This window comes from Methylocystis bryophila (genome assembly GCF_027925445.1).
GTDB lineage: Bacteria > Pseudomonadota > Alphaproteobacteria > Rhizobiales > Beijerinckiaceae > Methylocystis > Methylocystis bryophila.
The window spans coordinates 57,672-173,014 of sequence record NZ_AP027150.1 but is presented as its reverse complement, the minus strand read 5'-3'; the positions used below and the strand labels follow the sequence as shown (position 1 = coordinate 173,014).

Below are 115,343 nucleotides of genomic sequence, written 5' to 3'. Positions count from 1 at the left end.
AACTGCGCAAGAATCTCGTCGGAGGCCTTCTTCGCTGAAGCCGACTCAAGGCGGCCTGCTGCGTCAATGAGTTTCGACCGTGGGGAGGAGTCGCCGATCTCGCGCTTGGCGGTTTCTGCCCAAACCTTTAGATAGGCTGCGCCGCTCGCCTCGGCGTCAGACAAGACCTGATCGACGGCGACCTGAATTTCTGCGAACCGATTAAAGGCGTCGATCAGGACGGCCATATTCCTCCGATCGAGCGGGCGCACGGTCTGAACCAGACAGGCCACCAGCCACCTGACTTCGGCGGACAGGAAATCATCGCGGCGCTGCGCTATGACGGCGGGTACTTGTTGGGCCTGAAGGGCCCTTTGCATGCGCTCCAACAAGGCGCGGGTTCGGGCAAGTACGGTGGTTTGGTCCCATTGGCCCTTCCCGCCCACCGCAATTTCCTTCGCAATTTCCTCCGCCTCAATATCGTCGGAATCAAAAGTCCGAAGCTGGATGTGTTCGTGTTCGGGGAGCTTGAGGTCTGTCTTGCCAGCGACAAGCGGCTTCTTTGCCTCGGTCCGTTGGACGTTATAGGCCACAAGTCTATTGGCCGCCGCCACGATGGCAGGCGGGCAGCGGTAGTTCGTCGGGAGCTGGATCAGCTGCGGCACGAAGTCGGCGCGGAAGCGTTGAATCTGCCGGAAGCTGGCACCGTTCCACTGGTAGATGATCTGGTCGTCATCCGCGACGGCGAAGACATTCTTGAAGTCTTGGCCCGCCATCGCCCGAATGAGGCGATACTGAGCGTCGTTGGTATCCTGGAACTCGTCCAGCAGCCAATAGGGATAGGACCGGCGGTAGCGGGCTGCGATCGTGGGGAACTTTGCAAATAGGCGATGCGCCTCAAATATCAACGAATTGAAGTCGAGGACGTTGAGACGTCGTAATTCGTCTTCGTAAGCTTCATAGGTCCTGACGATAGCCTGCGCGTCGGTTGTTTGTATGAGGCGCGATGGTGCGTCTTTCGGCTCAATCAGCATGGTCTTCATCCGGTCGATCAGGCCGAGATAGCGGACGGCCTGTGCGTCCACGCCCCTGCTTTTCAGCGCGTCCTCCAGCACAGCCTTTCGGTCGCTATCCTGAGAGTAAACGGCGAAGTCCGGCTTGATGCCGAGGTGGATGCCATGCTGGCGCAGCACCTGTCCGCAGAAGCTGTGGAAGGTGCCGATATTGGCGCGCTCTTCGAGGCCGGGCACGAAGTTAGCCACGCGCTCCTTCATCTCGTCGGCGGCCTTGTTCGTGAACGTGAGCGCGAGGACGCGGAACGACTTGTCGCGGGCTCCGTCAAGTAGGCGGGCAATGCGGCACGTGAGCACCTGCGTTTTCCCCGAGCCAGGGCCGGCGAGCACCAGCATCGCGCCATCGCCCCATGCCACAGCATCACGCTGAATGCCCGTCAGCTTTGCGAGGGCTGCTTCGAGCGGATTGTCGGTCATGCCAACCCCCGAAGGTCCGCAATCGCATCGCGAAATGCCTGAGGCATCTGAGCTACCAACGCGGAATTTCCGCGCATCATGGCGGCCAGTTCAGCCGCATAGGCCGTCTTATGACCCCGCAGGTGGTCGAGCAGCGCTGCCTGATCGGCCGAGGCCGCATCGGCGACGCCAACGGCGGTCAACGCGGTTTTGAGTTCAGCACCAAGCCCGTCGGCAAGCATCTGTGCCTCGATGTCGCCAGCGGCAAGGGTTCTGCAGCGGACCGCCACAAACGCCGCATCAAAATCCCGTGCCGCGATGCTTTGGCAATATCCGTGTCCGGCGCTGTCACCGTCGAAAACCGCCAGCCACGGTATGGCGAGCGCACGCGCGAGCGCGGCAAAGATAGCTGGGTTACCGTTATTCTGGGCGTCGATCACGGCGACGCCGTGTTCATCGAGATCATAGGCGAGTTCACGTGCCATGGCGTGCACGAGCAGATATTCGGCCTGCCCCTCCACGATGAACCACCGTCTCGCGAAGAAGATCTCACCGCGTATCCGCCGAGCAAAGGTTTCGAGAGCCCTCAGTTCGTCATCGCCAATGAACAGCAGTGCGCGGTCACGAAGGTCACGCAAGACACCGTGGATCACGGCCCTCTCGGCGTGAGTGCCGTAACAGGTGAGCAGATCACGGTAACGCTGCTCTTCAAGCCTGCCGTGTATCGTCAGCAGCTCGGCAGCGCGGTCGTATTCAATCTGTCCACCGCTCTTGGCAACGATGGCATCGAGGGCCGCCACATGCGGGATGCGTGCTGAAAAATTTAAGGGAAGCGACAGTACCTCGGTTCCGTTTTCAGTCAGCCGCACCAAGCGCAAGTCGCGGAACGGAACGTGCTGTACGAAGTAGGGCGAGTGGGTGGTGATGATCTTCTGGCCGGGTAACGCCTTGATATGCGTCCACAGAGTTCGTGCCGCTTGGGGATGCAGATGCGTTTCTGGTTCTTCAAGCGCCAGGACGGGGGCGCTGTCAGCCTCGTAAAGTTCGGTGAGAAGATGTTCGACGAATGCCTGGAACAGGAAGATGACAGAAAGGCTCTGAACGCCTTGGCCGTGGCGTTGCAGCGGGAGCCACGGCCAATCCGGTTCGTTGCGCAGGACGATCTCAGCTTTGGACAGCAAGTCCCAGGACTTGAGAGGAACGAGCCGCAAGTCCACGCTGCCGTCGCGGTCGCGGGCGGCGACCCGCGTCGCGCTGGAGAGCGTCGCCGCAATCTGGGCAAGGCGCGGGTCAGCTTGTAATAGCTTCTTGTTCAAAAGGTCGAGAACGCGCTGCACCTTAGTATCTAAGGCTGGCGGAATCTCCATGGCTCTGAGCAGCCGACCCCAGAACTGGGAGCGCGGAGAAAACTCGTCCTCCACGTCGCGCAGTGCGCCGAGATAGAATACCGGCAGATACCGCCAGAAGCGTTCGAGATTCATGCGCCGAGCCGAACCACCAACAAGCGGCGCACGACCCGCATTGAGGAAAATCCACGATGGCTCAAAACTTCCCGCCGTCTCATTCCAGGCGCAGCTTGCGCGGAGAATGATAAAGGTCTTGCCCGTGACGGGGTCAGTCTGGACAATCTCGTCGAGATCCTGCTGAAGGGCCTCGGGCCATTCCCCTGCTAGCCGCTCTTCGACGCGGATTTCTATCGAGACGCCGGGAGGCGCTTTTGGGTCAGCATGCTCGTCGGCGAGATGAACATCGTATTCGGTAAAGCCTGTGCCGCGCTGTCCCCAGCGGCGCGTGAGGACGATCCGCACGGCGTCGAGGATGGCAGTCTTGCCCGCATTATTGGGTCCAATGAGGACGGTCGTGTCATTTAGATCAAGCTCGAGCGCCTTGATCGAGCGGAAGTTTGCGATGCTGAGACGCGTGATGCGCATTATTCGCTGTCCTTGACGCTGGCACGAACCGGAGGCGGACGCCTGACGGCAGGCCTAGCTGGCTGGCCGTGGCGCTCAACATAGTCACGCATGAACTCCCGATGATCTGGGCGGCGGGCTTGTCTTGCCTACGGCATACCTCAAGGAATCTGTCTCGCAATTCGCGCTGCACTCTGATGCGAAGTCCCGAATCCTTGGTCATGCGGACAGTGTAGCCAATGGATACACGCAGACCAACAGCTATTTTTCACGATGAGTTTGGCCGTCAGCTTCTATATTGCCGAGCCCCGAGTGATCGGCACCGCGACGTCGGCCGGCCGTCGTGCATGACATCTGTTCGACGAGGCACCCCACAAATCGTCGCGGAGCCGGCCGAGATGGTACGTCCTCTCGCGGCCACAAAGCCGGTCATGAGATCGTCAGTGCCTAAGCTCTCCTTGATGGCAAAGTGTTGCGCAACGTAGCGCGCCTAATGCGTAGGAGCCGATCCCGACGAATGTGATTGTCTCTAACGGGATATTTCCGTCCGAGTGATCGCCGCCTGGGCCACAGCGAGGTCTGCGAACTGAAATCGTTGTGCTGTAGGCGAACGCCTTCGCCGGATCGACGCGAGCAGCGTGAGGAACTCACGCTGGTGCGTACGGACTCTTGCAAGCAAGATTAGACATCCGTATGGCGGTTCCAGGAGTCGAGAACCTATGCGAAGTCTGCTGCTTTCCGCGCTCATCCCGGTGTTGCTGTTCTCTCCGTCGCCTGTCGCACGCGCGGAGAAAACTTCCGTCGTGCAAATTTACACCGCGCCGGAGATGAATCTGGAGGAGGTCGATCGATCCATCCTCGATCAGCTCGGTCAGGGCGAGCGCGTCAACATCGCCGATCAAGCGCTCAGTGACCGCATCCTCATCGAACCCCTCAGCAATGCGGCGGATCGTGGCGCCCACATTAGGATTTCTCTCGGCCCGCGAGAGGTCGAGCGAATAACGCACGATAACGAACACCCGCTCGTGAAGCTGTCCCGCATGCGAAACGTCGAAATCAAGCTTAAAGCACCGGCGACGGCTCGATGCGCCTCAAAGGATATTCCGTGAGCGGCTCACTTCTCAGGATGGGCTCAACGAACGAGTCACACTCGAGCCTTGAACGTCAGGACAACGATCTCGTCGTGATTACTGAAAAGGATGCCGTCGTAGCGTTCGATCGCAAGTTCGAGACGATGTGAGCGCGTCCAAACAACAAGAAGTTCTCTTTCCAGTAAATGACGAGGGGCGCGCGTCGCCGCCCAGTAAAGAGAACCGCTCTGCGCGTCGCCGCCCCATCAGTGCGTGGCGTAATCGCATTCGACGACGGGCGATCGGAGTTCCCACACGCGCGCGAAATCATCCCCCATCTTTGTCGGCGTCGCGATCCACACCTCGAGTTCCGGGTGGCGCTCAAAGAATGAGAGAGCGGCCGATAGACCCGGCGCATCGTAGTCGGCAAAAATCGTGACGCGCCTTACGATTGGTGGGAGCGTGACGATCGCATAGCGGTCGGCGCCGAGCGTCGCCCAAACGGGGATTCCGTCGTGAAGCAGCGACGCTGCCCATGCGGTCTCGAAACCTTCTGCGAGCCCGATATGCTCTGCGGCGGGCGCAAGCCTCAGAAGTCCATCGCCCAGCGGCCCGATCGCGTGTCGCGGGTGCGGCACATCGGCCTTTCGAAGCCCGGAAGGGTCGAGGAAGGTCAATTGAACGGCGACGATCGCGCGCGAGGGCGCTTGCACCGCCGCGATGAGGCATGGAAAGCGCCGCGTTTCGTCATAGCGATAGGAGGGAAGGAAGCGAATGGTGGGCGGCGGGACTGGCGGCAGGCTGCGTGCGCGAAGGTAAGTTTCTGCGGGCGTGCCGGCGACGGGAAGCGCCGCCTTCCAAAGTTTCAGCGCAAGGGCCGTGGTGGTCTTCGATTTCGTCGTGGGCCTGCGAGGCGTTCGGCCTTCAAAGCGGGGCTTGGGGCCGTGATCCGGCGCAAGTGCATTCAAGGCAGCGATAATGTCGCGGGGTTTGCAGCCAGCGAAGCAATGGAAGACGAGCGCGCGCTTTCCGTCGGAAACACTGAGGGACGGACGGAGATCGCCGCGCCCCTTGCCATGCCCTTTCACGGGACAGGAGCAGAGGTAACCGCCGCCCTCGGGCTTTCCGCCGAGGATTTTGGCTATTGTCGCGGCGTCGGCCTTCATCGCGCTGACGACTCAGTGGGCTTTCTGGTAGGCGTTTCTGAGAATCGCCGATGGGTAAGGGAGATCTGGCGAAGCCCAGAGGCCCCGCTGGTTTTTCTGCGCCTCGCCTTCTGCAACGGCGTATTGGAAGTTCACGGGCCTCCCGTTGGGATCGGTGGCGGCGAAAGCGAAGCCCTGTGTGATGAGGATCGTGCCGAGGTCCAGCGTTTGCGCGCCTATGTGGGCGGCGCAGACGGCGAAGGTGACGGGGCCGGATTGCGCAAGCGCCGTGCATCGAGGTTTCGCGTCTTTGATCAGCGCGGCGAAATAAGCGATCGAGACCTCTCCGCAATCGCGCTTTATGCCGGCGGCATTCGTGAAGGTCGTCCCGCGAATGCAGGACTGAACTCCATAGAGCCGGAAAGTCCGCCCGTTTTGGGACCAAGTGTCTCCCGTTTGGAATTCGATCCCGGCGGAGGAAATGTCGAAGACGGGAAGCGGCGCGATCTTCGGCGCTGGAGACGCGGGACTTGCGCCGCTTGAAGACCCCGCCTGTTGAGCCGCGGCGCTCGAGGGCGCGATCAAAGCGAGCACGCAGAGCACCAGCCCACGAGAGACGCCAAGGTGACGCAGATCCATGCGCACCGGACTCCTACGCGAGATTTGCGGGTAACGACACGGGCGCATTGCCCGGAGACGGCGGAATGACACCGCCCGGCGTGCTCACCCCACCCGGGCAGTTGGTGCCGCCGCCGTTTAAACCGTTGCAGGTGGCCGCGGCCTGGTTGATCTTGTTCTGGATCGACTGTCCCCAGGAACAAATGCTTTGGCTGTTCCCATCGAGATTCGCACTTCCACTCGAAAGGCTTTGCCCCGTAGCCCTCACTCCGCCATTGCCGGCTGTCGGGCAGGCGCCACCATTGGCCTGCATGAAGGCGAGGTCGTTTTTGCAAATCAGCGGACCAAATTGGAAGCAGGCGGCGAGCATGCCGGCGGTTACCGGTGTACCGTTTATGCTGCCGCTGTTGGAGAGGGTTTGATACGCGCCGCTGGTGTTGGAATTGCCGACCTGTTGCGCCCATATGCAGACTTGGATCTGAGCCGGCAGATTCAGATATTGGCTTGGCGAGTATCCCGTGTTCGTGAGATTGGAGCGCGTCAGCTGCAAGACGCCGAAATTGTTCCCGTTCGAAGCGCAGGTGGTGCCGCCGGACTCGGCGATCGCCGCGCCCCCGAAGTTGCAGGCGTTATTTTTCAGTGCGTTGTTCGCGGAAGGGCAGTTTTGTATGTCTTGGGCGACGTCCGATGCGCTGACGGTCTGACAATCCGCGAGCGCGAGCTCGGGACGAGCGAGAACGACTGCGATAGCGGATACAAGGAGTGTTGACGCTCTCATTTTGCTCATTCCGAAATAGAGCTATCTCACAACAACCTTCTGAGGGAGTTCTGTCCTCTCGCCCCCATCGACATTCGCGAAGGTGATTTGATGGATCTGCGGATCGTAAGTCACAATCGTCGCCTTCCTCGCGCTGCTTTGGAGAGCGTCGCCTTCAGAGACGGTTACAAGAAGATCGGGGATGTCGCCGAGGACTTCGAGCTTCCCGCCTGAGAGGCTCACCACCCGCGTGGGACAAAAGAGAAGGTTCGGAACGCCGCCAGCGTTAGCGCAGTTGTTGCTGATAACGGAGACAACGATCTGTTTTCTTTCGACCTCAAAGCTGGCGGTGTAAACGACGCCGACGAGCGGCTTATCGGCGCCGCCCGGCGTCGACTGCAGATATTTGCGGAATTTGAGCATCTCCGGGACTCGGTCCGACCAGACGCGCGCCTGCAGGTTCGAGTCGGTCAAGGAGAACGTTTGCGCTACGAGACGATGCGAGATCGCTTGCTCAGCGCTGGCGGAAAGCGGGGTAAGTATCGCGAGAATGAGGGCGGCGCTCATGAAAAACTCCTTCACAGGATTGGTCAGAGCGACACGAGAGGCGCGGACGCGCGCCGGCGCCACAGGCGCGAAGCGCTGGCGGAAAGGCAGAGGGTCCGCGAGCGAATGCTGTTTTTCTGATCGACGCAATGAGGCGAGCGCCCGCGCCATACATTGCCACGCTCGGATCAATGGCGGACATAGGCGAGTTTGTCTGGTCATCATAGGTGCTCCGGCGAGCTTGGCGCTAATTCGTGGGGTGAAGAGGTACGGTTTGAGCGCATTGAGGAATTTCCGTATGCGAAACCGTGTAGCGGATTTTGAACGTGCGCGCGGCGACGTCGTAGGAGACTTCCGTGCGCGTCGCGGATGAGTCTTCGATGGGCGCTTGCGTCTGCTTTTCGAGAAAGCAGGCGGCTCCATCGATCACGAGCGCGTAGCGGTCCGCCTCGAACACGGCGAGCCGCATCGGACAGACCTTGATTTTCACGCCTCCCGCCGGGGAAGGGTATTCGTCCGTGCAGACATTGGGCGTGTCGAGCACGGTCAAGGCGGCGAGCTTGGTTTGGAAGTTGATCGTGAAGTGCCACTCTGACGCGCCGCGATTGCCGACGGCGTAGCTGAGTGAGGGGTCCGGGAGCGGGAGCCCGGGAAGGGGCGGGGGCGGCGGCTTCGAATTGCTCTCGTCGAGCCGGTCCTGCCAGATCGAAGCGTATGACTCCGCTTCGCCACGCGGGAGGCGAAGATCGGAATAGGCGACAGGGCGCCATCGCTCTGGATCCGGCGTGAAGGATTCGGCCGACGCTGTCGCAGCCTGCAAGACGAGCCCAGCCGACAGAGTTGACGAGAGGAGGGCGCGCATCAACGACGACCCGCGAAAGGCCGGAGAACCCGCAGAGCGGCCCGAAGCGCCGCGCGGGCGCCAAAATAGATCGCGGCGAAGAGCGCGAGCGTCGGGAGCAGCACCAGCAGCGCCGAGCCGTTCGGACGCAGCGGCGTCCGCGCGTCCGGAAAGAAGGCCGCGTTCAACATGCGCTCGATCGGATAGAGGACCGGGCCGACAATTTGGACGGGAAGACCGTTGAGCCAATCGGCCGCAAGCGAAAGGACAAAGACCACGACCCCCACGACGAGCAGAAAGGGGAACGCAGGTCGGATGGGCTCGACGAACACGTAGTGGCTTTCGTGCACATGCTTCATGGCGGCGTTCTCTCTCGGACCCACGCGGGCTGGCGCGTTCTCTTCGTCGCGAGGCTCCAAATTAATTCCTTTTCCATAGCTCAGATTTTTGTGGTTGCCAATTTATAATATTTTGTTATCAGGGTTCCGCCCCCAGGGAATCAGCTCATGCGCAACGCACTCCGCCTCGCCCTCTGTCTTCTCCCCACGATCGCGGCCGCCGACGAGCGAAAGTCCGCGCCGGAGGGAAGTGTGCGGGTCGCCTTGGCGCCCATCTCAGCCGCGCCGCGGAGCTTGCCGCCGCAGCCTGCCGACTCGGGCGCCTGCTCGGCCGAGATGGACCCGCAGAGCTTGCGAGAGCTGGTCCAAACCGAGGCGAGACAAGCAGGGGTCGACGAAAAGCTCGCTCTGGCGATTCTGGAAAGTGAGTCCTCGAACGGGGCCAATCTCAATTCACTGAGAGGCGCGCGCGGGCCGATGATGCTCATGCCGCAGACCGCCGCCCAATATGGCGTCATGGACATCTGCAACCCCGTCGAGAACGTCCGCGGGTCGATGTTGTTCCTCAAGGACCTCGCGAGAGAATTCCAGGGCAACATGATGCTCGTCGCCGCCGCCTACAACGCCGGCAGCGAGCGCGTCTATGAGGCAAAGGGCGTGCCGGCGAATTCGGAAACGGTTCGCTACGTCGCCGCCGTCACCAATCAATATTACGGGCTCGGCGATCTCTCGGCCCTGCGCGGAAAGCACGGGGCTCCGAGGAGCCACGCTTTTCAGGACGCGTCAGAAAGCCAATCGTCGCGAACCCGAAAAAGCCGCTCGGAGAGAGACCAGGCGTGGATCGGCGGGTCGGTTCTCTACGTTTCCTCAGACGAAGAAGGAGAGAGCAAATGAAGGTTTCTTCGCGTTCCGACGCGCTGTTCTTAAGTCTTTTGGTCGGATTAGCGCTGGTTGCTGGAACCGATTCGGCGCTCGCGCAGACCGCGACCTTCCAGCCCCTGAACACGGCGCTGACGAGCGTGCTTCAATTTATGACAGGCACGTTTGCGACGACCGCCGCGACTGTCGCCGTGGCCGCCGTCGGCTATCTCGCGCTCACTTCGCGCATTCCGTGGTCGTGGGCCTTCTCGGTCATCGTCGGCGTCGCCCTCATTTTCGGAGCCGCGCAAATCGTCCAATCGCTCACGAACGGGTAGGGCGGATGATCGGGCGCCAGGCAAAACCCCGTCTCGACCCGCTCGTCGGCGGCCTCACTAGGCCGCCCATGATGCTCGGCATCCCCTATGTGCTGTTCGTTATGGAATGGTGCGTCGTCGTTCTCATCTTCATCAACACCAAGAACCTCCTGGTGTTCTTGCTCTTCGCGCCCATCCACGGCGTCGCTTACGCGCTCACGGTCCGGGACATCCGCTTCGTCGATATTTTGCTCGTCCGCTACGGCAAATGCCCCATCACCCGAAATCACCGATTTTGGGGCGGCGACTCCTACAAGCCTTGAGGAGCCTGCCGTGGCGAAACTCTCCGCACATATTCTCAATTCTTTGAAATTCGGAGCACAGAACGGCCGCGAGGCCGAGGTTTCGAAGCACGTCCCTTATCTTCGGCATGTCGAGGAAGACATGCTGAAGACGAAGGAAGGCCACTACCTCATGGTGGTGAAGGTCGGCGGCTTATGCTTCCAGACGGCCGACCAGGCGGAGATCGACATGCGGCTCTCGAGCCGCAACACGCTCATCCGCTCGATGAACGACAGCCGCTTCGCCGTTTATTCCCACATCATCCGGCGCGAGGCGGTGCCAGAGATCGGCGGGGGCTTCGACAACTTCTTCTGCGCCGAGCTCGATCGCCGCTACATGGTGAGCCAGGCGCATAAGCGCATGTTCGTGAACGACCTCTATGTGACAATCCTTCGCCGGGGATTTCAAGGCAAGGTCGGCATGGCGGACAAGGCGACGAGCTTCTTCCGCAAAGGGCTCGGCGTCGACGAGAAGGAGATCGAGCGGGAGGCCACGCGAGAACTCCGCGACGTCGTGGGCAATTTCTGCAAGGAGATGGCGAGCTACGGGGCGCAGATCCTCGGATGCCGGATGCGCCACGGAACTGTGTGCACAGAGATCGGCGAGTTTCTGGCGCAACTCTTAAACGGCGGGGCGCCGCTTCACATGGCGCTGCCGCGCATGGCGCTCGACGCCTATCTGCCGACGAAGCGCATCACCTTCGGCAAGAAGGCCCTCGAATTCAGGGGAGGGTCGAACCGCGACACGAGATTCGCCGCGATGCTCTCCATTCGCGAGTATCCGGCCTACACGGGAGCCGGCATGCTGGATGGGCTGCTGCGCGTCCCGCATGAAATGATCGTCTCACAGTCCTTTGCGCTCGAAGACCGTGCGCCGGTAATGTCGCATGTGGCCAAGGTCGAGCGCCAGATCGCCGCCTCCGACGAAGCCGGGACGGAGGTCGAGACCGCGATCAACACGGCGCGCAACGAGCTCGTCACCGGCCAAACCGTCCTCGGCTACCACCATCTGACGGTCTGTGCGCTGGGCCGCTCCATTCGCGAGATGGAGAAATGCGTTCAGGCGGCGACGCAGGAGCTGCAGAATTTCGGGACGATCGTCGTCCGCGAGGACATGAACGCGGAGCCCGCCTTCTGGGCTCAAATGCCCGGAAATTTCGCCTATATCGCCCGGCGCTCGCTGATCTCCTCGCGCAATTTCGTGGGCTTCGCCTCGCTGCACAATTTCGCCGTCGGTAAGGCGGAGGGCAACCGCTGGGGGCCGGCGATCTCCATCCTGGAGACGACGAGTCAGACTCCTTATTACTTCAACTTCCATCGGCGTCAGGTCGGCAATTTCACGGTGACCGGCCCGACGGGCTCGGGCAAGACCGTAGGCCTCGGCTTCCTGCTCTGCCAGGCCATGCGGGTCAGCCCACGCCCGCGAGTTGCCTTCTTCGACAAAGACCGCGGCGCCGATCCGCTCATCCGAGCCATGGGCGGCAGCTACGAGGTGCTCGTTCCCGGAGTTCCAACGGGCTTCAATCCGTTGCAGCTCGCAGGCTCTCCCGAAGACCGCAAGTTTCTCGAAGACCTCCTGAAATTCATGGTGCGTCCGCGGGACCGCTCGGACCTCAGCGCGCATCAACTCAAAATCATCGAGGGCGCGGTCGACCAAATTTTTGCCGTCCCCGCCAGGGATCGACGCTTTGCGGAGGTAGCCCATCTGCTGCGGGGTAGCGAGAAGCTCGGCCAAGAGGACCTGGCGTCGAGATTCGACGTTTGGACAAAGGCGCGCGGATGGCTCTTCAACAACGAGCGCGACTCCTGGTCGGCGTCGAATGGCGTCTTCGGCTTCGACATGACCAAGGTCCTCGACGACGACGATATCCGCACGGCGGCGCTCGGCTACATCTTCCACCGGATCGAGGGGATGATGGACGGCAATCCGACGATGCTGTTCATCGACGAAGGTTGGAAGATTCTCACCGACGACAAGTTCGCTGGGTTTCTCAACGACAAGCTTAAAACCATTCGCAAGCTCAACGGCGTCGTCGGCTTCGGCACGCAGTCGGCGAAGGACATTGTCGCGTCGTCCATGGGCCACACGCTGCTCGAGCAGACGCCGACTAACATCTTCTTCCCCAATCCCAAAGCCGATTTCGAGAGCCATGTGACGGGCTTTAAACTTTCCGAGCGCGAGTTCGAATGGGTGATCGACACGCATCCAGACTCGCGCCAGTTCCTTATCAAGCACGATCAGGACTCGGTCATCGCGCGGCTCGATCTGACGAACATGCTCGACATCGTCAAAGTGCTCTCCGGGAACATCGACACGGTCCAGGAGTGCGAGGAGCTGCGCGCGCGCGTCGGGGACGATCCGAGCGTCTGGGTTCCGATCTTCTGCAATTGGCGGCGGGAAAAGCGGGAGGTTTCTCATGCGGCATAGGCTCTTCCCGTTCGCGGTTTCCTTTCTCGCCGGAGTTGTACCAGCGCTTGCCCAAACGCCCGTCATCGATGTCGCGCGCGAGGCGACCGAGAAAAGCATCGCCGATTGCATGACAAAAGCGCGGGTCTACAAAGACGGGACTTTGCAGCCCTCGAAAGGGATCACGGGAAGCCTACAGACCTCGGGGCAGGGCCAATTGCCCTCCGCAGGCGGCGCGCTCCTCTCCGCAAATAATGTGACCGCGCCCTCGACCGGCGTCGTCTCCAACATGGACCTTAGCGCTGTTCAAACCACCGTGGCCGGAAGTGGAACAAGCGTTACGGCGCTGAACCTGAACACGGTGGCGCAGACGGTCGCCGCCTTGGGCGCGGTCGCCAACGGCATTCAGGGGAATAGAAACAATACGCAGATCGCCAGCGCGATCATCGGCGCGCTGGCGCTCTCCCAGTCCGCCTGGAACCAAAACAGCAGCGCCCGCAGCAACAACGGGGGGATGTGGAACCAGGCGATCATGGTGACGAGCCTGACGGCGCAGCTCTTCAATCAGCGGGGCTTGAACCTGATCGCCGGCGCGAGCCGGGCGGCGAATGCTCTGACCTTCGACGCGAGCAAAGCAACTCTCATCGGGCTCCCCGACTAACACAGCGCGATTGTCGTCCCGTTGTCGACGGGACCCCGAGGCGAGGCAAGAGGAGAATAGGTTCAATGATCAGAAAACCACTGCTTTCATTGTCGCTTACGGGCTGGCTGACCCTTGGCCTTGCGGCATCGGCGCAAATGCCGGTGATCGACGCGGCGACGCTGACCCAGGCCTCGCAAACCGCGCAGAACACCGCACAGATCATGAACAGCAACCAGCAGATCCTGAACACGGTCAATCAGACCCTCGCGGCGGTCACCGGCAACCGCTCCACGGGCGGGCTCTCGTCGATCGGTCTCGACGGCTTCTCGCTGTCGAGCGCGCCGAATTTGAGCTCGCTGCTCGGCGGCGGCTCCCTCTCCATGGGTGGACTGGGATCCTATGGGTCGCTCGCATCCTCGATCATCAACGGCCTCAATCTCGTCAAGACGCTCACCGGAGCAAGCTCGGCGAGCGCCACGACAGATCTGGCTTACACGGGAGCGGTGAACACCTCCGCCGCCATCACCGCTGCGGTGGCGGGCGCTCAGGCCGCGTCAACCAAGAGATCCTCGGGGTTCGGCGGCGCGGCGGGACAGATTGGCTCCGCGCCCGACATCAAAGGCTCGATCGATCAGAATTCGCAAATCCAGACGCAGACGGGTCAGACGATCAACGAGCTGATCGGCACGGTCAATCTGACGAACGCCTCCCTCAACGCCCAGCAACAGCAGGATCTCGCCGCTCAATCGAAGCTTTCCAACATGTGGACCTTCGACGCGACGAAGGCGACGCTCGTTGGACAGTAGGGGAGGGGCCTGATGAGAAAAAGAATTCGACGCGCTTTCGTCGTCGCCATCAGCATGGCGCTGACTGCCCTCTCGGCTTGCGCGCATAAGGACCTGATGGCGCCCTGCACGCGCGACGGCTCCTCGTGGTCCCTTGGGCGAGCCTATGCCGCGGCGAGCGATTGCGGGCCGCTTCTTCCCGTTAATCGCTAAACAGGAGGGCCTGTCAGCTGTGGACATCATCTCGGCGCTATTCCAGAAGGTGGACACTGTCGCAGCATCCGCGGTGCAACAGATTTATCAGTCCATCTCGTCGAGCCTCGCGCCGGTGTTCACCGCAGCTTTGACGGTCTATGTGGCCTATTGGGGATATGAAATGATCTACGGACGCGCCCCGCTGACCGCGGGCGCGTTTATGTGGCGAATTTTCCGCATCGGCGTCATCTACACCTTGGCTTTTAACTGGGGCGATTTCTCCTCGATCGTCGTCAATGTCTTCACTAAAGGCGCCGACGGCGTGGCGACGGCCGTTTGCACCGCCGTCGGCGGCGCGAGTTGCGGAACGCCGGAGACCTCGGTTTCCTCCACGCTTTCGACTCTCGTCACCAATGCTCTGACGGCGGGCAAGACGGTCGCGGCGTCGGGCGGCTGGGGCGCCGCGATCGGCCTGTCGCTGCTCGCAATCGTGTTGCTCGTCGCCGCCGTCGTCTTCATCACGATCGCTGTGAGCCTCGTGCTCGTGGGCAAGATCGCTCTCTTCGTCCTGCTGGGGCTCGGGCCGCTGTTCATCGCCATGGCCCTCTTCAACTTCAGCTCGGTCCTCTTCACGGGGTGGCTGCGCACCTGCGCCCAATACGCGATCGTCCCCGTCGTCGTTTACGGCATCCTCGGATTTCTGCTGACGCTCATGAACGCTACGATCACCAATCTAGGGTCGATCACGGACGTATCGTCGGGAATGACAGTGATCGCGCCATTCCTGATCCTTTGCGGCGTCGGTAGCGCCCTATTGCCGCTTTCCCTCCAAATCGCGGCCTCGATCGCCGGGGGCTATGCGCTGCGCGACATCATCGACGTCCCCGGCCGGGCGCAAGGAGCTTGGCGGGCTTGGCGAGACGGGCGACTCGACGGCGGCTACCGCCAAGCCGCGCTGCCGCCGCCGACGGGCGGCGGTTACACGATCGGGCCGGGCGGCGCCACGGTGCAGCGCGGCGCAAGCTACGACCCGCGCGCGGAGCAGGTGGCCGCCGCTCTCCTTGAGAGCCGCGCGGCTCAACTTCGCAGCGAACAGGGATAGGGGCGTCCAGCATGTCCGATGATGTGGAGACCGGCGGGCGATCGCCGCTCGTGAGCGACAGCTATTACCACGATGGCGCGCGCTGGGAGCGCGACATCTACCGCCGGCTCGAGCTCTCCAGGAACGCCTGGCGCGTAGTCGCGAGCCTGATGGGCCTTGCGCTTGTGGCGGTTCTCGTCGCCCTCTTCATGCTCATTCCCCTAAAGTCCATCGAGGTCGTGACGCTCCTGGTGGACAAGGCCACGGGCTATGTCGAGGTCGCCCGGCCGCTCGAGAGTGGCGGACCGATATCCGAGCGGGAAGCCGTGACTCAGGCGAACATCGTTCGCTTCATCCGCGCTCGCGAGACCTACGATCCGCCGGCGCTCCGGGACAATTTCGAGCTGGCGTCGCTGCTTTCGGCCGGCGACGCGAGCAAGGAGCTTAGCGACCAGTTTTCTGCGACGAATCCGAACAATCCGATGAAGCTCTGGGGAGCGACGGGACGGATCAAGGTCTACGTCAAGAGCGTGAACTTCCTGACGCACGGCTGGATGGACAACCCCAAGGCGCCGGCGACCGCGGCCGTTCGCTTCATGACGACACGCACCAATGAGCGAGAGCAGATCATCGAACATTGGGCGGCGAATGTCAGGTTCCGCTACACCCAGGAGCCGATGCGCAACGAGTGGCGCTTCGACAATCCGCTGGGCTTCCAGGTCATCGAATATCGCAAGGACCAGGAGACCGTGGCTCCTCTCGCCGGAGGCGCTTCGCAATGAACAAGGTTTTGATTACGAGCCTCCTGCTCGCCGCCATTTTCTCATCGGCCGCCGTCGCCGAACGCTCGCCCTTGCCGGTCCTGGCGGATTCGCGCCTGCGCACGGTTCCCTTCGAGAAGGACAATGTGGTCACGATTTGGGGAACGCGGGGCGTCTCGACCATCATCGTTCTGGGCGACGACGAGAAGATCGCCACCGTCGCGCTCGGGGACACCGTCGGCTGGCAGGCGGTCCCCGACCAGTCGAAGCAATTTCTGTTCATCAAGCCCCTGGAGCCGGACGCGGTCACCAACATGACCGTCGTGACCACGAGGAAACGAATTTATTCCTTCATCTTGCGCACGAGCGGCGGCCATGATCGTCGGGTCGTGTTCAAGGTGCGCTTCACCTATCCGGACGAGGAAGCCGACGCGCGACTCTTGGAAAAGGCGCGAGAACTCGCGGCCTTTCCCAACAAGCGGAACGCGGAGCGTTCAAGCATCCGAAACTTCGATTACAGCTACAAAGGCTCGGCAACCGTCAAGCCAGAATATGTTTTCGACGATGGGAGGAAAACCTACTTCCGGTTTTCAGGCGACGTCCCAGGGATTTTCTTCGTCAACCCGGATCGGTCGGAGACGCTCATCAACTCTCGGCGCGAAGGCGAGATGATCGTCGTCGACCGCACAGCGGGTCAGTGGACCATGCGCAACGGACCCCTGACGGCCTGCGTCTTCAACATGCGGGCCGAAGCGGAGCCGCCACTGACGACGCGAGAGACGGACGTCCAACCCGAGATCCAGGCGGTGCATGCGCCGGATGGCGACTTCTTGACGAACCTACTTCCGGGCGGTTGGGCGCCGAGCCTCATCTTCCCGCAACAATAGGGGCGCGTGATCATGGCTGCTGATTTCGAGGAAGAAGGCCGGCTCGCGCATGAGACGGTTACGCGCCAGTCATCAAACCCCAATGTGATGCTGGGCGGCGTCGCCGTTCTCGCTGCGGCGATCGTCATCGGCCTCATGTGGTACGCGTCGATTCGGAAGCAAACGAAGCCGCAGAACGCCGGCGAGGAATCTTTTGCGACCGCCCGGCTGCAGCCCGGTGCGACTTTCGACCGGCCTCCCCCAAAGGTCGAAGACAATAGGTTCGTGATCCCGGCGCCGCCGGCTCCTCCGCCTGCCGTCGTGGTCAGCCCTACGCCCGCCATGGAACCGAAGTTGGATGACGGCGAAGCGCAGCGCCTGGCGGAGCTCGAGCGGCTGCGCAAGGAAACTGAGGCGAAATTGGAAGCTCGCCTCCGTTCGCCCATGCTCGCGATCAATGAAAAGGAAGGAACGGCGTCGGTCGATCCTTCCGCGAGGGTCGGAGTCGAGAAGGACGATGAAGATTCCAATCGGCGCTTTCTTCGTAACGCCGAAAGCGACGTGACCCGAGCTCGGGCCGTCAAACACAATCGCATCGATGCGCTCGTCCCCCAGGGCTTCATGATCCGCGGCGTCCTGGAGACAGGCATTCAGTCGGACCTTCCGGGCAATGTGCGCGCCTCGGTCAGCGAAGACGTCTATTCCTTCGACGGGCGGCGAGTCCTCATCCCTAAGGGAACGATGCTCACGGGCGAATATCGCTCCGGCGTCGTCCGAGGACAGTCGCGGGTCTTGATCATCTGGACGCGCATGTTGCGGGCGGATGGCGTGTCGCTGATGCTTGGATCCTACGGGACCGACAATCTCGGTCGCTCGGGTCTCGAAGGCGAGGTGGACAAGCATTTTCTCGACAGGTTCGGGAATGCGGCCTTGCTGACGCTCACCGGCGGCGGCGCGCAATTCGTCGCGTCGCTCGGACAAAATCAAAATCAGCCGGGAAACCAGCAGTACGCTTTCGATCCGGTGACCGGTCAGCTCATTCCCATAGCCGGGACCCAGAACTCGACACTCCTCAGCGCACGGCAAATCGGCGCCCAGGCCGCTAGCCAAGCCATCTCGCGTATGGCGGAAGAGGCGTTGAAAGACGAGATCCACATTCCGCCGACGATCTATGTCGATCAGGGCACGCGAATTCTCGTTTTCGTGAAGCGCGATCTCGATTTCTCCGACCTCTATCCCGACCCTGTGAAAGAGGCGTTGTATGAACTCAAGCACCCCAATAGACGTCCGCGGCGCGACGAAGATCCCGCTTTGGGAGACCCTGCCGGTGTTCTTCCGGAACGCGGCGGAGCCCATTCGGGCTTGGTTACAAAACCCTGACGTCATCGAGATCTGCGTCAACAGGCCGGGAGAGGTTTGGGTCGAGGCGCTTGGCAAGCCCGCCATGGAGCGCTTCGAGATTCCCGAACTGACCGAGACGGCCATTCGGCGACTGGCCGAACATGTGGCCTCGATCACCCAACAGTCGGTGAACTCCTCGACGCCGCTCCTTTCGGCGGCGATGCCGCATGGCGAAAGGTTTCAGGGGGTGCTCGCGCCGGCGGCGCCTTCGGGCGGGGCGTTCTCGATCCGCAAGCAGGTTATCGCCAATCTCGACCTGGACGACTACGCGCAAATGGGCGCCTTCGAGACCGTGAAGGTGCGGGGACCGCTCAAGGCGGACTTCAACCACTATCCGGAGATCGAGACCGAGCTTGCCGAGTTGCTAAAGGAAGCGAACCCGGTCGGCGTGCAAAAGGCGCTTCGCTTCGCCGTCAAGAACTACGTGACGATGATTATTTCCGGCGGCACGTCGTCGGGCAAGACGACCTTTCTGAATGCGCTGCTCAAGGAGGTCCCCGACACCGAACGCGTGATCTCGATCGAAGACACGCGCGAGCTGCAGCCGCCCCAGCTGAACTGGTTGTCGCTGCTCGCCTCCAAAGGCGGGCAGGGCCTGGCGCAGGTGACAGTCCAGGAGTTGCTGGAGTCGAGCCTGCGGTTGCGGCCCGATCGGCTGTTCCTCGGCGAAATCCGCGGCGCCGAGGCGGCGACCTTCCTCCAGGCCGTCAATACTGGCCATCCCGGCTCTCTGACGACGCTTCATGCCGACAGCTGCTACGGCGCGTTTGAGCGCCTCGCGCTGATGACGCTGCAATCCGATCTGAAGCTCAGCAAGGCGGAGATCATGGAATACGTCCGCTCGGTGGTGCCGATGGTGGTGCAATTGCGGCGGCGGCCGACGCGCGGCGTCGCGGAGATATATTTCCGCGGCTTTGGCGAGAGGGCCTGAGAGTGTCGATGCGCTGGCTGCTCTATCTCCTCGGCGCGCTCTGCGCCTTGGCGGCCGCCTTCCTTATCTGGGAAGCCTCCTATGCGCTGGCGGTCGCCGGGCGCACGCACAGCTGGCTGCTCTGGACGCGCTTCTCGCGGGGCTTTGAGCTGCTGCTGCCCCTGCGCGCCGCTCAAAGCGAGTGGGGTGATCCGGTCGTCCACAATCTGGTCGCGCGGGCGACGCTCCTTGCCACGATCGCTATCGTCGTCGTCGCCGTCGTCACCATGCAGATGGTGGAAAGCCTTCGCGCGATCAGGCCTCCCCCAGGGGGCGCGCGGCTTGCGACGCTGAACGATCTGCGAAAGGCGGATTTGCTGAATGGTGAGCCCGGCTACTCGATTTTCCTCGGACGCTTCAACGGCAAGGACGTCCGCTACAGCGGCGCAAGCCACATTTACGTGAACGGCCCGACGCGCGCCGGCAAGGGTGTCGGCTTCGTGCTACCGAACGCTCTCGAATGGCGCGGCTCCTTGATCGGCTTGGACATAAAGCGCGAGATGTGGGCCGAGGTTGGCGCCGCGCGGGCGGCCATGGGCCAGCGGGTGTTTTTGTTCTCCCCCGGTTCCGCCGAGTCGCATTGTTGGAATCCCCTCGATCTCGTCGCGCCTTGGCCCGAACGAGCAACCGACGTCGCGAACATTGCCCGGAGCCTCATTCCGACGCCGGCGACCGGAGATTCTTATTGGGCGGAAACCGCCAGAGGCCTCTTCGCCGGCCTCCTGGGCTATGTAATCGACAGCGACACGATGCGCGGGCAGCGGACGATAAAGTCCGCGCTCAAGATGATGAGCCGCGGTCGGAGCCTCGCGGCCGTCATGGCCGATATTCTTCTCGCCGAGCCGGATCTGAACGAGTTCGTCGCAGACAAATTTCGGCAGCACATTGGCCGCGAGGAAAAGCAGCGCTTGTCCTTCGAGGCGCACATCGTCACGGCGCTCGATGGATGGAACAACAAGCTCGTCGATGACGCTACAAGCCGCAGCGACTTCAACATCGCGGACTTGAGGCGAAGGCCACTCACGATTCTGATCGGAACTCCGATTGGGAATTTCGGCTCGGTCGAAGCGGTCGTGCGCCTGCTCGTGCAGCAAGTCCATGACGTGTTGCTGAGGAACCTTCCAGGCCTCGACGAGCCGCACAGGCTTCTCCTGATGCTTGACGAATTTTACCAATTCGGACGCATGCCCGAAATTGTCGATCGAGCGCCACTCGTCGCGGGCTATGGATTCCAAATTGCGGTGATCGCACAGGGCCTGACTCAATTGGACGTGCGCTACGGCAAGCCGACGCGCGACATGCTCGTCGGCAATATGGACGTGAAGCTCCTGATCGGCGTCGGCGACGAGACGACCGCGAAATATTGCTCCGACGAAATTGGAAAGCACTACATTCGCCGCGAAGGATGGGGGACTTCAGTCGGAGGCGGGAGCTTGATCGGCGGGGCGCCTCGTGCGAGCCGCACGACCCAAGGGCGCTGGGAGCTCGAGCCCCTCATCGCCCCGGAAGCGCTTCGGCGGTTGGACAGCAAAAAGTCAGTTCTGCTGGTTCGCGGTCAGTACCCAGTTGTCTTGGACAAGGTCAACTTCTTCACGGATGGCGGATACAAGCGGAAAGCCGCGGCGTCGGCGCCTTTCAGGGCTCAACTAAGCGTGCCGGAAGTTGGAGCGGAGCGGCCATCTCGGGACTGGTCGACTGATCCGAGCGGGACAATTGCGGTGCCTGCGCTTGGAGCGAAACATGACGCGGCGTTGGCGCGCGTGATGGTCGCTGCTGAGGAAATCTTCGTTGACGACGAGCCCTTCCGCGCAGCTTTCGTCGCGGCAATGAACGAAGCGAGCAACGGGTCGATCGCTGCGCTCTGCAAAGAGCTTCGAACCGAACCTCAGTCGATCGGGATCTTGAAGAAGCCGTGCGGCTTCTCGATCCGACGCGCCACCCGGCCGGACGTTCTGACGAAATCGCTGCGCGCCGAAATTATCGCCGCCCGAAATCTTCTCAATGCGGACAGAGCCGAAAGGGCGGGTGTTTCGACTCACGGACTTGGCTCTGCCGATTTAGGGCCCGCAGTGCCTGTGCTTCCTCCCGCTGATATTACGCCACTGCCCCCGCCCGTCACCGTGGAGAGCGCCGGTTGCGGCGAAGTGGAGAAGGCGCCCGAATCTGCGGATATGGTCGCGCTCGTCGCAGGCGTGAGCGCCGAAGCTGCGGAATGGGTAGAGGATTTGAAGGCGGCGGTCGCGTCGACTTTCGCGGGACAGAAGCGGGCAGAGTTCGAATCCGACGCGGCGCGGTTCGAAGCCGCGTCGGCGCTTTTCCAAGACACGCCGGATGATCTAGGTGAACTCCTAAACGTATAATGCGACGGGTGACGATCACACGATTGCACCGCGAAGCGCGAGCAACCGACCTGGCTTCGCGTCTCGCGCTTCAGGCAATGGCTAACGAGATCGGAGGTTGTCAGCTTGGGAAGCCGAAGGGCACAGATGCGCCAGGAGCAAAAGTTAACTGGCTGCCTGAGAGTGGACGCTCAACTGTTGCTTGACATAATCCTGTTAAATCTCAGCTCCTACTGGCACGAAGGCGTCGGCAGGGGCAATGTGAGCGCTGGCGTATAAGACCGATCTCGCCCGCCATCGAAATCGAACTCGTACAGGCGGACAGGGCCGAGGACCGTCTGGCGCTGGCCGAGAAAGAAGGTGAAAGCGTTGGGCGCGGCGATGAACAGGTGCATGAGGCCCGCACCATCGGCCCTTGCTGCGCGAACCGCGCTGGTCGCAGCATCAGCGAGATCGAATGCGTGTCGGCCGCAAGCGACCGACTGGGCAGCGGAGCCAGTGCTCGGATTTAGAATTAGCAATCGACCCACATTAGGAAGCTTGGCGTCGCAATACCGACGAACGTCCGCGGAAACATCATGCGTTAGGCCGAGCGCGACAGCGAGGTCGGGCTGGTCTGGACGAAGCTTTATGGTTTCAGCGATCAACGTCGGCCAGCTTGGATTGGAGATCATATCATCCGGGGCCCAAATGCGTCGGCCCGTGCTCCGCTGCTCTAGTTCGACCTGGCGACCGGACTTGATGTTGAGGATGGAACCTGCGGCAAATGCAAGTGTGACGTGAGCGTCGAGTGCGAGTCTCAACCGAGGGTGATCCTTGGCGGCCTTTTGGAGAAATGTGCGGAGCGCGGGGTAGAGCTTCGCTTCCCAATCTTCCTCGCTACGAATGTAACGCTCATCGAATGCTGGAATTAGGTCGAGGACCGCATGGCAGCGCTCCTCTAGCCGGTCGAATGCGTGCTCGAAGGACTTCACGCCAAAGACTCGCGGCCCGCCTTCGGCCGACCCGAGCAAACCCTCACGCGTGCAAATTGATCTAAAGCCAGAGCGATCGAACTCGAGCCGGCCTTGCGCCATCCATTGAAAGACGAGATCATCATACGAAAAGGCACTCTGGTTCGCCGGTATCCGACGCAGCCCTACCAAGCCGAATAGGATGTCGAGGTGATCACGCAGCCCATCGAGAGTATCAGCCGCTTCACCGAAGGCGAGCGTCCGAGCGAGGCGCCGAAGCTCCGTTTCGTCGATGCCAAGGTGCTCCCGCCAGGCCTTTCGCACCGCTCCAGCCTTGCTGTTGTCCGTCGTCGAGCCGTAGAGCCGCTCGAGCCGTATGGCGCCGGAGCGGCTGCCGACCATCTCGCGCAACGGATCCTTGCGATCTAACCGCCAATTAGTCACCAGTTTGAACCGAACACCGCCCCCCTCAGGGGCATAGGTGAGCTGGGCTTCACGTGCCCGCTGCAGGAGAGAGCGCGCATTGGCGTTGATAAATTCCGGATCGACGAGATGCGCGTACCCATAGCTGTCTGGCGTCACATGCCATTTGCATTGCATATGCTCGCGCCGCAGCGGGTCGCCATATTGGTCGAGCGCGCCGCGTGCCGGGTCGTACTCGACCCAGATATCATCAAAACCCTTTGGCCCGGTCTCGAAGCCGATTCGTATGATAGGGCTTTCCGGATCGAGCAGGCGAGCAGCGTGCCACCAGAAGAGGCGTGCTTGAAAGGTATCGCCGTCGCGCCGGACGGTCACTGCCTGAGTCATGACCGCATTCTCATGTCGTCGCGTCGCCGTCCCGGAATGGAGGCGTCGGGGTGATGTTGCGCGCGAGTTCGACGGCTCGCGCGCCATCCACCGGCCTCGACGGATAAGCGTCCAGGACGATCGCCGGTAGCAGTCGTTGGGTCAAATCCGAGAAGGTGAATCCGTAGCCCCTAGCGCCCCGCTGTGGCCCGGTGGCTGTGACCAAGGCGTCGATATGATGACGACCGAGGCCAATGGACTCCAAGCGGCTCGACAACACGAATCGGCGCTGTTCCTCGTTAGGGCGAGCGAAGCTCAGCACATCGGCCGCACGCCTCCGGACCGCCGGGTCGAGTGCGCTCAGACGGTTCGTGCACATGAGCACGGCAGCGGGAAGCTTGGCGTTGGCAACGCGGTCGACGCCACGGATGAATGCGTTCACGCCGGCTCTGTCCTCGTGGTGCATCTGAGCCGCCTCGCGTGATTGGGCTAGGGCGTCAGCCTCATCGACGAGAAGGATCACTGCTCCACGGGCCTTGCCGGAGGCGGACTTCAGCCGGGTCGCCTCGGCCACCGTGTAGTCGAAGGCGGCGGAGAGGAGCTGTGTCATTTCGCCGACACGCCCCTGACCACGCGTCGAAAGGCTCAGTGGCAGCAGGGTAATGTCGATCTTTTCCTGCCGCGCGACCGCATCACCGATTGTTTCGGCGAGTTCCGTTTTGCCGGAGCCGACATCGCCGGCAAGCACCACTAACGGAGGACGTTGGAGCATGGTCTCGAGGAGTGCCTGTGCGCCAGGATGGTGCCGCTGAGCCCAATCGGTCAGCCCTCCCGGGTTGACCAGTAGACCGAGAATCTTGGCGAGACGGCTTTTCTGATCGTCGAGTCCAACGAGACGGGAGAGCCGCGATTGGGGCTCGACGTCTGGATAGGTGATGCGGCGCTCGAAGAGCTCATCCAAGGTGGGCTTGTTGTTCATCAGAAGCTCCGGACGCTGGCACGGTCGAGGGCTCGACCTCCGGATGAATAGGTGCGGTCATTGGCGAGATAGCCAGCGATCCCAGGTTCCGGCGCTCCGCTACGTACGAACGGAAGGCTTCGCTCGAAGGCGGCGCGTTCTGCCTCAGCCAGTTGAAACCAAGAGGAGGTGTAGGTCATATAGCTGTAGAAGGTTGCGCCGCTGATGTCCGCTCTGGGACGGACGCGACCAGGATCGTCATCATTGGCGGATGCGCCGGCGAGATCACGAGCAGTGTAGCGCAACGTCGGCTCGATCCAGTTGCCGTCCCTCTTGAAGCCGTAGGTGACGGACTCGAGGTAGCCGGCCTTAAGCATTTCGGTCGCCTCGGCTTCGAACTCTGCGATCTTTGCGTCGGACGGGCTGCCATAGAAGCGCTGCATGCGCTTCAAGTCGGTCGCGACCTTGGCAGCCATATGCCGGGCGTGGGTAACCGTAAAGGTCGAACTTTCCGTGTAGCTAAAGCTGTAGGACATGGGTCGACCTCACGCCTGGAAGGAGGAGCCAAAGACCTTCTGCCAATAGGCGACGGTCAATTGCTTGGTGGGAGCTGCAAGCGCCGCGTCGATTGCGTCACCACCATCGAGTGCGGCGTCAACGATCGCGTCCGCGTTGGCCGCAGTGTAGAGCTTGGCGACGTTATTGCTGGCGTTCACCGGATCGATGATCTGCACCGCCTCGGAGAAGGCGCCCACCGACGAGGCTGGATAATAGTCGGCGAACACGATCCGCTCACGGAAGTCAGTGCGGGCGATATACGTGAAGAATTGCTGAAGCGTCTCCGGGTAGTCGGAGAAATCCAAGCCGTCGTCGCACAGCTTGGCGAGGACCATCTCGATCATGAAGGATTTGAAGCGGAAGCCGTCGCGCTCCTGCTTCATGCGCCTAGCCCAGAACTTCGCAAGCCGAACCACCTGCGCGAAGTGCTTTTCCTGGGTGCGCTTGCGCTTAGCCGCAAAATCCAGATGGAGAGCAATGCTCGTCTTCAGGAATGAGCCGTCGTCCTGGCTGACGAGGTTCCCGTACCACTCTGGGTCGCCGTCATAGAGAATAGGGACCACGTCCACGTCGAGGCCCGTCCCGCGGAAGGAGACCGTGACGGAATAGGTCTGCGGCTGTACCTGGTCAGGGCTGAAGTTTGGAAACGCCTTGCGAAGCCGCTCGGCCAGATAGTCCAGTAGGGCCCGCACATCCTCAGGCGCGTCGGCGCCGCTGACATAGCATGCGACATCGATGTCGTTGAGGGAGCGGAGCGCCGTGCCCTTCGCGAGACTGCCCGAGAGCAACATCTTCTTCAACGTGAAGTCCGGATGTTCCCTCAAATAGCCCTCCAGCTTCTCGCGAAGGCGCCGGGCCTGCGCCCGATACTCATCCGCCTTGTCCTTCGGCAGGTTCACTTTTTCCTGCGCGAAGGCGGCAATTTCGGAATGCCCGACGTGCTGCCGACCCATTGACCAATCTCCTGCCGTCGGCGACCGGATGGACGGCGACTCTGCTGGCTGCACATATAATAGCTATTTTTTAGCTATTCAAGGGCTATAATTTAGCTGTTAGATGTTGACAGAATCCTGTGGATTCTCTATATGCTGTGCTCAACGACGGAGGATGAGATGACGGCGAAGCGAACAATGACGCTGAACCTCACCGACGCCGAGATGCGGGTTCTGGACGAGCTATCGATTCGGAAGGACCTCACAAAGACCGCCGTGCTCCGGCAGGCCCTCCGCCTCTATCAGACAATCGATGCTCGGGTCGAAAAGGGAGAGAAACTCCTGTTCGAGAACGAGGCGACGAAGGAGAAGGCGGAGCTGATGCTTCTATGACGGTCGATGTCTCCCCGATCTATCTTCTCGACGCCGCGACCGGGGAGAGTGTCGAAGCCGAGCTGCGTGACGCGATCGAGCAGGCGCAGCTCGACGATTGGCAGACGAGGTGGCAGCCAGCTCTGCTCGCAGTGCTGCAGAACCTCGCCCGCAAGGGCGTGCCTATGTCACAGTGGCCTCAAAGCTGGCACTGGAATTGGGCGGAGAAAACGGCCCGGGTGCGCGGACTGTTGGCTTTTCGGGGGTTCTGCGTCGTCGCTCAAGGGGAGACGCAAGGCTTGGCGCAGGTCGACCTGACGAAATCTAGCCGGGAACCGGGTCAGGTTGGCAAACCGCTGGTCTACCTTGACTATCTTGAAGTTGCGCCGTGGAACCGGCCCGAGCTTGGGGCTGCGCCGCGGCTGCGCGGCGTCGGTTCGGCACTGATCACTGCCGCCGTGGCATTGAGTGTCGAAGAGGGATTCAAGGGTCGGTTGGGGCTGCATTCGCTACCCCAGGCTGATGATTTCTACCGCAAGATCCCGATGACCGACCTTGGACAGGACTCGACATATCAGAGCCTGAGATACTTCGAGATGACAGTCGAGCAGGCTCGTGCGTTCCTCGAAGAGGAGTGAGAACCATGAAACTTGAACGCAGCAAAGATTGGTGGATGGCTCGAGCTCGCCGTGAAGGCGACGCCGTCATCGGCGCCGGCCTGCTCGCGTTCGACCCGGCACCGGATGAGCGCCCATCAGGCGCGCAGATCGCGGCGGTCGAAGAAACCCGCATCGCCTTCGGCAAGTTCGTGAACTTGATGCGCCGCCGTCGCGGCTTTTCGATGGAGCAACTGGCTCAAGCGGCCGATCTTGATGCAAGCGAGTTGCTCGTGATCGAGGACGACGTCCACTACGTTCCAGAGCCACGGACGGTGTTTAAGTTGGCGGAGACCTTCGAGGTGCCGCAGCGGAGATTGATGCAGCTTGCCGGATTGGCAACGGCGAACGATTTGGGCTTTCGACAGGAAGCCATACGATTCGCCGCACGTTCAGAGTCCGTGCAAAAACTCACGCCGGAAGAAAGCTCGGCTCTCGAGGCGTTCATTGCCGTCCTGAGCGAGCAGGAACCAAAACGAGTGAAGTGAGAAACGTCAGTCTCGGCCATCGCACGATCGCTGATATCGACGGACAGGTTGCCAAAATCCTGCGGGGTTTGGGCAACCCTGCCGATCGACCTGCGTGTCATTCGCGATTTACTCAAGCTTGACCGAGGCTATTACAGCACGACCGATGATAACCTTCTGCGCGAGACCTTCTCGCGCATGAAGGTCGCCGGCCTCCAGGTTCTTCTGCGTCCGACTCTTCTTGGCGACGCCGTGCGCAATCTCAGCCTCAAGGCGCTCTATCTCCCCGATCAGAAACGGATCCTTCTCGACAAGGATCTGCCGCCCCTCAAACATCGCTGGAACGAAGCGCATGAAATCGGTCACGACATCATCCCATGGCACGCCGGGATGATTCTGGGAGACACCGAGCAGACCCTTACACCGGCCTGCCATCAGATCATGGAGGCCGAAGCGAACTTTGCTGCGGGCCAACTGCTTTTCCTCGCTGATCGCTTCCTCGCAGAGGCCATCGGTTCCGCGCCGAGCCTAGCCCTGGTCAAAGGCCTGAGCAAGGGCTTCGGCAACACCATGACGTCCACTCTCTGGCGTTTCGTCGAGCAAGCGCATGGCGGCCGGCCAATTGTTGCCCTGGTCACGGGACACCCGCACCCAACGCGGCGGAAGCCCGATTTCGACGCAGCTAATCCGTGCCGCTATTGCGTGGAGTCGCCAATGTTCCGAGAGCGCTTCGGCGCTTTGAAGGAAAGGGAGCTTTTTGCAGCGATCGTCGGCTACTGCGGAGCGCAGAGCGGTGGAAGCCTCGGTCAGAGCGAGGTCGTCTTGTCGGATCGCAACGGCGATCCGCATCTGTTTAACTTCGAAACGTTCTTTAATAGGCACGAGGCGCTCACGCTCGGATGCTGGATGAAGCCCTACGCTAATCCCAAAGCTGTTGCGTCACTTAGGTGAAGTCAACCCGACACGGCTGACTGGAATACCAAAATGGCGGATGGAGCCATGATAGTCGTGCCTGAAAGCAGACCTTCCAGACTAAGGGTCATTGGGTCGCCTTCCCGAACGGCAGAGATAAAGCGAACGTGGCACTTTGCTGTGCAGACCCTTCTGCAACATCTAGGTCCTTTCCTCAGCGGAGCCGAGGATTACTCTCATCCCCGAATAGGCCCACGCAAAAGCGTGCGCACGGCTGCGGTCCAGGCAATTCTATGACGTTTGCAAGCGCGTTCCGTGGCCTCGACCGACGTAAGGCGAGTTAACAGCTACCTCGTTTCGCCTTCGGCTTCGTCTCGATCCTGACGACGCTCTTCCTGGCGAAACCGCTCAGCGTTCTCTGCGTCTATGCGTCTTTGCTCGTCGCGGCTGGCTTGATCGAGCACGCGCCGCTGCTCGAAGCGAAGGGCCTTGATGGCCTCGCTTTGGGCTTGGTCTCCCGGGATCTCCCGAGTGGAACTGTTGTCTATCGCCCGTTCCGCCTCGCGAGCCGCACGAGCCTCCTCGGGAGCACGGTAAGGCGTCCCTTTGGTTCCGGCGGCGGCGTTGCTCTCGTGAGCTTGCTTCGCGCGCGCCGCTTGGCGGGTTTCGCGCTCGGCCTCGACGTCGACCCGCTCGCGGACGCTGTTGAGCTCGATCGCCCGCTCGGCTGGCGTCGTGTTGAGGGTTGGCTGGTCGGCAGGCCGTTGACGTTCCGCCTCGGAAAGCGGGACAGATTTCACATGCGCATCCGTCTGTCTGGTTCCGGGCTGTTCCTTCCCCTCAGTCACGGTTGCTCGTTGCGCTTCGATCTCGGCGCGCAGTTCGCGAATGCGGTCTTGCAATTCCGGGTTCGTGATTTTGTAGCCGTGCTCAGCCGCAAGTCGGGCGGCCGTTTCCTTGTATTCGTCGCTTCCGCTGACGCTTAGCGTGTCCCATTTTTGAGAAGCGAGCCTCAGAGCCGCGTTGACGCTCTCTCTGTTGCTCCAGTCGCGAACGTCTAGCTGTTTGCCGCTGTCTATGAACGCGAGAGTCTGGAACGCGCCGCTTTCACGATCGTGGCGGTTGTAATGGATCTCCGTTCCTTTTTTCTCGTTGGTGAACAGGGCGCCGACGTTCCGCGGCTCAGGTTCGACGAAGCGGTCACCCTCGATCTGTCCAGGGTTTCGGTCCAGTCGTCCTTGCTCCTTCGTGGCAGCCTCGGCGCGATCAAGAATATCGCGCGAGCGACGCAGAAGGTCGTCCTTGACGGCTCCATCGGGGAGATAGTCGCCAAGACGGGCCATAGCGTCGGCCATGTTTCGTTTGGCGGCGCCCATTGTTTCTGCTGTTCGCACGGTTTTATCCTCCGAGAGTATGTTGCGTTGCTGCTCTTCGCGCGTTGTCAGCGCGGCCTCCGCGCGGCGTTGGAACGGCAAGATGGCGGTTTCTTCGATTCCGCTCACCGGCTCGCGCAGTGAGCTGAGGGCAGGCGGAACGACGAAGACTTTAGCCGGCTGCTGGCGCGACGGACGAAGCTCCGAAATCCGATCGGCCGGGACGTCCAAGTAAACGAGCCTCGAAGGTTGGCCCTTTGCGGCGTAAGACTCCGCAAGCGCGCGATCGACGGAAAAGAGCGGCGCGCGATGAGAGCCGTGGTTCACGGTCTCGGCGCGATAGAGCCGCATTGCGCCCGCCGCGAGCGGCGGAAGGACGACGGCCTGGCGCGCCGCCAACGACTTCCACTCCGAGGCCGCATCAGTAGCCCGGCGACGGCCTTCCTCGCGCGTGGGCCGATGAATTTCGCGGGTTTTGACTCGCTCGACGCGGCGCCGGACGCTCTCGGGCGCGATGCCGCGTTCGACCATCTTCGCGTCCTTGAGGTTATAGCCGGGCGCGTGAGCCTGATCGAAGCGGCGAACGGCCTCCATGGGGATATGACGTTCACGCGCTTCGTCGGCGAGCGTCTGGCGCCACCGGTTGAAATCCTGGATTCCCGGATGCAGCTTTTCGCCCGCGGCGCTAGTGAGCCTGACGGCGGCATGGACATGAATGTGTTGCCTGTTGGTGTGCATGACGAATACATACTCATGTCCCTTGAACTCATGCGCGAGCGTCGCCCGCGCGGCGTCCATGAAAGCCTCCTTGTCGGTCCCCGGCTTCGCGCTCAAGATCACATGCGCGAAATCCCGCGGGCTGCTCGATCTCATGGTGGGGCGCCAGGTCTTGGCGATCTCCAGCGCGGGGTTGAACTTTGCAGGTTTAGAGCGATTAGCGTTGCTCGGCTGCTTGGCGAAGTGACGATCGGCCGCTTCCTCCAGGCTTAGGCGAGCGTCGGTCTCGACAGGAAGCGCGCCCGCCTTGGCGAGCGCAGCGAGTTGCGTCGTCGCCCCCTCGACGCCATGCGCCCAAAGCGGCGCTGAGAGATCCACGTCGCGGCCGAAGGCGTCCTCGATCTTGTCATGGAAGCGATTGATCGATTTCTCGTTTGCGTAGATGCGCTCCTTCTTTCCATATTCGTCTCTGCGTGCGCCTGCGGCTAGAGTGACGAGATGGATCGCGGTCGCTTCGGCGCGCTCCTCAATCCTCCAGGCATAGCGATGGCCATCGAGGGCGACCGCGAGCCCCGCACGAGCTTCCTCAGGACTGAGACCGCCCTCGAAAGTTAGTGTGACGCGAAAAACGTCGTTGGAGGGCTGGCGCGCGTCGTCATCGCGCCAATGAGCAGCGAGATCGTCGACGGCGGCCTTGCCCGTGACGAGCGTTCCATCCTCACGCTCCAGCGTGAGCTGGCCCTTATCGCTCTGGTAATTGAGGAGAGCGGCGGCGCGCGCGCTTCCCGAGCCGTAGCTCGCCAGCTTCACGACGGCGGCTTGCGCGCCGGCCGCGAGGCCGGCCTTCGCAGTGATCGAGGGAGAGACGCCGGAGGGCGGAGAGGAGAGAACCGCGGAGCCGCCGGCAGAGGCTCCGCCTCCCGAACGAGCGCTTGGCGCGGGACGAGCCCCGGGTCCGCCGCCGCGGCTGCTTCCCGGCCGCCGCATGGCCCATTCGTCTTCTTTGATTTCGTCAGCGCCGCGCGAGGGAGCGCGCGGCCCGGAGTAGGGCAGGCCCGTCGCGGGGGCTCGCGCCAGTTGTGACGACGGGGCAGGGGAGGGGCGCGCCGCTTCCAGAAGCGCCCCAGAGTCCACGGCCTCGAGCAGCGCCTGTCGCTCGCGAAAATCTTTTGAGCCTCTGATGCAACGCAAGCTCTCGGACAACGGGCGAAGGTCATAGGCGGCAAGATTGATCATTTCGAGCGCCCAGCGACGGCGGCTTCAGTTCGTCGATAGGATTTGACGCAGAGCGAACGATAGAGCCGATCGAGCTCGCCGATCGCGCGGCTGACGGCCTCCAGGTGCCCCCTCATGTCTTCGCTCTGGATCACGTGGCCCGCGTTCATGTGATGAACGGCCTGGTTGAGATTGTTGCCGATGGCGCGCATTTGCCTGGTGAGCGCAACGACTTCCGCGCGGGCCTCACCGGTGAACGACGGGCCCAAAAGAGCTGCGGATCGCGCCAGGCGCCGCAAGGCTTCGCTCGGCGTCACGTCCAAGGATTGGCAAAACTCCCCGAAGAGCGCGTGTTCTTCCTCGGACATACGGACGCTGCGCGTCACGGCCTTGCGACGGGAACCCGGTTGTCTGTCCGTCATGTCCTCAGCTCTGCCGCGAGGGTCCGGTTTGGCTTTAAGCCAAACTGCCGGACCTATTGAAAAGCCCGCCCGGCAAGGGCACACAAGAAAATGTGCTACATTTTCGGTATCCTGCCAATAGAGAAAAAGCTTACGTCAGCTCAATTCATCTCAATTGCATACACTATCTCTCAGTTTCAGGCCATTTCAACTTGATACACTGTTTCGATCGGATTTTATTCGTTTTGCTCTTATTTCATCTGAATACCGCTGATACTGCATCGCTAATGCGCGTACTTGCAGCGTATTGCGCCTCGTTTCGTTCAATTTGCGCCTCTTTTCATTCGTATCTACGCGGATATTCACCCAAAACCGCGCAATCCTGCTCAATTTCCACCCATTGCACGCTTTTGCCCGCCATTTTCACTCCCGTTGCCGCGAGTTTCAGGCTTTTCACGCAATTGCATCCAGTTCCACTCGATCCCTGTCCGCCTAGCCAAGCGCGGCGTTGCGACGCTCGCCATTTTATAATATTTTGCGCGCATGGACTTCGAGGATCGTCAAGAGCGCCTAAAGCAGCGGTTGCAATCCGCCCCGAAAAGGGAACGCGCCCCACGTGTCGCCCCCCTGCTGCGGTCCATGCGCGACGAGATCGCGAAGGTCGCTGAGGAAAAGAACCTCTCTTACAAGGACATACAACAGATGCTCGCCGCCGATGGGCTGGCTGTCTCCCTCTCGACCCTAAGCCGCCATCTCGGCGCGAAACGTAAGGGGAGAGAGAAGGATCGGAAGGCGGCGGCGAACGCGAGCGGCGAGCCTGCGCCGTCAGAAGCCGGACGGCTTTCCATGCCGCCAGAGATGGCGCGGGCGAACGCCGCAAAGGGAACAGTGGGCGGCGCAACTCGTCCCGTGCCTCCAATGCCGAGCCCATTCCCTTCCACGATTGACGCGACGATGCCCAGGGGGTCGCCGGAGCCGGCCGCGCCACGCGCGTCGTCCTTCCCAATCCGGCGAGACCGAGAACGAATTTAGGAGCACACTCGATGAGCAAGGCAATATATGTGGTCGGCGGAAGCAAGGGAGGGGTAGGCAAATCGCTCGTCACCATGGGTCTCGTTCACAATCTGACCCAAAGAGGTGAGGAGGTTTTCGTCATCGACGCGGACACATCGAACCCGGACGTGTTCAAGTCGTATGAGAACGAGGTCGTCTGCGAGCTCGTGAATCTGGACGAGGCGGACGGATGGATCCGCTTCGTGAACATCTGCGACGAGTACAAAGGAAGCAACGTCGTCGTCAACACGGCGGCGCGCAACAACGTAGGCGTCGCGGCTTACGGTCGGACCCTAAGCCAGTCGCTGGAGGAGCTGGAGCGCGAATTGGTGACGCTCTGGGTCATCAATCGTCAGCGCGACAGTCTCGAGCTGCTGCAGGACTATATCGACGCGATCCCGAATTCGACGGTGCACGTCCTGAAGAACGGCTACTTCGGCGCGGATGCGAAATTCGAGCTCTATAACAGCTCCGACGTGAAAACCTCAGTCGAGAAGCAGGGCGGGCGTTCGCTGCTGTTTCCCGACATGGCCGATCGCGTGAGCGACGATCTCTACAGCAATCGTCTGAGCATCGCGCGCGCCTGGCAAACGATGCCAATTGGCAATCGCGCCGAGCTGCGCCGCTGGCTCGAAGAGGTCAGCAAGGTGTTCGCGCCAGTCGTCGATAATGGATGAGGCGACTACGCCGCTGTCGAGCTTCGAGCGCATGCTGGGGCGCGCCGCGACCGAGCGCGAGCGCGTCCAGCTGCGGCGGGTTCAAGCGGAGCTGGGTCTGCGCGAAAATGATGCGCTTTGGCTCGTGATCTTCGCTCTCCAGTACTACGAGGGGCTGTATCGGCAATTTCCGAAGGCGATTGCGGCGGAAGCGAATCGCGTACTCGCGGAGACGCGAACGGCGGCGGAGGCCACGATCCGAGCAGGCGCCGAGTCAGCGAAAGCGGACTTGGCGAAGGCGATCGCGACGACGGCAAGAGAGGTGGCGAGGGATGTCGCGCGGCGGCAAATGATTCAATGGCTCGTCGTCGGGATGCTCGTCGGCGCGGGACTCTTGGGCGTGGGCGAATATATCGGCGCCCATAGCGGAACTTGAAGCGGCGTTGTGCCTGCCCGCGGCGAGTCGAAGGCAATTATTATGTTGCAGAGCGTCGAACGAACCGAAAAGCTTGGAGAGCGGGAGGATCTCACGCGAGCCTGTCTCCAAGCTGCGATTTACGACCGACTACCGGGTCCTTCGAGAGCTGAAGCGGCAAAATTCGTTGACGCGGTCCTCAGTTAAATCAGCGACGCATTTTGCCCGGCGAGCGCGGCTTCGGCACATTCCTCATCCGAGCAAAGAATGAGCGTCCTGGGCGGGACCCAAGGACTAGAGAGCCTACGGTAGTCGGCACCCGGAGAGTCCGGCTCAATCCTCGTAACAGCCCTCGAGAGCCGGCATTATTGCGAAACCCCCTCCGTTTGCAAACCAATGCCATTCCCTGGGCGACGACACCTACATGATCAGCGAGACATAGTTCGACTCGAAGATCCGCTGTTCGCTCTCTATCGCGAGGCGGAGGTGGCAATAAAGCGACCAATATTTGCGCCAGATCGAATCAGTCGGCGGCAGATACTCGACGGGGAGGCCGATATCCTCCCTGGCAGCCTCCCATCCGATCATTTGACCGTGCGAAGGAAATATGTCGATGTCCATCAGTTTGCTCGCGATCTTCGAAAAGTTAGCACCGCGCCGCTTCAAGAGGTTCTCAGCAAAAAGTCGGGCCCGCTGGCGAACAGATTTGAATTTGCGCACGACGGTCGGATCGAACTTCTCGAAGGTGATGCGGTTAGCTGGATCGTCGGGCTTCTCGCGGAGGGCTTCCGCGGCTTCCTCATAGGCGTTGAGATAGGTCAGAACCGAGTGATTCATATCGTTGCCGTTGCCGTCTTTCAGTACGACCTGCGGATCAATCGGCCCCAACTCAGAGGAGTCGCTCATAAGGATAGAGTTGGCACCCAGCGCCATGAGCGTACCCGCGCTCTTCGCATAGTCCGGTACGATGACGCGCAACTGACCATCTTCTCCGGTGGCGTTGCGAACCAATGAAATTAGCTTTTCAGCAGCGTCTACATCGCCTCCGGGCGTATGAAGCATCAGGTCGATCGGATCGCCCGGTGTGACGTTGTGCAACATGTCGACGAAGCCCGTCGTGTCAATCCGATCGACTGGGGCTTTGTTGCCCGCTACGTAACACAGCAGCCTCGGGCGGTTGATCTCGATGTCTCGGATGAGACTTTGACGCTGATAGCGTGCAGCGTTCATCGCGGTGAACATCGGCGTTTTCTCGATCACTCGCTGAGGCGGTGCGGCGATCGGTTGCGGTTCAGCGTTGACGTCTCTTGTTTCCGTCATCGGTCATTATCCTCGGTCCATTCGATCTGGCCGCTGCGAATGATGTAATGGCAGTGGCGTTGGTTGGCTCGAAAATCGATACTTGGTGAAATGGTCAGCGGTTTGACTCTATTCAACGTCCAGCGAGGATTCCGGCCGGGGTCCGCGTTTAGCATGATTCGATGTCCCGTGCGGCAAGGACAGTCGAACACGATCCATTTCGGGCGCTCAGTTTCGCCGACCAACGCCACGCCGTTGCGTGGAAGCCGGTCGGGAATTTCGTCGGCTGATTCCGTCTGGCCTATGATGCGCCAACGCTGGAATGGGAGCCATTTCCACCAAGAAATCCTCATAGCGCCCCCCACAACTGTCCAAGAAACGGTTCTTCATCGCCCGCGCCCCACTTTCCTTGCCCAGGATGGCAGTAATGCGCGTCGCGCGGTACGGCGCGATTGGTGGAGATTTCGCGTTCGTGAAACCGAAGGAGAGTCTCGTTCGGGCTGTCCGAGGGGCCATAGCCGATCAACCTGTCCAGGAGCTCGTTTACAGCTGCTGCCGCGACGGCTGTTGTGAAGGCGACAACCGCCGGTTCAACCTGGCCGAGTTCGGGCGCGTAGCCCTCGTCGGCCAAGCGTCGCCGCTCTTGCGGCGTTTTCATCTCGGCCGAGGCGCGCGCCACGTCGATCCTGTTCCGGCAGACAAGACAGGCGGCTCCGGGTGCCAGCGTCGTTATTCGACCGTAGATGCCGCTCAGGGTCCCTGCGCTGTCACTGCTAATGAGCACTCCCATATCTAGGAGGGGTGCCAAAAAGTACGTCGCCAATCGCGACAAAATGAGCCTGCCTGCATTGTCGTCCGTGCACCCGAACACCAGATCGCAGTCGCGAATTGCTTTGGCGATGGGCTGGAGGGTCACCAGCCCCCTCACCAAGTGACAGTCGAGATCGGGAGCGATCGACTGCAGATGATCATGCAGCACGTCGATCTTTGGCCGGCCGATATCGCGCGGCGTTGAGCCATAAACACGAGTCAGGTTGCTGGCAGAGAGTTCATCGTTGTCTACGAGCCGGAGATGCCGAACGCCAAGTCGCACGAGTTGCTCGGCAACGGCTGATCCAGTCCCGCCAGTCCCCACGATCGCGATCCGAAGGTCCCCGAGGATCGTCTGGATCGCCGGGCCGAAGGCCCTGACATTGCGATCGAAAATCGCGTCGAGCGATGGGGCGACGGAACTATAACTTCGTAAGAGACGCCAACGTTCGCCGACCGTCCAGATGCGATCAATCGGCGATGGGGCGCTATCGTCCTCATGCTGCACAGTACCGCTGAATACAAACTCGGAACCGCGCGGCGAGACGATCAGCGTCCCGTAGATGCCGCTTCCACTTCGCAGCTGGAACAGGTCGGCGATTTCTCGGTCCACCTGCTCGTCGTGAGGACTGGGCAACGGAACACCCTCTTCGCCGGGGTGCGTGTGAAGCCAAATTGGCACCGCGCCGTCGGCCTCAGCGTAGCCAAGCGCGCCGATATAGCCTTCGGAACGGATGAGCATGTGGTCCGAGCTTTGCTCGATGTAGGCGGCCGGATCCACCCAATGCAGGCCACGAGCCAGCAGTCGAACGTCGTCCGCCGCGACGACGCGGCGCGCTAGAAGGACGGCCGCGCATTCGAGCGATTTGCGAGCCCCATTGGCAATTTCGTCTGCTATCGCGCCGGGCAGAACGAGCGTTGTCGTCATGCGGCGAGCACCTTTGCCGCCATTTCAAGCTCCTTGCGAACTAGCGCCAGAAAACTTTCCAGTGAATCGATCCCCGAACGCCATTGGCCTGGAGCGAGATGCCGTGACCAGCGCTGCCAAGTTCGGCCGAGATAGTTTTCGTGTACGTCTGTCGCTGCGATCGGCCGCCCGTCGGCCCTAAGCACCGGGGGCTCGAACCACCACATGTCGGGCGGAACATCGGGATAACCCGGAGACAAACGCAGCAAGAGGTCAGCATTTGTCTTCGTAAAATTGGCGGGCAGCGGAAAGGATGGAATCAGGACGCAGATCATGCCGCCGTCGAGAGAAACGACGGAGTCGGGTGCGCGCGCCCGCAAGTGGTCCTCATCGATCGCCGGGAGCATCGCGTCAGCCTTTCAATTTTGCCCGGGGTTGATCTGAGCCGGCGCGGTGAAGAAACGCAGGCCGTTTCGCATCTCGACTTTGTCGTCGAGCTCGATCTTAAGGTCCGACCCGCCGGGAACGACTTCGAACAGGTCACGGTCAGGCCCGATGTTGGGCGTTGGCAGCCCACGCAACTCTGCGCCTGTCATGACTCGCTCGTGGACCTTGTAAGCGTTGCGATCAATCTTGATGTCGAACGTCGTGGGATGCTCGACTGGCCGTCGGTTGCCGCTTTCGTGAGGTTGAAGTTCATTCATTGATACCTCCATCAATTGATACCAATCTACCACACAACCGATGCAGTTGACAAGCACTAAGATTTGGTGGTAATAAAGCGTCATGAAACAAGGGAAGGCCATGACAGTCCGCCTGTCTGAAGAGCAGGCACGAGCGCTCGAGGTGGTCGCGAACGTCGAGAACTTACCCGTCTCCGACGTAATCCGAGCCGCGATTTCGTCTCATATCGAGACCCGCCGGCGCGACCCTGAGTTTCAGGCGGGGCTCAAGGACCGCATCTCGCAAGCGAGAAAGCTGCTCGATCGATAGACGGTGCGGGGAATTGTGTGACCCGCGACTCACTCAATCCTTCCAAAGAGAGCTAGGCATGGTGAAGGGACCCAAGCGACTTGCGGGGACAACCGAAGGTCATGTGCTCGGGGAGCAGTCTTTCGCCGCGATCACGGCGATCGAAGGCGTCAGCTTGAGCGCGGCGAGCCGAAAGCGTCTCGCCTCTATGAAGAAACGGAAGTTGACGAACGACGAGCAGCGCACGGAAGTGATCCGAGCCTATAGCCAGGCGAAGTCTCGCTGATGACCTTTGGAGGCTACGACGCCTTCGACGATCCTTATTGTTACAAAAACACAAACGTCCTCAAAAACAAGCTGGGTTTGCGCCACCCGAAACTGCTTGAGTCATTCGAGCTCGAAATGACCACGCTACGCGCGAATGAGCCCTTGCCGCGCGGCAATTGCGACGCTCGGCACTATCGGAGCGTGCATTACCACCTCTTCCAGGACGTCTACAGATGGGCAGGGAAGTATCGCACCGTAAGGACCTCCAAAGGCGGGAATCCCTTTTGCTTCCCCGAAAACATTCCAGCTACAATGGATCACCTGTTTGCCGGCCTTAGGGAGAGCGGGGCGCTTTCAACCAGCGACTCGAATCGATTTGTTTGCGAAATTGCGAACTTCCTGGCGGAGCTGAACGCGATCCACGCATTCAGAGAAGGAAATGGCCGCTGTCAATTGGCATTCGTCGCGGTACTCGGCGAGCGGGCAGGGTTTCCCTTCGACTTCGCGCGCGTCGAGCGTGAAACGTTTTTGCCCGCGATGATCGAGAGTTATGCCGGAAATCTTCATCCGCTCACACAAGAATTGCGCAGGCTTTTGCGCTAGCTTAGCTGGCTCCGGCGTGGCCTCCGGGGCGATGTCATTTCAATATTGGAGCTGCAACGCTTGTTCGCATAATCGAGATTATGGAACACATTCAATATGTTGCGTCACATTTGATGTTAGCCCGCTCCCTAGAAAAGTCAAGTGCCTCCCACGGGGTCGATGAGCGTTTGATCTTCCTCACGTTCTTGCATTTGCGCGCAGGGTGACATCATCCGCGCCGCGGCGCCGCAGGTAGGCTACGGCGGCGAAGGCGTTGTGGCCAGCTTTACTGATAATTTTTCAGCGGGCGGCCTTGCATAAGCGCCGCTTCCACTTCTCGCCGGCCTTGAGTTCGGCGTCGAGAAGGCGGCGCTTGCGGGCCGATCTGCGCTCCCAATCGAGGGCAGCGGTCGGCGTCTCCGGCACGATTTTCGTCGCCACTTGGATAGGCTGATCAAGCACCACGCCGTATTCCGGCGGCACGGGCGACCTGCTTGGCCGAGCGGGAGAGCCGGCCTTGGCCTTCCTCGCCGCGCGGCTGCGAGCTGCCTTTTGATCGACTACCGCCGGCCGGACCGCCAAAACGCCGCCGTTTTCGATGAGACTCGGCAGCACCCGACCCACGGGAACGTTCAATGCCGGGATCGCCTCAGGCGCCGGAGCCAATGACGAGGTTCGACGGAAGACAGCTTGAGCGGCCTTCATCGCGGCTTCGGGGACCTTCGTGCGGCCGGGACCGCCTGCCAAGAAAACGTCAGCGTTCTTAAGCGCCGGTGTCGCTCTGTCTTTACCAACGTCGCCGCCCGTCGGCGAGCGCATAGGCGTTGATCTGGAGGAGCGGCTTTTGAATTCAATTTTGAAAGGGCGGACGATATGGCGCATTAGACCTCTCAGGATGAACGGATTACTGACATGTCAGTAAGACCGAATGATGGATTTGCGGTGACGGCAAGCGATTCTCTCTGCTGCGGGACTGGTTCGCGAAGGGAAACCTATCTTCAAGGGATCGGTAGCAACGACGATATTTCTCGTCTTCCACAACGTAGATGGCGAAAATTTCCCTCAGCGAATCCGGTCTCCAAGCACTTAATGATTCCGGGCGAAAAGACAACGCTTCCCTGGCGATGACCACGACAATCCTTCAAGGAAGGCGGCAGCGCAACGCTGCGGAAAATGTCCTTCGCGCCCGGTGCCGGGCCGGTTAGACGTCAACCACAGTGCCTTATGCTACGCCTGCAGCATTGAATGGCCGCCCCACGAATAAGAGAGGCTAGCTAAAGTATAAGTCGCTCAAGTCGCGATTTTTGCAAGATGCGGCTTCTTCGCAGAACCGAAATCATGCCGCAGCTTCAATAGTTTGCGGTCCATAGAAGCTGACCTGCTCGTCAGCAAAATTAAGTGCCGTTTATCGGGTCAATAAGCGTTTGATCTTCATCTCTAAAGCCTGTCCTGTTGACGCGAGTCGACACGACCCACTCCCGCAGGGCGTCGTCGGGAGCCGGGTGCAAGTGCGCTACGGGATTGGCGCCGCGCAACCACTCACGCGTCGAGCTCCATTCGAGGATGATCGGCATTCGATCGTGAAAGCTGCTCATCCATTTGCTCGCCGCGCCGACGATGATCGTCGCCGAGTCGAAGCTTGCGTCGCTTTCCGGATCCCGCCAGTGCTCCCAAAGCCCCGCGAGAGCGAGCGGCTCGCCGGAGGGCGCCAAGAAATAGTGCGGCGTCTTGGCCCCCGCTCTGCCGGTCCATTCGTAAATGCCGGAGGCTGGGATGATGCAACGGCGCGCCTTGAACGCCGCCCGGAACATCGGCTTCTCAGTGACGGTTTCGGCCCGCGCGTTGAACGTTGACCGAAGCTCGCCAAGCGGCTTTTTCCACCAAGAGGGCACGAGGCCCCAGCGCATCGGCACAAGTTCATTGCCGGCCTCCCCTGCCCGAACGACCTCGATCGGTGTTGTGGGCGCGATGTTAAATCGAGGCGCGAGGTTGCGCGGCTGCCCGATCAAGTCGGCAAGCCGATGAATCTCCGCCCAAGAGAGCTGCTGTGTGAAACGGCCGCACATGAGGTCAAGGTAGAACGGCCGGGCGGCGCGGTCGAGGCGAATCGAATATAGGGGGTCCATGCCATCACGCTACTTCGGCCCGCCCATGACCCTGAACGACATGCGCGCGATCGGCGTGAAGGCGATCGCGGCGAGCTGCTACTGCGGCCAGAGCGCGCGAGTCGATGTATCGTGCCATTCCGGTGCGATTGCGGTTCCGTTGCTTCGGGCGCGGCTTCGTTGTGTGATTTGCGGCGCGCGGCCTACCGACGTGAGACCGGATTGGTTGCAGTATCGTGCCCATGGCATGGGACGACTGTGAGGGGGCCGCCTGAGGGCCCCCTCGAGAAGCCGCCTCAGCGACGGCGTCCACCTCGCGACTTCGCGGTTTCCTCCTGCTTCTCCTTCTTGTCCGACTTCGCGGTCAGCAGGGTGAGCTCGTTGACCGCGAACGTCTGACCGTAGCGGGTTTCGCCGTCCTTCTCCCATTCGCTCTGGAAGGCGGTAGAGCGGACGTGAACCAGGTCGCCAGGCTTGAGGTTTTCGCTGGCCCATTTGAGCAAGCCGGCTTGGCGCTCGAAGATCATGTGTTCGTTCCAGTGGGTGCGCTCGACCCAAGCGCCTTCGCCGTTCTTGTAGTTGGCGTTGGAGGCGATTCTGACGATCAGGTTCTTGCCGATGTTCTTGACCGAGGCGACGTGACCGATCTGGTTCATTTCACAAAGATGCGCCATTTTTTCTCTCCATCGTTTGGGGCCGTCCCCGTTGCGATGGCGGTCGTTATTCGGCGGCCAAGAAGCCTGCGGAGCCGCGAAGCGGGCAAGCGAAGCGCCGCGCGCCGGCCGTGACGATGAATTTTGTTTCGCGAGGAATTGCCGCTCGCCGAGCGGCAAGGGGAAAATTCTTCGGCGCAGGCGCCGAAGCGGGATTCGCCGTCGATAGACCTGGCCATTATGAGCAACGGGGCGCTGCCCGAGACGTGAGAGAGACTGGCGCGCGTTTTTTCAAGGAAAGATCCGGAATCGTCTCGAGGACGCGCGCAGGACGACCGGACGAACCACGCGATCACGAACGCCCCGGAACCGACTCAGTCGCGCGCGGCGCGGCTTCGAAAGCATCCCTCCGCGGCAAGAACGCGGGCCTTTCGAGCCTCCTCCAGCTATAGAGAAGTGGGTCGCCACAGCCCCTACTGCGCCTTTCACGACGCCGCATCTCCGTCCGAACTGATCGGTGAATCTAGGCGAACTCAGTCGGAGCCGCATTCGCGGTTCGGCGCGCAAATACAACCGTAAGGAGGAAAGGAAGCGCCGGAGCCCCGCAATGAAATCTGCGTAGCACGCCGACGGTGTGTGCTGCCTGCGGGGAATTACGCGGTCTCCACCGCAGCGGCGCCGAACGGAACAGGTCGGAAATCCCGGACGGCGATCGTCGCCTCGCCTATTCCTCATCAGTGTGCTGCGAAGGCGTAAGGCGATCGATGACGCCGACGATGACGTCGGTCGTGTAGACCGTTTGCCCATCCTTTTGGTAGCTACGCTCCGTGACACGACATTCGGCGTACACCGGATCGCCTTTCTTGATGTTTTCCAGAGCCCATTTGGCGATCCTCTCGTTCAGAACCGTGAGCGTCACCCAGTCGACGGCCTCTTTCCTTTCGCGGGTCTCTCGGTCAACCCAGACGCGATTCGTCGCGACGCTGAATTTTGCGACTTTGCTGCCGTCAAAGCCTTTCCCATCGGCGCCGACGTGACCGCGCACGATAAACAGATTGGTGCTGCGCATGAGGTTTTCCGTTCTCCTAGACCTGCGCAAGCCGTCCTCTGCATTCCGCTATCAGAGGCGGGGCCTTCGCATGACGGGCATTTTATTATATTTTGTCATCCGTGCCCAGAGGGGGGTGGGGCCCATCGCCGTCGCTGCAGCTCGGGCGCGTCGGGCTCTGGGGCATTGGCCAGTCTCTTGGGCGCTCCACTCTTTTGGAAGACTAAATGCGCAAGCACACACGCGAAAGTCTCGCGACAGGGCTCGTGACCCGAAGGGCGAAGACGCCGGCGGCGGCTTCGATCGCAGCGCGAACAGAGCCTGGCCCGAAGGGGTCGCCATGATCCAAGGGAAGCCACAACCCAGCGGAAGAATTGGCGTCATCGACGAATTGCGCGGACTGGCCCTGGTTATGGTCGTGCTCTCGCATGTCGGGCTGGTCTATGGGCTCGAGACGGACAATGCCTACAGCCTCGCCCTGCCCGCCTTCGGCGTCGGCGTCGACTTGTTTTTTGATGATCTCGGGTTTTGTGATCTACTGGAAGGTCCGGGCGATGAGTGTCAAGGCTGCGGGGAACACGCTGCTCGGCGCGCGAGCGTTCTGGGCGCGGCCGTTCGTGAGAATCGCTGCGCCTGCCGCAGGCACCCTCGCAGTGGTTGGAGCGGTTCGACTGGCGCAGGAGTGCCCTCGAGCGTCATGGGCCGATCTCGACGCGGCTCTCGCGTTCTTCGCGAATTTCTATTGGGCGGGTTGCACGGCGAGCCCGGCCCCTTGCCCGCATCTGTTGGTCGCCTCGCATTTTCGGAGTCTATCGCTCGAAGGACAATTTTACGCGTTCGCGCCAGCGCTCATCGCCTTGCCCCGCCGCCTGGCCTTGCCGGTCTGCCTGACTGTTGTTGCGATGGGCGCGGGCTTGGAACGCCCTGTTGGGTCCTATGTTTGGAGCACACGACCGGACGCCCTGTTTTCATCGGAATCGGCCTCGCAACGTCGAGAGAGCAAGCGGTCGCGCGCCGCAAGCTTTGGCCATCCCTGAGCCTCGGACAGGCGTTCTATTGGGCGTGCGTCGCCTCCCTCTTCGCACGTCTGACGATTGGGCGATTCTCGGGGCTGAGTCTAACCCTTGTCGCGGTGTTGTTTGGTTTCGTGCTGGCGGGTCGCGCCTGGGAGCCGTCGCGGGTGACTCTCGGCCCGCGATGGCGTTGCGTGAGGGCGGAGAGCTGTCGTTTTCGGCTTACTTGGTGCACTTGCCCGTGATGTCGGGCGTGCACGCCGCGCTCGCCGAGAGGACGGCGCCAGCCCTGTCGCTGCTAATTTCGCTCGCAGCGATCGCCGCAGCCACGTTGATTTGGGACGCGCTAATTGTGACCCCCGCGGCGCGGATGGGAAGGCGGCTGTCGGAAACATGGCTTCTCCTAAACCGCAAAGCCGGGCGCCGATGGGTGCAATCTCAGTCACCAAGTTATTAGGAAGAAGCTTACGGAATGCGAATGAGGCTACTTTTCAGCGCGGCGCTTTGGCGCCCATCCGGATTATAAAGAGTTGGCAGATTCTCCGCCTGACTCGCGCCGCGGAATTGCCGCAACTTGGCCTTAACTGTGCGAAGATCCGCTCGTTTTCCTTTAGAGATAGGAGGCGCCATTTATGGAAGATCAGATCTTGAAATTTCCCACCCGCGTGGCGCGGCGGGGAGACGTGTGGTGTGAGCCGCTCAAAATCTATTTCCCTCAGGTCTACCGCCTCGTGAGGAAGAGAGTGTCTCTATCGTCAGCGGCGCCAAGCTTCAAGCATAACGAGACCGTTGTCGCTTGCGATTTTTCTCTCTTCAATCTCAAGGACGACGTGGCGGGAATTGCGAAGGCGATTCCTCTGCGCCGTTTATCGCCGTCGGACGATCGCTCGCTGGTCATACGCCACCACTGGTCGGAGTCACTCGCGAACGCTTATTTGCTGGGCGTCGAAGACACGGACCCGAACCAGCCGCGCGGCGGGATCTATGAGACGGAGGGGGAAATCTTCACGATCGCGAAATGCCGAACCCGCAAGTGCTGGTCCGGCCCGATGATCTTTTACCTTGCCGATCTGTTTGAGGACGATTCCGACATCGGGGTCCAAATTTGGGAAAAGTCGGTTGGCATCGATGGTGAGCTACGAGAGACCGACATTTTTTATGGAGACGACTGACCCGCGAAGGGGGATGGTTTCCGCGTCGCGAGCAAGAACGTCTTATAATGGGCGAACTCCGGGTAGGAGTGACGGCACGAGACGCGTAGATAAAACGCGCAGCGCGGTAAGGCGCGGACGACCAGCCCGCATGATTTGAAGCGAACCGTTCACGGAGAACTTGCGCGAGAGGATCAGGTTCGCGTCGAAATGCGGTTGCCGAAGTCGCGCGGCGCCATTTGCCGGGGCGCTGCGCGGACACTAATATTTTGGCAACCTTTTCTAAAAATTGGCGCTCGCCCTCAGATTGCCCTTGGAATCGGCCGACGAATCCCCGATGCTGATGAATGAAGCGGCGATCATCTAACCTTTACGTGATCAGATGACTAAGAGGCGGACAGCGGGTGGGTCTCGAGGTCGCAAGACAACGAAGCCGGCGGGCGAACATCATCGGCTGATGGTGAATTCGATTGAGGATCGGCTCGCCTCTCCGCACCTGGAACGGCTGGCGAAGAACCTCGTCGCGCATCTTGAAGAAAGCGGAATGACGAAGCCTGAATTTGCCGAGTCGATCGGCATGTCCGGCTCTCAGTTTCGTTATGTGCGCAGTCGGGCCGCGAACCCCTCAATCGAGATGCTTGCTAAGATTTCTGCCAAGCTAAAAACGCCTCTTTACGAGCTCTTGGAGGACTGCCAGCTCGGACACCGACGCAATTTGTCCGCGAAGCAGATGACGAAAAACCTGTCAGTGGTCATGAAGAGAAAGTACGCTAATAGCGGGTTGGACAAGGAGCAATTTGCGAAAATCATCGGCGTCTCGCTGCCGCAGCTATACCTGATGTTGAGGGGAGACTCGAATCCGTCGCTGCTCATTGTCATTGAGATTGCGAGGCGACTAGGCATCGGGATGTGGGAGCTATTAGGTGTAGAGCCAGTGGGAGAGCAATAGGCGGCCAACGAGCGCGCGCGGTCATGGCCGCACCGCCTACGGCGCAGCCTTAACGGCGCATTCGCGCGGCGCTTGAAACATACTCAGGTCGAGAGGAAGGGATGGTCGTGGCGGCCAGACAAGATATCAGTTTACCAGGACAGCCTGGTGTGAGGACGTTATCATGCACGAGATTGCTGCCTCCCCGCGAGGAGTTCCCCGGGTCAAGCGGCCTTATCAAGCGCACATCGTAAGCTGATTTATAAGGTTGAAATCTATATTCTCAATTTTGGTCCCTTGAGCAGCCGCAGTGACGATCGTTTTCCGCAATCCGGACAGACGCCAGACCCGCCGGCTGATCTGCCCCCAAGGACGGGTCCATTTGTAATGTTAGTGCATCGTGGGCCTGGGAGCTAGCGCGGGCGGCGGAGCTTGTTGGGGTTGCGCAGCCGCCCGCGCGGCCATTGCGGGCACGAAGACCTCTGGCGCTGGCGGCTTGTAGGCCAGCGATACATGCGGGCGGACGGTGTTGTAGTGCCGCCGCCAGCTCTCGATGATGATCCGCGCTTCGGCGAGAGAGTAGAAGATTTCTCCGTCGAGCAACTCGTCGCGCAGGCGGGCGTTGAAGCTCTCGATGAAGCCATTCTCCCACGGGCTGCCTGGCGTGATGTAGGCGGTTTTCGCGCCGACGGCGGCGATCCACTCCTGCAGAGCCTTGGCGACGAACTCGGGCCCGTTGTCGGAACGAATGTGCGTGGGAACGCCGCGCAGGATGAACAGGTCCGAGAGCACGTCGATGACATCGACGGATTTCAGCCTCCGGTCGATGCGAATGGCGATGCATTCATGCGTGAACTCATCAACTATGTTCAGCATCCGGTATTTCCTCCCGTCATGGGTGCGATCCTCGACGAAGTCGTAGGACCAGACGTGATTGCGCCGCTCAGCCCGCAGACGCAGGCATGATCCATCGGCGAGCCACAGCTGGCCTCTCTTGGGTTGTTTGGCGGGAACCTTCAGCCCCTCGCGTCGCCAAATGCGCTCGACCCGCTTGTCATTGACGATCCAGCCCGCCTGCGTTCGCAACAGCTCCGCGATCTTTCGATAGCCATAGCGGCCATAGTGGCGAGCGAGTTCGACAATGTCGGCGGTCAGCTGCTCCTCGTCCTCTCGCCCCTGTGCAATGCGGCGCTGGGTCGAACGATGCTGCCCGAGCACACGGCACACCCGGCGCTCGGACAGTTGCAACTTGGATCGAACGTGATTGATGCAGGCGCGGCGACGCGCGGGGCCTAGAAGTTTCCCTTGGCGGCCTCGGCCAGGATCATCTTATCCAGGGTCAGATCGGAGACGGCGCGACGCAGCCGAGTGTTCTCCGCCTCGAGCTCCTTCATCCGTTTCACTTGATCCGTCTTCAGCCCGCCAAACTCCTGGCGCCACCGGTAATACGTGACCTCGGTCACCCCGATCGCCCGCACCGCGTCCGCGACGGGCTTCCCTCGCGAAATCAACACGTCAGCCTGTCGCAGCTTGGCGACGATCTCCTCAGGCTTGTGACGCTTCCTCGGCATTGCGGTCCCTCCTTCTCATGTCCGAAGACATACCTCAGGGTGGACCTGTTCATTGGGGGTGTATCAAAGGAAACCGTGTTCGCTTGACGGCCCAAGCCAAAAGGCATCTCAAATGAGACTCGGTCAAAAATAGTCCCACATGAGATGCCGCAAATCGGACCATACGTCCCGAGTCCCGGATTGAACTGCCAATCGACAACTGGCGCGAGCATCGGGCCTAAGGACGCCTACATTTTTGCAGCGCCCAATGCGCCCATGCAGGAACCTATTGAAACCGTTCAAGGGCCAGTTCCGCTTGAAAATGCAAATTGACAATTCCACCCAATACCGCGATATTATCATTAATACCGCCTAATTGATAATTCTGATCCGAAATATTCTCAAAAACACAGCGATAGCGTGCGCGAACCGACGCATTATTGCAATTAAGCGCGATGTAATACACTGACAGCGAGACTGAGACGAAACGGCCTCCAACGAAGCGCTGTCGTTTCAAAAAGCGCGCCCAACGAGTAGTTGATAGAAGCGATTAGCTTGGCTAATGTGACTTTAGTCGAGAGGTGAGGATTTCTGAGATGGCGCGCATCCTCTTCTTCGTGTGGCCCCATTTTGCCTCTGTAGCAAGCGGTTTAAAACTCGCCCGGGATTTGCTTTCTAGAGGACATGAGGTTTCCTACGTGGGGGTGGCGGACTGTAAGACATTCGTCGTCGCCCACGGTCACCAATTCATACCGCTGTATGCGAGATGGCTACCGGAGACGCCGACCGATTCGGCGCATGAGACCGCAACCGACCAAAATTTCTGGGACCAACTCAGAAGCGCGCGCGCAAGGGTGCGGACGGTTCGCGCCCTCCTCGACGCTTTGGTAGCCGATGAGGAAAGAGAGTTTCAGGAGATTCTGAAGCTCAAGAAGCCGGACCTTTTGATAATTCACATCTCTGACTTCGAAGTAATAATACCATCCTTGTTGGCATATGAGGCCGGAATCAAGTGCGCTTATCTTTATGACAACTTTGGCCGGAGCGAAGATTGCAGGGTGCCTCCAGTCCGGACTGCTATTTTGCCGAATGGCGGCCGGGGAGCATCCCTGAGATTGTGGCTGGCTTGGAAAATTCTAAAAATTCGGCGCCGCGTCGCCGGCGATGTCTACGGCTTGCTAGGACTTGCATATCTGCCCGCCCTTCGCGAGGCGAGCCGAAGAATCGCCGAACGATGTCGTTATCCGTGCGAGTTCGTGGACTCCACGGATTTAGCGCCCTTGAAGGCGCATCTCCCTGAAATTGTGCTTTGCCCACCCGAACTCGAATTTCCCCATCACGGGCGACCTGGTCGCTATTATTTCGGCTGCAACATCGACTTGCACAGAAACGAAGGAGATTTTCCTTGGAGTAGCTTGGATACGCGGCCATTGGTCTATTGTAGCCTTGGGACAATGTCCTGGTTTAACAAAGACGTCTACCAGCGATTTTTCCGAATTATAATTGCTGTTGCGGAACATAGACCTGAATTTCAGTGGGTCGTAAATGTTTATGATGTAGTGAATCCTGAGGAATTTGAGAATGTGCCCCAGAACGTCCATCTTGTAAAGCGAGCGCCCCAGCTCGCGATTTTGCAAAGAAGCGCTGTCGCTATAGTTCACGGAGGCCCCAACACCGTCAAGGAATGCGCTTATTTCGGCGTGCCGATGATCGTTTTTCCGCTAGGTCTGGATCAGCCCGGAACCGCAGCGAGGGTTGTGTATCACGGTCTCGGGGTCAGCGGAGACTTTTGTAGTGTTACGAAGGAGCAGATGGATGCGTTGGTGGACAGAGTCGATCGAGACTCCTTCGTCCGAGTTCAGACGCGGCTGATAGGAGAAACATTGCGGGCAGCCGATCTTGAACGATCCCCAGTTGATTTTGTTGAAAAGCTTCTTGACCCCGAAAGTGAAAATTCTGGAAGGTGAAATAGTCTTGCTGTCGAAGACGAGGGAAGTCAGGCTGCTTCCTTTAAAAGCCTTGGCGTTATCGCTTGGACGCGCAGGGGCGCCAAGCCAGTTCTTGGGCGTGGGCGTTGAGATATTTGGCGGAGATATTCGAGGGGCGTTGCGTTTGGTCGGCGCACGGGGGCGACTGGTCGCGGGGCCGCGGAATGGCCGAATTTACGTCCGTCGGTTTGCCTGCCGCGCCGTGGTCGATACCGATAATCACAAGGATCGGACGTTTCGAGTTCGTTCGGTAAAGGTAGTTGTAGTCCTTGCTGAAGAGAACCGAGGAGACAACTCGCTCAAGCGAGCCATGGAAGCTTCCCGTAATGAGTTTGTCGAGCGGCGCCGTTGAATGAAAGCTCAATCCGAATTTATCGTTCAAAGCGACCAGAAATTCGTTTAGCAGGACCTCCTTCACCTCGACGTTCATGGCCTCCGCGGTGCCCGTGATGCGAATCTCGGCTGCGGCCCCCCACTCAAACGGAAGAAGGACTGCAAATAGCAGCAAGGCGAGAAAAGAGAGCTTCGTCTTTTTAGGCGAGTCTCCCGCCATCGTGGGAACCTCTATGCTCGTCACGCATTTTGCGCGCCAGGCTTTTTCAAGCGGATCATGCTGCTTGCGTCGGAAGAAGGGGTCCGCGCTCACTCGGCGCGGGTAGGGTTCAAAATCATACTGTGCTTTCGCTGGCCGGGGAGGAATTTCGTCGGCAGACCGGCAACCCAGTCTTCCTGTTGATCGGCATAGTGCGTTGACAGCGGTTGTCCAGATTGCCCGCCCGCCATTTCCAGCTGCCCGTCGCTTTCGTGGCCCGGCGCGACGATCATTCGTGCATTTGCACCGGTATTGCCGTATGTATATCTTACGCATTCGACGCACCCGGCTAGAGACTGGCGCGGCATGTCGAGAAAGCGGCCGATCAGGGGCAAGGCACTCGAAAGCGGATGGGTCATATCTACTGTATTCACCCTCCCCCAAGTTAAGCCGATGATAGATTCAAGCCTGTATTTTACAGCGAGGCGCCGTGCACTCTTCTCGAGTGCGGCACGGATGAAGCCTTGCCAGTCTCGGTAGGATTTCCGATCCGGCAAAAGTTCCGGGCGTCCAGACTCAATAATGCCCCGCACGGGATGGTCGATACCGCTCCAATAATATTCGAAAGCCGGATCTACTTCACGACATCTCGCCACAATTGGAGATAAAATCTCATCGATCAGAACCTCGCGAAATTCGTTGATCAATGGAAACCCCAGGGAATCCACTTCGGCGCGCCCGTCCCAGGCTTCGAGGTCGGCTCGGAGATCAGGGGCCAGAGTATCTCCGGAGCTTCCCGGACCGTTCAGCGCCCGCAAGGCCAGAGTCTGATAATAGCGATAGAAGTCCGTCGTCGTGTCGAGCTGTAAGGCAAGCATGTCGCTTTCGGCGAGCGCAGATCGGTCGCGTAGTCGTTCGGAGACCCTAAACGCCCTAAACCCGCCGGGAAAATCGTGGCCTATCGCGGGTTCAAAATCGGCGCGGCCAAGCATCCTTTGATTGGTGTTGACGAGAAATCCAGAACGCGGATTGACTTGGCTAGGTATATCGTCCGGCAAGAGATAGCCCCGCCAGAAGTGTTTGCCGTCCGCCCAGCTCTCGCTAAAGAGGCCGTCCATGCCGACTCGCTTCGGCAGCTTGCCCATGAGGGTCCACCCGATATCGCCTGCGCGATCCGCCATGAGCACATTGAGCGGCGGGCCGCCCGCGTGGTGGAAAAGAGCCAAGGCCGACGACACCGTCGTGACTTGGTCAACATCTATTAGGTCGAAATTGGTCGCGCTAGGATCTAGAGCTGTCCAATGTATAGCGACCTCCTCGCCAAGGAGCTTCTCGCGCAGCACCGGTCCCCAGATCGTTTCCCGGACCTGAATCGTCTTGTCCTGAGCGCCACGTACGGAGATTGCTTCTGTTCGCGTGGTGAAAGAGCGGCTCCCCTCGGCCGTCCGGTAATTCGTCGCGTCCCTATCGTCATGTTCGATGCGCACAAGATCGGTGAAGTCGCCATTTATGCTAGTGAAACCCCAAGCCACATGCCCGTTGCTGCCACTGACGACAAACGGCAAGCCTGGGATCGTGAGACCGCAAAGTTTCACATCCGGATAACGGAGCTCGGCTCGATACCATACATTTGGCACGGTCAAAGCGAGGTGCATATCGTTCGCTATTATGGCTCGGCCATCGCGGGTTCTCTGACGCCCAATGACCCAGGCGTTCGAGCCGTGCGGCGCTTTCGCGGTTGTGACGAGGCCAGTGAAACGCTTCGAGCCGGCGCTGAGGAACAACCTCTCCAATTCTTCAATGGGCGCGGCATTCCCCGCGCAACGCGCTGGATCACGCGGCGCAAGAATTTCATTGTAGCAGTTGCTTTCGGGAGTGAGGAACTCTACGACCTTTGGCGGCAACGCGCGCCGCATGACCGTCGCCATCCGTTCCTCGCCCTCTCCATTGGAGTGCTGCGCCGACACGCCAAGAAGCACGAGAATGCTGTCTTGCGGCCGCCAGGGCGAGGGCCGATAACCCAAAAAAGTGAACTCGACGGGCAAGACCCGCATGTCGTTCATCGCTTCATTGACACCGGCGCTATATGAGGCAAGCACGGCGCGTTGCTCGGCGGGCAACCGTTCAAGGATTACGTCGGCGAGCCGCTCGAAACCCATGACACGATACCAGATGTCCGCCTCCGCGACCCCCTCGCCAAAGATTTCTGCGAGGCGTCCCGCGGTCTGCCGTCGGAACAAATCCATCTGAAAGAGTCGATCCCGGGCGCTCAGATAGCCGAGGGCCTCATAGGCGTCAGTGCGGCTCTGGGCCTGGACACTCGGAACGCCGTTCGAATCAAATTGAATCTCGACCCGCGCCACGAGACCAGGTAGGACATGGTCTCCGTCCTCGGAGGCCGCAGATAGCTGGATAACGCCAAAAATTGAAACTGCGACTAAGGCCAAAAGGATGGTGAGGCCGAGCCCAATCCAACGGAACATTCTAAACATGGCTCGACTCGATCGCCGGTATTTGTCCAGTCATATCCGGGTCAAAACGATACCCATCAAGTTGTCCCATCGTCAGGCGCAGAAGCCGATCGGAAAGATAGAAGTAACGATCGTCATGTGTAATGACGATTACCGTCTTTCCGCGCGCTTTAAGCTCAGGCAGCATCTCCAGATAGAAAACATCCCGAAACTCTGGATCCTGTTCGGCGGCCCATTCGTCGAACACGTAATATGGTCGGTCTGCGAGATACGCCGTGAGCAGCGCCAATCGCTTGCGCTGTCCTCTCGACAGGTCCACAGTCGAAAAGCGCCCATCGGCGATTTGCAGCTTTGTGTCGAGCTGCAGCAAAACCAGCAATTCGTTGGCGCGTGCGATCACATCGTCGCTCGTATAGCCTAAAAGAGAGTCGAATACATAAGAATCGGCGAAGACCGCAGAAAAGTTCTGGCGGTATGCCTCTCTGTTCTCATCGGTGATCAACTCGCCGCCAAACTTAAGGCTGCCTTCATCCGGCACATAAAGGCCGAGAATTAGGAGCGCCAGGGTCGTCTTGCCGCTCCCGTTGCCCCCTGTGATGAAAACGAGTTCGCCGGGCGCAATATGTAAACTCAGAGGGCCAAGTCGGTAACTACTATCTTCGTCGTCACCTTTGTACTTATAGCTAATACCCAACAACTCAAGGCTTGACGGCTGCGCAGCGCCATTTAAGGGCTTGGCCGCGGAATCGCTTTCGGTGTCCACTGCCGTGAGGCCCAAGGCCTCGAGGTTTTTCAAAGCCACGACTCCCTTTCCGATGATTGGAGCCACCTGGACAACAGCTGACAGAGGCTCGCCGATAAAAAGGACGACAAGCGTAAAGCCGGTTAGCGCCTCACGGGGCATATCTTCAGTGCGCGACACAAGAAAAAGGCCCGCACCGATCAGTATGAAATAGAGAGCATGACTCCAGCGTTCGGCAATAACAAGCATCAAATTGGCATTATTATGTCGCTTTCTCAGAATGTCCGCAGTATTACTTAAATCGTGACTAAGAAATGCATGCCTGCGGCGCGCATCCAATTTCAATTCCTTGTAGCCTTCAGTGACTGCCCGGAAGTGGCCGAATAAGACGTCTTGCGCTTCTCTCACCAGCTCTAACGAACGCCACGCCCACTTCGTCGGCAGCCGCCAGCAAAATAATCCGCCCAGTATGAAAACAAGAACGAGCATCAATAATTTTGGCGAAAGAACGCCCAAATAGACAAGTGCGCCGATAAGCTTAGAACCTTGGATGAACAGATCGGGAAGCACCTGCTGGGCTGTGGCCACGCTGCCAATATCCTCGGTCAAGGCCGCCGTGATGCGATGGAGGCCGCATCGCTGTATCTGCTGGAACGGTGTGGCCAGGATGCGTCGGCACAGCCACAAGCGAAGCTCGTAAAGGTTGTCTTGCGTGATGCGCGACAGCAAAGTTACAGACAACGCGCCAGACAGAATAGAAATAAAACACAGGCCGAAGAATATTGAGGCCAGCGCTGCGATGTTTCCTGGCCCATTCTCAAGCGCCCGATTGATGTATGTCATCACGCCAGCGGTGCTCCCGCCAGCGATTAGCCCGGCCAGCACGGATAATGCAACGGTCGCCTTCGAAGCGTGGAGCATGCCCCATAGTTGTCGCGCTGACGTGGTCACGTGGTCCTCATTTCTAGGCCGTTTGAATTGCCCTTTCTTGGATGAACCTCGAAGGAAGGCAGTTATTGGGGCCCGAAGGAAGAATTTTTGGACATCCCGGATGCGGGCCACTCGCCGCGGCTACGCCGCGGTCGGGACAGCCGCGCTTTCGCAACACGGACATTCGCCACAACGCAGAGCTGAAGGCGGCTTGGGCCGCCTTCAGCATGTCCTGGTCAAATGCTCAAAACCGGAGGCGGATCGCTCAGAACTCAAACTCGGGGGGCGTCAAATGAATGAGCGCGCCCCGGGGATTGAACTCGTTGATCCCCGTCCGCTCGGCGTCGCACGATCCCAGCTCAGTAGCACGAAGCGTTGAACCCAGTTCCGCTGAGCTTATACACTGTGCCGTTTCCTGCGCTGCCTTCCGGCCCGCCGGGATTGCCGCCGAGACCCGCGACACCGTAGAGATTGCCCGAACTATCGGCAATCAGCTGGGCGTTGGGAGAGCCGCCGTCATTCCCGCCCGTGAAGGTGTACAGCACGGAATAGGCTCCGCTTCGGGAAATTTTGTACACCACGCCGCAGCCGCCGGCAGCATTTGCGGTGGCGCAGATGCCGCTGACGTTGCCGCCCGAGTTTGTGGCGCCATAGAGATCGCCATTGCAGTCCTCAAGCAATCCCGCCGAGGGCGAGCCCCCGTCGCTGCCGTTGGTAAAAGTATGCAGAACGCTTTCCCGACCTTGCGGCGAAAGCTTGTACACCACGCCGTTGCCGGTCAAGCCGTAGGCGTCGCCGCCTCCGGTTGTCGCGCCGTACAAATTGCCGTAGGCGTCGAAGCGCAGCGGGGCGACAGGAGAGGACCCATCCGCATAGCCTGTGAATTGATACAGCACCTTGTAGTTATAGTGGCCCCATGGCCCAGGGGAGAGCTGATACACCACGCCGTTGCCGACGTTGCTTATGCCCGGCGCACCGCCGCCATAGGTCGTGCCGTAGAGATTCCCAGCCGCATCGGCAATCAAACCTGCCCAGGGATTGGCCCCGTCGACGTTCGTGATGCCCGTAAATTGATACAAGAGCCGGTAACTGTAATTCCCCCTCCCAGTCGGCGAAAGCTCGAACACCACGCCGTTTCCAAATCCAGTTTGGGCCGAGGTGCTGTCCGGAGGAGGCCCCCCGACGCCCGTCTCAAGTCCGCCAAAGATCGTCGTGCCATAAAGGTTGCCGTTTTGGTCGATATGCAACTTGGCGTAGGGGTAGGACCCATCGGAGCAGTTCGGGTAGCCGGGGAACGGGAGATTCTGATTTTGGCAGAAAGAATAGAGAACCGACTGGGTCCCGTTCGACGAAATCTTGTACACTACGCCGTTGCCTTGCGTTCCCAGCTCTCCGCCGTTGGTTCCGCCCTCTCCTGCAACACCGTAGAGATTGCCCGCGGGATCGCCGACCACGCCTCCGAGGGGCACGGACCCGTCAGTTCCGCCCTGGAACGAGTAGACCACCGAATAGGTCCCTTGCGGCGAGATCTTGAAGACCAGGCCGTTTCCGGAACTGGCGTTCACGCCGCTGGCCAATCCGCCAAGAGTTGCTGTGCCGTAGATATTGCCGAACCGGTCGTGGTGCAGCTTGCCATCGGGATAGGAGCCGTCGGCGCAGCCGGGCACCGTGCCCGGCGGCGAGTTAGTAGAAGAGCAGAAGGCGTGCAGCGTGGTCAAGGTTGGATTGGCCAGCGCGGCGCTGCCGATAGACGAAACCAGGACAGCGCCGCCCGCCGCAAGTCCTCGTCCCCATGAAGATGGCTTCTTCCTGTGGCTTTCTTTGTTGGTATTCATCACGTTTTCCCTCCATTTTAGATCGATCGTCGTGTTCATGAGCGACTCGACGATCAGGATCGATGTCTCATCACAGAATCAAAACATTGTCGGTGTGTGAGTTCCCTCCTTGTGCTCGAACAGCACACTTCAGTCTGCGCCGACTCGTCCCGTCAGGCAGAAGGGCATTTTGCAGCCGTAATGAACTCTCCCCCCGACAGCGTTGCGCGGGGATAGTCGACATGGAACGGCGTTACGCGTTGAAGATGCGCTCAGGTGTGGGAGACAGGGGGGCCGCGCGGCGCGCAGGGCGACAATTCTGGCGTCTTAAGCAACACATCCCTATGAAACTTAGAAGTTAGAAGCGAGCCGCTATCTGACGAGTGAAACGTCAAGCCGGGGCATCGATCAAAGACAAAATCGATGCTCCTCCCCTGACATAAAGGGCAGAAGGAGTCGTTACAAAGATGGTTTGAGGAAGACCGCGAATACTGCGTCGGGGAGACGCTCTCGCCCTTCGCCGATTGCACGCATGTCAAGGACTGATAGGGGCTTGTTCGCGGCGCCGCATTTGCAGTGATAATAGACACGGCCAGATAAAAGGCGCAGACGACCCTCGCCACAAAGGCGATCGAAACATGCACTCCAATGATACGATCGCCCGCCGCCCAAGACATGAGATTTTTCTCCCATGGTCCGCTCAATTGAGCACGGTTTTCGGGCGGCGTCAACGAGGGCTGCAAAGTTGTACACCGCGGTCAAAGTTGTACACCGCGGTCGAACGAAAGATCGCTGGTCGATTGCTCTGCGCGCCGAAGGTAAGGAAAATGCTGGGTTTTCGCCGAGTTTGAAAACGGCGGCGAGCGGGCGCGAGTCGCATCTCCTTCCACGGCGTTCTTCGCTTCGGAACTCGTGGCTGACACATTTAATCTGCTCGAATCGCCCAAAGGATACGCGAAACGCTCTGATCCCACGGTGTTCGCCGCCACTCACGCATCACCTCGCGACTCCGCGCAATCGCCGCCATGACGCTTTCGTTTTATCTGATCCGCGTTTGCCGCGCCCCTGACCATCCTCGTGGATCAATATGCCGCGCCGCGCGCAGGCGGTCTTTCATCAGTCGGTCGGCTCGCTTGTTCGGCGATCTCTGTCTTGACTCCAGCATAGGCAGGGCTGGTCAGCGTCTCGAGGAATGCGACGAGATCGTCCTGTTGCTGGTCGCTGAGGTAAAGCGGACGAATGCCGCTGGAAAGATAGGGATTGACCGAAGGATCACTCGGGCTTCTGCCGCCGTCGTTGTAGTGTTTCACTACGTCTTTGAGTGTCTTGAGCGAGCCATCATGCATGTAAGGGGCCGTCACGGCGATGTTTCGCAGCGTCGGGGTCTTGAAGGCGCCGATATCGTCGAAGTGCGCGCCCCTGATTGCGATGCGTCCGAGTTCCAAGACCATAGGGTCGTGCAGAACGGCCTTATGGACTGTCGCCCTCGGTCGTTGGAACTCATCCACGAAGCGAGGGACTTCCGCCTGAATCTTGTTGATGCCAACGCCAGTGTTGTGGAAACGATTATCCGTAAAAATCGCGTTATCTTGCTCGATCACATGGCAGGACACGCAGCGGCCCTGGCCGACGAACACCTCGAAGCCGCGCTGGGCGGCCTTGCTGATCGCATCGGTCTCGTGCGCAAAACGCCAGCGGTCAAATGGCGAGTCGCCGGAGATGAGCGTGCGCTCGAAGCTCGCGATCGCTTTTTTCACGTGCTCGATCGTGATCTCCTCGCCGTGGACGTCGAACACCTTCTTGAAGGCCGCGGCGTATGCGTTATCCGCGCGCAGATAGTCGAGGAACGGATCGTAAGACGTGAGGCCCATCTCGATCGGATTGAATGGCGGAATGCGCGACTGATCCTCGAGCGAGTATGTGCGCCCGTCCCAAAACAGGGTCTGGTAATACGCCGCGTTGACCACCGTTGGCGCGTTGCGCTGGCCGAATTGGCCGCGGATGCCGCGCGAGGTCTTTAGCGGACTGTCTGTGAAAGCCTTCGCGTCGTCGTGACAGGTGCTGCAGGAAATCGTTCCGTCCGCAGAAAAATGTTTGTCGTGGAAAAGCTTGCTTCCGAGCGCGATCTTCTCGGGAGATTGCGGATTGTCTGCGGGAATAGGGACGGGAGGCAGGCCCAAGGGTTCGGCGGCGCAAGGCTCCGCGGCGCCGCAGGCCCATGCGGCCACGGCCAGCGCCATAGTTGTTGATCGCAGCCTCCTCATTTGCCTCTCCCAACCGCAAGACATCGAGCGGCGCCAGCGAAGCCCAGATCTCGTTAATGCCGCAAGCCCAGATGGGAACAATTCTGCTCCGATATCAGCGGCATGGCAACAAGCGTCATCCCACCGAAGAGAAACGCGTCTTTCGCCAATGGTTTCTCCGACTGACTTATGGGGCCTTCCCTAGCGGGAGCTCTCGCCGGGAGCTCGAATTGGAGGGATGGATCATGCGAACGGCAATCTCTGTGCTCGGAATCGACATCGGCAAGAACGTCTGCAGCCTCGTCGGGCTCGACGCTTTCGGAGGAGTCGTGCTGCGGCGACGCGTCAAGCGGGAGACTTTGATCGCGCTGGAGGAGCAGCTGCCACCCTGCATTCATCGTCGCGATGGAGGCTTGTTGCGGCGCGCATCATCTCGGCCGGATCTTCGCCGCGCACGGGCACGAGGTGCGCCTGATGTCGCCGGAATATGTGCGTCCTTACGTCAAGGCTCAGAAAAACGACGACCGCGACGCCGAAGGGATCGCCGAAGCCGCGACGCGCCCGACCATGCGCTTCGTCGAACTGAAGGAGCAGGCTCAACTCGACATGTAGACGCTGCATCACTCGCACGACCGGCTGATCGGCGAACGCACGGCTTTGATCAATCAGCTGCGGGCGATTCTGCTTGAACGCGGCATCGTCGTCGCGAAGCAAAGGCGCAATCTCGAGAAGTTCGTCGCGGGCTTATTGGAAGCCTCGGATCATCGCGGCCTAAGCGAAAGAATGCGGACTTTGTCCGCCGACATGCGCGCGCAATGGATGGAGCTCGATCGGCGCATCAGAGCCTTCGACGCCGAGTTCTTCGCCTTCTTACGGGATACGTCGGATGCGCGCCTTCTTGCGAGCATCCCAGGCATCGGTCCGCTAATCGCTTCGGCTCTGATCGCGGCGATCGGCGCAGGAGAAGCTTTCGAACATGGACGCGGTCTTTCCGCTTGGCTGGGCCTGTTCCGCGCCAGCGACGACCGGCGGCAAGCCCAAGCTTCTCGGGATCAGCAAACGCGGGAACAGATATTTACGCAGGATGCTGATCCACGAAGCGCGCGCGGCGACGCCGCATGTCGCGGAATACAAAACCCCGCTTGGGAGCTGGCTGAAGGACTTGCTCGTCAGGGTCCACAGGAACGTCGCCGTCGTGACGCTGGCCAATAAGATGGCCCGGATCGCCTGGGCGGTGCAGCGCCGCAAGGAGGCCTTCATGGCGAAGGATCAACCGTCGAAGGCGATCGCGGCGGAGTGAAGATTGGCCCGATCGGCGAAAAATGCGCTGACGGGTCCAGGGTGTCGGCGGGTGGGTGAATCGAAGATGGCCTGACAGTCGACCGGCGTTCCGGAAGCCTGATGTTGAAAACGGCGCTTGACGCCGGGACTTTTAAGAGGACCGGGACGTGCGTATCTCCATCTTGGCCAGGGCCTCGAGCCCAAAGGCCGGATAAGTTGAAGCAGACTGATCATCGCCGCCCTCGATCAAGCCCCTTGCAGACGGGGCGGGCCATACGTTTCAACAGCCTGCTAGATCTCCACCTCCGCCTGGGCATTTCTAACCCCGCGCGGTTTCCCTCTGTCCGTCTTTGGCTGAAGCAGCTATGATGCTTATCGAAACTGCGCCAGCTTGGCGAAGAGATCGGCGAGAAAGAGCTCCTCTTTCTCTCGCAGAAAGAAATGACCGCCCTCAAACAGCGTCACATCCGTCCGTCGAGAAGACTCAAGGCTCCAGGCGTATAAGCCTTCGAGCTTGACCTCATCGCTCAAGCCTCCAGACACAAAGATGTCGAGATCGAGGGGCATTTCTGAGAGCCGCCTGAAGCTTCTACAGGCCGAAAAATCCGCATTGGCGAGCGCGACTGTGAGGCGCAACAACTCTGGATGGTCGAACAATTCCGAGGGCGTTCCCCGCAGTTCCCGGAGCTCGTCGATGATCGCGTCGTCGTTGTCCAATCGCGCGAGCCGCGTGTCGTCGCGGAAAGTGGGCGCGGAGCAGCCTGCGACAAAGAGCGCGACCGGAAGCTGCTTTCGATTCGCACACAAGCCGTGAGCAATTCCATAAGCAAGCAGGGCACCGAAGCTATGTCCACAAAGAGCAAAGGGGCCTGAAAGTTGTTCCGCAAGCTCGTTCGTCAGCTGCGCGGTTAGTCGCTCGAAGTCAGGTATCGGAGGCTCCCCAGAACGCATGCCGCGCCCCGGCAGCTCGACAGGTTCGATCCTCAGCCAATGTGGCGCTTTTCGCCGCCAGGGAAAATATATTGCTGCGCTCGCGCCTGCGCAGGGGAGGCAATAGAGGGTGATGGTTTGGTTCGGCATGGCCTCGAAGATGTCGACACTGTTGCTCCCCTCCTGTCCCAGATCGCATTCTCGGGCGCGGGTCTTATGGAGCAGCCTCTCCTCACTCGCTAACATACCTAGTTTTGATCCGATAGCTTCTGCGCACGAAGCGCGCCGAATCCGATGTTTCGCTGGGCAGCGAAGCAATTACCTGGCGCGCTTTGCCGAGTGCGGCTCATGGCGCGGGAAGCGGCGCCGCTTGCGTCGCGTGGAGCGCCGCGACTGATCGACGCGGGCAGGTCAGCGTCGAAAAGCGCGCGAGAAAACCAAGCCTCCCGCAAAGCCCCCTGGCGGCCGCTTCAAACAACGCCGCGCCTCCAAGCTGTGGTTCTCGACAGGCGACCGCCAGATCCAATTGATCCAATCCGGCCGGCTACGCAATTCGAAACCCGTCGGCTCGGCGTTGGCATCCACCTAATGGAGATGTATGCATGCATGAGTGGGCACGCGGCTAGGCACGCTTCGCGGTAACCGATCCGCCTGTCCGGGTTAAGAATTTGCGATGCAAAGGGAGTGGGCGCGATGGCGGACGTGTTCCAAACCGTGGATGAGCGCGAACGAATGAGCGGCGAGGAGTTCGCCGAACTCTACGTGAAACGAAGACGCCCGGTGCTACTGAAGCGAGCTTTGTCCGGGTGCTCTGCGCTCTCTCGTTGGACTCTCGATTATCTTCGCCGGTGCTCGGGAGACATGATCGTCCCGCTCAAGAGTTGGAACGGTGCGGGCATCGCGATGACCCACATGCGCTTCCATGACTACGCCGACCAACTCGAGCGGTATGAATCCGCTATGGGTGATCGCGGGTCGAACGCCGCCGAACGACCTGCTTATCTTCATGACATTCCCCTCAAGAGTATTTTGCCGGAGGTGGAGGCGGCGCTCGAACAGTTTCCAAACCAATACTTCCCCATCTGGTATCGTTCGATGTGGTCCGATTTTGCCCAGTTTTTTTTGGGGCCGGCGGGCAGCATCACACCGTTGCACTTCGATAGTCTTTTGACGCATAATTTATTTTTTCAGATCGTCGGTCGAAAGCGTTTCGTCCTTATCCCCGCTCAGCAGCTGAAGTTTTGCTACCCGTACAAATGGCGATGGTGCAGGGTCGACGTCGAGCAACCCGACTTTGACCGCTATCCCGATTACCGACGCGCGCACGCGGTCGAAGTCGTTTTGGAGCCTGGAGACGGCTTGTATTTTCCCTCCGGCACGTTGCATCATGTCCGAAGTCTAGATCTTGGTTTGTCCTTCAATGTCGATTGGCACACGCAGGAGAGCGCCGCCGCGGGACTCGTCGCTGTCGCCCGAGGCATGCCGTTAAGAAATTTCTATTACAATGCTCTCATCGCATCAGGACTGTGGCTCGGCGCGCCCGCGAAGCAGGTGTACCCCTACTACCGCTCCTATCTCGACTACGTGTCGTGACGCCGGTCGCGGGGACAGCGACAGCAAAACCGCAGGAGATAGGGGGTCTTGATCCAGCGTTCGTGCTAGAGTCTTTCCGACTTAGGCTGAAGCGTATCCAGCGCCCTTGAGGTATGCGGCGCATTCTTGTGGCGGAAAGTCATCGAGGAGAATCCCGACCCTTCGCCAGAGCGCGTCGATGGTTCTCTCCTCGGCCTTGCGCAACATGCGTTTTAGCTTCGAGAACACCTGTTCGATCGGATTGAGGTCGGGCGAGTATTTGGGCAGGAAGATGAGGCGCGCGCCTTTCGCGCGAATGGCTTCTCTGACGGCGGCGCTCTTATGCGAGCCGAGATTGTCCATGACGACGACATCTCCCGGCGAGAGCGTCGGCGCCAAAATCTGTTCGACATAAGCGAGGAAGCTTTCGCCGTTGATCGGCCCGTCGAACACGCAAGGCGCGGTGATTTGGTCGCAGCGCAAGGCTGCGAGAAAGGTCGTGGTCTTCCAATGGCCGTATGGAGCCTTGGCGAAGAGCGCGAGACCGCGCTCCGTCCAGCCATGGGTGCGCGTCATATTGGTTTTCGCCCAAGTTTCGTCGATGAAGACGAGGCGCTTCGGGTCAAGCTTCGACTGGATCTTTTTCCAGCGCGCGCGATGGCGCGCGACGTCGGGCCGATCCTGTTCGGCGGGCAGAAGCGTTTTTTTTGAAGCTGATTTTCTCCTTGCGCAAGAAACGCCACAAGGTGTCGCAGGACACGACCACGCCGCGTTCGCGCAATTCGCCAAGCAGCGCGTGAAGGGTCAAATCCGGCTTCTCGGCAAGGCGCGCCAGCAGAAAATCGCGCTGGCCCGCGAGCAGATAGGGACGCTTGCCGCCCATAGGCTTCGCCGCCGCGCTGCCCGTCGACCGCGCTGCTCGCGCGAAACGCACCGAACTCGCGACGCTCACCTGCATGAGCGCCGCCGCCGCCCGAACCGTCAACCCACTCAACACCAACGCAGCAACACGCTCACGAAGATCATTCGAGTAGGGTCGCGCCATTCCTTCCGGCCTCCGAATCCCGGCCGCCCATTTGAATCAGATCGCGCCACAAAAGGGAATCCCTCGCCGATTCAGTCAGTGTCGGAAAGACTCTAGCCTTAGATTTTTAGTCCCGGCGTTTTCTGGAGCGGATCGATTGTGAATCGTTCTGGCTCGGATGTCCAGCATTTGCAGATGAACTCGTATGCGTGAGGCCTTTCAGCCGGCGGCCAAAGTTGTAAGTGTCGATGAAGTCAGCGAGATGGCGTCGCAACTGGTCACGATTTTCGTAATGATAACGTTCGACGGTTGCGCCTTTGATCGTGCCGCTCGTGCGCTCGACCCGTCCATTCGTCCTAGGATGGTTGATCTTGGCGAAGCGATGCTCGATCCCATTCTACGTGAATGCTAAAAATCGCCAAGCCTGCAATCAACCAGGACCCCTCCCGCAAAATTACCCGAGCGCGCAGATTCGCAAAAGCGGCGCTCCCAATTCAAATTTCCGGCGCCAGCTCTTGCAACGCGAGAATAATGCGCTGGTGAACATAAGGATCGCGGACGATCGTTTCGTGATTCCCGTCGACTATTTCTGTGATGACCCTCCCCGTAGTAAGCCTCCCCCAGTCGCAAGGGGGATTGCCGCTCGCGTCAATCGCTTTGCGCGCCCACCAAATATAGATTGGTGAATTTATATGCTTCAAGACAACGCTATTAACTAACTCTACAGAGCTCTCGCTTTCTGTATAAAGGAAATTCATTAGGTCAGCCGATATATTTGACCAAAATCCGTTCTGTTGTCCCCATAATGCGGCATAGACGTATCGTTCCCTGTCGGATAGCCGTGACGAGACTTGCTCGAGCTCCCCCCGGTCAGAGGGGCTCAAGCCATCTGTTATTTTTACACCTTCGATTTCAGCGAAATTCTCCAAATAATCCAACACAGTCGACTCAGTTTGTCGTGGTGTCTCTGGATCTGGTTGGTCTCTCTGTCCAAAAGAGGTGTCGAGAAGGCCTAAAAAGGCGACCTCTTGACCTTGTTCTTCGAGTATCGCAGCCATGTGGAGGGCAATGATGCCTCCCATGCTCCAGCCTAACAGGATATACGGACCATTTTGTTGCAGTCGGCGGATCAAACCCACGTAGTCTATCGCGATTTCCTCGATGGACTTGCTCACGTGATTCGGGTTGATCAAGCTCCGAGATTGAATGCCATAGACTGGCCGCGTACCACTCATGGCGTCGGCGAGAGCCTGGTATCGAATGATCGACCCGCCGCCGGGATGAACGCAGTACATGGGAGCTTTCGCGGAACCATCGCGGATCAAGACCAAAGGAGAGTACTCGCGATCGCCATCGGCCGAGATCCAGTCTGCGAGATGCGCTATCGTGGGCGCCTGAAAGATCGCGGTAACTGGAAGATGGCTGCACAGCGAACGCCGGATGCGCTCCACGAGCTTCACTCCAGAGAGCGAGTCGCCACCGAGATGGAAAAAGTTGTCGTTGACGCCGACACGTGGGAGACGCAGCACGTCGCGAAAGTCCCGAGCGAGAACCCACTCGGTGACGGTCCGCGGTGCGACATATTGGTGCGCCTGTTGACCAGCAATGTCGGGCGCCGGCAGCGTCTTGCGGTCGATCTTGCCATTTGAGGTCAGCGGCAGGGCGTCGAGCGTCACGAACGCCGACGGAATCATGTAGTCGGGAAGCTGTGATGTCGCGAGCTCCCGCAGCTCCTCAACCCACCGATTTGGGCTGGCGAGAAGTCTCGGCGGCGACCGCTCGATGTTCGTCACGGCTCCCGGGCGTCGCGCATAAATATTATAGAGCCCGGTTCCGCCAAGTTCCACGTCCTGATCCTCGACGGCGTCGAATCCGTGCCTCCTCAGCAGCTCCAAGATCTTACGGCGCCGATCGTCCACGTCATGAACCTCAACGACCAGCTGCTCGATCTTGCTCCAATCCAGCTCTTCAATGCCTTGCAACACTTCAAATTCCGCATTTTCTACGTCAATCTTTAGCAGGTCAATGCGCTCCACGCCCGTCTCGCGCAACACGGAGGACAACGTTCTCATCTTGCAATCGACGTTTTCAAATTCCAGGCGCGTGGCGAGCAACTCATCGAGATCGCGGTCGGACGCCCCCTCTCCACTGCCGAACTTCAAAAAGCTCTTCACGACGCCTTGGACATCCGCGCCCCCCATTCCGGAGAGCACTGTCGCGTGAGGATAGTAGCGGAAGGTCACCAGACGCTCGGCGTCGCCAAGAGCGCAGTCGAAGAGGCGGGCGTTAAGCCCGTGCAGCGCGGCGTTGGCGCGTAAGGCTTCAAATACCTCGGGGATTGGCTCGAAGGCGAACAGCTTGACATCGTCCGCCTGTTGGGCCGCGTATAGTGAGAACATTCCGATATTGGCGCCGACGTCAAAGACGCAGTCGCCCGGGCCAATCCGAATCCCATGCTTCGCGTAGCATTTGTCGGAAAAGATCTCCTTGTGCAAGAATTCAATTTCGCTCTGGTTTTTGTGCAGAGCCAGCCCGCCGTCGGGAAACTCAAATTGTAAGAGGTTCTCGATCACTCCGTCTTTCTGCATGCGCAACAGGCGCCCTAGCTTTGCGCCTTGGCTCGCGTTCGGCGTAACATATGCGACCAGACGGCCGCCGCGTGCCCCCTCTTCCTGCGCAATGACGACTGCATCCCCGGAGCTTGGATGGCGGCGCAAAACCGCCTCGATCTCGCCCAGCTCGATGCGAAAGCCGCGGATCTTGACCTGATGATCAATCCGCCCGAGGAACTCGATGTCGCCGTCGGCGCGGTGGCGGGCCAGATCTCCGGTGCGGTAAAGCCGCGCCCCCGCCCCTCCGAACGGGTCCGGCAAAAACCGCTCCGCCGTCAGATCCGCGCGGCCCAAATAGCCGCGCGCCAGACCCGCGCCTCCAATGTAAAGCTCCCCCGCCGCCCCAATCGGGACAGGCTGCATCCGCCCGTCGAGAAGATATATCTGCGTGTTCCAGATCGGTCGCCCAATCGGCGCGTAGCCCGTCGTTTCCTCAGCGCCGCAGTCATAGGCGGTCACGTCGACCGAGGCCTCGGTCGGGCCGTAGAGATTATGAAGCCTTAGCTGCGGCGCGTCGCGGCGCGCCAGGGCGGCAGGCAGCGCCTCACCACTGCAGATGACGCGCCGTAGGCTCTTGAACTGAGAGAGCGCGAATCGACTCACGAAGGCTTGCAGCATCGAGGGCACGAAGTGCAGCGTGGTCACGCCCTCGCGTTCGATCAGCGCGGCGAGCCGCTGCGGCAGGCGGTGGTCCCCAACCGCCGCCACGACGAGACGCGCCCCGACCGCAAGCGGCCAGAAGAACTCCCAGACCGACACGTCGAAGCTAGACGGCGTTTTCTGCAGCACTGCGTCGCTTGGCTCCAGCTCATAGCGCGCCTGCATCCAGGCGATGCGGTTCACGATGCCGCCGTGACTGACGCCGACCCCCTTAGGGGCGCCGGTTGAGCCTGAGGTGTAGATGACATAGGCGAGGTTATGGGGGGCGGCGACGGGGACCGGGTTGTCTGGGCTGAGCGTCGAGATGGTGTGGTCGTGCGCGTCGAGCAGGAGCGCGTTGACCCGCTCGGGCAGGCGGTCGCGCAACCGCGCCTGGGTGAGCACGAGCCGCGGCTTGGCGTCCTCCAGCATGAAGCCGATGCGCTCGCGCGGATAGTCCGGGTCGAGGGGCAGATAGGCGCCGCCGGCTTTGAGAATGGCGAGCAGGCCGACCACCATCTCGAGCGAGCGCTCGACGCAGATCCCGACGAGCGCGTCGGGGCCGACGCCCAGGCTGCGCAAATGATGCGCCAGCTGGTTGGCCCTCGCGTTCAGCTCGCCATAGGCGAGCTGCGCGTCTTCGAACACCACCGCCGTCGCCGCGGGCGTCTGCGCCGCGCGATCCTCGAACAGCTCATGCAGCAGACGATCCCTGGGATAGTCGGCGGCGGTCTGGTTCCACTCCACCAGAATGCGCCGGCGCTCCGCCTCCGGCAGCACGTCGATCGTCCGCGCGGCGGCGTTTGGCTCGGTCTCGAGCGCTGCGACGAGCCGCTCCAGCGCCGCCTGCATGAAGGCGCAGAGGCGATTGGGATCAAGCGGGCTTTGCGTCTGCGCCGTCAGCCGGACGCCTTCGCCCAGATCGTCCACCGAGAGCGTGAGCGGATAATTGGTGCGCTCCTGGGTGTCGAGCACCTCAATCCCGCTCCACGCCCGGCTTGTCTCGTTTGCGGCTTGCGCCGGGGCCGGGCTATGGCGAAAGTTCAACAGCGCCGAAAACAACGGCGCTGGCGCTGCGACCCCGCTGCAGCGTTGCGCCAGAGCCAGCGAAGCGTGCTCATGCCGGAGCAGGTCCGTCAGCAGCCCGTGCATGCGCCGCGCGCCGTCCGCCACGCCCTCCGCCCCGACCTGAGCCCGCACGGGCAAGGTGTTGATGAACATGCCCAGCGCTCGATCGGCTCCGGCGCCGCCCTGCATCCGGCCAAACAGCACCGTGCCGAACACCACATCCTCGCGTCCCGAGACGCGGGCGAGAACCTGCGCGAAGGCCTGGTGGCACAGGCTCGCCGCGCTCACCCCGAGCGCCCGCGCCCGCTCCCGCAGACGCCGCGCCAGGGCCGGGGCGAGATCAAGCCGCGCTTCGTCGATCCCGGAGCCGTCGCCCTGCGCGTCCACCAGGCCGAACGGGGCCGTCGGCTCGCTCACATCGCCCAGCATCGCTTGGAAAAACGCTTCATGCTCCGCCGGGCTCACCCCCAGCCGCGCCTGCGCCACGAAGTTGCGGAACGACGCGGGCGCAGAAAGCCGATCCGCCTCCCCGGCTAGATGCGCCTGCGCCTCTTCGACCAGGATCTCCAACGTGGTGTGGTCCATCGCCAGATGGTGCGCCAGCAACAGCAGCAGCCAGCGGCGCTTGGGAGCGTCGTAGGCGAGGAAGCCGCGCAGCAGCGGCGCCTGCCGCACGTCGAGCCGGAAACGCCGCGGATCGAAGCGTTCGCGCAGCTGCTGCGCAACGTCGCCCGCCGCAGGGTCGAGCGAGGCCTCCTCGACGCTCAGAGGCGCCGCACGCCACACAACTTGCACCGGCTCGGGCAGGCCCTCCCAGGCCACCGCCGTGCGCAAAATGTCGTGGCGCGCGATCATCGCCTGCAAGGCGACCAGAAAAGCCTCGAGCCGCTCGCGCCCGTCAAATGAAAGCAACGTCGGCAACAGATAAGGGTCGCCGCTGGCGGCCATCAGATGGTGGAACAATATGCCTTCCTGCAGCGGCGTCAGCGGGTAGATGTCCTGCACGTTGGACGCCCCGCCCGGAACCCTGCCGACGACGCGATCGATGTCGCCCTGGCTGAGCTGCGCCAGGGGGAGCATCTCCGGCGTGATGGCGGCGCAGCCTTGCGCAATGAGGTTTGGCGGAACGAGGACCTCGGCGCGCCGCCCCGCCTCGGCGGCCAGGGCGGCCGGCGTCGGACTGACGAACAGCGCCCGCACATCGGCCTGCAAGCCTTCCTGGCGCATCCGCTCGATCAGCGTCACCGCCAGCAGGGAGTGGCCGCCGAGCTCGAAGAAATTGTCCTCGACGCCGACGCGCTCGAGACCCAGCGTCTGGGCCCAGATGCGGCACAGCGCGGCCTCCGTGGCGGTGCGCGGGGCGACATAGCGATGCGCTTGCAGCGCGCCGAGATCGGGCGCGGGCAGCGCCTTGCGGTCGACCTTGCCGTTCGCGGTCAGCGGCAGGGCGTCAAGCGTCACGAAGGCCGACGGAAGCATGTAGTCGGGCAGATGCGCCTGCAGCGCCGCCCGCAGCTCCCCCGCCGCCGGCGTCGTCCCTTCCCGGCCCGCCACATAAGCGACCAGCCGCTTGTCGCCCGGCTGATCCTCGCGCGCCAGCACCGCCGCCTCACGCACCCCGGCAATGCGGGAGAGCGCCGCCTCGATCTCGCCCAGCTCGATGCGAAAGCCGCGGATCTTGACCTGATGATCAATCCGCCCGAGGAACTCGATGTCGCCGTCGGCGCGGTGGCGGGCTAGATCTCCGGTGCGGTAAAGCCGCGCCCCCGCCCCTCCGAACGGGTCCGGCAAAAACCGCTCCGCCGTCAGATCCGCGCGGCCCAAATAGCCGCGCGCCAGACCCGCGCCTCCAATGTAAAGCTCCCCCGCCGCCCCAATCGGGACAGGCTGCATCCGCCCGTCGAGAAGATATATCTGCGTGTTCCAGATCGGTCGCCCAATCGGCGCGTAGCCCGTCGTTTCCTCAGCGCCGCAGTCATAGGCGGTCACGTCGACCGAGGCCTCGGTCGGGCCGTAGAGATTATGAAGCCTTAGCTGCGGCGCGTCGCGGCGCGCCAGGGCGGCAGGCAGCGCCTCACCACTGCAGATGACGCGCCGTAGGCTCTTGAACTGAGAGAGCGCGAATCGACTCACGAAGGCTTGCAGCATCGAGGGCACGAAGTGCAGCGTGGTCACGCCCTCGCGTTCGATCAGCGCGGCGAGCCGCTGCGGCAGGCGGTGGTCCCCAACCGCCGCCACGACGAGACGCGCCCCGACCGCAAGCGGCCAGAAGAACTCCCAGACCGACACGTCGAAGCTAGACGGCGTTTTCTGCAGCACTGCGTCGCTTGGCTCCAGCTCATAGCGCGCCTGCATCCAGGCGATGCGGTTCACGATGCCGCCGTGACTGACGCCGACCCCCTTAGGGGCGCCGGTTGAGCCTGAGGTGTAGATGACATAGGCGAGGTTATGGGGGGCGGCGACGGGGACCGGGTTGTCTGGGCTGAGCGTCGAGATGGTGTGGTCGTGCGCGTCGAGCAGGAGCGCGTTGACCCGCTCGGGCAGGCGGTCGCGCAACCGCGCCTGGGTGAGCACGAGCCGCGGCTTGGCGTCCTCCAGCATGAAGCCGATGCGCTCGCGCGGATAGTCCGGGTCGAGGGGCAGATAGGCGCCGCCGGCTTTGAGAATGGCGAGCAGGCCGACCACCATCTCGAGCGAGCGCTCGACGCAGATCCCGACGAGCGCGTCGGGGCCGACGCCCAGGCTGCGCAAATGATGCGCCAGCTGGTTGGCCCTCGCGTTCAGCTCGCCATAGGCGAGCTGCGCGTCTTCGAACACCACCGCCGTCGCCGCGGGCGTCTGCGCCGCGCGATCCTCGAACAGCTCATGCAGCAGACGATCCCTGGGATAGTCGGCGGCGGTCTGGTTCCACTCCACCAGAATGCGCCGGCGCTCCGCCTCGCCCAACAGCGGCAGCTCGCTGAGGCGCCGTTCGGGATCGGCGACGATCCCCTCGAGAAGCGTGCAATAATGCCCCGCGAGCCGCTCGATCGTGCCCGCGTCAAACAGCGCCGTCGCATATTCGAACGATGCGTTCAGCCCCTCTCCTGTGTCGATCACCGCGAGAGTAAGATCGAACTTTGACGCGCCGCTCTCCGTCGCGACAGGCTCCGCCCGCAGCCCGCTGAGTGTCAGCTCCTGCATCGGCGCGTTCTGCAAGACGAACATCACCTGGAACAGCGGGTCGCGGCTCAAGTCCCGCACCGGCTGCACCTCTTCCACCAGCCGCTCAAACGGCAGATCCTGATGCGCCTGAGCCCCCAGCGCCGTCTCGCGCACTCGCGCCAAAAGCGTCCGGAAGCTCGGATCGCCAGAAAGATCCGTGCGCAACACCAAGGTGTTGACAAAAAATCCGATCAGCCCTTCAAGCTCGACGCGGCGGCGGTTGGCGACCGGCGTCCCGACGCTGACATCGTTCTGCCCGCTATAGCGCGACAGTAGCAGCTGGAACCCCGCTAAAAGCACCATGAACAGCGTCGCCCCCTCCCGCCGGCCCAGGCGAGCGAGGCCCTCCGCGACCCGCTGCGGCACCTCGAAACCGTAGGTTGCTCCGGCATGGTCCTGAACCGCCGGACGCGGACGATCCGTCGGCAAATTAAGCGCGGGCGCCCCAGCCAGCCTCTCCCGCCAATAGGCAAGCTGGCGATCCAGAACCGCGCCAGCCAACCAGTCCCGCTGCCAAACCGCGTAATCGGCGTATTGAATCGAAAGATCCGGCAACGGCGATGGCCGTCCCGCCGCAAAAGCCTCATACAAAGTGACGAACTCGCGGAGCAAAACATCCGTCGACCAGCCGTCCGTCACGATGTGGTGCAAGGTGAACGCCACAATGTGCTCGCGCTCCCCCGTCGCTGGGCGAAACCCCAGATCCAGCACCAGCACCCGCAGCAGTGGGCCAACCGCCAGATCGAACGGCCGTCGCGCCGCCTCGCTCAAAAGCCGCTGCGCCTCGACTTCCTGCGCCGCCTGATCAAGACCGCTCAAATCGACAACCGGCGCCGCGAGCTCGAGCGCCGGCGCGATCACCTGCGCCGCCACCCCGTCCCGAACCACAAACGTCGTGCGAAGCGCCTCATGCCGCTGAACGATCGCATTGACCGCAAGGCTGAACGCCGCGACATTCAACTCGCCCAGCAAGCGCAAGGCCGCCGGAACGTTGTAGGAGGCCTCGCCAGGACTCAGCTGCTCCATAAACCACAGACGACGCTGCGCAAAAGAAAGCGGCAGACTACCCTCCCGCTCCGCCCGTCGGACCTCCGGTGATGCGGCCTCCCCGGCCTCGAATTCGGCGGCGTCCATCGCCCGCGCGAACTCTGCGATCGTGGCGGCGGCAAACAAGCTGCGCAACGCCACTTCCCGCCCAAATTCCCGCCTTATCCGGGAAATCACTTGCACCGCCAGCAGGGAGTGGCCGCCGAGCTCGAAGAAATTGTCCTCGACGCCGACGCGCTCGAGACCCAGCGTCTGGGCCCAGATGCGGCACAGCGCGGCCTCCGTGGCGGTGCGCGGGGCGACATAGCGATGCGCTTGCAGCGCGCCGAGATCGGGCGCGGGCAGCGCCTTGCGGTCGACCTTGCCGTTCGCGGTCAGCGGCAGGGCGTCAAGCGTCACGAAGGCCGACGGAAGCATGTAGTCGGGCAGATGCGCCTGCAGCGCCGCCCGCAGCTCCCCCGCCGCCGGCGTCGTCCCTTCCCGGCCCGCCACATAAGCGACCAGCCGCTTGTCGCCCGGCTGATCCTCGCGCGCCAGCACCGCCGCCTCACGCACCCCGGCAATGCGGGAGAGCGCCGCCTCGATCTCGCCCAGCTCGATGCGAAAGCCGCGGATCTTGACCTGATGATCAATCCGCCCGAGGAACTCGATGTCGCCGTCGGCGCGGTGGCGGGCTAGATCTCCGGTGCGGTAAAGCCGCGCCCCCGCCCCTCCGAACGGGTCCGGCAAAAACCGCTCCGCCGTCAGATCCGCGCGGCCCAAATAGCCGCGCGCCAGACCCGCGCCTCCAATGTAAAGCTCCCCCGCCGCCCCAATCGGGACAGGCTGCATCCGCCCGTCGAGAAGATATATCTGCGTGTTCCAGATCGGTCGCCCAATCGGCGCGTAGCCCGTCGTTTCCTCAGCGCCGCAGTCATAGGCGGTCACGTCGACCGAGGCCTCGGTCGGGCCGTAGAGATTATGAAGCCTTAGCTGCGGCGCGTCGCGGCGCGCCAGGGCGGCAGGCAGCGCCTCACCACTGCAGATGACGCGCCGTAGGCTCTTGAACTGAGAGAGCGCGAATCGACTCACGAAGGCTTGCAGCATCGAGGGCACGAAGTGCAGCGTGGTCACGCCCTCGCGTTCGATCAGCGCGGCGAGCCGCTGCGGCAGGCGGTGGTCCCCAACCGCCGCCACGACGAGACGCGCCCCGACCGCAAGCGGCCAGAAGAACTCCCAGACCGACACGTCGAAGCTAGACGGCGTTTTCTGCAGCACTGCGTCGCTTGGCTCCAGCTCATAGCGCGCCTGCATCCAGGCGATGCGGTTCACGATGCCGCCGTGACTGACGCCGACCCCCTTAGGGGCGCCGGTTGAGCCTGAGGTGTAGATGACATAGGCGAGGTTATGGGGGGCGGCGACGGGGACCGGGTTGTCTGGGCTGAGCGTCGAGATGGTGTGGTCGTGCGCGTCGAGCAGGAGCGCGTTGACCCGCTCGGGCAGGCGGTCGCGCAACCGCGCCTGGGTGAGCACGAGCCGCGGCTTGGCGTCCTCCAGCATGAAGCCGATGCGCTCGCGCGGATAGTCCGGGTCGAGGGGCAGATAGGCGCCGCCGGCTTTGAGAATGGCGAGCAGGCCGACCACCATCTCGAGCGAGCGCTCGACGCAGATCCCGACGAGCGCGTCGGGGCCGACGCCCAGGCTGCGCAAATGATGCGCCAGCTGGTTGGCCCTCGCGTTCAGCTCGCCATAGGCGAGCTGCGCGTCTTCGAACACCACCGCCGTCGCCGCGGGCGTCTGCGCCGCGCGATCCTCGAACAGCTCATGCAGCAGACGATCCCTGGGATAGTCGGCGGCGGTCTGGTTCCACTCCACCAGAATGCGCCGGCGCTCCGCCTCCGGCAGCACGTCGATCGTCCGCGCGGCGGCGTTTGGCTCGGTCTCGAGCGCTGCGACGAGCCGCTCCAGCGCCGCCTGCATGAAGGCGCAGAGGCGATTGGGATCAAGCGGGCTTTGCGTCTGCGCCGTCAGCCGGACGCCTTCGCCCAGATCGTCCACCGAGAGCGTGAGCGGATAATTGGTGCGCTCCTGGGTGTCGAGCACCTCAATCCCGCTCCACGCCCGGCTTGTCTCGTTTGCGGCTTGCGCCGGGGCCGGGCTATGGCGAAAGTTCAACAGCGCCGAAAACAACGGCGCTGGCGCTGCGACCCCGCTGCAGCGTTGCGCCAGAGCCAGCGAAGCGTGCTCATGCCGGAGCAGGTCCGTCAGCAGCCCGTGCATGCGCCGCGCGCCGTCCGCCACGCCCTCCGCCCCGACCTGAGCCCGCACGGGCAAGGTGTTGATGAACATGCCCAGCGCTCGATCGGCTCCGGCGCCGCCCTGCATCCGGCCAAACAGCACCGTGCCGAACACCACATCCTCGCGTCCCGAGACGCGGGCGAGAACCTGCGCGAAGGCCTGGTGGCACAGGCTCGCCGCGCTCACCCCGAGCGCCCGCGCCCGCTCCCGCAGACGCCGCGCCAGGGCCGGGGCGAGATCAAGCCGCGCTTCGTCGATCCCGGAGCCGTCGCCCTGCGCGTCCACCAGGCCGAACGGGGCCGTCGGCTCGCTCACATCGCCCAGCATCGCTTGGAAAAACGCTTCATGCTCCGCCGGGCTCACCCCCAGCCGCGCCTGCGCCACGAAGTTGCGGAACGACGCGGGCGCAGAAAGCCGATCCGCCTCCCCGGCTAGATGCGCCTGCGCCTCTTCGACCAGGATCTCCAACGTGGTGTGGTCCATCGCCAGATGGTGCGCCAGCAACAGCAGCAGCCAGCGGCGCTTGGGAGCGTCGTAGGCGAGGAAGCCGCGCAGCAGCGGCGCCTGCCGCACGTCGAGCCGGAAACGCCGCGGATCGAAGCGTTCGCGCAGCTGCTGCGCAACGTCGCCCGCCGCAGGGTCGAGCGAGGCCTCCTCGACGCTCAGAGGCGCCGCACGCCACACAACTTGCACCGGCTCGGGCAGGCCCTCCCAGGCCACCGCCGTGCGCAAAATGTCGTGGCGCGCGATCATCGCCTGCAAGGCGACCAGAAAAGCCTCGAGCCGCTCGCGCCCGTCAAATGAAAGCAACGTCGGCAACAGATAAGGGTCGCCGCTGGCGGCCATCAGATGGTGGAACAATATGCCTTCCTGCAGCGGCGTCAGCGGGTAGATGTCCTGCACGTTGGACGCCCCGCCCGGAACCCTGCCGACGACGCGATCGATGTCGCCCTGGCTGAGCTGCGCCAGGGGGAGCATCTCCGGCGTGATGGCGGCGCAGCCTTGCGCAATGAGGTTTGGCGGAACGAGGACCTCGGCGCGCCGCCCCGCCTCGGCGGCCAGGGCGGCCGGCGTCGGACTGACGAACAGCGCCCGCACATCGGCCTGCAAGCCTTCCTGGCGCATCCGCTCGATCAGCGTCACCGCCAGCAGGGAGTGGCCGCCGAGCTCGAAGAAATTGTCCTCGACGCCGACGCGCTCGAGACCCAGCGTCTGGGCCCAGATGCGGCACAGCGCGGCCTCCGTGGCGGTGCGCGGGGCGACATAGCGATGCGCTTGCAGCGCGCCGAGATCGGGCGCGGGCAGCGCCTTGCGGTCGACCTTGCCGTTCGCGGTCAGCGGCAGGGCGTCAAGCGTCACGAAGGCCGACGGAAGCATGTAGTCGGGCAGATGCGCCTGCAGCGCCGCCCGCAGCTCCCCCGCCGCCGGCGTCGTCCCTTCCCGGCCCGCCACATAAGCGACCAGCCGCTTGTCGCCCGGCTGATCCTCGCGCGCCAGCACCGCCGCCTCACGCACCCCGGCAATGCGGGAGAGCGCCGCCTCGATCTCGCCCAGCTCGATGCGAAAGCCGCGGATCTTGACCTGATGATCAATCCGCCCGAGGAACTCGATGTCGCCGTCGGCGCGGTGGCGGGCTAGATCTCCGGTGCGGTAAAGCCGCGCCCCCGCCCCTCCGAACGGGTCCGGCAAAAACCGCTCCGCCGTCAGATCCGCGCGGCCCAAATAGCCGCGCGCCAGACCCGCGCCTCCAATGTAAAGCTCCCCCGCCGCCCCAATCGGGACAGGCTGCATCCGCCCGTCGAGAAGATATATCTGCGTGTTCCAGATCGGTCGCCCAATCGGCGCGTAGCCCGTCGTTTCCTCAGCGCCGCAGTCATAGGCGGTCACGTCGACCGAGGCCTCGGTCGGGCCGTAGAGATTATGAAGCCTTAGCTGCGGCGCGTCGCGGCGCGCCAGGGCGGCAGGCAGCGCCTCACCACTGCAGATGACGCGCCGTAGGCTCTTGAACTGAGAGAGCGCGAATCGACTCACGAAGGCTTGCAGCATCGAGGGCACGAAGTGCAGCGTGGTCACGCCCTCGCGTTCGATCAGCGCGGCGAGCCGCTGCGGCAGGCGGTGGTCCCCAACCGCCGCCACGACGAGACGCGCCCCGACCGCAAGCGGCCAGAAGAACTCCCAGACCGACACGTCGAAGCTAGACGGCGTTTTCTGCAGCACTGCGTCGCTTGGCTCCAGCTCATAGCGCGCCTGCATCCAGGCGATGCGGTTCACGATGCCGCCGTGACTGACGCCGACCCCCTTAGGGGCGCCGGTTGAGCCTGAGGTGTAGATGACATAGGCGAGGTTATGGGGGGCGGCGACGGGGACCGGGTTGTCTGGGCTGAGCGTCGAGATGGTGTGGTCGTGCGCGTCGAGCAGGAGCGCGTTGACCCGCTCGGGCAGGCGGTCGCGCAACCGCGCCTGGGTGAGCACGAGCCGCGGCTTGGCGTCCTCCAGCATGAAGCCGATGCGCTCGCGCGGATAGTCCGGGTCGAGGGGCAGATAGGCGCCGCCGGCTTTGAGAATGGCGAGCAGGCCGACCACCATCTCGAGCGAGCGCTCGACGCAGATCCCGACGAGCGCGTCGGGGCCGACGCCCAGGCTGCGCAAATGATGCGCCAGCTGGTTGGCCCTCGCGTTCAGCTCGCCATAGGCGAGCTGCGCGTCTTCGAACACCACCGCCGTCGCCGCGGGCGTCTGCGCCGCGCGATCCTCGAACAGCTCATGCAGCAGACGATCCCTGGGATAGTCGGCGGCGGTCTGGTTCCACTCCACCAGAATGCGCCGGCGCTCCGCCTCGCCCAACAGCGGCAGCTCGCTGAGGCGCCGTTCGGGATCGGCGACGATCCCCTCGAGAAGCGTGCAATAATGCCCCGCGAGCCGCTCGATCGTGCCCGCGTCAAACAGCGCCGTCGCATATTCGAACGATGCGTTCAGCCCCTCTCCTGTGTCGATCACCGCGAGAGTAAGATCGAACTTTGACGCGCCGCTCTCCGTCGCGACAGGCTCCGCCCGCAGCCCGCTGAGTGTCAGCTCCTGCATCGGCGCGTTCTGCAAGACGAACATCACCTGGAACAGCGGGTCGCGGCTCAAGTCCCGCACCGGCTGCACCTCTTCCACCAGCCGCTCAAACGGCAGATCCTGATGCGCCTGAGCCCCCAGCGCCGTCTCGCGCACTCGCGCCAAAAGCGTCCGGAAGCTCGGATCGCCAGAAAGATCCGTGCGCAACACCAAGGTGTTGACAAAAAATCCGATCAGCCCTTCAAGCTCGACGCGGCGGCGGTTGGCGACCGGCGTCCCGACGCTGACATCGTTCTGCCCGCTATAGCGCGACAGTAGCAGCTGGAACCCCGCTAAAAGCACCATGAACAGCGTCGCCCCCTCCCGCCGGCCCAGGCGAGCGAGGCCCTCCGCGACCCGCTGCGGCACCTCGAAACCGTAGGTTGCTCCGGCATGGTCCTGAACCGCCGGACGCGGACGATCCGTCGGCAAATTAAGCGCGGGCGCCCCAGCCAGCCTCTCCCGCCAATAGGCAAGCTGGCGATCCAGAACCGCGCCAGCCAACCAGTCCCGCTGCCAAACCGCGTAATCGGCGTATTGAATCGAAAGATCCGGCAACGGCGATGGCCGTCCCGCCGCAAAAGCCTCATACAAAGTGACGAACTCGCGGAGCAAAACATCCGTCGACCAGCCGTCCGTCACGATGTGGTGCAAGGTGAACGCCACAATGTGCTCGCGCTCCCCCGTCGCTGGGCGAAACCCCAGATCCAGCACCAGCACCCGCAGCAGTGGGCCAACCGCCAGATCGAACGGCCGTCGCGCCGCCTCGCTCAAAAGCCGCTGCGCCTCGACTTCCTGCGCCGCCTGATCAAGACCGCTCAAATCGACAACCGGCGCCGCGAGCTCGAGCGCCGGCGCGATCACCTGCGCCGCCACCCCGTCCCGAACCACAAACGTCGTGCGAAGCGCCTCATGCCGCTGAACGATCGCATTGACCGCAAGGCTGAACGCCGCGACATTCAACTCGCCCAGCAAGCGCAAGGCCGCCGGAACGTTGTAGGAGGCCTCGCCAGGACTCAGCTGCTCCATAAACCACAGACGACGCTGCGCAAAAGAAAGCGGCAGACTACCCTCCCGCTCCGCCCGTCGGACCTCCGGTGATGCGGCCTCCCCGGCCTCGAATTCGGCGGCGTCCATCGCCCGCGCGAACTCTGCGATCGTGGCGGCGGCAAACAAGCTGCGCAACGCCACTTCCCGCCCAAATTCCCGCCTTATCCGGGAAATCACTTGCACCGCCAGCAGGGAGTGGCCGCCGAGCTCGAAGAAATTGTCCTCGACGCCGACGCGCTCGAGACCCAGCGTCTGGGCCCAGATGCGGCACAGCGCGGCCTCCGTGGCGGTGCGCGGGGCGACATAGCGATGCGCTTGCAGCGCGCCGAGATCGGGCGCGGGCAGCGCCTTGCGGTCGACCTTGCCGTTCGCGGTCAGCGGCAGGGCGTCAAGCGTCACGAAGGCCGACGGAAGCATGTAGTCGGGCAGATGCGCCTGCAGCGCCGCCCGCAGCTCCCCCGCCGCCGGCGTCGTCCCTTCCCGGCCCGCCACATAAGCGACCAGCCGCTTGTCGCCCGGCTGATCCTCGCGCGCCAGCACCGCCGCCTCACGCACCCCGGCAATGCGGGAGAGCGCCGCCTCGATCTCGCCCAGCTCGATGCGAAAGCCGCGGATCTTGACCTGATGATCAATCCGCCCGAGGAACTCGATGTCGCCGTCGGCGCGGTGGCGGGCCAGATCTCCGGTGCGGTAAAGCCGCGCCCCCGCCCCTCCGAACGGGTCCGGCAAAAACCGCTCCGCCGTCAGATCCGCGCGGCCCAAATAGCCGCGCGCCAGACCCGCGCCTCCAATGTAAAGCTCCCCCGCCGCCCCAATCGGGACAGGCTGCATCCGCCCGTCGAGAAGATATATCTGCGTGTTCCAGATCGGTCGCCCAATCGGCGCGTAGCCCGTCGTTTCCTCAGCGCCGCAGTCATAGGCGGTCACGTCGACCGAGGCCTCGGTCGGGCCGTAGAGATTATGAAGCCTTAGCTGCGGCGCGTCGCGGCGCGCCAGGGCGGCAGGCAGCGCCTCACCACTGCAGATGACGCGCCGTAGGCTCTTGAACTGAGAGAGCGCGAATCGACTCACGAAGGCTTGCAGCATCGAGGGCACGAAGTGCAGCGTGGTCACGCCCTCGCGTTCGATCAGCGCGGCGAGCCGCTGCGGCAGGCGGTGGTCCCCAACCGCCGCCACGACGAGACGCGCCCCGACCGCAAGCGGCCAGAAGAACTCCCAGACCGACACGTCGAAGCTAGACGGCGTTTTCTGCAGCACTGCGTCGCTTGGCTCCAGCTCATAGCGCGCCTGCATCCAGGCGATGCGGTTCACGATGCCGCCGTGACTGACGCCGACCCCCTTAGGGGCGCCGGTTGAGCCTGAGGTGTAGATGACATAGGCGAGGTTATGGGGGGCGGCGACGGGGACCGGGTTGTCTGGGCTGAGCGTCGAGATGGTGTGGTCGTGCGCGTCGAGCAGGAGCGCGTTGACCCGCTCGGGCAGGCGGTCGCGCAACCGCGCCTGGGTGAGCACGAGCCGCGGCTTGGCGTCCTCCAGCATGAAGCCGATGCGCTCGCGCGGATAGTCCGGGTCGAGGGGCAGATAGGCGCCGCCGGCTTTGAGAATGGCGAGCAGGCCGACCACCATCTCGAGCGAGCGCTCGACGCAGATCCCGACGAGCGCGTCGGGGCCGACGCCCAGGCTGCGCAAATGATGCGCCAGCTGGTTGGCCCTCGCGTTCAGCTCGCCATAGGCGAGCTGCGCGTCTTCGAACACCACCGCCGTCGCCGCGGGCGTCTGCGCCGCGCGATCCTCGAACAGCTCATGCAGCAGACGATCCCTGGGATAGTCGGCGGCGGTCTGGTTCCACTCCACCAGAATGCGCCGGCGCTCCGCCTCCGGCAGCACGTCGATCGTCCGCGCGGCGGCGTTTGGCTCGGTCTCGAGCGCTGCGACGAGCCGCTCCAGCGCCGCCTGCATGAAGGCGCAGAGGCGATTGGGATCAAGCGGGCTTTGCGTCTGCGCCGTCAGCCGGACGCCTTCGCCCAGATCGTCCACCGAGAGCGTGAGCGGATAATTGGTGCGCTCCTGGGTGTCGAGCACCTCAATCCCGCTCCACGCCCGGCTTGTCTCGTTTGCGGCTTGCGCCGGGGCCGGGCTATGGCGAAAGTTCAACAGCGCCGAAAACAACGGCGCTGGCGCTGCGACCCCGCTGCAGCGTTGCGCCAGAGCCAGCGAAGCGTGCTCATGCCGGAGCAGGTCCGTCAGCAGCCCGTGCATGCGCCGCGCGCCGTCCGCCACGCCCTCCGCCCCGACCTGAGCCCGCACGGGCAAGGTGTTGATGAACATGCCCAGCGCTCGATCGGCTCCGGCGCCGCCCTGCATCCGGCCAAACAGCACCGTGCCGAACACCACATCCTCGCGTCCCGAGACGCGGGCGAGAACCTGCGCGAAGGCCTGGTGGCACAGGCTCGCCGCGCTCACCCCGAGCGCCCGCGCCCGCTCCCGCAGACGCCGCGCCAGGGCCGGGGCGAGATCAAGCCGCGCTTCGTCGATCCCGGAGCCGTCGCCCTGCGCGTCCACCAGGCCGAACGGGGCCGTCGGCTCGCTCACATCGCCCAGCATCGCTTGGAAAAACGCTTCATGCTCCGCCGGGCTCACCCCCAGCCGCGCCTGCGCCACGAAGTTGCGGAACGACGCGGGCGCAGAAAGCCGATCCGCCTCCCCGGCTAGATGCGCCTGCGCCTCTTCGACCAGGATCTCCAACGTGGTGTGGTCCATCGCCAGATGGTGCGCCAGCAACAGCAGCAGCCAGCGGCGCTTGGGAGCGTCGTAGGCGAGGAAGCCGCGCAGCAGCGGCGCCTGCCGCACGTCGAGCCGGAAACGCCGCGGATCGAAGCGTTCGCGCAGCTGCTGCGCAACGTCGCCCGCCGCAGGGTCGAGCGAGGCCTCCTCGACGCTCAGAGGCGCCGCACGCCACACAACTTGCACCGGCTCGGGCAGGCCCTCCCAGGCCACCGCCGTGCGCAAAATGTCGTGGCGCGCGATCATCGCCTGCAAGGCGACCAGAAAAGCCTCGAGCCGCTCGCGCCCGTCAAATGAAAGCAACGTCGGCAACAGATAAGGGTCGCCGCTGGCGGCCATCAGATGGTGGAACAATATGCCTTCCTGCAGCGGCGTCAGCGGGTAGATGTCCTGCACGTTGGACGCCCCGCCCGGAACCCTGCCGACGACGCGATCGATGTCGCCCTGGCTGAGCTGCGCCAGGGGGAGCATCTCCGGCGTGATGGCGGCGCAGCCTTGCGCAATGAGGTTTGGCGGAACGAGGACCTCGGCGCGCCGCCCCGCCTCGGCGGCCAGGGCGGCCGGCGTCGGACTGACGAACAGCGCCCGCACATCGGCCTGCAAGCCTTCCTGGCGCATCCGCTCGATCAGCGTCACCGCCAGCAGGGAGTGGCCGCCGAGCTCGAAGAAATTGTCCTCGACGCCGACGCGCTCGAGACCCAGCGTCTGGGCCCAGATGCGGCACAGCGCGGCCTCCGTGGCGGTGCGCGGGGCGACATAGCGATGCGCTTGCAGCGCGCCGAGATCGGGCGCGGGCAGCGCCTTGCGGTCGACCTTGCCGTTCGCGGTCAGCGGCAGGGCGTCAAGCGTCACGAAGGCCGACGGAAGCATGTAGTCGGGCAGATGCGCCTGCAGCGCCGCCCGCAGCTCCCCCGCCGCCGGCGTCGTCCCTTCCCGGCCCGCCACATAAGCGACCAGCCGCTTGTCGCCCGGCTGATCCTCGCGCGCCAGCACCGCCGCCTCACGCACCCCGGCAATGCGGGAGAGCGCCGCCTCGATCTCGCCCAGCTCGATGCGAAAGCCGCGGATCTTGACCTGATGATCAATCCGCCCGAGGAACTCGATGTCGCCGTCGGCGCGGTGGCGGGCTAGATCTCCGGTGCGGTAAAGCCGCGCCCCCGCCCCTCCGAACGGGTCCGGCAAAAACCGCTCCGCCGTCAGATCCGCGCGGCCCAAATAGCCGCGCGCCAGACCCGCGCCTCCAATGTAAAGCTCCCCCGCCGCCCCAATCGGGACAGGCTGCATCCGCCCGTCGAGAAGATATATCTGCGTGTTCCAGATCGGTCGCCCAATCGGCGCGTAGCCCGTCGTTTCCTCAGCGCCGCAGTCATAGGCGGTCACGTCGACCGAGGCCTCGGTCGGGCCGTAGAGATTATGAAGCCTTAGCTGCGGCGCGTCGCGGCGCGCCAGGGCGGCAGGCAGCGCCTCACCACTGCAGATGACGCGCCGTAGGCTCTTGAACTGAGAGAGCGCGAATCGACTCACGAAGGCTTGCAGCATCGAGGGCACGAAGTGCAGCGTGGTCACGCCCTCGCGTTCGATCAGCGCGGCGAGCCGCTGCGGCAGGCGGTGGTCCCCAACCGCCGCCACGACGAGACGCGCCCCGACCGCAAGCGGCCAGAAGAACTCCCAGACCGACACGTCGAAGCTAGACGGCGTTTTCTGCAGCACTGCGTCGCTTGGCTCCAGCTCATAGCGCGCCTGCATCCAGGCGATGCGGTTCACGATGCCGCCGTGACTGACGCCGACCCCCTTAGGGGCGCCGGTTGAGCCTGAGGTGTAGATGACATAGGCGAGGTTATGGGGGGCGGCGACGGGGACCGGGTTGTCTGGGCTGAGCGTCGAGATGGTGTGGTCGTGCGCGTCGAGCAGGAGCGCGTTGACCCGCTCGGGCAGGCGGTCGCGCAACCGCGCCTGGGTGAGCACGAGCCGCGGCTTGGCGTCCTCCAGCATGAAGCCGATGCGCTCGCGCGGATAGTCCGGGTCGAGGGGCAGATAGGCGCCGCCGGCTTTGAGAATGGCGAGCAGGCCGACCACCATCTCGAGCGAGCGCTCGACGCAGATCCCGACGAGCGCGTCGGGGCCGACGCCCAGGCTGCGCAAATGATGCGCCAGCTGGTTGGCCCTCGCGTTCAGCTCGCCATAGGCGAGCTGCGCGTCTTCGAACACCACCGCCGTCGCCGCGGGCGTCTGCGCCGCGCGATCCTCGAACAGCTCATGCAGCAGACGATCCCTGGGATAGTCGGCGGCGGTCTGGTTCCACTCCACCAGAATGCGCCGGCGCTCCGCCTCCGGCAGCACGTCGATCGTCCGCGCGGCGGCGTTTGGCTCGGTCTCGAGCGCTGCGACGAGCCGCTCCAGCGCCGCCTGCATGAAGGCGCAGAGGCGATTGGGATCAAGCGGGCTTTGCGTCTGCGCCGTCAGCCGGACGCCTTCGCCCAGATCGTCCACCGAGAGCGTGAGCGGATAATTGGTGCGCTCCTGGGTGTCGAGCACCTCAATCCCGCTCCACGCCCGGCTTGTCTCGTTTGCGGCTTGCGCCGGGGCCGGGCTATGGCGAAAGTTCAACAGCGCCGAAAACAACGGCGCTGGCGCTGCGACCCCGCTGCAGCGTTGCGCCAGAGCCAGCGAAGCGTGCTCATGCCGGAGCAGGTCCGTCAGCAGCCCGTGCATGCGCCGCGCGCCGTCCGCCACGCCCTCCGCCCCGACCTGAGCCCGCACGGGCAAGGTGTTGATGAACATGCCCAGCGCTCGATCGGCTCCGGCGCCGCCCTGCATCCGGCCAAACAGCACCGTGCCGAACACCACATCCTCGCGTCCCGAGACGCGGGCGAGAACCTGCGCGAAGGCCTGGTGGCACAGGCTCGCCGCGCTCACCCCGAGCGCCCGCGCCCGCTCCCGCAGACGCCGCGCCAGGGCCGGGGCGAGATCAAGCCGCGCTTCGTCGATCCCGGAGCCGTCGCCCTGCGCGTCCACCAGGCCGAACGGGGCCGTCGGCTCGCTCACATCGCCCAGCATCGCTTGGAAAAACGCTTCATGCTCCGCCGGGCTCACCCCCAGCCGCGCCTGCGCCACGAAGTTGCGGAACGACGCGGGCGCAGAAAGCCGATCCGCCTCCCCGGCTAGATGCGCCTGCGCCTCTTCGACCAGGATCTCCAACGTGGTGTGGTCCATCGCCAGATGGTGCGCCAGCAACAGCAGCAGCCAGCGGCGCTTGGGAGCGTCGTAGGCGAGGAAGCCGCGCAGCAGCGGCGCCTGCCGCACGTCGAGCCGGAAACGCCGCGGATCGAAGCGTTCGCGCAGCTGCTGCGCAACGTCGCCCGCCGCAGGGTCGAGCGAGGCCTCCTCGACGCTCAGAGGCGCCGCACGCCACACAACTTGCACCGGCTCGGGCAGGCCCTCCCAGGCCACCGCCGTGCGCAAAATGTCGTGGCGCGCGATCATCGCCTGCAAGGCGACCAGAAAAGCCTCGAGCCGCTCGCGCCCGTCAAATGAAAGCAACGTCGGCAACAGATAAGGGTCGCCGCTGGCGGCCATCAGATGGTGGAACAATATGCCTTCCTGCAGCGGCGTCAGCGGGTAGATGTCCTGCACGTTGGACGCCCCGCCCGGAACCCTGCCGACGACGCGATCGATGTCGCCCTGGCTGAGCTGCGCCAGGGGGAGCATCTCCGGCGTGATGGCGGCGCAGCCTTGCGCAATGAGGTTTGGCGGAACGAGGACCTCGGCGCGCCGCCCCGCCTCGGCGGCCAGGGCGGCCGGCGTCGGACTGACGAACAGCGCCCGCACATCGGCCTGCAAGCCTTCCTGGCGCATCCGCTCGATCAGCGTCACCGCCAGCAGGGAGTGGCCGCCGAGCTCGAAGAAATTGTCCTCGACGCCGACGCGCTCGAGACCCAGCGTCTGGGCCCAGATGCGGCACAGCGCGGCCTCCGTGGCGGTGCGCGGGGCGACATAGCGATGCGCTTGCAGCGCGCCGAGATCGGGCGCGGGCAGCGCCTTGCGGTCGACCTTGCCGTTCGCGGTCAGCGGCAGGGCGTCAAGCGTCACGAAGGCCGACGGAAGCATGTAGTCGGGCAGATGCGCCTGCAGCGCCGCCCGCAGCTCCCCCGCCGCCGGCGTCGTCCCTTCCCGGCCCGCCACATAAGCGACCAGCCGCTTGTCGCCCGGCTGATCCTCGCGCGCCAGCACCGCCGCCTCACGCACCCCGGCAATGCGGGAGAGCGCCGCCTCGATCTCGCCCAGCTCGATGCGAAAGCCGCGGATCTTGACCTGATGATCAATCCGCCCGAGGAACTCGATGTCGCCGTCGGCGCGGTGGCGGGCTAGATCTCCGGTGCGGTAAAGCCGCGCCCCCGCCCCTCCGAACGGGTCCGGCAAAAACCGCTCCGCCGTCAGATCCGCGCGGCCCAAATAGCCGCGCGCCAGACCCGCGCCTCCAATGTAAAGCTCCCCCGCCGCCCCAATCGGGACAGGCTGCATCCGCCCGTCGAGAAGATATATCTGCGTGTTCCAGATCGGTCGCCCAATCGGCGCGTAGCCCGTCGTTTCCTCAGCGCCGCAGTCATAGGCGGTCACGTCGACCGAGGCCTCGGTCGGGCCGTAGAGATTATGAAGCCTTAGCTGCGGCGCGTCGCGGCGCGCCAGGGCGGCAGGCAGCGCCTCACCACTGCAGATGACGCGCCGTAGGCTCTTGAACTGAGAGAGCGCGAATCGACTCACGAAGGCTTGCAGCATCGAGGGCACGAAGTGCAGCGTGGTCACGCCCTCGCGTTCGATCAGCGCGGCGAGCCGCTGCGGCAGGCGGTGGTCCCCAACCGCCGCCACGACGAGACGCGCCCCGACCGCAAGCGGCCAGAAGAACTCCCAGACCGACACGTCGAAGCTAGACGGCGTTTTCTGCAGCACTGCGTCGCTTGGCTCCAGCTCATAGCGCGCCTGCATCCAGGCGATGCGGTTCACGATGCCGCCGTGACTGACGCCGACCCCCTTAGGGGCGCCGGTTGAGCCTGAGGTGTAGATGACATAGGCGAGGTTATGGGGGGCGGCGACGGGGACCGGGTTGTCTGGGCTGAGCGTCGAGATGGTGTGGTCGTGCGCGTCGAGCAGGAGCGCGTTGACCCGCTCGGGCAGGCGGTCGCGCAACCGCGCCTGGGTGAGCACGAGCCGCGGCTTGGCGTCCTCCAGCATGAAGCCGATGCGCTCGCGCGGATAGTCCGGGTCGAGGGGCAGATAGGCGCCGCCGGCTTTGAGAATGGCGAGCAGGCCGACCACCATCTCGAGCGAGCGCTCGACGCAGATCCCGACGAGCGCGTCGGGGCCGACGCCCAGGCTGCGCAAATGATGCGCCAGCTGGTTGGCCCTCGCGTTCAGCTCGCCATAGGCGAGCTGCGCGTCTTCGAACACCACCGCCGTCGCCGCGGGCGTCTGCGCCGCGCGATCCTCGAACAGCTCATGCAGCAGACGATCCCTGGGATAGTCGGCGGCGGTCTGGTTCCACTCCACCAGAATGCGCCGGCGCTCCGCCTCGCCCAACAGCGGCAGCTCGCTGAGGCGCCGTTCGGGATCGGCGACGATCCCCTCGAGAAGCGTGCAATAATGCCCCGCGAGCCGCTCGATCGTGCCCGCGTCAAACAGCGCCGTCGCATATTCGAACGATGCGTTCAGCCCCTCTCCTGTGTCGATCACCGCGAGAGTAAGATCGAACTTTGACGCGCCGCTCTCCGTCGCGACAGGCTCCGCCCGCAGCCCGCTGAGTGTCAGCTCCTGCATCGGCGCGTTCTGCAAGACGAACATCACCTGGAACAGCGGGTCGCGGCTCAAGTCCCGCACCGGCTGCACCTCTTCCACCAGCCGCTCAAACGGCAGATCCTGATGCGCCTGAGCCCCCAGCGCCGTCTCGCGCACTCGCGCCAAAAGCGTCCGGAAGCTCGGATCGCCAGAAAGATCCGTGCGCAACACCAAGGTGTTGACAAAAAATCCGATCAGCCCTTCAAGCTCGACGCGGCGGCGGTTGGCGACCGGCGTCCCGACGCTGACATCGTTCTGCCCGCTATAGCGCGACAGTAGCAGCTGGAACCCCGCTAAAAGCACCATGAACAGCGTCGCCCCCTCCCGCCGGCCCAGGCGAGCGAGGCCCTCCGCGACCCGCTGCGGCACCTCGAAACCGTAGGTTGCTCCGGCATGGTCCTGAACCGCCGGACGCGGACGATCCGTCGGCAAATTAAGCGCGGGCGCCCCAGCCAGCCTCTCCCGCCAATAGGCAAGCTGGCGATCCAGAACCGCGCCAGCCAACCAGTCCCGCTGCCAAACCGCGTAATCGGCGTATTGAATCGAAAGATCCGGCAACGGCGATGGCCGTCCCGCCGCAAAAGCCTCATACAAAGTGACGAACTCGCGGAGCAAAACATCCGTCGACCAGCCGTCCGTCACGATGTGGTGCAAGGTGAACGCCACAATGTGCTCGCGCTCCCCCGTCGCTGGGCGAAACCCCAGATCCAGCACCAGCACCCGCAGCAGTGGGCCAACCGCCAGATCGAACGGCCGTCGCGCCGCCTCGCTCAAAAGCCGCTGCGCCTCGACTTCCTGCGCCGCCTGATCAAGACCGCTCAAATCGACAACCGGCGCCGCGAGCTCGAGCGCCGGCGCGATCACCTGCGCCGCCACCCCGTCCCGAACCACAAACGTCGTGCGAAGCGCCTCATGCCGCTGAACGATCGCATTGACCGCAAGGCTGAACGCCGCGACATTCAACTCGCCCAGCAAGCGCAAGGCCGCCGGAACGTTGTAGGAGGCCTCGCCAGGACTCAGCTGCTCCATAAACCACAGACGACGCTGCGCAAAAGAAAGCGGCAGACTACCCTCCCGCTCCGCCCGTCGGACCTCCGGTGATGCGGCCTCCCCGGCCTCGAATTCGGCGGCGTCCATCGCCCGCGCGAACTCTGCGATCGTGGCGGCGGCAAACAAGCTGCGCAACGCCACTTCCCGCCCAAATTCCCGCCTTATCCGGGAAATCACTTGCACCGCCAGCAGGGAGTGGCCGCCGAGCTCGAAGAAATTGTCCTCGACGCCGACGCGCTCGAGACCCAGCGTCTGGGCCCAGATGCGGCACAGCGCGGCCTCCGTGGCGGTGCGCGGGGCGACATAGCGATGCGCTTGCAGCGCGCCGAGATCGGGCGCGGGCAGCGCCTTGCGGTCGACCTTGCCGTTCGCGGTCAGCGGCAGGGCGTCAAGCGTCACGAAGGCCGACGGAAGCATGTAGTCGGGCAGATGCGCCTGCAGCGCCGCCCGCAGCTCCCCCGCCGCCGGCGTCGTCCCTTCCCGGCCCGCCACATAAGCGACCAGCCGCTTGTCGCCCGGCTGATCCTCGCGCGCCAGCACCGCCGCCTCACGCACCCCGGCAATGCGGGAGAGCGCCGCCTCGATCTCGCCCAGCTCGATGCGAAAGCCGCGGATCTTGACCTGATGATCAATCCGCCCGAGGAACTCGATGTCGCCGTCGGCGCGGTGGCGGGCCAGATCTCCGGTGCGGTAAAGCCGCGCCCCCGCCCCTCCGAACGGGTCCGGCAAAAACCGCTCCGCCGTCAGATCCGCGCGGCCCAAATAGCCGCGCGCCAGACCCGCGCCTCCAATGTAAAGCTCCCCCGCCGCCCCAATCGGGACAGGCTGCATCCGCCCGTCGAGAAGATATATCTGCGTGTTCCAGATCGGTCGCCCAATCGGCGCGTAGCCCGTCGTTTCCTCAGCGCCGCAGTCATAGGCGGTCACGTCGACCGAGGCCTCGGTCGGGCCGTAGAGATTATGAAGCCTTAGCTGCGGCGCGTCGCGGCGCGCCAGGGCGGCAGGCAGCGCCTCACCACTGCAGATGACGCGCCGTAGGCTCTTGAACTGAGAGAGCGCGAATCGACTCACGAAGGCTTGCAGCATCGAGGGCACGAAGTGCAGCGTGGTCACGCCCTCGCGTTCGATCAGCGCGGCGAGCCGCTGCGGCAGGCGGTGGTCCCCAACCGCCGCCACGACGAGACGCGCCCCGACCGCAAGCGGCCAGAAGAACTCCCAGACCGACACGTCGAAGCTAGACGGCGTTTTCTGCAGCACTGCGTCGCTTGGCTCCAGCTCATAGCGCGCCTGCATCCAGGCGATGCGGTTCACGATGCCGCCGTGACTGACGCCGACCCCCTTAGGGGCGCCGGTTGAGCCTGAGGTGTAGATGACATAGGCGAGGTTATGGGGGGCGGCGACGGGGACCGGGTTGTCTGGGCTGAGCGTCGAGATGGTGTGGTCGTGCGCGTCGAGCAGGAGCGCGTTGACCCGCTCGGGCAGGCGGTCGCGCAACCGCGCCTGGGTGAGCACGAGCCGCGGCTTGGCGTCCTCCAGCATGAAGCCGATGCGCTCGCGCGGATAGTCCGGGTCGAGGGGCAGATAGGCGCCGCCGGCTTTGAGAATGGCGAGCAGGCCGACCACCATCTCGAGCGAGCGCTCGACGCAGATCCCGACGAGCGCGTCGGGGCCGACGCCCAGGCTGCGCAAATGATGCGCCAGCTGGTTGGCCCTCGCGTTCAGCTCGCCATAGGCGAGCTGCGCGTCTTCGAACACCACCGCCGTCGCCGCGGGCGTCTGCGCCGCGCGATCCTCGAACAGCTCATGCAGCAGACGATCCCTGGGATAGTCGGCGGCGGTCTGGTTCCACTCCACCAGAATGCGCCGGCGCTCCGCCTCGCCCAACAGCGGCAGCTCGCTGAGGCGCCGTTCGGGATCGGCGACGATCCCCTCGAGAAGCGTGCAATAATGCCCCGCGAGCCGCTCGATCGTGCCCGCGTCAAACAGCGCCGTCGCATATTCGAACGATGCGTTCAGCCCCTCTCCTGTGTCGATCACCGCGAGAGTAAGATCGAACTTTGACGCGCCGCTCTCCGTCGCGACAGGCTCCGCCCGCAGCCCGCTGAGTGTCAGCTCCTGCATCGGCGCGTTCTGCAAGACGAACATCACCTGGAACAGCGGGTCGCGGCTCAAGTCCCGCACCGGCTGCACCTCTTCCACCAGCCGCTCAAACGGCAGATCCTGATGCGCCTGAGCCCCCAGCGCCGTCTCGCGCACTCGCGCCAAAAGCGTCCGGAAGCTCGGATCGCCAGAAAGATCCGTGCGCAACACCAAGGTGTTGACAAAAAATCCGATCAGCCCTTCAAGCTCGACGCGGCGGCGGTTGGCGACCGGCGTCCCGACGCTGACATCGTTCTGCCCGCTATAGCGCGACAGTAGCAGCTGGAACCCCGCTAAAAGCACCATGAACAGCGTCGCCCCCTCCCGCCGGCCCAGGCGAGCGAGGCCCTCCGCGACCCGCTGCGGCACCTCGAAACCGTAGGTTGCTCCGGCATGGTCCTGAACCGCCGGACGCGGACGATCCGTCGGCAAATTAAGCGCGGGCGCCCCAGCCAGCCTCTCCCGCCAATAGGCAAGCTGGCGATCCAGAACCGCGCCAGCCAACCAGTCCCGCTGCCAAACCGCGTAATCGGCGTATTGAATCGAAAGATCCGGCAACGGCGATGGCCGTCCCGCCGCAAAAGCCTCATACAAAGTGACGAACTCGCGGAGCAAAACATCCGTCGACCAGCCGTCCGTCACGATGTGGTGCAAGGTGAACGCCACAATGTGCTCGCGCTCCCCCGTCGCTGGGCGAAACCCCAGATCCAGCACCAGCACCCGCAGCAGTGGGCCAACCGCCAGATCGAACGGCCGTCGCGCCGCCTCGCTCAAAAGCCGCTGCGCCTCGACTTCCTGCGCCGCCTGATCAAGACCGCTCAAATCGACAACCGGCGCCGCGAGCTCGAGCGCCGGCGCGATCACCTGCGCCGCCACCCCGTCCCGAACCACAAACGTCGTGCGAAGCGCCTCATGCCGCTGAACGATCGCATTGACCGCAAGGCTGAACGCCGCGACATTCAACTCGCCCAGCAAGCGCAAGGCCGCCGGAACGTTGTAGGAGGCCTCGCCAGGACTCAGCTGCTCCATAAACCACAGACGACGCTGCGCAAAAGAAAGCGGCAGACTACCCTCCCGCTCCGCCCGTCGGACCTCCGGTGATGCGGCCTCCCCGGCCTCGAATTCGGCGGCGTCCATCGCCCGCGCGAACTCTGCGATCGTGGCGGCGGCAAACAAGCTGCGCAACGCCACTTCCCGCCCAAATTCCCGCCTTATCCGGGAAATCACTTGCACCGCCAGCAGGGAGTGGCCGCCGAGCTCGAAGAAATTGTCCTCGACGCCGACGCGCTCGAGACCCAGCGTCTGGGCCCAGATGCGGCACAGCGCGGCCTCCGTGGCGGTGCGCGGGGCGACATAGCGATGCGCTTGCAGCGCGCCGAGATCGGGCGCGGGCAGCGCCTTGCGGTCGACCTTGCCGTTCGCGGTCAGCGGCAGGGCGTCAAGCGTCACGAAGGCCGACGGAAGCATGTAGTCGGGCAGATGCGCCTGCAGCGCCGCCCGCAGCTCCCCCGCCGCCGGCGTCGTCCCTTCCCGGCCCGCCACATAAGCGACCAGCCGCTTGTCGCCCGGCTGATCCTCGCGCGCCAGCACCGCCGCCTCACGCACCCCGGCAATGCGGGAGAGCGCCGCCTCGATCTCGCCCAGCTCGATGCGAAAGCCGCGGATCTTGACCTGATGATCAATCCGCCCGAGGAACTCGATGTCGCCGTCGGCGCGGTGGCGGGCTAGATCTCCGGTGCGGTAAAGCCGCGCCCCCGCCCCTCCGAACGGGTCCGGCAAAAACCGCTCCGCCGTCAGATCCGCGCGGCCCAAATAGCCGCGCGCCAGACCCGCGCCTCCAATGTAAAGCTCCCCCGCCGCCCCAATCGGGACAGGCTGCATCCGCCCGTCGAGAAGATATATCTGCGTGTTCCAGATCGGTCGCCCAATCGGCGCGTAGCCCGTCGTTTCCTCAGCGCCGCAGTCATAGGCGGTCACGTCGACCGAGGCCTCGGTCGGGCCGTAGAGATTATGAAGCCTTAGCTGCGGCGCGTCGCGGCGCGCCAGGGCGGCAGGCAGCGCCTCACCACTGCAGATGACGCGCCGTAGGCTCTTGAACTGAGAGAGCGCGAATCGACTCACGAAGGCTTGCAGCATCGAGGGCACGAAGTGCAGCGTGGTCACGCCCTCGCGTTCGATCAGCGCGGCGAGCCGCTGCGGCAGGCGGTGGTCCCCAACCGCCGCCACGACGAGACGCGCCCCGACCGCAAGCGGCCAGAAGAACTCCCAGACCGACACGTCGAAGCTAGACGGCGTTTTCTGCAGCACTGCGTCGCTTGGCTCCAGCTCATAGCGCGCCTGCATCCAGGCGATGCGGTTCACGATGCCGCCGTGACTGACGCCGACCCCCTTAGGGGCGCCGGTTGAGCCTGAGGTGTAGATGACATAGGCGAGGTTATGGGGGGCGGCGACGGGGACCGGGTTGTCTGGGCTGAGCGTCGAGATGGTGTGGTCGTGCGCGTCGAGCAGGAGCGCGTTGACCCGCTCGGGCAGGCGGTCGCGCAACCGCGCCTGGGTGAGCACGAGCCGCGGCTTGGCGTCCTCCAGCATGAAGCCGATGCGCTCGCGCGGATAGTCCGGGTCGAGGGGCAGATAGGCGCCGCCGGCTTTGAGAATGGCGAGCAGGCCGACCACCATCTCGAGCGAGCGCTCGACGCAGATCCCGACGAGCGCGTCGGGGCCGACGCCCAGGCTGCGCAAATGATGCGCCAGCTGGTTGGCCCTCGCGTTCAGCTCGCCATAGGCGAGCTGCGCGTCTTCGAACACCACCGCCGTCGCCGCGGGCGTCTGCGCCGCGCGATCCTCGAACAGCTCATGCAGCAGACGATCCCTGGGATAGTCGGCGGCGGTCTGGTTCCACTCCACCAGAATGCGCCGGCGCTCCGCCTCCGGCAGCACGTCGATCGTCCGCGCGGCGGCGTTTGGCTCGGTCTCGAGCGCTGCGACGAGCCGCTCCAGCGCCGCCTGCATGAAGGCGCAGAGGCGATTGGGATCAAGCGGGCTTTGCGTCTGCGCCGTCAGCCGGACGCCTTCGCCCAGATCGTCCACCGAGAGCGTGAGCGGATAATTGGTGCGCTCCTGGGTGTCGAGCACCTCAATCCCGCTCCACGCCCGGCTTGTCTCGTTTGCGGCTTGCGCCGGGGCCGGGCTATGGCGAAAGTTCAACAGCGCCGAAAACAACGGCGCTGGCGCTGCGACCCCGCTGCAGCGTTGCGCCAGAGCCAGCGAAGCGTGCTCATGCCGGAGCAGGTCCGTCAGCAGCCCGTGCATGCGCCGCGCGCCGTCCGCCACGCCCTCCGCCCCGACCTGAGCCCGCACGGGCAAGGTGTTGATGAACATGCCCAGCGCTCGATCGGCTCCGGCGCCGCCCTGCATCCGGCCAAACAGCACCGTGCCGAACACCACATCCTCGCGTCCCGAGACGCGGGCGAGAACCTGCGCGAAGGCCTGGTGGCACAGGCTCGCCGCGCTCACCCCGAGCGCCCGCGCCCGCTCCCGCAGACGCCGCGCCAGGGCCGGGGCGAGATCAAGCCGCGCTTCGTCGATCCCGGAGCCGTCGCCCTGCGCGTCCACCAGGCCGAACGGGGCCGTCGGCTCGCTCACATCGCCCAGCATCGCTTGGAAAAACGCTTCATGCTCCGCCGGGCTCACCCCCAGCCGCGCCTGCGCCACGAAGTTGCGGAACGACGCGGGCGCAGAAAGCCGATCCGCCTCCCCGGCTAGATGCGCCTGCGCCTCTTCGACCAGGATCTCCAACGTGGTGTGGTCCATCGCCAGATGGTGCGCCAGCAACAGCAGCAGCCAGCGGCGCTTGGGAGCGTCGTAGGCGAGGAAGCCGCGCAGCAGCGGCGCCTGCCGCACGTCGAGCCGGAAACGCCGCGGATCGAAGCGTTCGCGCAGCTGCTGCGCAACGTCGCCCGCCGCAGGGTCGAGCGAGGCCTCCTCGACGCTCAGAGGCGCCGCACGCCACACAACTTGCACCGGCTCGGGCAGGCCCTCCCAGGCCACCGCCGTGCGCAAAATGTCGTGGCGCGCGATCATCGCCTGCAAGGCGACCAGAAAAGCCTCGAGCCGCTCGCGCCCGTCAAATGAAAGCAACGTCGGCAACAGATAAGGGTCGCCGCTGGCGGCCATCAGATGGTGGAACAATATGCCTTCCTGCAGCGGCGTCAGCGGGTAGATGTCCTGCACGTTGGACGCCCCGCCCGGAACCCTGCCGACGACGCGATCGATGTCGCCCTGGCTGAGCTGCGCCAGGGGGAGCATCTCCGGCGTGATGGCGGCGCAGCCTTGCGCAATGAGGTTTGGCGGAACGAGGACCTCGGCGCGCCGCCCCGCCTCGGCGGCCAGGGCGGCCGGCGTCGGACTGACGAACAGCGCCCGCACATCGGCCTGCAAGCCTTCCTGGCGCATCCGCTCGATCAGCGTCACCGCCAGCAGGGAGTGGCCGCCGAGCTCGAAGAAATTGTCCTCGACGCCGACGCGCTCGAGACCCAGCGTCTGGGCCCAGATGCGGCACAGCGCGGCCTCCGTGGCGGTGCGCGGGGCGACATAGCGATGCGCTTGCAGCGCGCCGAGATCGGGCGCGGGCAGCGCCTTGCGGTCGACCTTGCCGTTCGCGGTCAGCGGCAGGGCGTCAAGCGTCACGAAGGCCGACGGAAGCATGTAGTCGGGCAGATGCGCCTGCAGCGCCGCCCGCAGCTCCCCCGCCGCCGGCGTCGTCCCTTCCCGGCCCGCCACATAAGCGACCAGCCGCTTGTCGCCCGGCTGATCCTCGCGCGCCAGCACCGCCGCCTCACGCACCCCGGCAATGCGGGAGAGCGCCGCCTCGATCTCGCCCAGCTCGATGCGAAAGCCGCGGATCTTGACCTGATGATCAATCCGCCCGAGGAACTCGATGTCGCCGTCGGCGCGGTGGCGGGCCAGATCTCCGGTGCGGTAAAGCCGCGCCCCCGCCCCTCCGAACGGGTCCGGCAAAAACCGCTCCGCCGTCAGATCCGCGCGGCCCAAATAGCCGCGCGCCAGACCCGCGCCTCCAATGTAAAGCTCCCCCGCCACGCCGCGAGGAGCCAACTCCTGTCGCTCATCGAGTATCAAGATGCGCACGCTTTCAATCGGCGAGCCGATCGTGATCGGCTCATTTTCCGGTTGTCGTGCGAGTTCTGCGACCGTGCTCCAGACGGCGGCTTCGGTTGGGCCATATTCGTTGTAGAGCTGCGCAGAGCGGAGACGTTGCCGATGCAGCGGCGGCAGGCTCGGTGGGCAGCTTTCCCCGGCGACGATCGCTGCTTCGAGGCTTTGCAGACGCGCACAATCTTGGTCGAGCAGCAGAGCGTAGAACGAAGGGAGGCAGAGCAGGTGGGTGAGCTCGTGGCGCTCGATCAAGCAGGCCAAGGCGGCGGGATCTTGAAGCTCTTCGGTGGTCGGCAGACAAAGGCAGCCGCCCTGGCTGAGGGTCCAGAACACTCCGGCCACCGAGCTGTCGAAGCTGAAAGAAGACAACAAGAGGAAACCGCGAACTTGCGCCGAGTAATGCGAGTGGCGGCTCAAGGTTGAACTTAACGCGGCGCCGTGACTGACGCCGACCCCCTTAGGGGCGCCGGTTGAGCCTGAGGTGTAGATGACATAGGCGAGCTGGTCAGAGCCGGCGACTGCCGACAACTCCGTTACCTGCTCGGTGTGCGGTTCGTGATTGCGCTCGTCATCGAGCCAATCGTCTAGTAGGAAGGACGGGGTCTCCGACGCCGCCATGACGCCCGAGCAAGACCCTTCGGTTAGGACGAGCGTGGCTGCCGCATTCTGCAGGACATACGAAACACGTTCGGCAGGATGCGCGGGATCGAGAGGCACATAAGTGCCTCCAGCTTTTAGCACGGCGAACATCGCGACGATCATCCGTGGCGGAGTCCTAATCAAGAGTCCGACCCGGTCCTCGCGCTGCAAACCCCGGTCTAGAAGGCGCACAGCCAACGAGTCGGCGCATCGGTTTAACTCGGCATAGGTCCAGGCGACTTCCCCATGCCGCAGCACAACCGCTTGCGGTACAAGTTCGGCTTGTCGCTCAAGCAATGTGTGAAGCCCTATGGGCTCGGGGGCGCTTCGAGATAAGGCGCGCAGGTGGTTGCCGAGCAACCGTTCGCGCTCCGCCGGACCGAGCAGCGGCAAACGCTCAATCGGCGCGTTTGGCGCCCTCAAAGCGCTCGCCAGCAACGTCAACCATTGTTCGGCGATGCATTCGACAGCTGCGGTAGAAAATCGAACTGCGTCATAATGAAGCTTGAACTGTAGTCCGTCCCCTCCCGCCAGACACTGCAAGTGAAGCCGGAAAGGCTCAACGAGAGTGGGGGGGGACTCGAGGCTCATAAAGATAGAGCCGGCCCGCTGAGGCTGCAGGATCGTGACATGTTCAAAGCTGAGCTTAGCAACCGCCGCGCCTGACAAGTGCGCGGGGTCAGCGAGGACGTAGTCCTGCCAGTCCCGATGTTCTTGGAGCATTGCGTCCAGCCGCTGCACGAACTCGGCGAAGGTTTCGTCAGGCTCAAGAACACAGCGCAAGGGCAACGTAAGCCCGAAGGCACCGATCGCCGTCGCGATCGGTGGGCTGCGGCCGTCGCTCAGAAAATGTATTTGGGTTGCTCGTTGCGGCGTATGACGTTGCAGCAGGGCCGTCCATGACGCGAACAAAAGCGTCGCGGGCTCAACGTCTAGGGCCTTGGCCAGGTCATGAAGCGCGCGGACCTCCTGCTGAGGCGATTGCGCCTCAAAAATCCCCCAGTCAATCGACGTCGCATCGCCCGTCGACGTCTCCAAGGCTAATCGCGCGGGAATCGGATCAGTCTGTTCGCACGCTTGCCAATAGCGCGCCCCATCGCCCTCGTCGGACGCAATAACCTCCTCCTGCCAAGCGGCGTAATCGGCGTATTGCACCGGCTCAGGCGCCAGAACGACGTCGGTCGCAGCCCCATCGTAGATTGCCGCCAGTTCGGCGACAATGTTCTGGAGACTGAGGTAATCGCAGCAGAACGGAGAAACCGCGATCAATAGGTAGTGCACATCGGCGGAGAAACGTACCAGCTCCGCTCTGAGCGCGTCACCGCGCAGATCTCGGCGCCGCCATTCGCTTTCGATTTCCGCCAAGGCCGTGGGGCGCCCCTCCGGAGCGACGCCGCTGCAGTCACGGAGCTCCTCGACGTCCACCGCCTCTGCGTTGATGACTTGGATCGGCTGCGTCGTTCCGGGCATCAGCACGATGCGCGTGCGCAGAGCCTCGTGTCGGGAAACTAGTCGGCGCAAGCTGTTCTGAAGACGACCGGCATCGAGCTGCCCTTCCAGACGAAGCCGTCCCAGCAGCGGCGCCATGTCGCGTCCTGCTTTCTCCTGAAGGCGCCACAGCCGGTCCTGCTGCCGCGACAGACGAAATCCGACCGTCTTCGGGTCAAAACTCATGGCGTCTCTCCGCATAGGACCGCCCACTCATTTGGCTTGAAGGTCTGGGCCATCGCCAAGCAGACCCTGCGAAAACCTGAATATGGATTGCGACCGTGCACGGCGAGAATGTTGTCCACCAGCACGACGTCATTGGCTTGCCAGGAAAAGCTGCAAAGGGAGGCCCTATAAATTCCGCGGAGATGTTCAAGAGCTTCGGGTTCGATCGAAGTCCCATCACCGTAATAAGTCTGCGTCGGGAGGTCAGCCTCTTCGAATTCCGCAAGCAGGGCCTTGGAAAATTCGGTTGGCAAGGTTGTCACATGGAAGAAGGTCGCATGATTGAACCAAATGTGCTCGCCGGTGCGCGGATGACGGATCATTGCGGGGCCGACTTGCCGCGTGCGCAACTGGTCGTTCTTTCTCCACTGACACTCTATGCTCACACTGTCGCAATAGCGCTCGACCTCCGCGCGGTCATGAGTCTGAAAGACCGTCGGCCACGGCAAGCCGAATCCGACTCCGTAGTTGCGCACATAAAGAATCCCGCGCCGCAGAAATCGCTCCTTCACCGCAGCATTTATGCGCCGCGTGATTTCACGGTTGTCGCCGATTGGCGTTTCGCCTCCCGTGCGCGCCGCCGTCTCGCACCAAAGAACGAGATAACGAGGACAAACGGGCGAAAAAGAGTGTTCGTTGTGTGGAAAGATAAACTGATCGGCCGGATAATCCGTCGACGTGTAGATATGGTGTCCAACCTCGGAGCGCGGCGAGGCGCGAAAGCGGTATTCAAGCGCCCCACCACACATTTTGTCGACGCATTCTGCGAAGTCCGACACGCCCTCGACGGCAAAACCGCGCAACAGCACGGCGCCATGCCGGGCCGCCAACTCCTCGAGCTCTTCGCGACGTCCTGCCGCCCAAGCCGACAAGCGGAGACCTTCGGCGCGCGCTTCGATGATGAGCGGAGAGTTGTCGACGCCCGGTAAGGAGGCATATTCGACCATTGACCCTGGCTGCAAGGAAACGGGCCGACGGCGCACGGAACCAAGCTGAGTCGAATTTCGGATTGCGTTCATGGCTAGCGCTCCCCAAAGAGCGAGAATTAAGACTCCAGCACGTTCGACACGCTGGACTCTTCGCGCGAAAGTTTACGTTTGGCTGACAGCAGTCGATCGGTTCGGCTGCGCAAATGTGCAGTTCGCGCGGCGTCGCGCATCGCACGGTCGCTCTTCGCCAAAAAATCCATCTGAGCATTCAGACCGATCTCCGGCTCCGACAACACCCGGCGCAGCAGCAACCGAAGAAGCTCGGCGAACCTGCCGATTGTGGCGGCTCTGAACAACCCCGACCGATATTCGAAGATGGCCCGAAGACCGCGCGGTCCGTCGTGGACGTGAAGGACGAGGTCGAGCTCCGTACGAGGCGCTGCAAAGGGTATCATCTCGAATTGCAGCCCGGGGATGTGCAACTCGGCCAAGGGAACATTGTGAAACACAATCTTGACCTGGAAAATTGGCGCATAAAGCGGGTTGCGTTCGGGCCGGAGCACCTCGACCAGTTTGTCGAAGGGCAGCTCTTGATGATCATAGGCCGAGAGTGTGACCTCGCGAATCTGCGTGACCAGACGACTGAAGCTCGGATCGCGATCCAGCTTGATCCGCAAGGCGACCAGATTGATGAAAAATCCTATCAAGGGCTCAAATTCACTCAAAGGCCGGTTCGCGACGTCAGCGCCGACGACAAGATCTTCGACGCCGGTGAGATAGCGGAGCAATCCGGCGAAAGCCGCCAGCATGGTCATAAACGGCGTAAGCGCGTGTTGACGGTTGAAGGCGTTCAGCTCTGCCTGCAGTTCGCTCAGGTCGAACTCATGCGAACCCGCGACGTCGCCCGTTTTCAAGCTTCGCGGCCAGTCGCCCGGCAGGTCTAGGAATGGGGGCGCGGACTTCAAATGCTCGACCCAGTAATCGAGCGCAAGCGAAAGGTCCTCGTCTTTCATCCTTTCACGCTGCCAGACGGCATAATCCGGATATTGGACAAGGAGCGGTGGAAGCGACGCTTCGCTCCCATTCTGCAGGGCGACATACAGTGTGGCGAACTCCTTCAAGAACACGCCGAATGACCATCCGTCAAAGATGATGTGGTGGAAACAAAGCAAAACCGCGCACGCTTGCGGCGCTGGGTTCTGCGACGGCGGTGAACGATAAATGCTCGCTCGGACAAGCGGTCCGTTGGCGAGGTCGAACCGCGCCGCGATGGAGGCGCGGATACGGCTGAACAATTCGGTCGCTCCCTTGCCGTCCGCGCCCATCTCTAGCGTTTCGCAATTCGGCGTCACCTTGAGTTCAGAGACAACGTTTTGTTGAAGTCGCCCCGACTCCTCAAGAAAGACGGTGCGAAGCGACTCATGTCGCTGAATAATTGCGTTCAACGCCGCCGTAAATGTCTCGAGCTCGAGCGACCCCGTCACCCGCACGGCCACCGCGAAGTGATAGAGCGGGTTGGCGTCATCTATCTGCTGGGTAATCCATAACCGTTGCTGACCAAGCGACATCGGCAACGTCTCATGGTGCGGGGCTTTGGTTGGCGGCGACCCCGCCCGCGGGCGGCCGCGACCGCGAGCGCTGTCGATTGAGAGCGCAAGGGCTGCGAGGGTCGGCGCTTCGAACACGGCGCGCACCGGCAAGGCGATCTCGAAGGTCGAGCGGACGCGAGACACGACTCTCGTCGCCAGCAGAGAGTGGCCGCCGAGTTCGAAGAAGTCGTCTTCTATGCCCACACGCTCGACGCCGAGCACCTCCGCCCAGATCTGTGCAAGGACGGCCTCCGTTGGCGTTCTTGGCGCGAAGTAGCTGTTCGCGAATTCTGAATTAAGATCAGGTTCCGGAAGGGCCGTGCGGTCGAGCTTTCCATTTGCAGTGAGCGGCAACGCGTCAAGACTGACGAAAGCGGATGGGATCATGTAGTCCGGCAGGATCGCACGAAGATGTCGGCGAAGCTCCTCATGCGCAATTGCCTCCGCCTCGCCCACCACGTAGGCGACCAAGCGATGACCGCCTGCTCCAAATGGGCGCGCCATGACCGCCGTTGCGCGGACGCGCGGGTGGGTGGCGAGACAGGCCTCGACCTCCCCAGGCTCTATGCGGTGGCCGCGGATCTTCACCTGATGATCGATCCGGCCGAGAAATTCGATGGTCCCGTCGGTTCGGAAGCGACCGAGGTCGCCAGTCCGGTAAAGTCGCGTCCCCGCCGGGCCAAAGGGGTCGGGTAGGAACGCCGCCGCCGTGAGGTCTTGACGATTAAGATAGCCGCGACCGACCTGCACGCCGCCGACGCAAATCTCGCCCGGCGCGCCAATCGGCGCGGGCTGGAGCCAACGATCGAGGATATAGAGTCTCGTGTTGTCCACTGGGCGGCCGATCGGCACACTCAGATCATTTCCAGCAGGCGGCGTCTCGATCGGATAATAGGAAACATCGTCCGAACATTCGGCGGGACCGTAGGCGTTAAGCAAACGCACGTGCGGGTGACGCTCCATGAAACGACGGCAGAGCTCGGGCGCGAAGGCCTCGCCGCAAGGCAGGAGCCAGCGTAGGCTGGCGAGCCTCTCGCTTGTTTCAGAAGCGTCAAGCAACGCTCGGATCATGGAGGGCACCGCCTCCAAGATCGTGACGCCGCGTGCGGCGATTTCCTCCAGAAGGCGTTGCGGATCGTGGGAGATAGAGTCTGGAAAAATTTCGACCCGAGCCCCTAGCGTGAGCGCGGTTAAATACTGCCACACGGAGATGTCGAAGCATTGGGACGCCGTTTGTGCAATGACATCGGCAGATGTGAGATTCAGCGCCGGTACCTTGGTGATCAAATTGTTGAACATCCCCTGATGTTCGAGCATGGCCCCCTTGGGCTTGCCGGTGGAGCCCGAAGTGAAGATCACGACGGCGAGGTTTTGTGGGCAATGACGTCGGGATGGGTTGTCCAGGCGGTCCCCGCGCGCCTCCAGCGTCGCGAGATTTAATCGGCGTGGCTTGATGTCCGGCATTGCCGCAAGGATGGTCTCGGCCCGATCGCGGCATGCCGCCCCCACGAGCATCAAACCGACTTTCGACTCTTCCAGCACCTGCGTGATACGCCCGTCGGGATGGGCAGGATCAAGCGGCACATAGGCCGCGCCCGCCTTGAATAGCGCAAGTATCATCACCAAGAAATCAAGGCCCCGTTCCTCGAGCAAGGCAACTATGCAATCGGGGCCAACGTCCTCCCCAATCAGCGCATGAGCGAGGCGATTGACGCGCTCGTTCAGCGCGCCATAGGGAAGCGACGCGCCTCCGCAGGATGCGGCGATAGCCTCAGGCGAGCTTGCCGCTTGCGCTTCGAAACGGCCAATGATGTCCCGCGGCTCAGCATAAATACGAGAAGTCTCGTTCCACTCCACCAGAATTTGCTGCCGCTCGGACTCGCTGAGCAATGGAAAATCGGATAGCCGCGCTTCGGGACGGTGGATCATCTCCTTCAATAATCGCCGATAATGCCCCAATAGACGCTCCGCTGAGGCGGCGTCGATGCGCGCGCCGTCGTAGGTGATTTGCAAGTGCAGCTGTTCGCCCGGAATGACCACGAAGGTAATGGGATAATTCGTATGCGTGCGGTGCCAACAATCGGTGAACCGCCAGCTGCCGCGGCCCTCCAGCAAAGACGGATCGACGGGCGCGTTCTCGAAAGTCAGGAGATATTGGAAAAGGTCCGCGCCGCGCGGGAGCTGGCTCCAATTCTGCACCTGCGTTAGAGGTGCGTACTCATAGTTCCGGATCGCGTAATTTTGTTTGAGCACGCTCCGCAGGAATTGGGGCAACCGTTGATTGGGATTGATCGCAATCCGCAGCGGAAGGGCATTGATGAAAAGCCCGAGAATGGACTCGACTCCTGGGAGGTCCGCCGGACGCCCGGAAACGGTCACGCCGAACAATACCTCCAAGCGACTGGTGTATTGTGCGAGCAGTAAAGCGAGCGCCGCTTGCGCGAAAGTATTCGTCGTCACCTGATAGTGCTTGGCAAGTCCGTCGAGCTCAGCCGTCTCGGTCTCGGAGAGTTGCAGGACGATGTCTTTGACAGCATTTGCTCTCTTTGCCTCTAGCGCCGAGGAGCGGCTAGCGACAAGTGGCGTCGGCTCGCCGAAGCCGGCGAGGTTGTCGCGCCAGAACGATTCGGCGGCGCGCTCGTCCTGACGCTGCAGCCACGCGATGTACTCATTGAACCCCAATCCGCAACTTGGGAGCGAGGACTGGCGCTTGCTCAAGGCCGCATAATTGGATTGCAGCTCTTTGAGGATAAGCGATGTGCACCAAGCGTCAAAAAGGATGTGATGATGGCTGCGGATCAGAAGATACCGGCGCTCCCCAAGATGCAGCAGACGAATACGCGCGAGCGGCGCTTTCGCGAAGGCGAAGCCCACGCGTCTCTCCTCCGTCAGAAGATCGTTCAGGCGACTTCCCTGTTCGCTTCCGTTCAATCGGCGAAAGTCGAGATAGTCGAATGGCAGCTCGACGCGCCGATGCACGACCTGTTGCGATCGCGAATAGCCCTCCCACACGAAAGAGGTGCGAAATACTGGATGCGCATCGACAATGGCCTGCCACGAGGCTCTGAAGGTATCGACGTCGATCTCACCCTCGATCCAATAGCGATGCTGCATCACATAGACGCCGCTATTCGGCTGAGCCAGCGTGTGAAACAGCAGACCGTCCTGAAGCGGCGTCAGGGGATAAATGTCTTCGACGCCGGCGGGGTCCGCCGAAAGCCGATCCAATTCAATTCGGCTAAGCGTCGAGAGCGGGAAGTCGCCGACAGACGAGCTCCGTGGTGCCAAAGGCGTTTGCGTCGCCTGCCCCGATCGGATTGTGGGCGCCAGTTCGGCGATGCTTTGTCTAAGGAAAATTTCGTGGGGGGATACCAGGAGGCCCGCGGCCTGGGCGCGGCTTGCGGCTTGAATGCTTAAAATCGAATCGCCGCCAAGCGCAAAGAAACTTTCATCGATGCCGACCCGATCGAGTCCCAGGAGAGAAGAATAAATTTCCGCAAGTCTCGTTTCGATCTCGTCGCGCGGCGCTCGATAGGCCCGCGTCGAGAGCGCAGCCAGATCTATGACAGGCAGACGCTTACGGTCGATCTTTCCGTTCGGCGTCATCGGCAAAACGTCGAGGAAGACGAAATGCGAAGGCAGCATGTAATCGGGCAGCCGTCGGCGCAGATGCGCTTGAAAAACTTCGGCGTCCCGAGCAGCGCCTTTCCTTACGACCACGTGAGCGACGAGGCGGCTCACCGCTCCCCTGTCTGCGTGAGCTACGACGACAGCCTGCTCAACTGCTGCGTGCTCGCAAAGCACCGCCTCGATCTCTCCGAGCTCGACGCGAAAACCCCGGATCTTGACCTGTTGATCAATCCGGCCGTCAAATTCCACGACGCCGTCTCTCGTTAACCGACCGAGATCGCCTGTGCGATAAAGACGTCCGCCCGGCGTAGCTGCAAAGGGATCGGGTACAAATCGCTCAGCCGTCAGGTCCGGACGGCCAAAATAGCCCTGGGCCAAACCGACTCCGGCGAGACAGATTTCGCCGTCCACGCCGTCTGGCGCCAAGGCCAAATCGGGACTGAGCAAATAGGCCCGCATGTCCTCGATGGGGCGGCCAAGGGGCGCGACGCTCGATGAAGAAGCGTCAAGCGCCTCCAAGCTAATGGGGAGCATCAGCGCTCCAACACTCGCCTCAGTCGGCCCGTAGTGGTTGAAAACCTGGCACGAGCTCTCCTCAGCGAGCAGGCGTTTTGCGAGCTGCAGGGACAGAGCCTCCCCGCCGAAGATCAGTGCTCTGCGCGGCAGCAGTTTCGCTTCGTCTCCGTGCGGCGACAACGCGCCGAAATGCGACGGCGTAATCTTGAGCACGTCGATTCGATGACGCTCCGTATAAGCGCGAAACAAACGAGGATCTGTCGCTTCGTCGTAAGTCAAAACGTGAAGGCGCCCGCCGCTAGCGAGCGCCGGGAAAAGCACTGTGTTCCCGAGGTCCGCAGCGAGCGTGGAAGCCAGCGCAAATTGAAGTCCGCTCTCAGCCGAAAGCCGCCCGATGATCGCGTTCGTGTAATTTACCAGGCCGCCGTGCGTCACTGCAACGCCCTTCGGGCGTCCGGTCGATCCGGAAGTGTAGATTACGTAGGCGAGATCGAGAGAGCCGTTGCGGACGAAGGGCGCGACATCTGGCTCGTTGGCGGTCGCGGCTTTCAAGTCCTCCAAGAACACTGTGTTGACGCCGACGACCCCGGACCGCTCGAACCAATGCTGTTCGCACAACAGCAAGCTTCCGTGCTGCAACATGTCGGCTATTCGCGCCGGGGGCAGGGTTGGTTCGATCGGGATATAGGCTCCCCCGGCCTTGAGGACGGCGAGAATGCCTAGGATGGTCCTTGCGGAACGAAGGGCGCAAACGCCTACGGAGACATTGCGGTCTACCCCTCTCCCACGAAGGTAATTTGCAAGCCGGTTGGTCTCCGATTGGAGCTCCGCATAAGTCATCTCGCCATCGGCTGCGACGAGAGCGACGCTCTCAGGGGTCTTTCGCGCCCACTCGCTGAAAAGATGATGGATGCACGTGTCGCCAGCGCCAGCGCAATTCGAAGAAGCGCTATCCGCGCCTTGCTCCTCGACCTGCGCACGCGCCAAAGGAAGGGAGCCGATCGGCGTTTGAGGCGCCTTAACGACGGCTTCGACAAGATTTAAGAAGTTTTGGGCGAGGCGCGCGATCGTGTCCTCGCGGAACAGCTCGCGGCGATATTGAAACGACAGAACCAAGCCGTTCTTTGCTTCCGCCGCCATCAGTTTGAGATCGAAACGTTCGATTCTTTCGTCGAGCGCCAACCCCTCTACTAGCCATTCGCCGAACGGAAGGGAATCGCTGTTTTCGCCGAGAACTAATTGGGCGTATTCGCTGTCCACGTCAGCCTGCGCCCGCTGGAGGGCGAACCAGGTCTGGAAGATTGGCCACTGCCCTGAGATGCGTTCCGGCTGCAAGCGCTCGACAATCAACGCAAACGGGAAGTCTTGATGCGCCAAAGCTTCGGAGACGCAGCTTCGGATCTCAAGCAAGAAGTCTGAGAAGGGTTGCTCCGGCCGTACGGTGCTTCGAAAAGCGAGGGGATTGACGAAGTTCCCCACCACTGAGGCGAAGCGGCGCTGACTGCGGCCGCTCGCCGCGGAACCGACCACAATCTCCCGCTGGTTAGTGTAGCGGTAGAGCAGCAGCTTGTAGACCGCCAACAGGACCATGAATAACGTGGCGCCGTTGGCGCGCGCCAAGGCCTCGAGATCAGCAGTCGATTTGGCGTTAAGCCGCACGGAAACCGCCGAGCCCAGATTCGCCCGCGCCGCCGGACGGGGAAAATCGGAGCGCAGCGCCAAGATTGGCAACTCGCCGCCGAGGCGATGTCGCCAATAGCTCCAGTCAGCTTCGCTGGACGGACTAGCGAGATACTGACTTTGCCACGCGACAAAGTCCTGATAACGCTCTGCGATGTTGGGCAGACTTGGCGCGCGCCCAGCGATTTGCGCGCTGTAAACGGCTTGAAGCTCCTTCAACAATATCAGCAAAGACCACAGGTCCAATGCGATATGATGTGCGCAAAGGAGTAGCGTAGAGGTCGAGTCGCCGTGGCAATAGAGGGTTATTCTCAATATCGGACCATCGACGAGATTGAAAGGCGTGAACGCTCGACGAAGAAGCTCCTTTCGTAAATCGCTGTTTCCAATGCCCTCCGCGGCGACGACAGAGAAATAGTCATGTGTCGCAGTGAGCGGCTGGATCGCCTGGATGACGTCATCACCATCTTGCCGATAAACGCTGCGCAAGATCGGATGCCGCGCCAGTAGATGGTCTACAGATGATTGGAGCGCCAGATCGTCTACAGGTCCTCTCAATCGCAAAGCGACATGCAGGTTATAGGCGACGCTTGACTGCGATAATTGATGCACGGCCCAAATTGCTCGTTGACCTTGCGAGAGGCGCGACGCGGCGCAGGGATCGCTTTCTTCCGGCGCAGCCCAAGGTTTGATCTGTTCGAAATCACCAAGCGCCTCAGCCACCTGACCGAAGGTCCTCTCGGACATCAAAAGCGAGATAGGAATGTCTGTGCCGAGCAAGGCGTCGAGGGCGTGTTTGAGCTCGACCGTACCCAGAGAGTCGAGACCGCTGCGCATAATCTGCGAATCGGCGCTCAAATCGCCCTCGGGAACGCGCAAGAGTTTGGCGGCGGTAGAGGTCAGGAAACGTGTGATCAGCGCTACTTTTTGAGGACTGCGGAGCAGGCAAAGCGCTTCGCGCAGCAATGCGCCAGTTCCTCCAAAATCGGAAATCGAAGAGGGATTGGCCGCTTTGAGGCGCCGCGCCGCATCTGTCTCCGTCTGAGCCAAGACCGGGAGGTCGCCATTGAGATACAGCCGCTTACACTCCGCACGACGGACTTTTCCGCTCGAGGTCCTCGGGATTGACCCGGGTTGCACCAGGACGATTTCCGCTGGCGCTATGTCGCATTCGGACGCAAGGGCCTCACTAATCTTCCGGCACAACGCCCCCGCGCCACGTTCACGCATCAAGCGCAGATAGCTTCGTTGAGGTTCGGCGATCACGACGAGCGATTCTTGCTCATCTATCGTCACTGAAACGGCGGCGTTGTAGCCTGGCCTCAGTTCGTGGAACTCATCGTCGAGCACCCGTTCAAAATCCTGCGGATAATAATTGCGTCCCCTGACAATGATCAAATCCTTCAATCGACCAGTGATGAAGAGGTTTCCTCTTTCAAAAAAGCCGAGATCCCCCGTTCGCAAGAAAGAAACACCGTCATACCCGGGAATTCGTGCCCGAAAGGCGTCTTCAGACGCTTTAGGCTGTCCCCAGTAACCTTTCGCTACACAAGGGCCGGCTACCCAGATCTCACCCACCTCGCCATCTGGAACAGGAGCAGCGCTGTCCGGATCGACGATTTTGACGAGGTGCCCCGCCCAAGCTTGACCGCAACCCACCAATGGAGGAGCCGTTCGAGATGTGGGCGGGTCGCCTGGAACGCCGACAGGCGAAAACTGAGCTGGGCGCTGAAGCAGGATCGGTCTGCCCCGTGTCGGAGCCGTGACGACCAACGTCGCCTCCGCCAAGCCGTAACAGGGAAAAAAGCTTTCGCGTCGAAACCCACATTCGGCAAACGCCGTCGCGAAACGATCGAGGGTCGTCGCGCGGACCGGTTCTGCGCCGCTGAAGGCGATCCTCCAGCTACTGAGTTCTAAACCGAGCTTTTGTTCGGGCGTCACCTTCCGAACACAGAGGTCATAGGCGAAGTTGGGAGCTCCGCTGGTGTGGGCCTGGAATGTTGAAATCGCCTGCAACCAGCGGATTGGCTTTTCCAAAAAAGCCATCGGAGACATCAAGATGGAAGTCGCGCCCACATAAAGCGGCTGCAAAATGTTCCCGATCAAGCCCATGTCATGGTAGAGCGGCAACCATCCTACAAGAGTCGAATGCTTGGTGTGTTGGAAGCTGCGCTGGATCAGCGCTTGATTAGCCAAAAGATTTGCGTGAGTGACCATGACGCCGCGTGGAGCGCCGGTCGATCCGGAGGTATATTGCAAGAATGCGAGAGAATCTGGAGCGATCTGTGGCGGGTTCCAAGCTTCTGCCGCGTCGGATTCCAATTGATCCGTTGTAATGAGTGAAAAAGCGCTGTGCTCCGAACGCATGTCGACGCCAGCCGCAATATTGTCATGCAACTCCGCCACCGTCAGGATCAGATGGGCCGAAGCGTCATGCAGAATTGCTTCGAGGCGGCGGAAATGGCGCCCTGACGGTGGATAAGCCGGTATGGCGACGACGCCGGCGTATAGACATCCAAAAAACGCTTCGATGTAGTTCAAACCTGGCGGATACAACAGGAGCGCGCGCTGTTCGGCCATGCCCAGATTCTGGAGATGCGCCCCAATGGCTCGGGCTCGACGATCAAGCTCCCCAAAGCTCAGGCGGCCGGATTCCTTTTCACCGTTATTTAGGAAAATAAAAGCCGGTTGCTCACGCTGCCGCGCCGCGCGCGTGCGAAGCAACTCGATCAAATCTGATACCCCCTCCAAAGGAGGCTCTTCCGCCAAGTCTTGCCCGTCTACGAAGGTCATCGCCGCATGCCCTCTCGATCCTATACTGTGTTTATCACCTCTTCATTCGCTAGCTATATTTCAGTCGTGTTGTTATCTTGATTCGCCCCCCAAAAAGGCCGCGCCCAGACAGAGAGATTGGAGCTCCGCAAGATTTGCTGTCACCGCGAACGCACTGACGCCTCTCAGTTCTTGAACGCGTGCGCTCCCCGCGCCGTCGCGCGTCGGATCACCTAATTTTCGACTCCGCTTCCGCCATTTGCTTGCGCAAGCTGAGTGGCCGCATATCCGTCCACACTTCTTTGATGTAGGAGAGGCATTCGGGCTTGAGACCAATTTTGCCAACAGCACGCCAGCCGTCGGGAATCTCCTTGTAGTCAGGCCAGATCGAATATTGCTCTTCATGGTTCACGACGACTTTGTAGACCATCGTTTCGTCTTCTTCCCAAGACATGTCACCCTCCCGTAATTGAGTTTCTGCCTGTTTGAATTGTAATTCATGCGCTCGCGCCGACCGTCTTCTCCGCTGCTTCCACTGCCGCACGAAACCGCCCGGCGATTTCGTCAATCTCGGCTGGGGTTACGATCAGCGGCGGGAGGAACCTTATGACGCTGCCCAACCTTCCGCCCCGCTCGAGAATCAATCCGCGGCGCAGACATTCGTTTTGAAGTTTTTGCGCCATTTGTGGCGACGACGAAGGCGGACCCGCGAGCCTATCGGTGTGGTCGGCGCGGACGATCTCGACACCCACCATTAATCCGCGGCCGCGAACGTGGCCGATGCACCTTGTCTCGGATTGTATGCTTCTGAGCGCGTCTTGGAGGCGACATCCCATCTCTTCGGCGTTGCATTCAAGACGCTGCGCCGAGATGAACCTAATTGTCGCGGCGCCAGCAGCGAAGGCCAATTGATTGCCGCGAAAAGTGCCCGCGTGAGCGCCGGGCTGCCAATGATCGAGTTCGCGGCGATAGATTACGACTGAAAGCGGCAGGCCTCCTCCGATGGCCTTGGAAAGCACGAGGACGTCAGGCGTGATGCCAGCGTGCTGGAAGGCGTAAAGACGCCCGGTGCGACCTAGCCCCGTCTGGACTTCATCGAGGATAAGCGGAATGCCTCGGAACTCGGTTATCTCACGGATCTTACGCAGCCAGCTGTCAGGGGCGGGATTGATCCCTCCCTCCCCTTGCACGACCTCGAGGATCATTGCGGCGGGCAGCGGCACGCCACTAAGGGGGTCTTCCAACAAATTTTCAATGTAACGCGCACTCATTTCCGAGCCGGCGTGACCTCCGAGCCCAAAGGGACACCGGTAATCCGAGGGGTAGGGAAGAAATTGGACTTCCGCGGCGCCGCCATTGATCGCGGCCTTTGGGCCGCTTTCGCCAGTAAGGCTGAGGGCGCCCGAGGTCATGCCGTGATAGGCCCCACGGAACGACAGGATACCCCGACGGCCCGTCGCCGTTCTGACAAGCTTGAGCGCCGCTTCAATCGCGTCAGCGCCAGACGGCCCGCAAAATTGAATCTTGAAGTTGTTCGGGAATTCCGCCGGCAGACTATCAAACAAATCGCCTATGAACCGGTCCTTCAGTGGGGTTGGAAGGTCCAGAGTCTGCAAAGGGACAGCCCCGCTCAGGGCGTCGCGGACCGCGTCGACAACAACCTCATGGTTATGTCCTAGAGGCTGAGTGCCCGCGCCCGAAAGGCAGTCTATGTACTCGCGATCCTCAACGTCTCGGACCCGAACGCCGCCTCCCGATTTCAGCGCGATCGGAAGTCCGCGTGGATAGGTTCTGGCGTTAGACTCGATTGCTTCCTGCCGTTCGAGGTAAGCGTTCCTAAAAGACAAGTAATATGGCCGCAACGCTCCTGGGTCGGAGGCGCAATCACTTTGATTGGACTTGTCAAGCCGAATAGTATCGTCAACGCACACTAGGCCCCCTCCGCCGCCGCCACGGCTGTCGCCAAAAGTAATGCTAATTGGGCAGTGTGTCGACTCTTTTTTGGTCAATATGTCGACCGCACGCTCAGCTCGTCGCCTTGGAAAACGTATCTCATGCCAACCTGCGCCGAGTCGGAGCCGGGTGGAAGGGCCAAGGTTCGCGGTTTTTGGTTCGACTTGGCGAAAGAGCTTAGCTTCGCCCTGAGCGCTGCAATTGGACTACAAGAGACGATGCTGGGCGTCTCAGGCTCTTGCGTCCGGCGCGCGAAGGACGGCATCCAGGCGCGCCCTCTCTTCGCGCTGGCTTCGATTTACGATCGCGCGACGCGTCGCGAGGGGGCCAAGACCAACCCTCCCCCACGGCGTCTGCGAACCCCGACGAGCTGCCAGCTTCGCAAAGTGGGCTACGACCGCAAGCTTTCCACGCGCCCGCGCCGCCCTCCGCGAGCTGCGGGCGCGATCGCGGACTTGAAGAACGTTCCCGGGCGGTTGGCGCGATCCCTCACAAAAAGAGCGTCTGAGCGAGCACCACAGAGATTCCGTTTTGTGACGAAGTCCCGCCTAGCTCAAAGGGACGAGGTCACGCGGCGAGCAGCCGGATACAGTGCGCCCCCCCTGTACCCTTCCCACGGTTCATGAAGAGTAACGCGCGGTTGGGAGCGCGGAGCAGAGCAGAGCGCTTCCAACCGCGCGCGCCGAAAGATTGATCGCGCTACTCTCCTGAGTCGAGCCGACCCGCCGGGAGCGACCAAGCGCCCCCTGAGTCTCGAACACCTGGGGGGACTTGTGCCTCGGCGGGCGGCCGCGATGAATGCCCCGTAGGGAGTCCGCGCCTTTGAGCGCCAGTACAGGGAATGGCTGACATCGCAACGGCCCCGTGAACACGAGGGGCTTCAAGATGGAGGATGAAAACAAACAACTGGTTTGTCGGCGTCGATTGGGCTTCGCGGACGCCCCACGTGCGCCTGTCGGACGCCAAAGGCGCGAAAATTGGCGAACGCACCTTCGCGCATCGCGGCGAAGGTCTGAAGGATATGGCCGACTGAATTCTCAAATCGACCGGCGCGGCGCCTGAAGAGGTGATGGTCGCCATTGAGGTTCCACATGGTCCCGTCGTGGAAAGCCTGATGGAGCGCGGCTTCCACGTCTACGCTATCAATCCCCAGCAACTCGATCGCTTCCGCGACCGCTTCTCGCCCGCCGGCGCCAAGGATGACAGCCGCGACGCCGAGGCGCTGACCGATGCGCTGCGCACCGATCGACACTGCTTTCGCCTGCTGGCGCCGCTCCATCCGGTCGTCGTCGAGTTGCGGGAAAGGTCGCGCGTCGCTGACGACCTGCATGCTGAACGCTACCGCCTTTCCAACCGAGTTCGTGAGCTGCTCTGGCGTTACTACCCGCAGTTTCTTGAGCTTTCCGATGACATCGGCGCCGATTGGTTTCTTGACCTGTGGCGTCTGGTTCCAACACCCGACAAGGCCAAAGTGTGCGAGGCCACGGTCGAGCGCCTGCTCAAGCGTCACCGCGTCCGTCGCATCACTGCCGCTGAGGCGTTGGAACAGCTCACATCCTCGCTGATCTGCGCCGCCGGCGGAACGGTCAGCGCCGCCACCGGGCATCTTGAGGCCGTCGCTCGACGCATTGCTCTCGTCAACCGCAGATCAGCGAGGCCAACCCCAAGATCGATCGCCTGACCGAACAGCTCGCGGGCGGAGAGGAAGTTGCCGAGGGCAGAGAGAAGAGCAGCGTGATGTGACGATCCTGCGATCCTTGCCGGGCGTCGGAAGGATCATCACATCACGCTGCTCGCAGAAGTCAGGACGCTCTGCAACGGAGAGATTATCATGCGCTGCGCTGCCTCTCGGGCGTCGCCCCGATCACGAAGCGGTCGGGAAAAAGCAAGATCGTGCTCCTGCGGCAGGCGGCGCATGTTCGCCTGCGCAACGCCGTCTATTATTGGGCGCGCACCGCCGTGCATCACGATCCACGAAGTCGGGCCAAATACGCCGCCTTGCGCGCTCGAGGCCATGGTCACGGCCGAGCCCTCCGTTCGGTCGGCGACCGCCTGATCACCATCGGCGGCGCCATGCTCGAGTCCGGGACTCTCTTCAACCCGAACCTCCCCGCGAAAATCAGCTATCCCCGCCCATGATCAGACTTTACAAACGGTGGGGAGTCCCCCTCCCCGCGAGGGTCAGCGACGGCGGCGACGGCATCTAAACCGCTGCAAAGTCGATCGCGGCGTCGATCATGTCCCGTTCAGTTGCCCTCAACCCGCGCATGTCAGAAAGGAAGTTTACGAGAGCTGCAGCTCGTATATTGATCTCTCGGCCTAGGCCAACCGGCGCGACTCCATGCCCAGGGCTCTCACGTCGCGCGCGGGCTCAAACAGCAGAGGCGAGCCTCTTGATATTTCATCAGCCCCCGGTGAGGACTCTGAGACGATCGTCCGATCTCGGCTTCCGATGGTGCGGCGCCTGGGCGATCGACGCTTCCCCGCGCGACGTCAGTCGGCCCGTGTTTCTAGATGATTTAGGTGCGTTTGATCGACGATGCTGGGTTGACAATCGCCTCAACATTTGGCTGGGCGCGCCGCGCGAAGATGATCTGCCGGGACTTTTGGCGGGGATCGCCGACTGCGAGCGGGACGATGTGACGTCGCTCCTGCATCCGGCAGATCGCGCTGTCAGGGCAGCTGGGCGCGGCGTTGCGCGTTGGTTACTGAGCCGCCTGCTGGATTGTGCACCCGTCGATGTGGCGATCTTCAGAGGACCGCACGGCAAGCCCCTGCTAGACTGCAAACGCCATGGGTTGGCTGCGCACAGCCTCCATTTCAACGTGAGCCATGTCCGGGGACTCGTCGCCGTGGCGATCGGCCCGGCCCCGCTTGGCGTGGACATTGAGCTCGTGCGGACCTTCCCGGACATGCAACTGGTTGCGCGTCAGCATTTCGCGCCGGAGATGTTGGGGCCGTGGGAAGCGACGATGGACCAAGAGGAGCGGACGGCGCACTTCTACCGCTTCTGGACTCTGGGAGAGGCGTTCATCAAAGCGACGGGACAAGGGCTTTCTCAGAACTTCCGTTCATTCGCTTTTCCGGCCAAAGGAGAACCTCGCCTCCTACGGGTGGACGATCGGTGGGGACCTCCGTCCAGATGGAGCTTTGGCATTTTCTAGCCGCAATCATGGACGGTTTGGCCGATGCGCTGATGGAAGCGGTCTCGCGCCGGCGGCGCGGGCGATCCAGATACAAATAGACGACCACTGGCGTAAAGCGTCAGCGCTTGGCTGACGATAAGCCAGCCAATTATGGCGACCCCCAGCGGTTGGCGGTGTTCCGTGCCTTAGCCCGCGCCGAGCGCCAGCGCGCCAAAAAACGCGGCGAATGTGGGCATCATGCTCGGCCGGAAACGCAATAGGCGGGCGCAGTGGATCGACTCCTGCGACGACGGGCCCGCATCGCGCTCAAAGTGCAGCACGACTTCAATCATCATGATCGCGTTCTTCATGGCGACGAACCCAAGACTTCCAATTTCCATACGCTCTTTACCCGCGAGAACTTCTTGGCGAACGCCACCCCTCCCTCGACCAGAGCGCCGTGCACCTGAAAGGATCGCTTCGCTACGTCGAGACCGATGATGAGAACTTTTTCCACGAATGCCCGTTCGTTTGTGGGATGCGCAAACGTCGCCACCATGGCACATCACGAAGCCGTCGGGAGGGGGCATCCACTCGATCACTCGAGCTACTGTCCGAATTTTCGAGGCCAGCTCTCAGATTCTGCGAGAAACCTTCGTGGACAAGCCAGTTCACGCCCCTTAAGATTGACCAGCTGCCACCCCAGTGGGCGCACGAGGGCATGAAATGTTGAGGAATCGACTGACGAGGCGAAGCGCCATAGCCGCAGGCGTGGCGGCGGTCGGAACCTTCCCATCCCTTCCTGTTAGCATGGTGCGGCTCGCTTTCGGCGGGGAGCGCGAGGACTTCGCCTTCACTTACATCTCTGACGCCCACATCCAGCAGATTGAAGGCGCGAGGTTCGTGCGCAATTGGGATCTGGGTCTCAAGCGCGCCGTGGCCGAAGCCAATCTGATCAAGCCGGAATCGGATTTCGTCCTATTCGGTGGCGACCTTGCTCAGCTCGGCAGGCGTGACGAGCTCGACCACGGCGCAGAAATCCTTTCGGCCCTGAAGCCGAAGCTCCATTGCGTCATGGGCGAGCATGACTATTACCTCGATCTCGGCGACTATTGGCGCGAGCTCTATGGACCCGATCATTACAGCTTCGATCACAAGGGCGTTCACTTCATCACCCTGAACTCAATACTGACTACCGACGAATGGACCCATCACCGCTGGCCGACTGCCGAGCGGCGCATGTCGGAGATGGCTACTCTCGACAATCCCCACGGATCACCTTTCATGGTCGGCGAAGCGCAGCGCGCTTGGCTGCGCGAAGATCTCGCCAAGATCGAGCACAACACACCGATCGTAGTGTTCTCCCATTCTCCGCTTCAAAAGATCTATAAAGGTTGGAATTTCTGGACCGACGACGCGGAGCAAGTCCAAGAGCTTCTGCAGCCGTTCAAGTCGGTCAACGTGATCTATGGTCACGTACATCAAATTCAGTACAACAAGATCGGAAACATCGCGTTCAACTCCGTAATGGCAACGGCCTGGCCTTTGCCATATCCCGAGGCCTACGCCCAGGCGGCCAGCCACCTACCGGTTCTCACCGTGCCGATGAATCGCGCGGATCCATTTTTCGAGCACGACGCCACCGGCTGGCAGCTCCTCAACGTCGGTTCTGGCCGCATCGCCGCACATTATAAGCTTTGGGAGAATCGCGATCGCATGGTGGTTTTCGATTCCACGCGGGACGAGCCGATTGATTTCGACTTTCGGGACGCTTCGCATCGAACGCCGTCGCAAACCCACTACTAACCGCTCGACAACCGAGGCGTCTTGGAGCCTGTTCGCTTGAGGCCGGGCGCCTATTTTGTCGTTTAGAAAGGAGGCGTACGTGCGCGCGTTAGACGCGCCACGTTAATGCCTCGCGGCCAGTGATTGCTGTAGAGGTCGGACAACA

72 protein-coding genes and 3 pseudogenes (2 of these 75 cut by a window edge) are annotated in these 115,343 nt (G+C 62.2%); 34 read left to right on the top strand and 41 right to left on the bottom strand.

All coding sequences use genetic code 11. The features are described 5' to 3' along the window. Together QMG80_RS21545 and QMG80_RS21540 are read right to left on the bottom strand one after the other, a co-directional pair. Positions 1–1,469 carry the 5' portion of an ATP-dependent helicase gene (locus QMG80_RS21545; RefSeq protein WP_085773949.1) on the bottom strand. It extends 448 nt beyond the left edge of the window, so only the first 1,469 of its 1,917 coding nucleotides appear in the window; the start codon lies at positions 1,467–1,469; its stop codon lies off the left edge, out of view. Next, a complete protein-coding gene (locus QMG80_RS21540; RefSeq protein WP_085773950.1) occupies positions 1,466–3,379 on the bottom strand; it encodes an ATP-dependent nuclease in 1,914 nt (637 codons plus the stop codon). The genes QMG80_RS21545 and QMG80_RS21540 overlap by 4 nt, the downstream gene beginning before the upstream one ends. A 698-nt stretch (positions 3,380–4,077) precedes the next feature. Between QMG80_RS21540 and QMG80_RS21535 the strand changes: the two genes are divergently transcribed. Next, positions 4,078–4,467 (top strand): phospholipase D-like domain-containing protein, encoded by a 390-nt coding sequence (locus tag QMG80_RS21535; protein WP_085773951.1) that lies wholly within the window; start codon positions 4,078–4,080, stop codon positions 4,465–4,467. A gap of 227 nt (positions 4,468–4,694) precedes the next feature. On the opposite strand, the gene QMG80_RS21530 is transcribed toward QMG80_RS21535, so the two are convergent. From QMG80_RS21530 to QMG80_RS21505, 6 genes are all read right to left on the bottom strand, one after another. After that, entirely contained in the window at positions 4,695–5,594 is a 900-nt protein-coding gene (locus QMG80_RS21530; protein WP_085773952.1) for a DUF7146 domain-containing protein, read from the bottom strand. Positions 5,595–5,606: 12 nt separating this feature from the next. Continuing rightward, positions 5,607–6,212, bottom strand: coding sequence for a thermonuclease family protein (locus QMG80_RS21525; protein ID WP_102938233.1), 606 nt, complete (start codon positions 6,210–6,212; stop codon positions 5,607–5,609). Positions 6,213–6,225: 13 nt separating this feature from the next. Then, on the bottom strand, positions 6,226–6,969 hold the full coding sequence (locus QMG80_RS21520; protein WP_158658930.1) for a hypothetical protein: 744 nt from the start codon (positions 6,967–6,969) through the stop codon (positions 6,226–6,228). A 21-nt stretch (positions 6,970–6,990) separates the two neighbouring features. Continuing rightward, on the bottom strand, positions 6,991–7,515 hold the full coding sequence (locus QMG80_RS21515; RefSeq protein WP_158658931.1) for a hypothetical protein: 525 nt from the start codon (positions 7,513–7,515) through the stop codon (positions 6,991–6,993). 226 nt (positions 7,516–7,741) lie between these two features. Next, entirely contained in the window at positions 7,742–8,356 is a 615-nt protein-coding gene (locus QMG80_RS21510) for a hypothetical protein (RefSeq protein WP_085773955.1), read from the bottom strand. Beyond that, a complete protein-coding gene (locus tag QMG80_RS21505; RefSeq protein WP_158658932.1) occupies positions 8,356–8,694 on the bottom strand; it encodes a hypothetical protein in 339 nt (112 codons plus the stop codon). Before QMG80_RS21505 ends, QMG80_RS21510 begins: the two co-directional genes overlap by 1 nt. Positions 8,695–8,841: 147 nt before the next feature. Here QMG80_RS21505 and QMG80_RS21500 point away from each other — a divergent pair, with 147 nt between their 5' ends. The 13 genes from QMG80_RS21500 to QMG80_RS21440 all read left to right on the top strand — a co-directional run bounded on the left by QMG80_RS21500 (position 8,842) and on the right by QMG80_RS21440 (position 21,658). Beyond that, a complete protein-coding gene (locus tag QMG80_RS21500) occupies positions 8,842–9,567 on the top strand; it encodes a lytic transglycosylase domain-containing protein (RefSeq protein ID WP_245300295.1) in 726 nt (241 codons plus the stop codon). Then, positions 9,564–9,869 (top strand): TrbC/VirB2 family protein, encoded by a 306-nt coding sequence (locus QMG80_RS21495; RefSeq protein WP_085773957.1) that lies wholly within the window; start codon positions 9,564–9,566, stop codon positions 9,867–9,869. Before QMG80_RS21500 ends, QMG80_RS21495 begins: the two co-directional genes overlap by 4 nt. 5 nt (positions 9,870–9,874) lie before the next feature. After that, the gene (locus tag QMG80_RS21490) at positions 9,875–10,171 is read left to right on the top strand and encodes a VirB3 family type IV secretion system protein (protein WP_085773958.1); all 297 of its coding nucleotides are present in this window, start codon (positions 9,875–9,877) and stop codon (positions 10,169–10,171) included. A gap of 10 nt (positions 10,172–10,181) precedes the next feature. Next, a complete protein-coding gene (locus QMG80_RS21485; RefSeq protein WP_085773959.1) occupies positions 10,182–12,617 on the top strand; it encodes a VirB4 family type IV secretion/conjugal transfer ATPase in 2,436 nt (811 codons plus the stop codon). Further along, entirely contained in the window at positions 12,607–13,257 is a 651-nt protein-coding gene (locus QMG80_RS21480) for a hypothetical protein (RefSeq protein WP_085773960.1), read from the top strand. Before QMG80_RS21485 ends, QMG80_RS21480 begins: the two co-directional genes overlap by 11 nt. A gap of 65 nt (positions 13,258–13,322) precedes the next feature. Then, complete coding sequence (locus tag QMG80_RS21475; RefSeq protein ID WP_085773961.1) at positions 13,323–14,045, top strand: type IV secretion system protein; 723 nt, start codon at positions 13,323–13,325, stop codon at positions 14,043–14,045. 12 nt (positions 14,046–14,057) lie between these two features. Continuing rightward, positions 14,058–14,237, top strand: a complete 180-nt coding sequence (locus QMG80_RS21470) for a hypothetical protein (protein ID WP_158658933.1) — start codon at positions 14,058–14,060, stop codon at positions 14,235–14,237. A 19-nt stretch (positions 14,238–14,256) separates the two neighbouring features. Beyond that, positions 14,257–15,321, top strand: coding sequence for a TrbL/VirB6 family protein (locus QMG80_RS21465; protein ID WP_158658934.1), 1,065 nt, complete (start codon positions 14,257–14,259; stop codon positions 15,319–15,321). A gap of 11 nt (positions 15,322–15,332) precedes the next feature. Continuing rightward, positions 15,333–16,082 (top strand): VirB8 family type IV secretion system protein, encoded by a 750-nt coding sequence (locus tag QMG80_RS21460; RefSeq protein WP_085773963.1) that lies wholly within the window; start codon positions 15,333–15,335, stop codon positions 16,080–16,082. Continuing rightward, a complete protein-coding gene (locus QMG80_RS21455; protein ID WP_085773964.1) occupies positions 16,079–16,948 on the top strand; it encodes a TrbG/VirB9 family P-type conjugative transfer protein in 870 nt (289 codons plus the stop codon). The genes QMG80_RS21460 and QMG80_RS21455 overlap by 4 nt, the downstream gene beginning before the upstream one ends. 12 nt (positions 16,949–16,960) lie before the next feature. Next, the gene (gene virB10 / locus QMG80_RS21450; protein ID WP_085773965.1) at positions 16,961–18,307 is read left to right on the top strand and encodes a type IV secretion system protein VirB10; all 1,347 of its coding nucleotides are present in this window, start codon (positions 16,961–16,963) and stop codon (positions 18,305–18,307) included. Next, complete coding sequence (gene virB11 / locus QMG80_RS21445; protein WP_085773966.1) at positions 18,255–19,259, top strand: P-type DNA transfer ATPase VirB11; 1,005 nt, start codon at positions 18,255–18,257, stop codon at positions 19,257–19,259. Before virB10 ends, virB11 begins: the two co-directional genes overlap by 53 nt. Before the next feature lie 8 nt (positions 19,260–19,267). Next, positions 19,268–21,658: a type IV secretory system conjugative DNA transfer family protein gene (locus tag QMG80_RS21440; RefSeq protein ID WP_245300311.1), complete on the top strand. Its 2,391-nt coding sequence runs from the start codon at positions 19,268–19,270 to the stop codon at positions 21,656–21,658. A gap of 209 nt (positions 21,659–21,867) precedes the next feature. Here the strand turns inward: QMG80_RS21440 and QMG80_RS21435 are convergent, their stop codons facing one another. From QMG80_RS21435 to QMG80_RS21420, 4 genes are read right to left on the bottom strand one after another with little or no spacing between them, the layout of a single operon-like run. After that, entirely contained in the window at positions 21,868–23,400 is a 1,533-nt protein-coding gene (locus QMG80_RS21435; RefSeq protein WP_085773968.1) for an SAVED domain-containing protein, read from the bottom strand. A 10-nt stretch (positions 23,401–23,410) separates the two neighbouring features. After that, positions 23,411–24,358, bottom strand: a complete 948-nt coding sequence (locus tag QMG80_RS21430) for an AAA family ATPase (protein WP_085773969.1) — start codon at positions 24,356–24,358, stop codon at positions 23,411–23,413. Beyond that, positions 24,358–24,873: an HORMA-1 domain-containing protein gene (locus QMG80_RS21425; protein WP_085773970.1), complete on the bottom strand. Its 516-nt coding sequence runs from the start codon at positions 24,871–24,873 to the stop codon at positions 24,358–24,360. Before QMG80_RS21425 ends, QMG80_RS21430 begins: the two co-directional genes overlap by 1 nt. Positions 24,874–24,882: 9 nt before the next feature. Beyond that, on the bottom strand, positions 24,883–25,848 hold the full coding sequence (locus QMG80_RS21420; RefSeq protein ID WP_085773971.1) for a CBASS oligonucleotide cyclase: 966 nt from the start codon (positions 25,846–25,848) through the stop codon (positions 24,883–24,885). 159 nt (positions 25,849–26,007) lie between these two features. On the opposite strand from QMG80_RS21420, the gene QMG80_RS21415 reads away from it, so the two are divergent. The 4 genes from QMG80_RS21415 (at position 26,008) to QMG80_RS21400 (ending at position 28,273) form a co-directional block, all read left to right on the top strand. Then, a complete protein-coding gene (locus QMG80_RS21415) occupies positions 26,008–26,220 on the top strand; it encodes a transcriptional regulator (RefSeq protein ID WP_085773972.1) in 213 nt (70 codons plus the stop codon). Continuing rightward, positions 26,217–26,837 (top strand): GNAT family N-acetyltransferase, encoded by a 621-nt coding sequence (locus tag QMG80_RS21410; protein WP_085773973.1) that lies wholly within the window; start codon positions 26,217–26,219, stop codon positions 26,835–26,837. The genes QMG80_RS21415 and QMG80_RS21410 overlap by 4 nt, the downstream gene beginning before the upstream one ends. Positions 26,838–26,842: 5 nt before the next feature. Continuing rightward, on the top strand, positions 26,843–27,343 hold the full coding sequence (locus tag QMG80_RS21405; RefSeq protein WP_245300297.1) for a helix-turn-helix domain-containing protein: 501 nt from the start codon (positions 26,843–26,845) through the stop codon (positions 27,341–27,343). Between the two features lie 231 nt (positions 27,344–27,574). After that, positions 27,575–28,273, top strand: coding sequence for an ImmA/IrrE family metallo-endopeptidase (locus tag QMG80_RS21400; protein WP_245300298.1), 699 nt, complete (start codon positions 27,575–27,577; stop codon positions 28,271–28,273). Positions 28,274–28,581: 308 nt separating this feature from the next. Here the strand turns inward: QMG80_RS21400 and QMG80_RS21395 are convergent, their stop codons facing one another. Together QMG80_RS21395 and mobC are read right to left on the bottom strand one after the other, a co-directional pair. Next, positions 28,582–31,560, bottom strand: a complete 2,979-nt coding sequence (locus QMG80_RS21395; RefSeq protein WP_085773975.1) for an LPD7 domain-containing protein — start codon at positions 31,558–31,560, stop codon at positions 28,582–28,584. Beyond that, positions 31,557–31,961 (bottom strand): plasmid mobilization relaxosome protein MobC, encoded by a 405-nt coding sequence (mobC, locus tag QMG80_RS21390; protein ID WP_085773976.1) that lies wholly within the window; start codon positions 31,959–31,961, stop codon positions 31,557–31,559. The genes QMG80_RS21395 and mobC overlap by 4 nt, the downstream gene beginning before the upstream one ends. A 1,022-nt stretch (positions 31,962–32,983) precedes the next feature. Between mobC and QMG80_RS21385 the strand changes: the two genes are divergently transcribed. From QMG80_RS21385 to QMG80_RS21620, 3 genes are all read left to right on the top strand, one after another. Next, positions 32,984–33,670 carry a nucleotide-binding protein gene (locus QMG80_RS21385; RefSeq protein WP_085773978.1) on the top strand — a complete coding sequence of 229 codons (687 nt, stop codon included), beginning with the start codon at positions 32,984–32,986 and terminating at the stop codon, positions 33,668–33,670. Beyond that, a complete protein-coding gene (locus QMG80_RS21380) occupies positions 33,663–34,085 on the top strand; it encodes a hypothetical protein (RefSeq protein WP_085773979.1) in 423 nt (140 codons plus the stop codon). Before QMG80_RS21385 ends, QMG80_RS21380 begins: the two co-directional genes overlap by 8 nt. Positions 34,086–34,285: 200 nt before the next feature. After that, entirely contained in the window at positions 34,286–34,492 is a 207-nt protein-coding gene (locus tag QMG80_RS21620; RefSeq protein WP_245300299.1) for an HU family DNA-binding protein, read from the top strand. Here QMG80_RS21620 and QMG80_RS21375 read toward each other — a convergent pair. From QMG80_RS21375 to QMG80_RS21355, 5 genes are read right to left on the bottom strand one after another with little or no spacing between them, the layout of a single operon-like run. After that, positions 34,485–35,384, bottom strand: a complete 900-nt coding sequence (locus QMG80_RS21375) for an SDH family Clp fold serine proteinase (protein WP_085773980.1) — start codon at positions 35,382–35,384, stop codon at positions 34,485–34,487. The two genes, QMG80_RS21620 and QMG80_RS21375, sit on opposite strands and share 8 nt — an antisense overlap. Then, entirely contained in the window at positions 35,381–35,716 is a 336-nt protein-coding gene (locus tag QMG80_RS21370) for a ubiquitination-like system serine protease family protein (protein WP_085773981.1), read from the bottom strand. The genes QMG80_RS21375 and QMG80_RS21370 overlap by 4 nt, the downstream gene beginning before the upstream one ends. Then, positions 35,713–37,101 carry a HesA/MoeB/ThiF family protein gene (locus QMG80_RS21365; protein ID WP_085773982.1) on the bottom strand — a complete coding sequence of 463 codons (1,389 nt, stop codon included), beginning with the start codon at positions 37,099–37,101 and terminating at the stop codon, positions 35,713–35,715. Before QMG80_RS21365 ends, QMG80_RS21370 begins: the two co-directional genes overlap by 4 nt. Further along, the gene (locus QMG80_RS21360) at positions 37,098–37,487 is read right to left on the bottom strand and encodes an E2/UBC family protein (protein ID WP_085773983.1); all 390 of its coding nucleotides are present in this window, start codon (positions 37,485–37,487) and stop codon (positions 37,098–37,100) included. The genes QMG80_RS21365 and QMG80_RS21360 overlap by 4 nt, the downstream gene beginning before the upstream one ends. A gap of 12 nt (positions 37,488–37,499) precedes the next feature. Next, positions 37,500–37,784, bottom strand: coding sequence for a multiubiquitin domain-containing protein (locus QMG80_RS21355; RefSeq protein WP_158658935.1), 285 nt, complete (start codon positions 37,782–37,784; stop codon positions 37,500–37,502). 100 nt (positions 37,785–37,884) lie between these two features. Between QMG80_RS21355 and QMG80_RS21350 the strand changes: the two genes are divergently transcribed. From QMG80_RS21350 to QMG80_RS21340, 3 genes are read left to right on the top strand one after another with little or no spacing between them, the layout of a single operon-like run. Beyond that, positions 37,885–38,073 carry a DUF6290 family protein gene (locus QMG80_RS21350; RefSeq protein ID WP_158658936.1) on the top strand — a complete coding sequence of 63 codons (189 nt, stop codon included), beginning with the start codon at positions 37,885–37,887 and terminating at the stop codon, positions 38,071–38,073. 58 nt (positions 38,074–38,131) lie between these two features. Next, positions 38,132–38,338, top strand: a complete 207-nt coding sequence (locus tag QMG80_RS21345) for a hypothetical protein (protein ID WP_085773985.1) — start codon at positions 38,132–38,134, stop codon at positions 38,336–38,338. Beyond that, positions 38,338–38,922, top strand: coding sequence for a Fic/DOC family protein (locus tag QMG80_RS21340; protein WP_085773986.1), 585 nt, complete (start codon positions 38,338–38,340; stop codon positions 38,920–38,922). The genes QMG80_RS21345 and QMG80_RS21340 overlap by 1 nt, the downstream gene beginning before the upstream one ends. Before the next feature lie 279 nt (positions 38,923–39,201). Here the strand turns inward: QMG80_RS21340 and QMG80_RS21335 are convergent, their stop codons facing one another. From QMG80_RS21335 to QMG80_RS21320, 4 genes are all read right to left on the bottom strand, one after another. After that, positions 39,202–39,537 (bottom strand): hypothetical protein, encoded by a 336-nt coding sequence (locus QMG80_RS21335; protein ID WP_158658937.1) that lies wholly within the window; start codon positions 39,535–39,537, stop codon positions 39,202–39,204. Between the two features lie 758 nt (positions 39,538–40,295). Beyond that, positions 40,296–41,027, bottom strand: coding sequence for an SOS response-associated peptidase (locus QMG80_RS21330; RefSeq protein ID WP_245300300.1), 732 nt, complete (start codon positions 41,025–41,027; stop codon positions 40,296–40,298). 275 nt (positions 41,028–41,302) lie between these two features. Further along, entirely contained in the window at positions 41,303–41,680 is a 378-nt protein-coding gene (locus tag QMG80_RS21325) for a single-stranded DNA-binding protein (RefSeq protein ID WP_085773988.1), read from the bottom strand. A gap of 703 nt (positions 41,681–42,383) precedes the next feature. Then, on the bottom strand, positions 42,384–42,728 hold the full coding sequence (locus QMG80_RS21320; RefSeq protein ID WP_085773989.1) for a single-stranded DNA-binding protein: 345 nt from the start codon (positions 42,726–42,728) through the stop codon (positions 42,384–42,386). 1,624 nt (positions 42,729–44,352) lie between these two features. Here QMG80_RS21320 and QMG80_RS21315 point away from each other — a divergent pair. After that, positions 44,353–44,892 carry a hypothetical protein gene (locus QMG80_RS21315; protein ID WP_085773993.1) on the top strand — a complete coding sequence of 180 codons (540 nt, stop codon included), beginning with the start codon at positions 44,353–44,355 and terminating at the stop codon, positions 44,890–44,892. 436 nt (positions 44,893–45,328) lie between these two features. Next, entirely contained in the window at positions 45,329–45,820 is a 492-nt protein-coding gene (locus QMG80_RS21310; protein ID WP_158658938.1) for a helix-turn-helix domain-containing protein, read from the top strand. Positions 45,821–46,189: 369 nt separating this feature from the next. Here the strand turns inward: QMG80_RS21310 and QMG80_RS21305 are convergent. After that, a protein-coding gene (locus QMG80_RS21305) for an IS3 family transposase (RefSeq protein WP_102938234.1) occupies positions 46,190–47,370 on the bottom strand; the annotation gives its coding sequence in 2 pieces (ribosomal slippage) (positions 46,190–47,106 and positions 47,106–47,370; 1,182 coding nt in all). A gap of 575 nt (positions 47,371–47,945) precedes the next feature. Between QMG80_RS21305 and QMG80_RS21300 the strand changes: the two genes are divergently transcribed. Continuing rightward, the gene (locus QMG80_RS21300; protein ID WP_085773995.1) at positions 47,946–49,316 is read left to right on the top strand and encodes a glycosyltransferase; all 1,371 of its coding nucleotides are present in this window, start codon (positions 47,946–47,948) and stop codon (positions 49,314–49,316) included. 58 nt (positions 49,317–49,374) lie between these two features. On the opposite strand, the gene QMG80_RS21295 is transcribed toward QMG80_RS21300, so the two are convergent. The 5 genes from QMG80_RS21295 to QMG80_RS21275 form a co-directional block, all read right to left on the bottom strand. Beyond that, entirely contained in the window at positions 49,375–49,890 is a 516-nt protein-coding gene (locus QMG80_RS21295) for a hypothetical protein (RefSeq protein ID WP_158658939.1), read from the bottom strand. An 89-nt stretch (positions 49,891–49,979) separates the two neighbouring features. Next, entirely contained in the window at positions 49,980–52,361 is a 2,382-nt protein-coding gene (locus tag QMG80_RS21290) for a penicillin acylase family protein (protein WP_085773997.1), read from the bottom strand. Continuing rightward, positions 52,354–54,033 carry a cyclic peptide export ABC transporter gene (locus tag QMG80_RS21285; RefSeq protein ID WP_158658941.1) on the bottom strand — a complete coding sequence of 560 codons (1,680 nt, stop codon included), beginning with the start codon at positions 54,031–54,033 and terminating at the stop codon, positions 52,354–52,356. The genes QMG80_RS21290 and QMG80_RS21285 overlap by 8 nt, the downstream gene beginning before the upstream one ends. Before the next feature lie 338 nt (positions 54,034–54,371). Further along, the gene (locus QMG80_RS21280) at positions 54,372–55,886 is read right to left on the bottom strand and encodes a choice-of-anchor tandem repeat GloVer-containing protein (RefSeq protein WP_085773999.1); all 1,515 of its coding nucleotides are present in this window, start codon (positions 55,884–55,886) and stop codon (positions 54,372–54,374) included. 1,022 nt (positions 55,887–56,908) lie between these two features. After that, positions 56,909–58,090, bottom strand: coding sequence for a cytochrome c peroxidase (locus QMG80_RS21275; RefSeq protein ID WP_085774000.1), 1,182 nt, complete (start codon positions 58,088–58,090; stop codon positions 56,909–56,911). 224 nt (positions 58,091–58,314) lie between these two features. Here QMG80_RS21275 and QMG80_RS21270 point away from each other — a divergent pair. Further along, positions 58,315–59,369, top strand: a pseudogene (locus tag QMG80_RS21270) (IS110 family RNA-guided transposase). Between the two features lie 353 nt (positions 59,370–59,722). Here the strand turns inward: QMG80_RS21270 and QMG80_RS21265 are convergent. After that, positions 59,723–60,430: a thioesterase II family protein gene (locus QMG80_RS21265; protein WP_245300313.1), complete on the bottom strand. Its 708-nt coding sequence runs from the start codon at positions 60,428–60,430 to the stop codon at positions 59,723–59,725. A 543-nt stretch (positions 60,431–60,973) separates the two neighbouring features. Here QMG80_RS21265 and QMG80_RS21260 point away from each other — a divergent pair. Then, complete coding sequence (locus QMG80_RS21260; RefSeq protein ID WP_085774013.1) at positions 60,974–61,873, top strand: cupin-like domain-containing protein; 900 nt, start codon at positions 60,974–60,976, stop codon at positions 61,871–61,873. 81 nt (positions 61,874–61,954) lie between these two features. On the opposite strand, the gene QMG80_RS21255 is transcribed toward QMG80_RS21260, so the two are convergent. From QMG80_RS21255 to QMG80_RS21225, 8 genes and pseudogenes are all read right to left on the bottom strand, one after another. Then, positions 61,955–62,897 (bottom strand): IS630 family transposase gene (locus QMG80_RS21255; protein WP_102938125.1). Its coding sequence is split into 2 segments (ribosomal slippage): positions 61,955–62,561 and positions 62,560–62,897, totalling 945 coding nucleotides; the frame shifts between segments, so codons are not numbered across the junction. A gap of 98 nt (positions 62,898–62,995) precedes the next feature. After that, positions 62,996–63,267 (bottom strand): annotated as a pseudogene (locus QMG80_RS21250) (integrase core domain-containing protein); the annotation flags it as partial. Positions 63,268–63,370: 103 nt separating this feature from the next. Further along, the gene (locus QMG80_RS21245) at positions 63,371–97,159 is read right to left on the bottom strand and encodes a non-ribosomal peptide synthase/polyketide synthase (protein WP_281926551.1); all 33,789 of its coding nucleotides are present in this window, start codon (positions 97,157–97,159) and stop codon (positions 63,371–63,373) included. Continuing rightward, a complete protein-coding gene (locus QMG80_RS21240; RefSeq protein WP_085773901.1) occupies positions 97,156–98,217 on the bottom strand; it encodes a TauD/TfdA family dioxygenase in 1,062 nt (353 codons plus the stop codon). The genes QMG80_RS21245 and QMG80_RS21240 overlap by 4 nt, the downstream gene beginning before the upstream one ends. 26 nt (positions 98,218–98,243) lie before the next feature. Continuing rightward, positions 98,244–106,940, bottom strand: coding sequence for a non-ribosomal peptide synthetase (locus QMG80_RS21235; protein ID WP_281926549.1), 8,697 nt, complete (start codon positions 106,938–106,940; stop codon positions 98,244–98,246). A gap of 54 nt (positions 106,941–106,994) precedes the next feature. After that, a pseudogene (locus tag QMG80_RS21790) lies at positions 106,995–108,335 on the bottom strand (fatty acyl-AMP ligase); the annotation flags it as partial. Positions 108,336–108,543: 208 nt separating this feature from the next. Next, positions 108,544–108,768: an MbtH family protein gene (locus tag QMG80_RS21230; protein ID WP_085773903.1), complete on the bottom strand. Its 225-nt coding sequence runs from the start codon at positions 108,766–108,768 to the stop codon at positions 108,544–108,546. 43 nt (positions 108,769–108,811) lie between these two features. Then, complete coding sequence (locus QMG80_RS21225) at positions 108,812–110,176, bottom strand: diaminobutyrate--2-oxoglutarate transaminase (RefSeq protein WP_245300308.1); 1,365 nt, start codon at positions 110,174–110,176, stop codon at positions 108,812–108,814. A gap of 983 nt (positions 110,177–111,159) precedes the next feature. Between QMG80_RS21225 and QMG80_RS21220 the strand changes: the two genes are divergently transcribed. The 4 genes from QMG80_RS21220 (at position 111,160) to QMG80_RS21205 (ending at position 113,431) form a co-directional block, all read left to right on the top strand. After that, complete coding sequence (locus QMG80_RS21220; RefSeq protein ID WP_245300303.1) at positions 111,160–111,300, top strand: IS110 family transposase; 141 nt, start codon at positions 111,160–111,162, stop codon at positions 111,298–111,300. 36 nt (positions 111,301–111,336) lie between these two features. Further along, complete coding sequence (locus tag QMG80_RS21215) at positions 111,337–111,948, top strand: IS110 family transposase (protein WP_245300304.1); 612 nt, start codon at positions 111,337–111,339, stop codon at positions 111,946–111,948. 131 nt (positions 111,949–112,079) lie between these two features. Further along, positions 112,080–112,406, top strand: coding sequence for a transposase (locus tag QMG80_RS21210; protein WP_349775655.1), 327 nt, complete (start codon positions 112,080–112,082; stop codon positions 112,404–112,406). A gap of 365 nt (positions 112,407–112,771) precedes the next feature. Continuing rightward, entirely contained in the window at positions 112,772–113,431 is a 660-nt protein-coding gene (locus tag QMG80_RS21205) for a 4'-phosphopantetheinyl transferase family protein (protein WP_158658924.1), read from the top strand. A 167-nt stretch (positions 113,432–113,598) separates the two neighbouring features. On the opposite strand, the gene QMG80_RS21200 is transcribed toward QMG80_RS21205, so the two are convergent. Next, on the bottom strand, positions 113,599–113,763 hold the full coding sequence (locus tag QMG80_RS21200; RefSeq protein ID WP_245300305.1) for an efflux RND transporter permease subunit: 165 nt from the start codon (positions 113,761–113,763) through the stop codon (positions 113,599–113,601). Continuing rightward, on the bottom strand, positions 113,760–113,909 hold the full coding sequence (locus QMG80_RS21195) for a hypothetical protein (RefSeq protein WP_199769106.1): 150 nt from the start codon (positions 113,907–113,909) through the stop codon (positions 113,760–113,762). Before QMG80_RS21195 ends, QMG80_RS21200 begins: the two co-directional genes overlap by 4 nt. Positions 113,910–114,118: 209 nt before the next feature. On the opposite strand from QMG80_RS21195, the gene QMG80_RS21190 reads away from it, so the two are divergent. Further along, positions 114,119–115,198, top strand: coding sequence for a metallophosphoesterase family protein (locus QMG80_RS21190; protein ID WP_085773907.1), 1,080 nt, complete (start codon positions 114,119–114,121; stop codon positions 115,196–115,198). Between the two features lie 102 nt (positions 115,199–115,300). Here the strand turns inward: QMG80_RS21190 and QMG80_RS21185 are convergent, their stop codons facing one another. Next, positions 115,301–115,343, bottom strand: partial view of a sensor histidine kinase gene (locus QMG80_RS21185; protein ID WP_085773908.1) — the final stretch only. Its footprint extends 1,370 nt past the window's final position; only the last 43 of its 1,413 coding nucleotides appear in the window; its start codon lies beyond the right edge, outside the window — the gene reads right to left on this strand; the stop codon is at positions 115,301–115,303.

Excerpts from the sequence above, each read along its gene's own strand:
- QMG80_RS21540 (WP_085773950.1), bottom strand. The coding sequence starts at position 3,379 with ATGCGCATCACGCGTCTCAGCATCGCAAACTTCCGCTCGATCAAGGCG.
- QMG80_RS21535 (WP_085773951.1), top strand. The coding sequence starts at position 4,078 with ATGCGAAGTCTGCTGCTTTCCGCGCTCATCCCGGTGTTGCTGTTCTCT.
- QMG80_RS21530 (WP_085773952.1), bottom strand. The coding sequence starts at position 5,594 with ATGAAGGCCGACGCCGCGACAATAGCCAAAATCCTCGGCGGAAAGCCC.
- QMG80_RS21525 (WP_102938233.1), bottom strand. The coding sequence starts at position 6,212 with ATGGATCTGCGTCACCTTGGCGTCTCTCGTGGGCTGGTGCTCTGCGTG.
- QMG80_RS21520 (WP_158658930.1), bottom strand. The coding sequence starts at position 6,969 with ATGAGAGCGTCAACACTCCTTGTATCCGCTATCGCAGTCGTTCTCGCT.
- QMG80_RS21515 (WP_158658931.1), bottom strand. The coding sequence starts at position 7,515 with ATGAGCGCCGCCCTCATTCTCGCGATACTTACCCCGCTTTCCGCCAGC.
- QMG80_RS21510 (WP_085773955.1), bottom strand. The coding sequence starts at position 8,356 with ATGCGCGCCCTCCTCTCGTCAACTCTGTCGGCTGGGCTCGTCTTGCAG.
- QMG80_RS21505 (WP_158658932.1), bottom strand. The coding sequence starts at position 8,694 with ATGAAGCATGTGCACGAAAGCCACTACGTGTTCGTCGAGCCCATCCGA.
- QMG80_RS21500 (WP_245300295.1), top strand. The coding sequence starts at position 8,842 with ATGCGCAACGCACTCCGCCTCGCCCTCTGTCTTCTCCCCACGATCGCG.
- QMG80_RS21495 (WP_085773957.1), top strand. The coding sequence starts at position 9,564 with ATGAAGGTTTCTTCGCGTTCCGACGCGCTGTTCTTAAGTCTTTTGGTC.
- QMG80_RS21490 (WP_085773958.1), top strand. The coding sequence starts at position 9,875 with ATGATCGGGCGCCAGGCAAAACCCCGTCTCGACCCGCTCGTCGGCGGC.
- QMG80_RS21480 (WP_085773960.1), top strand. The coding sequence starts at position 12,607 with ATGCGGCATAGGCTCTTCCCGTTCGCGGTTTCCTTTCTCGCCGGAGTT.
- QMG80_RS21475 (WP_085773961.1), top strand. The coding sequence starts at position 13,323 with ATGATCAGAAAACCACTGCTTTCATTGTCGCTTACGGGCTGGCTGACC.
- QMG80_RS21470 (WP_158658933.1), top strand. The coding sequence starts at position 14,058 with ATGAGAAAAAGAATTCGACGCGCTTTCGTCGTCGCCATCAGCATGGCG.
- QMG80_RS21460 (WP_085773963.1), top strand. The coding sequence starts at position 15,333 with ATGTCCGATGATGTGGAGACCGGCGGGCGATCGCCGCTCGTGAGCGAC.
- QMG80_RS21455 (WP_085773964.1), top strand. The coding sequence starts at position 16,079 with ATGAACAAGGTTTTGATTACGAGCCTCCTGCTCGCCGCCATTTTCTCA.
- virB10 (WP_085773965.1), top strand. The coding sequence starts at position 16,961 with ATGGCTGCTGATTTCGAGGAAGAAGGCCGGCTCGCGCATGAGACGGTT.
- QMG80_RS21440 (WP_245300311.1), top strand. The coding sequence starts at position 19,268 with ATGCGCTGGCTGCTCTATCTCCTCGGCGCGCTCTGCGCCTTGGCGGCC.
- QMG80_RS21435 (WP_085773968.1), bottom strand. The coding sequence starts at position 23,400 with ATGACTCAGGCAGTGACCGTCCGGCGCGACGGCGATACCTTTCAAGCA.
- QMG80_RS21430 (WP_085773969.1), bottom strand. The coding sequence starts at position 24,358 with ATGAACAACAAGCCCACCTTGGATGAGCTCTTCGAGCGCCGCATCACC.
- QMG80_RS21425 (WP_085773970.1), bottom strand. The coding sequence starts at position 24,873 with ATGTCCTACAGCTTTAGCTACACGGAAAGTTCGACCTTTACGGTTACC.
- QMG80_RS21420 (WP_085773971.1), bottom strand. The coding sequence starts at position 25,848 with ATGGGTCGGCAGCACGTCGGGCATTCCGAAATTGCCGCCTTCGCGCAG.
- QMG80_RS21415 (WP_085773972.1), top strand. The coding sequence starts at position 26,008 with ATGACGGCGAAGCGAACAATGACGCTGAACCTCACCGACGCCGAGATG.
- QMG80_RS21410 (WP_085773973.1), top strand. The coding sequence starts at position 26,217 with ATGACGGTCGATGTCTCCCCGATCTATCTTCTCGACGCCGCGACCGGG.
- QMG80_RS21405 (WP_245300297.1), top strand. The coding sequence starts at position 26,843 with ATGAAACTTGAACGCAGCAAAGATTGGTGGATGGCTCGAGCTCGCCGT.
- QMG80_RS21395 (WP_085773975.1), bottom strand. The coding sequence starts at position 31,560 with ATGATCAATCTTGCCGCCTATGACCTTCGCCCGTTGTCCGAGAGCTTG.
- mobC (WP_085773976.1), bottom strand. The coding sequence starts at position 31,961 with ATGACGGACAGACAACCGGGTTCCCGTCGCAAGGCCGTGACGCGCAGC.
- QMG80_RS21385 (WP_085773978.1), top strand. The coding sequence starts at position 32,984 with ATGAGCAAGGCAATATATGTGGTCGGCGGAAGCAAGGGAGGGGTAGGC.
- QMG80_RS21380 (WP_085773979.1), top strand. The coding sequence starts at position 33,663 with ATGGATGAGGCGACTACGCCGCTGTCGAGCTTCGAGCGCATGCTGGGG.
- QMG80_RS21375 (WP_085773980.1), bottom strand. The coding sequence starts at position 35,384 with ATGACGGAAACAAGAGACGTCAACGCTGAACCGCAACCGATCGCCGCA.
- QMG80_RS21370 (WP_085773981.1), bottom strand. The coding sequence starts at position 35,716 with ATGAGGATTTCTTGGTGGAAATGGCTCCCATTCCAGCGTTGGCGCATC.
- QMG80_RS21365 (WP_085773982.1), bottom strand. The coding sequence starts at position 37,101 with ATGACGACAACGCTCGTTCTGCCCGGCGCGATAGCAGACGAAATTGCC.
- QMG80_RS21360 (WP_085773983.1), bottom strand. The coding sequence starts at position 37,487 with ATGCTCCCGGCGATCGATGAGGACCACTTGCGGGCGCGCGCACCCGAC.
- QMG80_RS21355 (WP_158658935.1), bottom strand. The coding sequence starts at position 37,784 with ATGAATGAACTTCAACCTCACGAAAGCGGCAACCGACGGCCAGTCGAG.
- QMG80_RS21350 (WP_158658936.1), top strand. The coding sequence starts at position 37,885 with ATGACAGTCCGCCTGTCTGAAGAGCAGGCACGAGCGCTCGAGGTGGTC.
- QMG80_RS21345 (WP_085773985.1), top strand. The coding sequence starts at position 38,132 with ATGGTGAAGGGACCCAAGCGACTTGCGGGGACAACCGAAGGTCATGTG.
- QMG80_RS21340 (WP_085773986.1), top strand. The coding sequence starts at position 38,338 with ATGACCTTTGGAGGCTACGACGCCTTCGACGATCCTTATTGTTACAAA.
- QMG80_RS21330 (WP_245300300.1), bottom strand. The coding sequence starts at position 41,027 with ATGGACCCCCTATATTCGATTCGCCTCGACCGCGCCGCCCGGCCGTTC.
- QMG80_RS21325 (WP_085773988.1), bottom strand. The coding sequence starts at position 41,680 with ATGGCGCATCTTTGTGAAATGAACCAGATCGGTCACGTCGCCTCGGTC.
- QMG80_RS21320 (WP_085773989.1), bottom strand. The coding sequence starts at position 42,728 with ATGCGCAGCACCAATCTGTTTATCGTGCGCGGTCACGTCGGCGCCGAT.
- QMG80_RS21315 (WP_085773993.1), top strand. The coding sequence starts at position 44,353 with ATGGAAGATCAGATCTTGAAATTTCCCACCCGCGTGGCGCGGCGGGGA.
- QMG80_RS21310 (WP_158658938.1), top strand. The coding sequence starts at position 45,329 with ATGGTGAATTCGATTGAGGATCGGCTCGCCTCTCCGCACCTGGAACGG.
- QMG80_RS21300 (WP_085773995.1), top strand. The coding sequence starts at position 47,946 with ATGGCGCGCATCCTCTTCTTCGTGTGGCCCCATTTTGCCTCTGTAGCA.
- QMG80_RS21295 (WP_158658939.1), bottom strand. The coding sequence starts at position 49,890 with ATGGCGGGAGACTCGCCTAAAAAGACGAAGCTCTCTTTTCTCGCCTTG.
- QMG80_RS21290 (WP_085773997.1), bottom strand. The coding sequence starts at position 52,361 with ATGTTTAGAATGTTCCGTTGGATTGGGCTCGGCCTCACCATCCTTTTG.
- QMG80_RS21280 (WP_085773999.1), bottom strand. The coding sequence starts at position 55,886 with ATGAACACGACGATCGATCTAAAATGGAGGGAAAACGTGATGAATACC.
- QMG80_RS21275 (WP_085774000.1), bottom strand. The coding sequence starts at position 58,090 with ATGAGGAGGCTGCGATCAACAACTATGGCGCTGGCCGTGGCCGCATGG.
- QMG80_RS21265 (WP_245300313.1), bottom strand. The coding sequence starts at position 60,430 with ATGCCGAACCAAACCATCACCCTCTATTGCCTCCCCTGCGCAGGCGCG.
- QMG80_RS21260 (WP_085774013.1), top strand. The coding sequence starts at position 60,974 with ATGGCGGACGTGTTCCAAACCGTGGATGAGCGCGAACGAATGAGCGGC.
- QMG80_RS21245 (WP_281926551.1), bottom strand. The coding sequence starts at position 97,159 with ATGAGTTTTGACCCGAAGACGGTCGGATTTCGTCTGTCGCGGCAGCAG.
- QMG80_RS21240 (WP_085773901.1), bottom strand. The coding sequence starts at position 98,217 with ATGAACGCAATCCGAAATTCGACTCAGCTTGGTTCCGTGCGCCGTCGG.
- QMG80_RS21230 (WP_085773903.1), bottom strand. The coding sequence starts at position 108,768 with ATGTCTTGGGAAGAAGACGAAACGATGGTCTACAAAGTCGTCGTGAAC.
- QMG80_RS21220 (WP_245300303.1), top strand. The coding sequence starts at position 111,160 with ATGAAAACAAACAACTGGTTTGTCGGCGTCGATTGGGCTTCGCGGACG.
- QMG80_RS21215 (WP_245300304.1), top strand. The coding sequence starts at position 111,337 with ATGGTCGCCATTGAGGTTCCACATGGTCCCGTCGTGGAAAGCCTGATG.
- QMG80_RS21200 (WP_245300305.1), bottom strand. The coding sequence starts at position 113,763 with ATGAAGAACGCGATCATGATGATTGAAGTCGTGCTGCACTTTGAGCGC.
- QMG80_RS21190 (WP_085773907.1), top strand. The coding sequence starts at position 114,119 with ATGTTGAGGAATCGACTGACGAGGCGAAGCGCCATAGCCGCAGGCGTG.